This window comes from Acinetobacter sp. 3657 (assembly GCF_031456775.1).
Lineage (GTDB): Bacteria > Pseudomonadota > Gammaproteobacteria > Pseudomonadales > Moraxellaceae > Acinetobacter.
In genome coordinates this window covers 1-115,343 of sequence record NZ_JAVDVH010000008.1, presented here as the reverse complement: position 1 = coordinate 115,343, position 115,343 = coordinate 1, and the positions used below count along the sequence as shown (strand labels likewise).

The following is a 115,343-nucleotide window of genomic DNA, read 5'->3' as shown; positions in this document are numbered from 1 at the left end:
TGCACCAAACTGGATGAACATCGCAATCAGTACACTAACCTGTTCCAATCCAAGTCGATTTGCAGCTTCTGATACCGCAAATAACATGGTAAAGAAGACGATCAAATAGCCAACCACATCAGAAACACGTGTTTGTCCAAGGAAACGCTGCACATCCAGCTTCATTGGAACTTCATCAACACCAGCCCCTGAAATGAGTTCAGCAACTAAACGTCCGACAAAACGAGAAACCACGTATGCAACAATTAAAATCAATATCGCTGCAATGATTTGTGGTATTGCCAACATAATGTCATTGAGCATTGCTGTTGCAGGTTGAGAAATTGCATCTACCCCTAATGCCTCAAATGCAATGATCAATGTCGTAATCATGATCACAGCAAAAACAAAAGAGCCTAAAAATTTACCAACACTTGAATTTTTAAATAATCCCACTTTTTCAGCTTGTGCTTGTAGACCCACACTACTGACCAAGCCTTCCACAATTCCACGAACAATTTTTGCAAGGATATAGCCTACAAAAATGATTACACCAGTAATAAACAGACTTGGTAAATAAGCAATTGCTTCGTTCACCATGTTCTGCACAGGAATCAATAAACCGGTTAAACCCAAGATAGATAAAACAATGGGTAAGAAAAGTAATAAAATTAACCAGTATATAATTTCACCAATATTACTACTGAGCGAACCGACACCGACCTCGCCACTTAGCTTTTCATCAAGCTCAGTTCGTGCAAGTACACGCGTGATGCCTGTTCGTACTAAACTGGCAATAAGCCAACCCAGTCCACCAACAACAATCGCGGCGATAAGATGCGGTATAAACAGTAAGACACTGCCCACCATATTACTAAACGGATCGCTAATACTATTGATATTGAGCACGTTTAATGCCCCAACAACAGCAAGGATCATAATGAACCAAAATACAATTTTGGAAACAATACCCTCAATATTCGGTGTACTGCCTGTCGCAGATGACAATCTATTATTGGTATCAAGTTTTTGCAGTAATTTCTTTACACCTGCCGCAATGAGCAATGCAATAATCCACCCGATTAGCAGGATCGCAATTGCAGCTAAAATCGGCTGAAATTGATCCCAATAATACATTGCATCGAATCCTCCACGTTGGGAGGGATCTCTAAAAAATTCATTCATGTTGTTATCCTTATGTCATGTCGTGTTTTTACATTTTGTACGATCCAATCATGATCACTTTATAAGCAAGCACATAGTTTATGGATGCTTTAACCTTAGTTTTTGTCTATTTCCCAATCAATGAACCGCATCACTAATACAACAAAAAGCATGTAATAGTTTGCAAAAAGCCCCTTGATTTATACCAAAGGGCTTTGGTTACTCAACTATTCATCGAATATGGTCTTAAATGATGCTCTACGCATTCAGTAGCAACGACTGCACATAAGGCATAATCACCTGTGCAGTTGGTTTGGCTGAATGATCAGCGAGCATAAACACAAGCAGCGCGATCAGAAAGATACCAACAATAATGAGCATATAGACAGGTAGTTTCCGTTTACGCGCTGTATCTTCCTTACTTTCTACATGTGGTTTTGGCTTACTAAAATCATGCATCGCAGCTAGCCCTCTTGTTATTACTTATTTGACTTTCATCTTAGCAGTACGCAATGTTGCATTGTGTGAAGAAACATCGGACTATCGTTGTCTTGTTTGCAGAACTCTACTTTTTATTGTTTGACGTTTTGTTTAAAATATATGCGATTTTAGAATGCGATAAAAATAAGCTATAATATTTCTCCTCGTATCTTTAATATTCTGCTTTATGTCCTATAGCCAACAGCGCGTTTCTCTTGAATTAGATACTGATGTCACGCATCAATGCTTTTTGCACCATACACGCGACGAACATTTGATTGGAATTATTGAGTTCAATAAGCCAAGCTATATCCTAAAATGGGGGGATTTGGAATATTTTCGACGTCGAACAGAAGAACTTTCGGTAATGCCATTGCCTGATTGTATCAATGCGATGATTGTTGATATTCGCAATGTACTGCCTTTCTTAGATAATGAAGTTCCAATTTTGCCGTGGCGCTTATTGGAAGAGGATTGCCCTGTACGCTTGGTCGTCCCACAAGATCGTTTAGAGCATTATACGGGGATTTTTGAACCGACTTGGCTCTCTACAGATGTTGAGACCGCAATTCAAGAAATCCGCGAATTTATGGATATGTTTGTTCATTAACAATATATCCTCTCTCGCTCACTGCTTCCATCACTCTTGCGGAGCTACAATCGCCCTTGCGCCGCTACAATCGCCTTGCGGAGCTACAATCGCTCTTGCGCCGCTACAATCGCGGCTCATTACCAATAATTCTCTACCGCAATATTTCCCACACCACGCCGATTCATAATGAGACCACGCTGCTTTAATGCTTCTTTGGTGTCATCGACCATTTGTGGGTTACCACATAACATCACATGACTGCTGGCAGGATTGAATGACAGTCCTACAGCCTTTTCTAAGTCACCATTTGCAATCAATACTGGCAAACGATCATGTAAAGCTGCATTTGGATCGCGAGTGATAATCGGCACAAATTTAAACCCAGAATGTCCCTCACCGAACAGTTCCGCAATCTCTTGAATACGCTCGATATACGCCAACTCAGACTCAGTTCGGACACTGTAAACCAAGGTAATTTGCTGATATTTTTTCCACGTTTCAAAGTCTTGCAACATAGAAAGAAATGGCGCTAGACCTGTTCCCGTAGCCAGCAACCATAAATCTTGTGGCAATGGCTGTTGATAGCGAGCTAGTGTTAGATACCCATAAGATATTTTTTCGAGATAAAGTTCATCACCGACTTTTAGGTGCTGTAAGTTTGAGGTAAATGCCCCATCAGGTACCACAATCGAAAAGAACTCTAAGGTTTCATCATATGGCGAAGACACCACGGAATAGGCACGAATGACTAGCTCATCACCGACCATTAAACCAATCCGAGCAAACTGCCCTGCGGTAAATTTAAAGTGAGCTGGTCGAGTCATCGTGAAACTAAAAAGGTTGCTGGTCCAACGCTGTACCGATAAAACTTTTTCTACGCTAAATTTTTCAATTGACATGATTTGAACGTGGCACGAAACAGTGCGCTCATGGTAGCATGATCTGATTATTGATGAATACTCTAGGGTCTGTTAAATGTGACGAGACCCTCAACACGTTAAGGCTTTTAACATGCGCATGACATTACGCCAATTGGCAGTTTTCGTGGCGGTCGCTCAAGAGGGAACGGTAACCAAAGCCAGTGATGCTGTCCGACTCACACAAAGTGCGGCGAGCATGGCTTTAGCTGATTTAGAAGACGGTCTCGGCGCACCTTTATTTGACCGTTTAGGCAAACGATTACAACTCAATGATTTAGGAAGATTTTTACTTCCACAAGCTTTGGAAATATTAGGTCGCTGCGAATCCTTTGAACAGGCAGCAAAGGGAGAGTTACAAAGCATTGATTTACGCTTAGGCGCGACTCTGACCATCAGTGATTATTTAATGCCTGATCTCATGGCAGATTTTTTAAAGCGTCACCCACAAGCTCATCTACAACTACAAGTGGGTAATACACGCCAAATGATTGAAGCGGTTAATCAGTTTCAGCTCGATCTAGCGTTAATTGAAGGTTCTTGTCATTTACCATCACTGCAATGTATCCATTGGCGTAATGATGAATTAGCCGTGTGTTGTTCACCTGATCATCCTTTAGCTCAGTTAAATCGCCCAATCACGCAAGCAGATTTTCTTGATGTCGAATGGATTTTACGTGAAGAAGGCTCAGGCACACGCGAAGTGTTTGATAATGCCATCTTGCAAGACTTACCCGATGCCAATATTCGTTTAACCCTCGGTCACAATGAAGCGATTTTAAAAATCGTCGCAGGCGGTTTAGGGATGTCGTGTATCTCTAAGCTTGCAATTGAACCACTACTAGAAAAAGGTCAATTGGTTATTTTAGACACGCCATATTGGCAATTGACTCGCCCACTCTACATGCTGGTACATCGTCAAAAATATCAAGGACCTGGCTTAAAAGCTTTTTTACAGTTCTGCGAAAATCAGACTTGATCTAATCTTGTTATCGTCCAAATTGCCGTTCACATGGAATGCCATCACCATCTCCATCCATTTCGGTATTTGGACAATTCCTTAAAAAGAATACAGCCTCTTCATAAGATCGCATTTGAGAACAATGTCTACGTCCATCACAGCTAAATTCGCTGCTCACTGTGTTTTTTTGTGCCGATTGATGGTTTTGAGTTAGATCATTCTTATTACCCAAGGACATTAGTGCTTTCTGCGATTTTTCTGTGAACTTTACTTCTGGTAAATCCCCTATCGCTTTTCGCTGTTCCTCAATAATTCTCTTTTGCTCCTCAATAAGCTGAGCTGTTTTTATTTTTTGCGATTGTTGATAGGACTGATATTTTTTAAAGACTAACCCCGTTAATATCGAGATCACTATCAATCCCACTATCATCAGAGTTATTCCTTTCTTATTTGATTGAGAATGAGCTCGAGGCACTAACTTCTGAACTGGCTCATTTTGAACAGTTGAATTGCCTAACGCTGTAGTCTTTAAATCTAAACGAACGATATTTACAGCTTTATACTTCCCCTTATCCTCAACAATGAGAAACTTGAGCCTCTCTCCAAGTTTTGGCTCTCCAGCAGCTTGGGGGAAATCAGTAACGTGGAAGAAAATATCCGATTGATTTCCGTCTACTTCAATAAAACCAAAGCCACGTTCGGTATTATATTTTTTAATTTTTCCCTCAAGAAACATCATTAATACTCTATTTTTATAGTGACTATATTCTAATAAAAAATGAGGCTAAAAAGCCTCTTTTATCGGTATATTCAAAACGAAGTCTGAACCGATCAGCACAAAAAACTAAATCATTAGCGTCGAAAATTTGACAACAAATCTGTTGTGATCGATTCATTATGCGCCAGTATTTTAGTTTTTCTAGTTTTGGCAGGGTTTGGATCAACACGCTCAATTTTTGTGGCTTTATATTTTCCATCATTTTCAATTACCACAAATTTCACTTTTTCATTTCTTTTCGGCTCACCGTCTGTTGGATATTCTGAAATATGAAAAAACACATCTCCTTCAGCCGTTGCAATAAAACCAAACCCTTTGTCTGGATTGTATTGTTTAATTTTTCCTTGATAGAACTCTTGCTTCATTAACTTCACCCTATTCTTTAAACGCGATTAGTCACAGTATATATAAAGAAAGAGACTGTTGATCCGCCCACAAAATTTTTACGGGTGAATGCAGCCTCTTTTTATCTGTATTTCAAAAATTAATCTTTTTGAACACTACCAAAAATCTTGTCACCAGCATCGCCCAAACCAGGAACGATATAGCCTTCTGCATTTAACCCTTGGTCAATCGAAGCCGTATACATACGCACATCAGGATGCGCCGCTTCAACCTTTGCAACACCTTCAGGTGCAGCCACTAAGACCATGACACGAATATCTTTACAGCCACTTGCTTTTAAGACATCAATTGCAGCAATCAAAGAATTTCCTGTTGCAAGCATTGGATCAATGATCATGGCTAAACGATTGGCGACATCTGGCACTAACTTTTTATAATAGGTACGAACCTCTAAAGTTTCATCGTCACGCTCTAAACCCAATACACTCACTTTTGCGCTTGGGATCAGATTAAGTACGCCTTCCAGCATCCCAATACCTGCACGTAAAATCGGAACAATGGTAATTTTCTTTCCTGCGATACGTTGCGTTGAAACCGTCCCAGCCCAACCATCAATGTCATGATCAACCATTGGTAGGTCTTTAGTAGCTTCATAAGTTAATAACATCGTAACTTCTTGCGCCAATTCGCGAAAGTTCTTGGTACTAATGTCTGAACGACGCAATAAACCAAGTTTATGGCGAATAAGTGGGTGATGAATTTCTTGAATGGACACAAGCATGTACCTAAAACATATTAATCTTTGACTATTATAAAGTGTTTTTTTACTCTTCAATAAAAAAGCCCCCAATTTTGGAGGCTTTTTTGTACAAATCAGATCATTACTGCTGTTGAGATAACATAAAGTGCAATGGAGAAAGAATTTCTGCCTTCAATGCCAAGTTAATCATCGGATCTGGATAAATACCCAAGAACAACACCAACAATGCAGCACCGAGTACCATGATACCACCCACTTGTTGACCCCAATGGGCATCAGCATCAATACGTGGTACATCAGGTGGTGTCATATACATGACCACCATCACACGGAGGTAATAATACAAACCGATACCACTACCGACCACGATCATCGCTGCCAAGAACCAGTGCTGAGTTGTAACTGCGGCCATCACAACAAGGAACTTACCAATAAAGCCCGCTGTTAATGGAATACCAGCCAAAGACAACATCATCACCGTTAAAGCGGCAGTCAAAATCGGACGGCGCCAAAACAAACCACGGTAGTCTGCAAGACTTTGTGCTTCATCCACATTGTTATATGGACTAGACATCAATGCCACGACACCAAATGCACCAATTGTAGTGAGTACATAAGTAATCACATAAACCGTTACGCTACCTAGACTTGCATAAGTCATGCTGATTAAAGCAATCAACAAATAACCAAAATGCGCAATCGATGAATAACCCAAGATACGCTTCAAGTTCACTTGACGTACAGCGAGTAAGTTACCCACCACGATCGACAATACCGCAAGGATGGTTAAAACCGTAATGAGTCCTTGATGTAAAATTGCGCCAGACGTAAGGATGTAACGAACAAACAAACCGATGGTTGCAACTTTGGCGACGGTTGCCAAGAATGTTGCCATTGGTGCTGGTGCACCTGCATACACATCTGGTGTCCATTTATGGAATGGTGCAAGCGAGAGTTTGAATGCGACTGCAAAGACAATTAAAGCCAAGCCCAATAACACCATTGGCTGATCAATGACAGCAAATAATGTCTGAACAGAGTCATAGAAAGACAACGAACCTGTATAGGCATAGATATAAGCCATACCCATCAACAACATTGCAGATGCAGTTGCAGATAGGACGAGGTATTTAATCCCTGCTTCCAAAGACTGACTACGTTGGTAGGTATATGCCAACATGCCATAAATCGGAATCGACATCAGCTCAAGACTGATGAAGAATGCCGCATAGTGTGAACTTGCAACCATCAACATTGCACCCGCTACTGAAGTCAGTAACAAGATATACAGCTCTTCGCGGTTGTCTTTATAAGTCTCAATATAGGCATGAGACAAAGTACAACATGCCAATGCAGCGATCAAAATTAAGAATTGATAGAGCATGGTAAATGGATCAACCATAAACATGCCCATCACGTTTACTGGAACAAAACTTCCACTAAACACGGTGTATACAATAAAGATTGCCGCAAGGTTTAAACCCACAACCGAGGTCGTGGCAATGAGGTTATGGTGACGTTTGATCGCAATCAATAACATCACCACGATTGCGGTCAATGCCACAATCATCACAGGCACAAGCGGCATAAGCTCAGAAAAAGAAAGTGTGAAGTTCATGATTTATTGCATCTCCACATGTTCAAGTTGAGTTGCTGCCTGCTGAACAGTTTCGACAACTTCTTGTACTGGCATATAACTATTTACGATCCATTGCATACTCGAATGAGATACATCCAAGAACGTTTGTGGGTAAATACCTAACCAAACTAAACCGATCACGCAAATCATCAAAATGCTGACTTCACGTGTCGATAGATCTTTGAGTGGACTTGTATAATGTTGCTTTTGTTCAGGGTTCGGTTCACCAAACAAGGCTTTATGAATCAAAATCAAACCATAAAGACCTGCAAATACCAAACTCACTGCTGCCATGATCGTGAACGTTGGGTAGGCTTTAAATGAACCCATTAAGATCAGGAATTCACCAATAAAGTTACCTAAGCCCGGTACGCCAACAAGCGCTGCCACGAAGAACATCAAGAAGAAAGGCAAGTATTGCAATTGACCACGAAGACCGCCCATTAAGCGCAAATCACGAGTGTGTAAACGCTCATAGACTTGACCAGACATAATAAACAATGCCGCTGATGACAAACCATGTGCCAGCATCATAATCATTAAGCCTTGGAAGGTCAGAATATTACCTGCATAGATTGCAAGTAAAATAAAACCCATGTGTGAAATAGACGTATACGCAAGTAAGCGTTTCATATCTGTTTGCTGGTACGCTAAGAATGCACCGTAGAAAATACCAATCAGACCCAAAATGATTGCGATATCAGCAAATTGTGCTGATGCCGCTGGGAAGAATGGAATCACAAAACGAAGCAAACCGTAGGCTGCAGTTTTAATCAAAATACCCGCTAAGTCCACAGAACCCGCTGTTGGTGCTTGCGCATGCGCATCAGGCAACCAACCGTGTAATGGGAATACAGGAAGTTTCACCGCAAAACCAATGAAGAAACACAGCATGAATGCATAGGCAACTTCAGGTGGTAAATGGTTCGCTACAGCAAGTAAGTAGTTGTAATCGAAACCAATCATGCCCGTCATCATGTATCCATAAACCACGAGGCCTAGGATACCGATCAACATAATCAAACCAGCGATTTGAGTATATAAGAAGAACTTGGTTGCAGCATAAACACGTGAACGACCATTCGAGCCTTTATGACCCCATAACGCAATCAAGAAATAGATTGGTACAAGCATCATCTCCCAGAAGAAGAAGAACAAGAACATGTCAATCGCAAGGAAGACACCAATAACCCCACCCAAACTCCAAAGTAAGTTTAAGTGGAAGAAACCGACGTTTTTCTGAATCTCGCCCCATGAACAGCCAACTGCAAGTACACCCAGTAATGCAGTCAGTAGCACCATCAATAGAGATAAGCCATCCACCGCTAAGTGAATACTAATACCTAAAGTCTGAATCCAAGGAAGATGAAACTCCGCTGCCCAAACTGGAACTTTTGAGCCAATTTCATAAACGAATGTGCCACTTTGCCATAACGCGATACCTAAACCTAAGGTAATCAGCATACCAATCAAGGCAATCCAGCGCGGTAAATGTTGGTCGAATTTATCTACCAACCAACAAATAAAACCAGCAATGAAAGGAACTAAAATCAGTGCGGGTAAAATTAAATTGTTTTCCATTTTATTTCCCCACAACCTCAATAACGATCAAGACCATCAATAGCACCACGATACCAAGTGACATGCTTGATGCGTATTCACGTAATGAACCTGTTTGACGCGAACTTGTAAAGCTATTACCACCTTGCACAATCGCAGGAAGTACCAGCCACAAACCATCTACTGGATCGCGACCTAAAATTTTCGCAATCAATAAATAAGGTTTTACGAATACAATGTTATATAAAGCATCGAAACCAAATGCAGTACGGCAGATGTGTGCTAAACCTGAACCCAACGATGTTTGAGCAAAAGATTTGACCGCACCATAGGCAAAGACAAACAGCACAATACCAACCACTAAACCAGCAAGCGCAATACCAACCGCTTTTAATTCAACCGCATGCTGTAAATGTGCTAGCGCATCCGTCATTACAAATGCAGGGATACCCGCGGTATTTAACAGACCTTGTACCGGACCTTGCAACAAAGCACCAACGCCAGTTGAAAGTACAGCCAAAATTGCAAGCGGCGCCCAGTAAGTCGCACCTTTGATTTCGTGATATGGGGTCTTTTCTTCACCAAAGAATACAATCCAAATCAAACGGAACGTATAAATAGAGGTTAAGAATGCACCAGCAACACCGACCCAGAATAACATGCCATAGGTCTCAATACCTGTAGTGTGACCATGTGCCCAAACTTGCCATAAAATCGCATCTTTAGAGAAGAAGCCGACTGTGATGAATGGAATCGCCGCTAACGCACCGCCACCAATCGCAAAACATGCAAATAAGAATTTGTTATGCTTGAACAAGCCGCCCATCTTGAAAATGTTTTGCTCATGATGGTAGGCCAAAATAACCGCACCAGAAGACAAGAACAATAACGCTTTAAAGAATGCATGCGTCAACATGTGGAACAAACCTGCTTGGTATGCTTCAGCACCCACCGCCATAAACATATAACCGAGCTGACTCATGGTTGAGTAAGCCAAGATACGTTTGATATCGGTTTGAACCAATGCTGCAAAACCAGCCACCAGCAATGTCACCGCACCTGTAATCGAAATGAATTGCATCACTTCTGGTGCCATTTCCATCACAGAGAACATACGGCAGCACAAGTACACACCCGCTGTAACCATGGTCGCTGCGTGGATCAATGCAGATACTGGTGTAGGACCAGCCATCGCATCCGCTAACCACGTTTGGAGTGGGATTTGCGCTGACTTACCTGCTGCACCCAAGAACAACATCAATGCTGTCCAGATCGACAATGAAGAGCTTTGCGTCATAACCGCTGCTGCATTTTCAACAATGTACTGGATATTCAAAGTACCAAATTGTTGATAGAGCAAGAACAATGCAATGAGTAAAAATACATCACCCACACGCGTTACGGTAAATGCTTTGATCGCCGCCCAACCATTGGCAGGGTTTGAATAATAGAAACCAATCAGCAAGTACGAGCACAGACCTACGCCTTCCCAACCTAAGAACAATAACGCTAAGTTATCGCCCAGTACCAACAACAACATGCTGGCAACGAATAGGTTGAAGTAAGAAAAGAAGCGCGCATAGTCTTCTTCGCCACGCATATACCAAGATGCAAAAATATGGATTAGGAAACCAACCCCTGTCACCATTCCCATCATCAGTAATGAAAGACCATCAAGTTGTAGGCTAATTCCCGGCTCAAAACCAGCAACACTGAACCATGTCCACAAGTGTTGAATAAAGACAGTTTCGCCACTATTGCTAAACGCCAAACCTGCAATTAAAGCAAATAGAGCAGATAAACCAACTGACCCCACACCAATAATTGCGGCTACATTTTCAGATAGTTTGTTACGTCCTGCCGCTAAAAGGATAAAACCAATGAGCGGAAATAAAACGGTTAAATATAATGTACTCATCCGCGCATCTCACTAGCAGCATCCACATCCAAATGATGGAAGCGATGATAGAACTGAAGGACGATCGCAAGACCGATACACGCCTCTGCCGCTGCAAGGGTCAAGATCAAGATGAACATGACCTGTCCATCTGGTTGCGCCCAAACACTGCCCGCGAGAACGAATGCCAATGCAGCAGCATTCATCATCACTTCAAGGCTCATCAACATAAATAATAGGTTGCGTCGCACCATTACACCGTAAAAACCCAGTGCAAAAAGGATGGTTGCGACAATCAAACCATGTTCTAAAGGGATGTGTCCCATTATTCTTTATCCTCTTCTGCACCTGGTTCACGTTTGCCTAGATGGAATGCTGCAACTAAGGCTGCAAGCAATAACATCGCGGCAACTTCTACCAATAATAGATAATGCGTAAATAATGCTTGTCCTACTGCTTTCGGACCCACCACTTCACGCCCCATCACTGCACCCGAAGTCGTATAGTCACTACCCAGCATCCAGACTAAAAGCAAGCCCATGAGAAAACTCATCAATGCAGGAAATGCCCAAGCATCAGAGCTTAACCACTTACTCTCTTGTTCAACGGTGTCTTGACCAAGATTTAACATCATGACCACAAACACGAACAAGACCATGATCGCGCCCGCATAAACAATAATCTCAAGCGCAGCAGCAAATGGTGCGCCGACGATCAGGAAAATACCTGCAACCGCAAGAAGTGACACGATCAAACTTAAAAGTGCATGTACAGGATTCGTATTGGTCACAACACGGATAGTCGAAACAATGGCCACAAGTGCCATCAAATAAAATGGCCACATCATGGTAATAAGCTCCGTACATCGATTGGTGCACTTTCTTTTTGTGCTTGACCTTTGCCTTTACCATCAATCGCCATACCAGCAACACGGTAGAAGTTATAGTCAGGATATTTACCTGGCCCAGAAATCAATAAGTTTTCTTTCTCGTAAACCAAATCTTGACGTACATATTCACCCAATTCGAAATCTGGGGTCATCTGAATCGCAGTTGTTGGGCAAGCTTCTTCACACATACCGCAGAAGATGCAGCGAGAGAAGTTAATACGGAAAAACTCTGGATACCAACGTCCATCTTCTTTTTCCGCTTTCTGTAATGAAATACAGCCCACAGGACATGCAACCGCACAGAGGTTACATGCCACACAACGCTCTTCACCATCTGGATCACGCGTCAATACAATACGACCACGAAAGCGTGGAGGCACAATTTGTTCTGCTGGTACTTCTGGATATAAAATCGTGTCACGTTTACGCGTTACGTGGCTAAATACCATCCATAACGAACGTACAATCGATCCGAATCCAGCTAGAATTTTATACATTTTGTACTCCCTGCTGTCCTAGGCCTGATTCATCAGAATCACAGCACCAGTCACTAACAAGTTGACCAACGCCAATGGCAAACAAACTTTCCAACCAAAATTCATTACTTGGTCATAACGCGGACGCATTAACGAGCCACGAGCCAAGACAAACATCATTACAAAGAATGCTGTTTTGATAATGAACCAGAATACTGGTGGAACAAATGGAATTTCTAAGTTAAATGGTGCAAGCCATCCGCCGAAGAATAAAGTCACGATCAAAGCAGAGATCAGCACTACGTTGACATATTCAGCAACGAAGAACATCCCCCACTTCATCCCACCATATTCAACATGGTAGCCCTCTGCCAATTCTTGCTCAGCTTCAGGTTGGTCAAATGGATGACGATGCGTTACCGCAACGCCTGCAACCACAAAGATCAAGAAACCTAAGAATTGTGGAATGATGAACCACATATCACGTTGTGCTTCAACGATTTCACGGAGGTTAAATGAGCCTGCAATCGCAACCACACCCATTAACGAGATACCCAAGAACACTTCATAAGAAATGGTTTGAGCCGCAGAACGTAAACCGCCCAGTAATGAGTATTTGTTGTTCGATGCCCAACCGCCAAACAACACGGCATAAACTGCAATACCCGCCATTGCCATAAAGAACAATAGACCGATACTCATATCTGCTACGCCCAACATCGGACTTACAGGAATAACCATAAATGAAAGTACCGCAGTTGCCATCGCAACTGCTGGTGCTAAACGGAAGGTTAACTTATCTGCAAACTTTGGTGTCCAGTCTTCTTTAAACATGATCTTGAGCATGTCGGCAACGATCTGGAACATACCACCCGGACCAACACGGTTTGGACCATAACGGTCTTGCCAGAGCGCCAAAAGGCGACGTTCAATAAACGACATCAATGCCGCGACCAACACCACAACCAGCAAAATGACAATCGCTTGAATCACTGAATACGCGATTGGCCATTGATCAGCCCAAAGTGGCGTTTGACGTATAAATTCTTGATTCATGAATTACACTCCTACTGCCACAGACACAGGCTCAGCCAATGAAACGGTTGGTGCTAAACCAATTGGATAACCAATATAACCCGTTGGTAAATATTCAATCACTTGTACTGGTAAGCTAATGCTGGTTTCACCCGTCTTAACCGTAATACGTTGACCATCTTGAACATTTAAACGTGTCGCATCTTGTTCAGCCACTGCAAACATCGCTTCAGGAATACGAGATTCCATCGCAGGCGTTTTAATCGTGAACTCACCAGAACCAAAAATATGGTGCATTGGTACAAGACGGAAACTTTCAGGATTCACCACAACTGCTGTCGGTGCAACATAACTACGTGCTGGACGCTTGGCTAAACGATCGAATAATCGCACACCTGAATCACCACCTTTTAAGTGTCCACCCACTTCATCTTGGTATTTGTTCCAAGCTTGTGGTGAGTTCCACCCTGCAGCCCATGCAAATGGAACTAACGATGACGCATTCTGAGTGCCAACATAACCTTCCATCGAATAGGTCAATGCAGAATCTAGATCAGTCGGTTGTTTTGGCTCATGTACAGAGATTCCAGCTCGCATCGCAGTACGACCCGAATAACGACGTGGTTCACGCGCGATTTTCAAACCATGAACACGATAGCCAGCATCTGGTGCAACATCTTGAATCGCTTCGAGTGCTGGAACATTCTTCACGATGTCATCAATCACATCATCAAGTAGCGTCCAGTCAACCACTTTACCTCTCATGCCCGTTTCAATGGCATGTAACCAGCGCCATGATTCTTTAATCGCATAATCAGGTTTGTAGTAGCTTGGGTCATAGACTTGATAGAAACGTTGTGCACGACCTTCTTGGCTCACTACCGTACCATCACCCTCAGCAAAACTTGCTGCTGAAAGGACGATATCCGCCAATTTCAAGGTTTCAGTTTCGCTGTGGTCGAGTACGATCACTGTTTCAGCTTTATCTAACCCAGCTTTGACTTGTGCAACAGGTAAACGACGCGTTAAATCATTTTCAACAATCACAACTGCATCAAAATCTTGTGCAAAGGCTTGTTCTAAACTTAAACCACCAAACAATGCCAAGCCCATTGAGTTCACTTCAGGAACCGTCAAGGATAAACCTGCATTTCCACCCAAGTTTTGAGCAACTTGTGCTGCTGCTTCCATGATTGCAGGATCTTGCAGACTCGTACCAGAGATAATCAATGGTTTGGTCGCTGCTTTCAATGTGTCAGCAATGGTTTGCGCAAACGCTTTTGCATCATCTGCGAGACCTGTGAGTACTTCACCTTTAACCGCAGCCGCAACCGCAAAACCTAAACGCGCGATATCATTTGGTGATGCAACCACTTCACCTGTTGCCACATCCGCTAAACGCGTTTGTGTTGCAGCAAGGATGTAAATTGGAGATTTTGCATCTTGACCAATACGTTGTACAGGCTCAGCTAACCAGTCTGGTGTGCGTGTTTTAGCCGCCATTTCTTTGGCTTTATTTTTCGCAGCTTGGCGAACAGACAAAGCCATACGTGGCGCAGTTTGCGTTAAGTCTTCACCCAAGATCAACACTGCATCATAGCTTTCAATTTCACGCATGTTCGGGTTATGAATACCCTGTGTTTGCATGATTGACGCAGCCAATTCAACCAGATTTTGCTCTTTTTGCGACATTCCTGTTGAATAGTTGTCTTGTCCAACCAATTCACGAAGCGCGTAGTTTGATTCCAAGCTTGCGCGTGGAGAACCAATTCCTAACACTTTCTTGCCTTGAAGTTGGCCAATCACTTGATCAAGTGCTTGATCTACAGTCACAGTTGCAGCAGTGTCACCATTGCGGAACTGTGGTTGACGAGGACGATCTTCACGGTTGACATAGCCAGTACCGAAACGCCCTTTATCACACAGGAAGTATTGGTTCACTTCACCATTGAAGCGGTTTTCGACACGACGGATTTCGCCATAACGCTCACCCGGTGAAATGTTACAGCCAGAAGAACAGCCAAAACAGACGCTTGGTGCGTACTGCATGTCCCATTTACGGTTATAACGAGCCGAATGTGTTTTATCGGTAAATACACCCGTTGGGCAGACTTCCGTCAAGTTACCAGAGAATTCAGACTCTAAGGTTCCTGATTCTGGACGACCGAAATACACGCGTGATGCGTTGCCATATACACCGAAGTCTGTACCACCAGCATAGTCTTTGTAGTAACGCACACAACGATAGCATGCGATACAACGGTTCATCTCATGCGCAATAAACGAACCCAACTCTTGATTATGATGAGTGCGCTTGGTAAAGCGGTAGCGACGACGATCGTGCTGCGTCATCACCGTCATATCTTGTAAATGACAGTGCCCACCTTCTTCACAGACTGGACAGTCGTGTGGGTGGTTGGTCATTAAGAATTCAACGATCGATGCGCGAAACTCAGTTGCTTCTTTGTCTTCGATTGAAATATAGGTGTTGTCGGTCGCAGGTGTCATACATGACATCACTAAACGTCCACGTGTGTCCTCAGGATTTGCATACTGAGTCACCGCACATTGACGACAAGAACCAACTGAACCTAAGGATGGGTGCCAACAAAAATACGGAATATCAAGCCCGAGAGATAAACATGCTTGTAGCAAGTTCTCAGAACCATTGACTTCGTACGATTTTCCATCGACATGAATTGTAGCCATAGTCGAATTCCTTAAACTTGTTCTACGTCAAGAGCTGGAGCATGGGTTTTAACCTTCGCTTCAAACTCATGGCGGAAATATTTTAATGCGCCCATCAGTGGTTCCATCGCACCCGGTGCATGGGCACAGAAAGTCTTACCGATCCACAACTTTTTAGTCAGTTCAGATAGATGTTGAATGTCTTCCATCTTCCCTTTACCATCTTCAAGTGCTTTCAATGCCTTAACAGCCCAAGGTAGGCCATCCCGACACGGTGTACAAAAACCACAAGATTCACGCGCAAAGAATTCTTCTAAATTACGAGTCGCTGAAACCATACATTGGGTTTCATCTACCACCATCAGCAAACACGTTCCTAAACGAGAACCCGCCTTCATAATGCTTTCTGCATCCATTGGTAGATCAATGTGTTCAGCAGCTAAGAAATCTGTTGATGCACCACCCGGTAACCATGCTTTCAGGGTTAAACCATCACGCATACCACCCGCATGGTCTTCAATCACTTCACGTGCAGTGGTACCAAATGGAAGTTCCCAAAGTCCTGGGAATTTCACTTTACCTGACGCACCATAAATCTTGGTGCCTGGGTCTTTGGATTTATGCGCAGAAAGATTGATATACCATTCAGGACCGCGCAGCATAATCGCTGGCAAGTTATTGTAGGTCTCAACGTTATTTACAATCGTTGGACGACCCCATGCACCTGCTACTTGTGGAAATGGTGGTTTAGTACGTGGGTTAGCACGGCGACCTTCGAGCGAGTTAATCAATGCGGTTTCTTCACCACAGATATAACGCCCTGCGCCTGTATGCACGTGCATCTCGAAGTTCCAGCCCGTTCCTAAGATATTTTCACCCAAGTAACCTTTGGCACGGATTTGCTCTAATGCTTCATTTAAGTATTGAGCTGCTTCAACATACTCACCACGAATGAAGATATAGCCATGTGTCGCTTCTAGGGTATAACCCGCGATCAGCATCCCTTCAATCAATTGATGTGGAAGTTGTTCCATCAACAAACGGTCTTTAAAAGTACCCGGTTCCATTTCATCAGCATTACAGATCAAATAACGTGGACCACCATCATTTGGTGCCATTAATGACCATTTAATTCCTGCTGGGAAACCTGCACCACCACGACCTTTTACGGTTGCAGCTTTGACCACTTCCAATACATCTTTTGGTGGCATACTGAGTGCTTTTTTAAAGCCTGCATAACCTTCAAGCGCTTCATAATCATCAGCAGCACGAACATGCTCTTGCTTACTCAAACGCCAAGTCAATGGATGTGTTTCTGGGTTACCGTCGCCATAGATTGGTTTTGGTTCAGTATTCATACATACTTCTCCAATAACTGTTTGACTGATGACACATCCACTAAACCGTGGGTATCTTCATCAATCATTAAAGTTGGACCTTTGTCACAGTTGCCTAAACAACAAATTGGCAGCAAAGTAAAACGACCATCTGCTGTGGTTTGTCCATATTGGATTCCCAACTCGCGCTGGAACGCCTCTGCCAACGTTTCTGCACCCATCAAGAAGCAAGCAATAGAGTCACACAATAAAATCACGTGACGGCCTACAGGCTGGCGATAAATGCGGTTATAGAACGTTGCTACACCTTCCAAATCAGCCACACTCATACTCAACAATTGCGCAATCGCATTCATTTGAGCGTCATCTACCCAACCATTACGGCGTTGTACACACTTGAGCGCATCCAGTGATGCAGCACGTGGGTACGGATAGTGATCAATGTGATGTTCAATGTCATGGATTTCTTCAGCAGTCAAAATCCCTTCAACATTCACACGAGGTTTTTTATCAGTCAAAATCATCATTATCGTTTACCCCTAGCGATCCACGTCAGCCATAACCACGTCAATGGTCGCCAAATAGATGATCAAATCAGAGACCAAGCTACCATTAATCACTGAAGGCATTTGCTGTAAGTGAGTGAATGTCGGCGTACGGATACGAGTACGGTAACTCATCGTCGACTTATCAGACGTGAGGTAATAAGTACTTGCCCCTTTCACCACTTCAGTCATAAACGATGCTTCACCTGCTGGCATTACAGGACCCCATGACACGCTCAAGAAGTGCGTAATCAAAGTTTCAATATCTTGTAAGGTCTTGTCTTTTGGTGGTGGAACAGCCAATGGATGATCCGCTTTGTATGGACCAGAAGGCATATTATCCAAGCACTGTTGAATAATTTTCAGTGACTCAGTAATTTCACGGAAGTGAACCAGAACGCGCGCGTAAGCATCGCCTTCATATTCAAGAGGCACATCAAAATCGAAGTTTTCATAGCCGCTATATGGACGATATTTACGAACATCAAAATCAATACCCGTTGCACGTAAACCTGTACCTGTCACACCCCAAGCCAACGCAGATTTCGCATCGTATTGCGCAACATTGCGGGTACGACCAATAAATACTGAGTTTTTAAGTGCGGCTTTGAAGTACTCGTTCAAACGTTTCGGCATCCACTCCAACAACTCTTTGACCAGTTTTTGCCAGTTATTTGGAAGATCATGCGCAACCCCACCAATACGGAACCATGCCGGGTGCATACGGTAACCCGTAATCGCCTCAACGATGTCATAGACTTTTTGACGATCTGCGAACATATAGAATACTGGTGTCATACCACCGGCATCCTGAATCGCCGTACCACAGAATAATAAGTGGTTATTGATACGGAACAATTCGTTCAACATGACCCGAATCACTTGAGCACGTTCAGGAACTTTGATTCCTGCCATTTGCTCTACAGCCATCACATACGGCATGTTCTGAGCACAACCGCCCAAGTAGTCCACGCGGTCAGTATAAGGAATGAAAGAATGCCATGTTTGACGTTCAGCCATCTTTTCCACACCACGGTGGTGATAACCAATATCAGGAACACAGTCTTTCACTTCTTCACCGTCCAACTGTAGAACCACACGGAATGCACCGTGCGCAGATGGATGGTTAGGACCTAAGTTGAGGAACATGAAGTCTTCATCAGCGTTGCCGCGTGTTAGACCCCAGTCTTCTGGTACAAAACGTAGATGTTCTTGTTCGAAGTCTTGCTTGGCTTGGTCTTGCATATACGGCGTATATTCTGTCGCACGGGCAGAATATTCTTTACGTAACGGATGACCTTCCCAATAGGTTGGTAACAAAATACGACGTAGCATTGGATGCCCTTCGAAATTGATCCCAAACATATCGTAAGCTTCACGCTCGTACCAGTTTGCATTTGGCCAAATATTGGTTGCCGTTGGCAGGTTTAAATCATTTTCATTCAAAGCCACTTTGACACGAATATCACTATTACGCTCAAGTGAAAGTAAATGATAAAACACAGTGAAGTCAGATGCAGGTAAACCATCGCGATGAACACGTAAACGCTCATCCATCGCAGATAAGTCAAATAGCATGACATAAGGACGTTCTACTTTACGTAAGAACATAAGGACTTCTTGCACGCGTGCGCGCTCAACCCAGACTGTTGGAAACTCTTCAAAAGTCGCCTGCACGTAGAAGTTCTCACCAAATTTATTTTTGAGCTCTTCTACGATTGCAAATGCTGGGCGTGAATCAACTGGTGTTGACTCTGGCATAGCAATGTCAGTTTCAGCCATTGGTTTGGCTTCCTATTCAATACAAATTCTGGCAATTTTTTAGATGACCATACCCATCAGATATGTCAAAAACTCATCTTCAAAAATTATTTAATTTCATCCATAGAGCGCAAGTTTTTCACCGCAATACGTTCCGCATTTTTACGGTCGCGTTCTGGCATCATCTTTGGCTTATACACAGGCTGAAGATCATCACCAATTACGGCTGAAAGTGGACGGCGCTCAAGTTGAATTTGGTCTTGTAGTAACATTAAAGCTTGGATCAATGCCTCTGGGCGCGGTGGACAACCTGGGACGTACACATCAACAGGAATAATCTTGTCTACACCTTGAACCACAGAATAGATGTCGTACATGCCACCAGAGTTAGCACAAGCACCCATTGAAATGACCCATTTAGGCTCAAGCATTTGTTCATACAAGCGTTGAATTACAGGTGCCATTTTGACAAAGCATGTTCCTGCAACAATCATCAAATCAGCCTGACGTGGTGAAGCTCGAATAACTTCTGCACCGAACCGAGATAAATCATGTACGCCAGTTAATGTGGTTGCATATTCGACGTAGCAGCAAGAAGTACCAAAGTTAAATGGCCACAAAGAGTTTTTACGACCCCAGTTGACTGCTGTATGCACAGCATCTTCTAGACGAGTCATCATCACACTTTTATTGACTTCTTCCTCAAGTGGATCAGTTACGATTTGACGATCTTGTAATGGATATTGATCGGCATCCGGATTCGCACGGGTTAAAGTATATTTCATCCCGACTTACTCCTGTTCAGATGATGAGGTAGTCGGTGTTTTAGACTTAACACGACCAGAAGACTGCGCTGGAATTTGACCAGTAGGATCGATCACCAATTCTTCAATGTTATTGAATCGAGTAATGTCAGCGATATTCATATTTGGCGAACCAATCTTAGTTTTCACACCAGCCGCTTTACGACGATCTGAAGGTGCCCAGTTAAGTCCACCTGTAGAAAGCTCGTAAATCAAACCAATAAGTAATACTAAAATAAACACTGCGGCAGTGATAAAGCCAACCCAACCGACTTCACGGACAGAGGTTGCCCATGCATAGAGGTAAAGGGCTTCTAAATCAAAAACGACAAAGAAAATCGCAACGAGATAGAACTTGGCTGACAAGCGAATACGAGCACCGCCCGCACTTACTACACCTGACTCAAACTGTTCTTGCTTGGCACGTCCCCAAGCTTTACCCCCAAGGAGTAAAGGAACGGTCAGCATAAAAACGCAAAGAAATGTAACGCCGATCACGAAGGCAATAATCGCCCAATCGTATGGAGTAATGGCACTCATGCGGGGATAACTCCTGGCAGGCCTATTTTTAACAAAGAATGTATGTATTGGCCTTCAAATACACCAAACACAAAATTAATTCCGCCAATTGTACCTGATTTCTAATTTCGCATGCTAGTTGAAGCGCTTTAGTCTTTCGGATGATTTTGTCCTTAAAATTACAAATATATCCAAGATCATGGTTAATTCACCCTTAAAAATCGAATTAACAAATCAAACATAGCATGTTAATCATTTTTTTCTTTACTTATGTACCAAAAACTATCGCAATCTACGGTCTATGCTCACAATTAACGCTCTATGCACTAAATCATTGCATTAATACAAATTTATGATGAAAATTTAAACAAAATTTATATAATAGCGCGACCAAATATCTAAGGAAACGCGTCAGAATGGCTCAATCAAGAGTAGCATTAAAGCCCCTGTCGCTTTTCCAATTATTTTTAATATTTACGGGTGTGATTTTTTTGTGTTGCTTACTCGGTATTGCAACGCGACAACTCAACTTTCTTGCTTCATTCTGGCCTGCCAATTCAGTGCTTTTGGGTTTGCTGATTCGCTTCCCACAGACACGCCATCCAATTAGCTTTATCGGCGCAATCCTCGGCTACCTCCTCGCAGACGGTTGGCAAGACACACCGCTTCTATTAAATATCTGCTTAACCTCAGCCAACTTAATCTATGTGCTGGTCACACTTGCCCTCTACATAAAATTTAACAGCTTCATTCGCTCAATGCATCAAGGCTATTTCTATTTATTTTTATTTAGTTTTTGCTGTATTGGCGGTTTGTCGAGTGCTTTATTTGCAGCGATTACACTGCCTTTTTTTGAGACTAAATTTGCTTTAGGCTCGTTTTGGCTTGATTATGGACATTGGTTTACAGCAGAAATTCAGAATGCACTCTTACTTTTACCCGCCATCATTAGCACACCGCATTTAGCCAAATTTAAACAACAACTCAATGCATTTAAATCTCAAATTATTCTAGAAAGCTTACCTTTGATTGCAGTCATTATATCAATTGTGATTGCCTACTATGATGCGGGTCCTGGCTCATTACTCTATCCGATTGCGCCATTGATCTGGTGCGCGCTGAGATACCCCCATTTTTCAGTGGCAATTATCACCTCTATAAGCTGTGCTTTTATCATTCATCACGTCTCCCAACATTATTTATTACTTTATCCAGATCAATATCTAAATAATACGATCTCTATTCGTCTTGGGCTGATTATGATGACCATCGCGCCGCTAACGGTTTCCAGTATCAATGTGGTGCGATCTAAGTTGATTCGAGAGCTACAACACACGATTGCTCATGATGAGTTAACATCCAGCTTAACCAGACGTCAATTTCTACAATCCCTACAACTTTTACAACAACAAGCCAAAAATGCAGGTCAAACAACAGCCTTCTTGATGCTCGACATCGATCACTTCAAACAAGTCAATGACAACTACGGTCATCTCATCGGAGATCGCGCCCTGCAAAGCTGTGTAAAAACCATTCAATCGCTTTTAAAGCCCCAAGACTTAATCGGACGTTTAGGTGGTGAAGAATTCGCTATTTTCTTAACCAACACCAATGCCGACACAGCCTACCAAGATGCTGAAAGAATCCGTCTACACGTAAGTCAAACGCCAATTAAACTGGAGCATCACCAAACTTTTTCGATCCAAATCAGTATCGGAATTTTTGTTTGCTCTGCTGAAAATCGACATTCAATTGAATACTTATTTAAACAAGCGGACGATGCACTTTATCAAGCCAAAAGACAAGGACGAAATCAGGTGGTGATTTCGACATAATATGTTGCAATTCAGCTAAATACTTTAATTATCTTTTTACACAGCTTCGGCAATAGATCGGTATTCTAAAGATAGACAATAAGGAGAAAAATATGGATCTAAAATTCGCACACCACTCAGATTATTTCTTTTTTTCACAATTACTCATGCGTCATATTGAGAATTACGTCCGAAAACACCCAGACGCAGATAACGCAATTTTTGATTTAAGGGATATTTACGAATTATTTAGAGAAGATTTTGCATCAACCACAACAAATCTTGAAGGAATTCTTAATATTGCAGATGCTTATCGAGTAGAAACCATAAATGGAGATGAACGACTGATCCAAAGTTATAAAATAGACGTTAAAAACAATTCTTTATTGGTTGATTTTAATGCAGATGCTTTACAAAGTTTAAGATCAGGTCGCCCTTTAATCGAACCTGATTCTTCCCTACAGGAATAGAGCAACGCTGTATCTTTCAAAGATATACGACAAAGCCAAAGCAAACAGTGCTTTGGCTTTTAGTTATGGCATTTTATCTGGGTATTTAAGTGCTGATTATTTCTTTAAGGTTTGCTTATAACGTTTTGCAGGCCACGTCATCATAAATCGCGCACCGCCTAAGTTTGGACTCTGATCCACATGAACCTCGCCACCAAACCAATACGCAATACGACTCACAATCGATAGACCTAGACCATAACCACCTGAAGCACGGGTACGACTATCATCTAAACGTGCAAAGGCTTCAAAGATCCGCGCTCGCTCTTGCTCAGGGATACCCGGACCATCATCCTCCACACACACATAAGCATTGCCGTCAGCACGAACACCGCCACTAATACGCACCTTATGATCACAATAGCGAACTGCATTGCCCACTAAGTTTTGCACCACACGATGTAAATATCGACGTTCAGCATCTACCTTCAATACCAATGAAGGGGCAATCAACTCAATCTCTTTTTGTGTTTTCAATGCCTCAGTTTCCATCGCAACTTGATCAAGCACTTCAACCAATATGATTTCTTCAAAATCGAGAGATGGGGTTCCCTGCTCAAGTTTGGCATAAGTCATGATTTCATCGATCAAGGTATTCAGTGCTTCGATATCCTTATCAATCATATCAACTTGTTGAATCCGATAATTATAATCATCTTCTTCAGCCAACATTTCCATCCCAAAGCGAATGCGCGCCACAGGTGTTCTAAGCTCATGCGAGACTGCCCGCATGAGTTCTCGTTGTGCTTCGATCAGACGCTGAATATGGTCTGACATATTATTATAACTGGATGCCAAGTTTGCCATTTCATCCGTACCTTCAATCGGTACACGCAAGGACAAATCACCTGACTTCATTTTATTCAAGGCATGGCGTACCTGACGGATTTTGCGCTCTAAAGGCAAAATCAATCCATATACACCTAAACTCAATAAGAATAAGCTAAATAGGGTAATACCTGCTGAAAGCTGAAAAGGCATCCAATTAAACATTGGCACTGGACCCAGTAGCAAAACGCGTGCTGGGTGATTCGGCATCGGTGAAACAATCGAAATGGTTGTGCCGCGTATGCTGGCACTGTCTTTATACAACAATACACTTTGATCTTGGCGCAACCGACCAATCTGCTCTGAGTCTAAGTTAATGTCTCGAATATCTAAAATTTCTATTGGATAATAAAAGTGCTCTTTAATTTTCTCTAAATACTCTCGCTCCTGCCCTGGATAAAAAATCAAATAATCCAAGACAAAAATAGGCAGCGCCTTCATTTGACGTTCGCCGAGTTTATCGACTTTTATATAGAGGAAATGCTGAGGATCATCTTTCAGACCAATAATGATATAACCAACCCCATGATTGGCATCATAACGAACCACCGACTTTTGCGCAGCGATACGTTTCTTTTCAGTTCGAGAAAGTTCGACTCGCGCTGCATCTACATAATAGATGGGCAATTCCAACAAGTCGGATGCATCGGAAATCCAATCTAATTTTTGTTGTTTTTCTGGTTGACGAGATACCCCCTCACTAATTACGTAGGAAATACCATCCGTGAGAGACTCACGATATTCTTGCGCACGTTGATAGTTAATGATTTGTACCAGCAAATAACAAAATGCGGCAACCACAACCACCAATACGACCAATCCAGCATAAATTCGCAAGAATATGCTGTTCTTAAGTACTCGACTCACCATAAGGGAAATGATTCCAAATTATTCAACAACTTCTCCTTGTCAAAAAAGAGAAACCCTCCTTTATGAGAAAAGGAGGGGCTGAATTTTACATCCCATTAGTTTCTTTAACGAATAAATAACCTTTACTACGTACGGTCTTAATACGTTTCGGATTTTCTGGATCATCGCCGATTTTTGGACGAATACGAGAAATACGCACATCGATTGAACGGTCTTGACCATCGTACTCAATACCACGTAGACGCTCAAAGATATCTTCACGAGACAAGATACGACCTGCGTTTGATGCCAATAACCACAATAAGTCATATTCAGCACTGGTGAAATCAACCAGTTCACCATTTAAGGTCACTGAACGACCACCGTTATCAATCACAAGATCGTCAAACTCAATACGTTGCGCAACTTCATCTTCAACTGTTTTGTCGGTACGACGTAACAAAGCACGGATACGAGCCAACAACACACGCGGTTGAACAGGCTTCGCAACATAATCGTCTGCACCCATTTCTAAACCAAGTACTTGGTCCATATCTTCAGTACGCGCTGTCAACATCAAAATCGGTTGATGATAATGCGGACGCACTTCTCGACAAACGGTTAAACCATCTGCACCAGGTAACATCACATCAAGCACAACTAAATCTGGTTGCTCGCTGATAATTCGACGAATCGCACGGTTACCGTCAGTTTCAACCCCAACTTCTAAACCGTTACGGATCAAATACTCTTGTGTTAAGCGTGCTAAACGCTCATCATCTTCTACGATTAAAATTTTCGGTAACTTTTCTTCTTGGCTCATTTGTTTGCCCCTAAAATTTGGCATATACATTGGTTCATGTTTTGCAATATACACACGTTTACATTGTAAACAAGTAGCCGTTCACCAAACTGATACACGCCTACCTCATTTTGTTATAATTTTATTAAAATTATGAATTTTAATGGCTTTTTCAGTTTTTTATGCTTCTCTCCAACAAAATGAAAAATAAGTATAAAATTTGTTCCAATGTTAAACAATTTGTTTCTTAGTTGGTCAAAAAGAATTTAAGTGTTTGTTTTTTGAGTTATCCACAGAGTTATCTATACGGCTTTTTGAAGGGCTTTGCTATGCTATGTGTCTGTGAAATCAGCAGTTAAAACATGAAAAAAACTTTAGTAAAATGTCAATATTGATCTACTGCTAAAAATACCGTATCTTGTGTTTAAAATAAACTTTAACCACTAAGTCTTGTGTTTATCCCTCAAACATCGTGGCATATTTTTTGCTCGATTCAAACGGTCTATGAACATAAAAATATAGATGATAATGGAGCTATGCTGACATGAGCATCATCACTTCTACACCCGGCCAACTTCAGGTAATTAAGCGCACTGGTGAAATTGCGACTTTTAACGCTGAAAAAATCTCTGTTGCGATTGGGAAAGCTTTTTTAGCTGTTGAAGGTCAACAAGGTGCTGACTCTAGTCGCATCCATGACCGTATCACGCAACTGACTGAGATGGTTCTGAATACATTTAATCGCCGTTTACCATCAGGTGGTACGATTCATATCGAAGAAATTCAAGATCAAGTTGAATTGGCATTGATGCGCACAGGCGAGCAAAAAGTTGCACGCGCTTATGTGATCTATCGTGATCAACGTGCAACTGCGCGCCAACAAACTGGGGCAAACCACCACCCGACACTTCAAATCATTGATGCTAAAGGTCAACTGCAACCGTTAGACTTAGATGCATTGACGACCACGATCGAAACTGCAAGTGCAGATTTGGAAGGCATTGATGTACAAGCCATTGTCGATGAAACTGTTAAGAACTTATATAACGGTGTCAAAGAGAGTGATATTGCCACCACCATGATGATGGCAACACGTACCCGCATCGAACATGAACCAAACTACACCTATGTGACGGCACGTTTGTTATGTAATGAGTTGGTCAGCACAGGCTTAATCTTCTTAGGTTTACCAACCGATACTTCGGAAGGTGATGCTTTAGAAACGTTCTTAAAGAAAGGGATTGAGCTAGATCTACTCTCACCTGATCTACTTAATTTTGACCTTGCAAAATTGGCAGCCGCGATTCAACCTGAACGCTCAAACCAATTTACTTATTTAGGTCTACAAACTTTATTTGACCGTTACTTTATCCATTCAAATGGCGTGCGTTTTGAATTACCACAATTATTCTTTATGCGTGTGTCGATGGGTCTGGCGGTCAGTGAAGAAAATAAAGAAGACCGTGCAATCGAGTTCTATAACTTACTGTCTAGCTTCGACTACATGGCATCTACGCCTACCCTATTTAACTCAGGTACATTACGCCCACAACTTTCAAGCTGTTACTTGACCACTATCGGTGATGACTTGTATGACATTTATGGTGCAATGCGTGACAACGCAATGCTATCAAAATGGGCTGGCGGTTTAGGCAATGACTGGACTCCTGTTCGTGCGTTGAACTCATATATCAAAGGTACTAATGGTAAATCTCAGGGTGTTGTTCCATTCCTGAAAGTTGCTAACGATACCGCAGTCGCTGTCAACCAAGGTGGTAAACGTAAAGGTGCAGTATGTGCGTACCTAGAAACTTGGCACTTGGATATCGAAGAATTCCTAGAGCTACGTAAGAACACCGGTGATGATCGCCGTCGTACTCACGACATGAACACTGCAAACTGGGTGCCAGACCTATTTATGCAGCGTGTATTTGAAGATGGTGATTGGACATTATTCACCCCTTCTGAAACACCAGATTTGCATGACTTGACGGGCGCTGCCTTTGCTGAGCGTTATGCTTACTACGAAGGCATTGCGAAAGAAAGCAATATGCTTCATAAGAAAATCCGTGCGAAAGACTTATGGCGCAAAATGCTGTCTATGTTATTTGAAACTGGTCATCCTTGGATCACATTCAAAGACGTATGTAACTTACGCTCACCACAGCAACACGTTGGCGTAGTGCACTCATCTAACTTGTGTACAGAAATCACCTTAAATACTAGCCAAGATGAAATCGCGGTATGTAACTTAGGTTCGATTAACCTTGTAGAACACGTTAAAGGTGGTGTGCTCGATCGCGAGAAACTTGCTCGTACCATTAAAACAGCAGTTCGTATGCTCGATAACGTGATCGACATTAACTACTATGCAGTTCCACAAGCGAAGAACTCGAACTTGAAGCACCGCCCTGTCGGTATGGGTATCATGGGCTTCCAAGATGCACTATATGAAATGGGCATCGCTTATGGTTCTGATGCAGCCGTTGATTTTGCTGATGAATCAATGGAAGTGATTAGCTACTATGCAATCCAAACTTCGAGTGATTTGGCTGTTGAGCGTGGTGTGTATACAACATTTAAAGGTTCATTGTGGGATCAAGGTATCCTTCCAATCGACTCTTTAGACCTTGTTGCAAAAACTCGTCCAGAGCGTATGTTTGAAGTTGACCGTACTCAACGTTTGGACTGGGACACATTACGTGCCAAAGTTCAAAAAGATGGTATGCGTAACTCGAATGTGATGGCGATTGCACCAACGGCAACCATTTCAAATATTTGTGGCGTGTCTCAATCCATTGAGCCAACATTCCAAAACTTATATGTGAAATCAAACCTTTCTGGTGAATTCACTGTGATCAACCCATACCTCGTTCGCTCATTAAAAGAACGTGGTCTGTGGGATACCGTGATGGTCAATGATCTGAAACACTTTGAAGGCTCTGTACAAAAAATTGCGCGTATTCCTGAAGAATTGAAAGCAATCTTTGCGACTGCATTTGAAGTGGATACACGTTGGATCGTTGATGCTGCTTCTCGTCGTCAAAAATGGATCGATCAAGCACAATCATTGAACCTTTATATCGCTGGTGCAAATGGTAAGAAACTTGACATCACCTATAAAATGGCATGGTTACGTGGTCTGAAGACGACTTATTACCTCCGAGCTTTGGGCGCAACCTCTGCTGAGAAATCAACGATTAATACGGGCGCACTCAATGCAGTGAAACCAGCATCGGCTGAAGCTCCTGTTGTTGCAGCACAAGCTGTAGAAGAGAAGAAGCCAGAAGCTAAAGTTGAAGAAGATGGTTTCACCACTGCGGCTCCAGTGCCAATGGCGTGTTCAATCGACAACCCAGACTGTGAAGCTTGTCAGTAAAATTCTCCTAAATCCCCCTTTTCAAAAGGGGGGACTTAACTAGAAGGCAGAGATTATGTTCAATTTGAGCCATAACTATATGTTAGGACTTGCTGTTCTGATCTTTGCTTTTATTTTCTTTTATGTGCCCATGGTTTATGCATTTTTAGCCATTCGCAAACAACAGCGTAAGCAAAATAAGTCTTAGGGATTGTAGGTCTGAGTTCATCAAAATTTTGAATATCAATCGATAAAACTTAATTTTGCTTACACAATATAAGCGTATATTTAAGATGTCTTTGTTGAGATGTCGATAACAGCTATACACAACGAAGAGAGAACGCAAATGTCTATCCTAAGTTGGGACGATTTTGAAGATGATTCGCAAAAACCGACTACACATGAACACAAGTCTGCGCCCGTCGAACCGAAAAAAACGGTTGATACGCAGATGGTATCTGATGCAGAGCCTGCATCGCCGAGCGTGGCAGCTTCACAATCCGCTGGAACCAGTACCATCCGATCAACAAATCCCACCGATTCGTTGGCTCGAGCATCTAAAGCCTTAGAACATCTCGATGTTGCACCGGGTTTAGAAGAGCTTGAAATGGGTGCACAACGTGTGCAAGTTGATGACAAAGCGATGATCAACTGCCGTGCGGACTTGAACCAGCTTGTTCCATTTAAATATGAATGGGCTTGGCAGAAGTATTTAGACGGATGTGCAAACCACTGGATGCCACAAGAAGTTAACATGAACCATGATATCGCGCTTTGGAAGTCTGAAAATGGCTTAACTGAAGATGAGCGTACCATTATCATGCGTTCTTTAGGTTTCTTCTCGACTGCGGACTCATTGGTTGCAAACAACTTGGTCTTGGCGATTTACCGTCATATTACCAACCCTGAATGCCGTCAATACATCTTGCGTCAAGCATTTGAAGAAGCGATTCACACTCATGCTTATCAATACTGTATTGAGTCTTTGGGCATGGATGAAGGCGAAGTCTTCAATATGTACCGTGAAGTCCCAAGTGTTGCTCGTAAAGCAGCATGGGGTTTGAAATATACACAGTCATTGAGCGATCCAACATTCCAAACCGGTACACCTGAAAACGATCAAATCTTATTGCGTAACTTGATCGCATTCTATTGTGTACTTGAAGGTATCTTCTTCTACTGTGGTTTCAGCCAAATCTTGTCTATGGGTCGTCGTAATAAGATGAATGGTGTTGCTGAGCAATTCCAATACATCTTGCGTGATGAGTCGATGCACTTGAACTTTGGTATCGATATGATTAACCAAATCAAGATCGAAAACCCACAGTTATGGACGGCTGAGTTCCAACAAGAAGTCATTCAAATGATTCTTGAAGGTACGATGCTTGAGATCGAATATGCACGTGACACGATGCCACGCGGTGTATTGGGTATGAACGCAGCAATGATGGAAGAATACTTAAAATTCATCTGTAACCGTCGCCTATCTCAACTTGGTTTACCAGAGCAGTTTGCTGGTGTGACCAATCCATTCCAGTGGATGTCAGAAATGATGGACTTGCGTAAAGAGAAGAATTTCTTCGAGACGCGCGTAACTGACTATCAGACTGGCGGTGCTTTGAGCTGGTAAGATAAAACGTCGTCGCTGAATGACAGTTGATGTGAGATTTTTGACACATATTTCGAGATTGTTACAAATTACATCAACCACATTAAATCAAAAAAATAGAGCCTAACGGTTCTATTTTTTTATTAAAAATTAAGTTCACAATACAATTATCCATCTTAATTAAATAAAATTAATTTCTGGAATCTGTTTTATATAAATATGATAATTTAATAATATTCAAATCAGCAAATACTGTAATATTTTAACTTAAAAACATTGAAATATTTTTAATACACCTTATTAAATTTAGGTATTAAATTGGATATTTTTTCATGGCTAAAATTAACTTTGAAGATCGATTAAAGAGGTTGGAGAAACGAAGAAAAGCTACAGACCTTACTTACCATATGTTCGATAGTTTAGAAGCTGGAATTACTTCTTATTCTGAATTTTCTTCACTTCAAAACAAGCGTGAACTTTGGGAAAGTATTTCTACAAAACCATCCGTACGTTATTCAACTGGTGCTATGCAAGCAGTAGACCAAAGGTATACTGAAATTGGTATAGAAACAGCGAAAAGAATTGAAAATCAACTTAAGACTCGACTGCCAAATCATGGATTGGCTACAGAATATAAATTGCAAGGTTCTGTCCCTTTAGATATTCATATTAAGGGAGTTAGTGATGTTGACCTATTAGTTATACATAAAAACCACTATCGCTCAGAAGACTGTACAGTTTTATTAAGAAGTGAGGATATAAAGGCTCTACAGCAATTAAGAAATTCTAGTTTTTATGAATTAAAGCAAGCATATCCAGCTGTTAGAATTGATAATAGCGGTGGAAAATGTATAAGCCTTACAGGAGGATCATTACCAAGAGATGTGGATGTAGTCCCATCTCATTGGGTCGAAACGAATGAATATAAGAACAAAGGTTTTGAATATTTAAGAGGAATAAATATTTTAGATAAAAATATCCCTACAACATTCCTAAATCTACCATTTGCTCATATTTATTGGATTAAATTAATTTGCCAGTACCTAACAGAAGGCTCATTAAGGAAATCCATTCGTTTATGTAAAACTATCAAAGCAGATTTAATTGATGAAGGCTCAAACATTACACTGAGTAGTTATGATCTAGCATCAATTATGTACCATGCTAATAGGGATAATTTAAAGCATAGCAAAAATTACTCTCTTGGTATTGTTTTAGAAACTCAAAGATTTTTTGATTTTTTATACCATAATCAAAATTATGCAAAATCTTTAAACACTCCTGATGGCACTAGAAAAATTTTTGATTCTACAGAAAAATTAAGCTCTCTCATCACATTGAGTATTGCATTAGATAATTTAGTAAGTGATTTATGTCAGGATTTAGGCTTTTCATCTAAGGAATCATTAAAATTTTTCCCATTATCAATTTAATTTTCTCCACTCCATTGAACCAAATGTCCTCCTCCCACTAACATTGTAATATTTGGCAAAAGCAGTATTTGAGTTTTTGTTAAGTTGAAGTTCTACGAAACCTAAATGGGTTCGTAGTTCTTTATGGTCTAAGTCTTTAGGTTCATTTTTATAACTATATAAGACTTTATATGAATCAATTTCATCATAGATAATTGCTGCTGAAATACTTTCAGAAGAAGAAAATTCTGTTTCCATTCTAATTCTCAGTTTATCCCAAGACTGAATTATAGTTACTTTACCTTGCCATTCTAAGTTATTAGATTTCACCAACTCATTGTCAAGCTCTTGATAAGATGTTTTACCAACACACTCCCATTCTCCCGAAATATCAGGATATTTTAAAAAATGGAATAGTAAATTCCATTTCCAGATCCATTTATCAAATAAGAAGTAACAAGCTAAAAATAACACACCTGTACTTAAACTTGAAATTACAATATTTTCTAATGGAGAAAGACCTCCATTAAATTTTAAAAAAATATAGATTGCTATCCAAGAAATACCCATAGCTACAACATATATATATCTACCAGCATGTGACCGATTAAAAGCATTTTGAACGCAATATTCATGCCCATTCGTAGCCATTAACCACCTCTTTTAAGTAGACATTTTTTAATAATTATATAGCTAAATCACATAAAATGCGAAAAATTAAAGTTAGAATTTATTTAATAATAATTAAGGTTAACTTAAAAATAGTATCTTTATATATTTTAAACCATAACCCTTAATAATTAAAAAGTTCTCATTTAACTAAATTTAGTTTTAATTTTGGCATAATTTTTTGAGACTGTAAGAATTTTATAAAAAATAAAATTCCATAGAATATAAGAAAACTAAAATTCAGACTTAAATCTCATCGCATATCTAAATTTTAAAGAAATATATTACTGGATTAAATCCTCCAAAAAAGAAAAGACAATAAAAAATAGTTCCCATAAAATTACGAATTAATAAAATGAAACATCTTTTTCGACACAGCTTCCTATTTGTCTAAACCTAATTCTTCCCGTAGTTTTACGATCAGTGTAGTAGTACCCTGAGAGCTCTAAAGTACAATTATCATCATGACCAACTTTACGTATATCAAAAATAGTAGAGCCAGTGTATGAGCTCCAATTAGGATCTTTAGGCAATGAACGATATATGTAATAAAGTTTTGGCTCACCGCTTTCAATTGTTGGAGTAGTTTCTAAAGTTAGTGACTTTGAGGTTTGTGTATGAATATTGATTTGGGTTGTGAGCAATGTTTGTTTAATCAAAACACGGACTGGTATCACTTGATTTGTTTCAGTTGTAATTTCACCTTCCCATGTACCATTTAAGTCAGGATATAGTGAAGGATTAATCTTTTTCAACACACTCCACAAAGCTCGGGCTGTAATGCTAGTAGTTAAAGCAATAGTTAGCAGTAGTGCGATCCAAGGAGCGATACTTAAAATTTTCACTATCTTGAGATCATTTAACCAATAGCTTTGTACTAACTCATAAGCACCGATACTTAGGATAGTCGTAATTATGGCGATGTACCGCAATAGTGATTTAAAATCAATAATTCTAAACATTTGAGTTTAAAAAATAAAAATCATGTAAACGACATTTCCCATTACTTTTAGCAGAGAGTAGTGCTATGTATGCTTCTTGTAAAGTTGAACCTATCCCTACAGAAAAGCACAACTCTGGTTCAGCTAATGCCTTAATAGACTCAAAAATGAATACTTTGTCAATACTCGTTTGATCAATGTAGCCAGCAACTCCATCAGCTGCACAAAATATAATATTGAACCCTTGTTCTTTTAAAAAGTTCGATATCAATAGCGTTTTCTCATTAACTACAAAATTGATTCTAGAGAGTTCATGCACATCATTCTTTAAATATGATGATGTAATCATTTGACCAATATCATCACCATCAATTGTTATGTAGATCATATACATCCAATCATCATAGTACTATCACATTATACTTAAAGAATAAGGAAACACACTCAATTTTGTCTAATCTATCCAATCAGTAATACATTATTTTTAGTTGACTACTTAAATGCTCAATCAGACTTTATTTCTATAATATTGATGATATGCCTTATTTAAGGCATATCTAACCTATGAAAATTTATATCTGTTCTAAGACTTTAATTTCTTGATTTATTTTCTTTCCAACCCACCATTTGGTCCTTCCAACAATAATCAAAATTAAAGGGTCGGAGGAAGATAAATATTTCTTCCAACTATTATAATCTACCATAGAGGGCGAAGGTATATTCTCAGGATGAGTATGCCACTCACCTAGATATTGCCATGTACCATTAGATTCACGAAATGCTTTATCAACCTTTTCTTGGTGATGTTTACCAATTCGATTAACTGAAAAACGGCTTCGAATGTCTGAAAAATTAGGTACTGATACCATTCTAACTACTAAATGAATTCCTCTACGCTCACCGATGATCACACCAGCACTTTCAGGATTTGAATTCTCCAACTGCCGATATGAAAGTAAAATTTCAACTACTTCTGACAAAATAACAACTAAGGCATCATCATCAGCCTTAAAAACTAAATCTTTACCTAGCATTACAAATACCACAATTAGATTCCGAATGAACTAATTTAGGCTTTAATGTTCGACCACCTTCAAATATATGTTCCTTGTAATTCCAATTTCTTTCATGCTCTAGAGTTGCAAGCGTTGCCTCTTGAATTAAGGCTGCCGTCATAACACTTACGGCAGCATCATATGGTATATAGGTACTGCCACAAGATACTTTTTTCTCATTCAAGCCAGCAAATTGCTTAAAGCGAATATCATTTCCATTATGATAAAAAGTAGGATTACTCCAAAGGCAGTTAATACATCCACCTGAATAATCAATAAAAACTTTTGATGCGCGACCATTACCATCGTTAAAACCATGAATTAGTATTGGTCTCTTCGCACCATCTAATTTACGAAGTAGGTATGAAAGCCGTTTGGCAATAGGTGCTCTGCCAGTCGCATCAATGATAATGTCATAAGAAGATAGATATTTCTCAATTAATGGAAATTCACAATCAAATCCATGAATATCCGTTTTAAGATGGGTCGATGTAGTCAATCGCTCTTGTAATGCAACTGATTTACTCTTTCCAAAGTCTGATGAAAAAAGTGTATGCCTTCCGAAGTTTTGAGGACCATAATTGTCAAAATCGAAAAGATGCAATTTGCCACTATGAACTCCGGCCCCTGAGCGAATTAAAAGTTCAGATACATAACCTCCAATTGTGCCACATCCAATCAAAGCAATTCGCTTTGAGCTGAGATCACCAACATCAGGACGTGATCTATTTCTTGAAAGAACAGTATTCTTATCGGCTTTAATAAAAGAAATTCTTTTAAATTTTTTAAAAGCATATTTTCCCGATAAAACAGCAGTAATCGTAGAAAGCTGGATAGCTCGACCACCCTTTTTACCAGTCTTTTTAGTATTTGCATAAGTGGATAACTGAACGGTCTGAGTATCCAACTCCAACACAAGACCAAGGGTATCTTGTTTCTCAACCTCTAATAAAATTAAATGATTTTTGAATCTATTCTGAACAAAATAGTTCGCTAAGTGTGCTTTGGCATTGTGATCAACGGTCGAAAGCCAATCAAATAGCTCCTTTGAGTTTTTGGGAGGCCAATTAACTCCTGATAAACGATTGGGTCTAACTTTAATTACAAAAGTGTGAAGTCTCTGAGATTTAGTCTCATACAAACCTCGCTGCATTAACCAGTTTTTGTGCTCATGTTCTGTATTGCTGTCATATAGAATAGATTCCTTTGTTGTTTCCTTCTCTAATGACTTATTAAAACTTAAAGTAGAAAATCTATCGTGTAGGTCATGAAAACTCGATAATGAATATACTTTGCTTTCTGGCTTCCAATAAGCACTAAATTCCCCCTCCAACTCCACTTGCTCTGTAGATCTATTATGAATTGATTCAACTGAGTTATTTAAAGTAATTTGAATTTGACGATCTACTGTCATATACAGCGCGATAAGATCATTGGGATTCCAGTCAGCTTCCATTTCTTGCACATAGCATAAATACCAACCATTGTTTACATGTGGAAGCAGCACATCCTGCAGATGTGCTGGTTTGTCCACGATGTATGCATATGGCAAGCTAGTATAAGGATCATATGTAAAAATCAGCGCTATCCTGAATACACCTTCCGTAGTTACAAAATCTTTAACATAAAATTGCTTACTTTGAGATAAATCAGATAGATGTTTGTAGGCTTTGAGATGCCGAGATTCGATAAATTCATACCCACATCTCAGCATCAAGCTATGTAACTCACTCACGCACCTACCCGCTTATCATAGTTGAGCTAATTTGAAATGTTGTACTAGCTTGACTTGCTTCATCCTCAAATGCGGGAGCTGCTGTCTGGGAAACAATTAAACTATAGTCTTTGACACGATCACCAAAGTTCAGATTTAAAAGAGTAAGAGCTTCGTGTTTAGTGTCAGCAACAAACGCATTTTCTAAATTTGTTAATAGTGTTTGCATTTTCTCAACAATTTCCCTTTCACGTTCCCCGTGTTCGGAATAAGGAGGGAACAATGGTCTTTCATCAGTATCATCTGGACTTTCTACTCCATTTCTAAATGTATTAGGAAGTTCTCTCGCAATGGTTAACATCGTTGAACCGAAGTCTTGGTTATTGATGTATTTACGATTCAAAATATTCACTGTTGCTGCCATTAATGAAATAGATGATGGTCCCCCTCCCCACTCCCATTGAGCATCACGCCAAGCTTTCAAAAAGCGACAGATTTTACGTAAATGTGGTCCGATTCTTCTGCAATTTTCTTCAAACCAGTCTGAAACAACTTTAGGATCACTTTTCATCCATTTCTGATCATTAGCCCGAATTGCTAAATTTACACAGTCTGAATCGAGTTTATATTTTTTTTGATCTGCAATTGAAACACTGCTGTCATATTCATCATAAGTCAAACGAGTATTAGCAGCCGCTTTAAAAAACTGCTCTTTTTCTAAAAATTTATCTTCAGGAATTGCATACATTGGCACATCAACATGTGCATTCATATGGGGAATAGTAATACGTCCACATGTACGTTTCGCTTCAAATGTCCAGCTTGGATTTTCAGCGACCAAAGATTTAAGAGAAGTATCAACCAAAAGTAATAGCAAATGATGACCAATAACAGGCTTTTCATTAAAAAATACCATTGGCAGATATGTGCCATCGTCAATGTCCATTTCCTGAGGCGGAGTTACGTAAGGCTTATTTAGTGTGTTGTATGTAAAACTACCTTGTGTCCAGAATCGTGGTGTAAGCTTCAAAAATTCTGCTTTGGCATTACTATCAAGCTGAATGATTAGTTCAGCAAATTTATTCTGGTCTTCTTGAGAAAGGTATTTAAAATTAGTTACAGACATTTCTACACGTAGAAATTCCAATCCAATGTCCTTTTTAGCCTGATTCACTAATTTTTTTGCTTCTACGAAAATATCTCGCGTTCGCTCCCGCACTTTATCTCGCAGTGCTTTTAAAGCATCTTTTTCTCTATCACTAAGAAGTAGCTGCCCCATTAAACCATCTGTACGGTTTGAATAGTATTGATGAAAATTCCAGTTCATGCTGTAACCTCCGAGGAGTCTATATAAAGGGCAAATGGTTCTGCTTTTTTAAGAAAGAAATTACGTAACTCTTCATCTTTGGTATATCGTTCGGCTGCTAATTTTTTCCCCGAACCACGCAGTGCTTTTAAGCACCCCTCAGATGCGTTATCTAAAGTGATTTCAGCAGCAGCTTCATTAGGAATAGTTTCGTCAATTTCAACATAATTTTTCTCAATTTTGAGTGCTTCAAACTCACGTAAAAGCATAAACCGTTGTAAATGTTGGTTAGCTGTCATTGTGCTTAATACAATACGCTCGCCCATATTCCAAAGACTTAGATATCCCTTACCAGAGTTTTTAGATAGTGTTTCTGGACTGATACAGTAATCCTCACTTAATGTACCAATATTCAGAACTTTTATATTTTCCGGCTTCGCATCCGGAAAATCATTTTTCATGTCGATTAAAACTTCACGAATGCCAATATAACTTGGATTATTAGCTACCAAACCACCATCAGCAAAGTAGTTCTCCAATTTTTCAATGTAATGAGGCTTAAAGTAAGTTGGAGCAGCAGATGTCGCCATAGCTGCGTCAATTAACCTAATCTCACGATCCATCGTGAACATAGGATTATGTGGAGTTTTGAAGAACTTCGGTTTACCTGTAGACAGATTCACTGATGTAATCATGACTCGACGGTTGAGGTCTTCGAATTTAATAGTATCCCCAATCATACTTTTTACAGCATCGTATAATGGCTCACTTTCATATATAGAGCGTCGTAATAGATTCCACCATTGTTTATTCTTAAAACGTTTTAATGGAAAAATTTTAGTAGCATTTATCTCGAAAGCTTCTTTTAACTCACGCGCGCTTTTGCCACTAGCCAAACCAAGTGCCAAGATGCCACCTATAGATGTACCAGTAATAAGGTCAAAATAATCACCAATTTTGACATTCTCACATTTCTCACGTTTCTCAATAATTGATTCTAGTTCAGCAAGTAAAGTGATGGTAAATAAACCACGTACACCACCTCCATTTAAACTTAGAATCTTGATATCTCGTTTGTTTTTAAGCGCTTCCAAAGTCTACTCATTTTTTATGTTTACTATTAGATTGTGATTAAATAAAATATTTCAAGCAACATAAATGTTTAAAAAAACGACACATTGTGTCGCAGTAAAGTGAATTTTAGAATTCTCTACTCACTATTCAAATTACTTAAAAGTACAAATATTTTTTTATAAAAAAAATACATTTTACTCATCAAGCAATTCAATTAATTACATGCCATGAGCCCCCTCAATTTCTATTTTTTCATACTAGAACCTTAGTGCCAACTAACAAAAAGAGCAGAATCAATTAAAGATTGCATAAAAAATCCTTAAAGTACTTATTATTTATATTTAAAAAATAATTGTATAATTTTCAATAAGCACACTTATACCAACCCTGCTTATCATCCCATACAACCCGCCCTGACTCTAATGGTGTCTGTTTATATAGAACATTTAGCCCTGATGAGATTTGATTGAAATTATTCAACCAGCCTTTGATATTGATTTTCAGATTGACATGATCATTTGAAAAACCTTCTAAACTAGCGATGACCAAACCATCAACTTGACGATAAGTTGGCTGCCCTAGAACAATAGTTCCTGTAAATTCAGATAGTCTTGCATTCTTACAAATCGTTTGACCAATATCTTTCGGTTTAGGTGCATTGGTTATGAGATTTCTTTCATAGTTATTTTTCAATTGTTGTTGTTCAAGTTTGTATTGTTCAATAGCTTGATTTTTCTTATTATCTTCAATATTTTTCTTCGACTGATATGCAGTCACACCACGATAGACTTCATCATCCGAAATAACCATTGTTTTAAGGGTGACAAAGTTCAAAGGCTGCCCCATTCCTCCAATACGAGATGAAATAGGTTCAATCGAGATATTCCATGGTATTTCTGCTGCACATTTGAATGTACCTGTGGCTGAAACGAGCCGTTGATTATTCAAAGCAGAAATATGTGTACCTCTCATATACTGGAACATGCTCCTAGACATTTGAAAGAAACGACCATCTTGGCTAGCACATAAATTACTCATATAGGTATAAGGAATTAAGGCATCGGGTACAGCATCTTCAAATAAGAATTCCTTACCATTTCCGTCTTTCCCATTTAGAAACTTAGAAGTAATTAAATGATTTGGTGTGTTATAAGCTTTTACATCACTAGGCTTAATTGAGCTAACTGTTACACATCCTGCAAATGGTAAACATACGCTTAGAAAAGTAAATAAATTTATATTTTTCATTTAGATAATCCACAAGAATATATAAAACCAAATATTTTTACTATTATTTAGTAGAGTAAGATTAGCACAAAAGAGGATTATAATCCTCTAAAATATTAATTGAAATTACGATGTCTTAAATTTGGAGTTATATTTTTATGTCTAAATTCCCAGATGACTACCGAATGACACCTGAAGAAATTGAAGAATTACGTCAAGATACTAAGACTGCCCAGAAATCAGCTGCATATTTAGCATTGCTAAGCCAGATAAAACCATTCAACTTATCAAAAGTAAAACAGCTACAAGATGTTGAGTCGGAAGAGACCGTAAAGACAAATAAAAAGATGAAATGAAAGCTTAAGAGACCTCATTTCGTAATTCAAAAGGATAAGAGTACAAAAACACGAAAGCTCGGACATATCTTGCCGAGCCTCGGAATTGGGGTTGCCTACTCTCATAGGTACTCCCTAGTAACTAAGGCTATACCACTTTGATTGCTCAGTCAAATCTACAGGTGATGAATGAATTTAATTGTTATTGAAAATAGAACGATCTCTTACTCAGACTTTAGGTAATAAAATTTGAGGCTCAACTTCAAGCATGTGCGCAATTTCATAAAGCTTAAGAACCGTGATATTGACTTCGCCTCGTTCAATTCGACCAAGATAACTACGATCAATATTACAAAGTAATGCTAATTTCTCTTGGGTAATTTTTTGATCAACCCTACATGTGCGAATCGCATGTCCAATTTGTTGTGCTAAATCGTTCATAAGTTCTATTCCCATAAAGAATAGAACTATTCATTTTTGAGGACTAAGTATCCACGGCTTATAATCCTCATTACTTGCAGCGTTGCAAATGCACTCACAAAACCTTGAATTATTGATAATTTATTATCCGTCAAATACCAATCACTGCAATTTTCTTTAATACGATTAAACACAAACACATAAAAAGGATTATAATCCTCATTTTTACTGTACAATTTCAGATGGACGAAATTAAGCATGCGCTTAAATCAGAATTTCTTGTGTTAATTGAGAACGAAATTCTTCTTACATGGTACAAACCAAAAGATCTTTGGATAAGATTTGGGAGTCAATCTCAAGCAATTAAATGGCAGACCTACTCTCTTATACGAGAATTAGAGAGATTTGGATATGTAAGAAAAAAATATGATGAATTTGGTAATTTTTATTATTCAGAAACAGATAAATTGACTGAATTTAGGGTTATACATTGTAAGGAAAAAGCTATAAGAGTCTTAACTGAAAAGCTCAAATTAATTGAACTTGAGAAAACAGAAAAAGTTATGGAAATACAGCTAACTATAGAACTTAGCAAACAATTTCCTGACATCAACTTTTGCCTTAAAAATCATATAAAAAACAACCAAGATATTTTAAAAAATTTAGACTATAAAAAGAATATTATATTCAACATTCTTAACGATATAGAATCATATATTTATTAATAAAAATATAATATTTAATTAATGTTTATTATATTGATAATAAAAAATAAATCCAAAATAATAAACACTTGCAAAAGATCAAAAAACAACTATTTTTAGATTATGTTCAAATTTTTATTATTACTACTATGAAGACTAATCAGCAAATCAAAGATGATTTTGAGCAAGCAGGAATTAGTATTTCTGATTGGAGCTTAAAACATAATTTCTCAAGAGATTTAGTTTACAGAATCCTGAATACAAATCGATTACCTAAAAGAGGTGAAAGTAAAAGAATTGCGATCGCTTTGGGCTTAATTGGAGCGGAGAAAGAAACATGACTTAAAAAATAAAGCGGATTCATGGAATCCGCTCTACCCGTTTGCAATCAAGAGAAAGCTAACTATGTGGTGTTTTTAGTATCTCTTGATTGCAATGTCTCGTCAAGTCTTGAGCAATAGAATCAGAATTGCTCAAAGCCTTGTCTCATCCTAAAGAATGTGAGAACAGCAATGCAAATAAGTTATACAGAGTATAAAACAGCACAACTTAATCAAAATTTACTAAGAAAATTTGAGGAAGTTTTTCAAAAACAGATACATGTCTCATCCAAATTTATTGGTGAGCGTAGAATAAAATCACGTGTTGGTAGCCGTGTTTCACTTTTTCCAAGTGCTAAAAATAAAGGACTCATCTGCCTTGAAAGCAATTTAGAACTAGCGCATGCAATAAGCCTTGAGCGTAATGAAGATATACTTCAATATCGAACACAAGCAGTTCAAATCTTCATTAGTGATCAACATTTTATTATTCCCGACTTTATAGTCAAAACATCAAATGGATTTGAAGTCCATGAAATAAAACCAAATTTAGAATCTCTTTCAGAAAATAAAATTTCAAGATTCAAATTAGTAGAAAAAATCTTAAAAAATTACAATATCAATTTTAGAGCTTTTGATCGTACTACTCTTCTATCGAAAGAAGACTATATTTTTCTTAATATCAGTTATCAACGAGCAAATCATAAAGAAATAATTAAAAGCGAACTAAAAAAAGCTGAGTCAATTATAAAAAATGAAATCTTTAATACTAGAGATGAATTATATACTTTGATGAAATCAAATAATTTAGAAAAAAGTATTGCTGATTATTTTATCTTTTATAAAAAAGCATTGGGGTTTTGATCATGAAAAATGATTTCAAATTAAATATCGGTGATCGTTTCACTTATTTAAATGAATTATATGAGATATGTTATATAGAAAATGAAGTTATTCGATATTCCAACTTTATCAACGGAAGCATGCATTTCATAACAGAATATAATTTAATTAATAAGATTTTGAGCGGAGATATAAAATTTACGACTTTAAGCATCAAAAAACCACATAAAAACCAAGCATTAACTATAGAAGAAATTTCTAAATATATCACTTATATCTTTAGCAATAAAATTCCCTGCACAAACAAAAAACTTAAAAATGCAATTATAAACCTCAGACAGGAGAATCTAGATCTGAGAGAAATATCTGCAAGCACCTTAGCAAGATATATTAAAAAATATAGAAATGATGCTAATTCATTCAACTCCTTTTACAAAGAAAAGGGAGGAAATAAACATTTTAGATTCTCAATTGAAGTTGAAAATATTATTAATGAAGTTATTTTAGAATTCATAAAAGAGAGAGAGAATTTTAGTCCATATGATGCATATCTAATTATTAAAGATAAGATTTCATCTCTTAATATGGATACAAAAATCCCATCTCAAAGAACAATATATCGACGTTTTCAGAGACTTGATCCTTATGTTTTCGTTAAAAATAAAAGAGGTCCAAGAGATGCAAATAAGATTTTTAAAGCTTCAGGTCAAAGTTTAAACTCTTGCAGTCTACTCGCAATAGTTCAAATTGATACACATGAAATTGACTGTATTATAGTTGATAGAAGTGGAAATATTCTCGGTAGACCTCAACTTTGTATCGCAATAGATGTTTACACACGAGCAATCATAGGTTGGCACTTATGTATGCTCCCAGCAAGTGCAACTAAGACATTACTTACACTTAAAAATATGTTAATGCGACCTCATGAAGGAAAACTGGGAGGTCTTCCAACTATAATAATCCCGGATAATGGATGTGAATTCAATAATAATGCTTTAGCTAATTTTTGTAATAATTTTAATATTACAAAATCAGAATCTCAACCATATTGTCCGGATAATAAAGCACATATTGAAAGCTTTTTTAAATCATTAAATGAAAATGTTATCCATAAACTTAAAGGTACCACATATTCATCACCGCAACATCGAGGAGACTACAACTCCAATGGAAATGCTTGTTATACATTAGAAGTATTAAGAGATTTAATAAATGAATGGATTGAGAATATTTACCATAAAAGAATTCATTCAAGCACTCAACAAAGACCTGAATCGATGTGGAAAGAAGCATCAAAAATATTTCCAGTACTAACAGTTTCTGAGTTAGAAATTGAACAAAAATGTCGAACTGTTTTTCGATATAAAATTAATAAAGGGCAAATTAACTTAAAAGGTCTAAGATATAAGTCTCAAGCCCTCGCTACATTAAATTATCGCTTCAAAGAAAAAGTCACCATTTATGTCGATCAGTTAAATTTAAGTAGTATTTATATCCAAGATCCTTTTAATCAGAACAACTTTATTCAGGCTGACTCAATATACCCTAATGCGACCGCGGATTTAACTTTAGCTGAATGGCTAGAGGCAAAGGAAATATTGCGAGAAAAGTACAATACTGATCCGCAAGAAATTAAGAATGAAGAGATGTTATATCTTGCACGCTTAAATTTCTTACTAAAAATACAAAATCTTAATAAGAAAAATAAGCGCTTTAGGCAAGTTAAAAATGATCTAGAAACAATGATTTCCGAGCAAGAAAAACGTTTGGATATCACCAAAATTACTGTTGAAATGCCTCAGAATCTATCATCCTCAAATCATCAGGAAGAGATTCCACAGCTTACTTATGACAATTTAGAAACTGATCTAACCGATTTTTTCTATGAAGAGATTAACTTAGATGAATAATAACTCACATATTCAAACGCTTTCAAAATTAAGGAATTTTATTTGCCATCATTCTGATTTTTCAAATGCACTAAATGCCATTGAAGAATGTATGCAAATGAGCCAAATGAATAATCAACCTATTGGTTGTTTACTACTTGGAGATGGAGGTGTTGGAAAATCAACGATATGTAAACTAATTAAAAGTAAGCATAAATCTTATAAATCTATTGAAGATAACATGGAGAAACTGATTGTTACTGCTTTCTACTTTCCAGTCCCCGCTCCTATCACCATTAAAAGCTTAGCGATCCGCATGCTTGAAGAGCTAGGTTGTACAGATCATAAAGGTACAAGTGAACAATTGAATTATCGCTTACGCATTCTATTAAAAGAATGTAAAACACAGCTCATTATGCTTGACGAATTTCATCATATTTACAGTTCTAGTGCTCAAAAAAATAAAACGTCTGAAAATGTTGCAAACTGGATCAAGACATTAGCTGATGAAACTAAAATATGTATATGTTTGATCGGTCTACCTAATATTCAAGAAAATTTATTTATTGATAGTCAATTAGCTCGCAGATTTTCTCGTGTTCTAAAGCTTAACCCATTGAAGTTGGACAATCATCATCAAGAAGGAACTCTTAGACCATTTCTCAAGCAAACATCTATATATATGTCTAAAAATTTTAATATTTCATTTGATCCAGACATTACTTCAAATGATCTATTAAAGCGTATTTTTTTGGCAACTACGGGTTATCAGGCATATGTCATGCAGCTTATATATCAGAGTTGCTTATGTGCCTTGAAAAATAATCGTTCTATTGTTGCTTTAAGTGATTTTCATGAAGCTTACGCTTTGAAAAGCATCTTATATAAACCAATGACACAAAAAGACATTTTTAAAATCAACTCTACACAAATTACTGAAGTTCTAATTTAAATCATGAAAAAATTAATGCTTTCTCATACCCCAATTCCATTTCAAGATGAGTTCATTGCAAGTTTCTTACTAAGAGCTTCTTTTTCAAATGGCTACCAATCTCCAAAACAAATGTTAAATAGTGCAGGCATTTCAGTTTATATACATTCATATGATTCAATGTTTACTGACGAGGTTAAAGTTAAAAAAATCATAGAAAATATTAACTTTTCAGATGATTTATTGAAGCTTGTTATTAATAAAACCCCACCAACTTTTCAACATTTTTTCTGGAATAACAACAAAATAGTTCGACCTCAGCTCATATCATTTACCTTAAATAAATTCTGTTCAATTTGCTTAGAGCATGGTGGCTATTGGAAGAAAAACTGGCTCTTAAATCCTTTAACGGCTTGTACTGATCATAAAATTGATTTAACCATTAATTGTCCAGAGTGCCGTAACTTTTTACCAACAAATCGTAGATCATTATTTGAATGTCCGACCTGTAAGTTCGACTTAAGAAAGAGTTCCAAAAATTCAACTAAAGTAGATAATATTAAAACCAATCAATGGTTACTAGAAAATTTAGCATTAGATGATGCCAACTTCATAGAAATTTTTTTTGATATTTGGACAGCTTTGCATGAATACTTTTTAAATTTAGAAAAAGAGATTGATTATTCTTATATTTTAATATTATGTCATGATTATTTCTTTGCCCAAGATATATTTAAGGAAAAAATTATAAAAGAAATAGAAAACAATCTGGCTTATGCTCATCCGAGAATTCAATTACTTCCTTTTCTTAGAAAGAAATCTAGATTTGGTAATTTTCTTGAGAAAATACTCTCCCCATTTAGAGAGTATAACTCTTTATCACCCAGTCTTATTGTTAGAAAAATCAGCAAGATAGACACAACACACATATTGGATGTAAGTTTTATTGCCTTTCATAAGAGATTAAAATCAGGAATTCTATATCATGAGGAACTCATGAAAAATGACAAAGCCCATTTCACAACTAGAATTATTGAAGATTGGTTGGTCAAAGATAAAAATAGCATTAATAAGCCTTATATGTACAACAAACCATCTCTTTATTCAGATGACTCAAATGATTATTTTGGCTCTATAGAAATTAGCAAGATACTTTGTATTAATATATGTCTCACCCATAAATTCTTAAAAATACCGAGTATTCCTACTACTAAAAAATTTATCAATGACCATAAAAAATATTGTTTAGATAAAAAATTTGTTATAGATTTTAATGAAAAGTATATTTTTTTATCACCTTTAGCAAAAAAACTGAATGTTTCAGTAGTTACCTTAAAAGACAAACTAGCTAGCTTGAATATTAAACCTATTATTGAAAATAAGCTTTATCCGGCTTATTTTTCTAGAGATGATGTTAAACATATAAATAAGTCTATTATTGAGAACATAACGATATACGAACATAGTTTTGGTCGAAAGAAAGAAGGAGCTTGTTCAAAAAGTAAGAATAATGATTTATTAAGTCTAAATGAAGCATCACTACTCTTAAACATCTCATCTCAACAAGTAGCTCAACTAATCCAACATAATTGGTTGATTATTGATGACCCAGAAATACGTCCTTACATCATTCTAAGACGCAGTATTGATAAGTTTTTACAGCGGAAAAATGATCCCTCATTCATTGAAATCGATGAGGCACTCAAAATCCTCAACTGTACATTTAATGAACTCCAGAAGAATTGGGTTATGACAGGTTTCTTAACTATTCGACGTGTAGGGTATTGGCGTTCTATTCCGAAAAAGCAACTGAACTATGTAATTGAAATTCAGAAAGAATTCTTTACTGCATCAGAGGCTAATGTCTATTTAGGAATGCATCGAACTCATATTACAAATTTAGTAACTCAGGGCTTAATCAAACCACATCTATTTGGTAATCATAATTATTCTATTAGGTTATTTAAAAAAACGGATGTAGAAAAATTACGACAAGCAGGTTATGGTAAAAATTAAATGATCCTTGCAGTTTATTAGTAGAAAACCCGAGTGTGATCCGCCAAGATTACTCGGGTTTTCTTGCTTAAAATTTTACATATTCTGCTTCTGAAATATTACTCAATAAATTGAAAAATTCTGATCTAGAATCTTTGGTTAATTTATTTTGTGGGAATTCTCCTAAAAGCTTTACAGCTTCTAAAGAGTCTAATTGAGATGTAAAAGGGACAGCATGACGAATAAAACTTGTTTTATTTGTTAATACGGCAGTATCTAAAACTTCTTTAATTTCGTTATAGCGCGGCTTTCTTTGAGCCGTCAGGAAAAGCCCATCAAAAATAATATATATATCTCTTAAAGCAGGTAAATTAAGTTTAACAATTGCCCCCATTAATGGTAAATTTGCCTCAGGTCCGTCATCATGGCTATAACCGTGACTTGCCGTACGATGCGTTGCAAAGAGAATAACTTCATTACAGTAAGTATTATTTAAATACTCTAACAAGTTGCAACAATTTTCAGTCGTATTACCATCTTTATATCTTAAAGCGGAAAAGTTTTTTTCATTATTAAAAATGGCTGCCAGATTTTGCGCGAAAGGTAGATATTGTTTACAGGCTTTTGTAATGAAATCTGATCTTGATGAAAAAAGATTTGTATTATGAACTTTATCTTTTAAAAAATCGTCTACTTTTCTCGTTAATGAAATCGGCATAGTTACATTAATTTTTTCTGTTTTTTCACTATAAACTGACGTATCAATACTTATAACGTGAAAAAACACATTTTTGTCACGATTTTTAAACATGATTGAGGTCATCTCAGCCGGTTCAGGAATATCTTCACCGCGGTCACTGAGAAAATCGAAATACTCAAGTATTTTTTCTTGAATTTTATTTACAGCTTCATCATAACTTGAGCCAGTTGTTATAACTTTTGGTTGCTCGAATAAAGTAGCTTCATAAATATTTTTTCTAAAAAATGCTTTTGATTCAGTAACTTTAACAAGTACAGTATAATTTTTCACCTATAACCCCATTTACCCATATTTTAAAAGAAATTAGATGTCTTTTAAATATTAATTATAAAGTTATTAAAGTCAAATGTATTTTACTTCAATGATTTGAAATTAATTTCTAACTATTTGATATTTAAATGATAACCCCAATAATCTTTATTTTAGATATTGTAGAGTTATAAATATATTGCTAGTTTTCTTTCAAAAAAGTGACCACACTGCTCGACCCTTAACTATAGTTCCCAACAAGTCCCTTTCAAATCAGATCCTGCAGCTTTCTGATTTGCTTTGCACCCACACCAACGGCTTTGTTGCATAAATACCTAACCAACTGATTTCATTAGTTTAATTTTTTGATTGAATTTTATACAAACCTTTTAAAATCAGTATCTTAAAAAATGTTTATGCAACAAAGCCCTTAAATTTGAGCAGCTTAGGAAAGCTCTTACTTTAAAATCTTTATGCAACAAAACTGTTTACTTAACTCGATGTTTTTAAAACTATGGCTGTTGCATAAATATTATTTCAATTAAGAAAATCCACACTAAGTTTATTTATGCAACAAGACCAATAGAAAATAAAAATAATTTGGTATTCCAATCTAATAAATTGGAATAATTGTCTTTATCATTTATTTAAACTAATTGGGTTTGCGACCTCTTCTGGTGTAAAAGGTGTTGTCCCCTCAGGTACTCTTGTACCATAGTAAATGTAAAGAGATAAGAAAAGTCCAGAAAATATTAAAAATACAAAAACACCTATCAAAATTAATTTTGGCTTTTTGATATTTTTAGCAACTTTGGCTAGAGTATAGACAAATAATAAAGATATTATTAATGACATAAAGAAAAATGAGATCATATACCACACTCCGCTTTTACCATAGGATTATTTATTAATTTGTTATATTCTCTACGTACTCTATCTGCCCAGTCTTGACAATTATTTTTTTCGATTCCAATACCCCCAAGTAGACTATATTGTCCAGTATAAGTTTGCGCGACTGCTTTTCGCATCACACAATCATTATAATGTATTTTTTTTAAAGATTTTTTATAATTTCTCAACAAACTTGGTTTATCCATTTCTAATTTTGAGCTCCCCATATAACCAATATTTGAAGGATGTTTTCCATCTTCAAAGAATAGCTGTTCATGTGAAACTTCAGTATTTAAGCGATTATCTAAGTAGTTTTTAGAGAAAATGGGAATCCATGGTAGTCCATCCAACGGTCTAGAAGCAAAATATGCTAATCCCATTGGATCAATAAAGCTTATTGGATTATTTCCTGCATAGGCATAAGTATTTAATCCACCTATTAGTCCAATCGGATCACTCTGTGTATATCTACCTATACTAGGGTCATAGTAACGATTCCAGTTGTACCAAAGTGCACTTTCTGCATCATAGTATTGCCCAGGAAAACCGATATTCAATTGTCCAATACTACTTTGAATCATTGAACTATCATAACTGCTCGTCTGTGCTTTCCATACCACCGCTTTACTGGCATTGGTTAAGATTTCTGGTCGCCCTAAATGGTCACTATGAACAAAATTTACTTTGTTACCCTGTACCACACTAATTACTTGTCCATCCAACCAGATATATACAGTACCTAAAGCACCTGTTTGTGTCGCTGACAATCCAGACTCAGCTAATAGTCGTCCGTCAGGTGCGTAGACATAATTGATACTACCAGCACTACTCATCTTACGGCTACGTAAGTTAAAGACATCATAATCATAAGTAGTAGTTACACTACCTGATTTAACTGTTTTTAAGCGATTAAAAGCATCGTAAGTATAGTCTTGAGTACCCCCATAACCAGTTTTCTTAATCAAATTGCCTAATACATCATAGCTAAAAGCCTTAGCTTCTGTCGTAGAGGTGCTGGCTAAGCGATTGGCTACTGTGGTTTTATAATCGGTCACGGCATTGGTATTACCAGTGCGTGTGAGACGGTTCCCATTTCCATCAAAAGTCCAGCTTTCACTATAAATGGTAGAAGCAGACTTGGTTAATTGGCCTAAATCGTCATAACTATAAATTGTGGTTTTCTTGTCTTCCAGACTATTGGTGATCTTAGTTACCCAGTTATTGTTGTTATAACTATATATTAAATCCTGAATGGTTGGAGTCTTAATGGCTGCCAAACGATAATCCCGATCAAAAGTATTCGTTTTTGTTAGCCCATTGCCATAAGTCCAGTTTTTAATGCCACCATAAGGTTCATATTGAATATTACTCACTACAGTCTGGTCTACACCTTGTATTTTGACCTTCACTGAGTTAATACGACTCAAAGTATCATATTGATAACTCACTTTAAAACCATCACTGGCTCTGCTTTCACCGATTAATCGACCATAATTATCATAGGTCCAGTAAGTTGGATAACTGATGCCATCAATTTTGGTTATTTGTACATTTAACTGCCCATCCTTAGTATAACTATAGCCTTTAGAAGTAATACCGTCTGAAATACCACATAGCCGACCTTTCCCGTTAGTACAAGTATCATAAACCCAAGCTTGTATTTGATTGCCTGTTTCGGCTTTAATCCTGCGATTTAAGGCATCATACGTATATGTTGTCACAACGTTGTTTGCACGTGTCAGCTTGATTAAATTACTATTTTGATCATATTCATAGTATGACACTCCCGTGTCATGGCTACTTTGCCTTATTAGATTACCAAAGCCATCGTAACTATATGCTGTCGTTGTACCATGAGCATCTTTTACAAACCGTAGCTCATTTGCCCCGCCATAACGATATTCTATTGTGCTTCCATCTGGATTAACTTGTGTATTGAGTTGATTAAATACATCATATTGATAGCTTGTAGCTTTATTTAAAGAATCTATTTTTTTAACTATATTACCATTAGCATCATAGTGATAACGGATATTTTGCCCGTTGTTCCCCAAGTCTGCTGTAGTCCAACCTAACTGGTTATGCGTATTACTTTGAAAATAGCGTATATTGCTGCCTTCCTTATAAGCTATTGTCAGTAATTTCCCTAATTGGGAATAAGTATAATCCTTACTGCTAATGACTTGATTACCTATACCATGGGTAATACTTCCAATAGTACCGTTATCATTATAATTAATGGTTTCTGTTATGCCATTGCGTTCAATCTGGTTGACCCCAAAAGCATTATATTGATAAGTCGTTGTGTGAATCTGATTAGTGGCTAAGATCTCTTTTTCAGTCGTGATACGCCCCAGAGCATCATAAGTAAACTCAGTAACTAAACCATTAGCATCTGTGATTTTACCGACTTGCCCTAATCCATTATAGTTACTATAACTCGTGATGTGCCCCAGAGCATTCCTAGTTTGGGTCAAGTCTCCAACTGCATCATAACTATACGTTGTTGTTTGTCCATTGTTATTAATCGCTACGTCTTTGAGCATACCATTACTGTGGAAGGTATAACCATAACCTGTAACACTACAAGTGGTCGTATTTTGCTTACTACACTGCTTAACACTTTTCACTCTATGTTTAGCAATATGTGTTGCAGGATAATATTCATAAATGGTTTCATCAATCGGTTGGTCATTTATACGATTATAACTACCATAACGTTCTATTTTAGTTAAAATATTAGAGTTTGGTGCCCATTGATATTTAATAGTCGTGATTCGACTACGATCTGTACCTTTTATACCTGTAATTTGCTGTGTAACTTTACCAGTAGCGTCTCTTGTATATTCTGTTGTATTACCATTCCAATCTGTACTAGAACTAATATAACCATTATTATAAGTAGTTGATACACTGCTATTAGGGCAATTACTTACGCCACTACGTTCAATCTTAGCAAGTTTATTTTTATTATTATCAGTATAAATATATTTTGAAATAGCTCCTAGCGCATTAGTAACTATTGTATAGTTACCACCAAAAGTTAATTTATCCGTTTGTGTTCCATCGCTTCTACCACTTTGTATGGCTTGATTACCGTTATAATAGTATGTGTTGTACCTTTTACCATCAACTGATATTCCAGTTAAGACTTGGCTTTCAGCCCCATTCTCCCCATAATGATAAGTCCTTACACTATTATTAGCTGGATAATGAACCTTCTCCAACCTATCACCATTATAAGAATAATTATATAAATTATTATTAGCATCTATTACACTAATTATTTTACCCCCCGACCATTTTATAATTATTTTTTTGCCACTTGTGTGTATTATATCCAAGGTATCAAGTACATAAATAAAGTCACTATTTCTATATAAATTATATTTCAAAGTCCACCCCACGCCATGAGGGTTAATTTTTTTTAAAATTTCTCCTGTATACCCATGATATACCTCAACACTTCCGTCATTGTATGTTAGCGTATAATTAATATTAAAAATATTTTTAAGATCTTCATTTTCAACAAGTTTTGCATCAAAATTAGCTAAAATAGAAGTATTTTTACCATTATGATCTCTGACTAGTTCAATAATGCCTTCAGGATTTTGTCTATAAAAACTACCAACTTCATCTCGTAATAATTTATAATCATAATTATGTTTCCACTTACCATTTTTTGAAAAATCTGAAGCACCGGAATTTCTTGAGTTATAATAACGAATAAATTCTAAGGGCATTTCACCTTTCATGGTAAAATCAATTTCTTTTTGAGTTTTTTGCCCATTACTTATTGTAATTGGATTATTCGTTTTATCACAATTTTTTTCAGTAGAAGAGTTACTATTTATTGTTGGAAGCATAAAAACTGGAGGCACCCAAGGAATACTAGTACCTGGAGCATCATAAGTTCGAAATTGATTTAAACAAGTCGTACAACCAAAGTTATCTTGATTAGCTTTTATACTGATAACTGGCAATTGAGCGGTATTTGCTATAGCTAAATTATTAATAAAAACTAGATTTAGAATTAATAAAAAGTAGATTTTTATCTTATCTCCACAATACAATTTTACTAATTTCTTTTCTGAGTTATAAGACATAATTTTTTATACCTATAAAAATTACATAATAAACACAAAAAAAATATAGTCAATAATCATTCTCAATAAAAGTTATTTTTCTTTAACTTCCTTCATTTCCCTTACATAGCTTTGTTGCTGCTCTTTACTAAGGCATGAATCATACTACCCAAACAGCTACAAAACCATTAATTCATACTCATACAATCAAGTCTCCATCAACCGTTGAAATATTTTCATTTGGTTTGATTCCATTTGTAATGATCAAGCAGAATCAGACTTCTCCATAGGTAGACCTCACACCCAAGATATAACCTAAATTTGGATGGGAGGGAGATTTTCTAATTTAGCAAGTTTTGTGAAACAGAACCTGTTAATAGACAAATAATTTTATCACCATTAACGTTGTTTTAATTAAACCACTCTAGGTATTAAGTATTTGATATTTAAAAATTACAAGTATACCACTGGTTTGTTTTTAGTATTTAGTTAATTTGGTTTTTATACGATACTATTTCTTAAAAACAATCTGAAAAATATTTAAATTTATTACTTTCACCTATCAAGATTATGAATTCGTATCTTTAATTCCTTCACTTGCAACTTGAACAGTAGATAACCAATCAGACTATTGACCTTCATATAGTTGCTCAGTGTGAGCACCAAGTCTATTTGATGGAATTAGCAGCGCAATCACATTAGCTGAAATCAAAGATTTTAAGAAAAAGGTATGTTCTGCGAAATTACTTATTATTGACGATTTTTGGTTAGGTGGTTTTAATCAGTCTTCAGCTCCATTATTTTTGGAAATCATTGATAAGCAATCAAAGAATGGTGGCTTACTCATTACCAGTCAAGTGCCCAAGAGATTGTGGATTGAGCAATTTCAAGATCGAATGATTGCAGATGCAGTTATGGATGTATTTTACATCGCTCATACGAGTTAGAAATTTCTAGTCGAGCTTATCGGGAAAAAAACTACGCTCAATAAAGACAACCTTATTTAGTTCAGGGAGTTTTGATCTATACCATTCTCCCTTTTATTATAATTAAAGTGGTATAGCACGAACAGGATTGACTGATATGGTAGGAACAGGAATGGGTGGTCGTTTTATCCAGTATTTTGCAACTTAGTGAATGGTAAAGGAGGTTCTCATCATTTCGCATCAATGCACCATATCGTTGCTAAATTAAATATACAATTTTACCTAACAGGCTCTCTTAAGCTGATTTATTTTAATGCGTCAGCAGTGTCAAACTTTAATAATAAATACAAAGCTTACTTATTAAGTTGTAACGATCAATCAAAAATACAACAAATAATTGATTTATATAATCTTCCTTCCGTTTTTTCTATAATCCAAAGTTTTTACCACAAAATTCTTGCCTCTATTATTCAAAAAAGCACATTGGAAATTGTTTAGTTTTCAAGAAAAAGACCTAAATACTGTATTGACTAGTTTTAATGATGAACTAGAAATACACTTAACTAATCAACAAAAAAATATTGTATTTCAAAAATTTATTAAAAATCAGACTAATTCAGGAGATTAGTAATGTTCACAAAAATATTTGTACCAATCAGCAATCACTATGGATACTTAAAGAAACTTGAATGTTTTAAGCTGGAAACTCAATTTGCGCAGAACTATACCTCACCTCTCCCCCCAGAAATGGAGTCAATTAATCACAAAAGAGCTGTCTGGAGGATTAATCTAGGCAATAATAAAGTATGTCGTATGCGTAATGAATTCGGATGTATTGATGATAAATTTTATATAGTTCATGTAGATGCATTGAAATTTTACTACTACTGGTTAGTTTCATCTATTTATCTAGATGATCAACATCGCTCAAATCATTGTATTCTAAGAAAAGATATGCCAAATGATTATAAATTCAAACATGCTATTGATGGTTTTTCAATAAGTGAACACAATCCTGTTCCTCTTGCATTTGTTTCGGCACGATTCGAACGCGGTAATCCTTATATTGGTTTTACAAATGGGGTGACACGTACAATGTGGCTGTTAGTGAATGGTGCAAAATCCTTCCCTATTGAAATTCGTGATAAAGAATCTGCAAAACATCTATATGAATTTGCAGGGATTGGAGAACCTCCGATAACTTATGAAGAATTAAGAAATAAGTTTAATGTAAAAGTACCTTATTACGAAAGTCGTGAATTTTTAGTAAGCCTCTATGATGAAATTTGAATAGCTTTTTAAGTTAATTTTTAAAAAATCTTAACTTATATGGCGAGGATTTTAGAAAAGTCTTAACTTATGTGACAAAATTATGCTGAGATTATGTGTCAATATGATTTATAAACTGTTGGTTTTGTTGAATAATTAAATATCAAACCATCTGTCTTTTACCGGTCGTTGAACGATAATACATACCAACACCTACCATGAAAAAACATGGCAGGTACAAAAAATAGAGCTTATAAGCTCTATTTTTTTGCCTTGGGGAAATTATTCCTATTAACCCGAATCACGGTAAACAACTGATTAATAAGTTTCAGATCAGTATCATTAATGTGCTTAGGTAACAATAAAGTACCTTCTTGTGCGGTAATTTTAAAGCCACTATGATCGAATGAATGACAATTTTCTTAACTGGAAAATATAAGTTTCCCCCTTCAGATTGATCACACTAAGAAGTTTAGTTTATGCCTAGTAATTCATTATTATTTGAACCTATTCAAGTAGGTAATATTACATTAAAGAATCGAGTCATTATGGCACCTATGACTCGCTCCCGCTCCTTACAACCAGGAGATATCCCCTACGACCTTAATGCGCTTTATTACCAGCAAAGAGCTAATGCTGGTCTAATTATTGCTGAGGCAACACAGGTATCTAGACAGGGACAAGGATATGCCTACACGCCTGGGGTTTATACTCAGGTGCAAGTCGAAGGATGGCAAAAAGTTACCTCCGCAGTACATAACACAGGTGGAAAAATCGCATTGCAATTATGGCATGTTGGCCGTATGTCCCACCGTTCTTTACAGCAAGATAATGCACAGCCGATCGCACCATCAGCCATTAAAGCGAATGCCAAAACATTTGTTTCGGATGGTAATGGTGGCGGCTACATGACAGATACTGATGCGCCGCGTGCAATGCTAAAAGAGGATATCATTGATGTCATCAAACAGTTTGCTCAAGGGGCAGAAAATGCCATGAAAGCAGGCTTTGATTTAGTCGAGGTGCATGGGGGTAATGGCTATTTATTTGAGCAGTTTCAATCAACCAATACCAACCACCGTACAGATCAATATGGTGGAAGTGTTGAAAACAGAGCAAGATTTTTGCTGGAAACAGTAGATGAACTCGTGAATGTAGTTGGTGCTAATCGTATAGGGGTTCGTTTATCTCCGTGGAGTACGATTAGTGATATTCATGATGAAGAACCAGAAGCGATGGTACTTTATTTAGCTGATGAGCTCATGAAGCGTAATATTGCTTATTTGCATATTGCTGAATGGGCTTGGGCAGGTGTGGGTGGTGCTTATCCAGAAAGGTTTAGAGAAAAGTTAAGAAAAGCGTTTGCCAATACACTCATCTTGTGTGGCGGTTATACAGCCGAAAGTGCGACATCCATGCTTGATGCCAAGCTGGCAGATGCCATCGCATTTGGACGCCCTTTTATTGCCAATCCTGATTTTGTAAAACGCATACAAGAATCAGCCCCGTTGGCAGAACCGAAACCTGAATTTTTCTATGGTGGAGCTGCTGAAGGCTATACGGATTATCCAACACTGTAATAGTTGGGGGAGTAAAACTCCCCCCTATTTTTAATAAGAATAGTTAAGAGTAGAAATCATAAGAGCGCAATATTTTGACGATACAGATGAATTTGAGTATCTGACGTTGTTGTATGGAAGCCATGAAAGACTTGTCGATTATCAACAAGAATTAAATCACCTGTTTGCCAAGAATGTCGGATAAAAAACTCATCTTGCATTAGATACTCTCGCAATTCTCTTAAAAATGTTTCTGAGGTTGCTGAGAGCATTCCTTTGATGCGTACTTGCCAAAATTCTGACTGTTCTGGACTAAAAGGAAGTGCAAGGTAAAGATACAATTGCTCATTGATCTTTCTTAAGCTGGGGATAGAAAACCACCCTTCAGGTAAAAATGGAAAAGGTCTACGATCTAATACAAGATACTCTAGACCGTGTTGAACGAGTACATTTCTCATACTGATAGGCATTAATGCAAACGCCTTGGCGTGATTGCTGAGAATCAGATCTCCAGCTCCTGATGTATTATGCGCAACATGTTGCGCATAAAAAACTATGGCATCAGTACTTTGCTGGATAATGATGCCATCTGTATGAAGTGGGAAGTCTGGAATATGAAAAAGAGGTGCATCCTTGGCTTGGGGTATTCTACGTTCAAATATACTGGCATTAACTTTTGTATTTAGGCTAATGGCTTGTGAAAGAAAGTGAAAGGTATCTTTATTAAGAGACATATTCTTTAAGAGTAGAGCACCGCTATTGTCGAGCAATTTTCGCAATTGAATGATAGTGTTTTGATTAGGTTGAATGCTTGCTACATCAGCATCAAGAAATTGCTGTAAAAAAGTATTTTTATAATGTGAAGCCATCGACGTTTATCCTATGATTGAAAAGGTAATACTTAAAACGACATATTGTGTTCTAGTCAGCAGGGATTAGATTATTCTAGTTGATATAACGTTATGATTTAAAAGAATTATCTTCCAGTAAAAACTTCATCTTTAATTAATCATTTCATGAAGCTTGCTGAAGAATCAATCATGCTGTGATTAACAGCCAACTCCTGCTGAGCAACTACCCTAGAGGTTAGTTATTATTGATAAAGCGCACAAGAAGGCACATTCTTTATACCGTAGGGATAGATCGTACATATGATGGAGATAAAACATGAAACTTAATAATGATGAACACTATTCCATCCCATTGCCAGAACAAGGGTCTGAAGATTGCCAGACGGTTAGCTCTGTAATAGCCCGTATTGGCGACAAATGGAGTTTACAAATCATTGTGCTATTGGGAAGTGGAACAAAACGCTTTAATGAAATCAAGCGAACGGTCAACGGTGTTTCGCAACGTATGCTCACACTGACTCTACGCGGGCTAGAGCGTGATGGATTAGTTAACAGAACTATTTTTCCAACTGTTCCACCAAGAGTAGATTATGAGTTGACAGAGCTAGGAAAGTCTTTATGGCTGGTGATTGAGCCTTTAGGAGAGTGGGCTATATCACACGCTAATGAGATTAAGTTAGCACGAAAACAATTTGATAGTCATAACACAGATCTAAATCATTAAGTATGGTTGAGACATAAAATTCTGCTCAAGTGCTGATCTACTGCCAGTTAGAAAAAAAGGTCTTCTATTTTATTGCTATTTCTAGCAATGAGTTTTTATGTAAATTCTCACGTAAAAACTCAATGAATAGCTTCACTTTTGCGGGTAATAAGCGCGTTTCAGTGATGGCATAAATAGAAATGGGAGGGGCTTGCCAGTCAGGAAGTATTTGACGTAAAGAACCTGCTGCAAGGGCCTCCCTAACCACAACATCATCTAACATAGCGATGCCCATGTGTGAAATTGCTAACTTTTGAATCATATTGACGTTATTAAGAAGAAACCTCCCCTTTGATGCCACATCTACACTCTCTTCGTCTTTGAATAATTGCCAGCTCTCTGGTTTTGAAGTCCTAAGTAGCAAGCATTCATGCTGTGATAATTCTGAGGGCGACTTTGGTACCCCCGCTAAATCTAAGTAACGAGGCGAAGCATATAAACGGCGAGGTAGTCGAGCTAATTGAAAAGCAATTAAACTGGAATCAGGTAACTCTCCCATACGAATCGCCACATCGATCGGTTCAGCAATGAGATCAGCCAAATGCGATGAGAGATCCAATTCAAATTGGATTTTCGGATAAAGTTGTGCAAACTGTGCAAGCAGTGGTGCTAAGTAATTTGTACCAAACCCTTCTGTTAATGAAATACGTAGAATACCACTCGGCTGGGCTAACATTTCACCCAAGTGTTTATGTGCAAGTCGAGCTTCTTCAACAATACGTTTACTATGCTCATAATAAATCTGACCCGCTTCAGTTAACTCAATCTTGCGCGTCGTTCGATGGAGTAACCTTAATCCGATCTCTCGCTCCAAGATACTAATACGTCTGGAAAGGGTCGAATTGGGAATCCCATTTGCTTCGGCAGCACCACGAAAACTTTTCGCTTTTACAACCTCAACAAATAAAGCCATATCATTCAATAGCTCCATACTTATTGCTCCATATATGGAATTATTAATTCTAAATAAACGTATTTATCCCACATAAAGAATAGTTCATGATTAAAACCATGTCTAGCGTTGAAGACATTTCCAAAATTAAGCCGCTTGAATAAGAACGGCAGACAAACTGAGGATTAATCCAATGAACAATATTTGGCAACCCATTTTGGTCGGTGATATCCACTTGCCACATCGTCTAGCCATGGCACCCATGACTCGCAGTCGTGCTCAAGCTAATGGCGTACCGAGTGACTTAGCTGTCGAGTATTATGCTCAACGTGCTAGCGCAGGTTTATTAATTTCTGAAGGAACCCAACCATCGGATGATGGTCAAGGATACCTTGCTACTCCTGGTATTTATACTCCTGAGCATGTTGAAGGATGGCGCAAAGTCACCTCAGCAGTCCACGAAAAAGGTGGGCGCTTATTTATACAGCTCATGCATGTGGGTCGGATGTCTCATCCAGATAACACACCTCATCATCGCCAACCAGTAGCGCCATCAGCAATTGCTCCAGGTGAGCAAATGTTCACTGCGAATGGAATGCTTGATATTCCCCAACCAAGAGCATTACTTACGGAAGAAATCCCCCAAACTGTTGAAAATTTTAGGATTGCTGCGCGTCGAGCTATTGAGGCAGGCGCGGATGGTGTTGAGATTCACGGCGCAAATGGTTATTTAATCCAGCAGTTTTTTGCACCAAATGCCAATGCGCGAGATGATCGCTACGGTGGATCCATTGAAAACCGTGCACGATTTGCCATTGAAGTAGCAAAAGCGATTGCCGCCGAAATTGGACCTGAACGAACAGCGATTCGTCTTTCTCCTAGCGCTACATTGGGTGGATTAGATGAAGGTCTTGAAGGACCAGATCTTTACCGTTATTTGGTTGCCGAGCTCAACAAGTTAGGGTTGGCTTATCTGCATATTATGCATTTTGGAAATGAAGCATTACTTGCAGATATCCGTAAGCTTTGGGAGCAAGTGTTAATATTAAATCGCCCAAGCCGATCATTAGAAGCGATTGGTAGTGATATCAATGCAAAGCTCGCAGATATAGAGTCATATGGTCAATTTTTTCTGGCTAACCCTGATTTTGTCGAGCGCCTAAAAACCAATGCAACCTTAAATCAACCGAATCATGCCACCTATTATGGTGGTGGTGCTCATGGATACATAGATTACCCAGCGCTTTAAAACAATTGTACTTTCTTGTTTAAACCAATGAATAATGGGCTATTGAGGATATTATTATGTTATCTCCAGCATTACTCACAACAGATACATCTGTTGTATTGATCATTGATTATCAAAAACATGTTTTAGAGGGTATTGGGTCTAGAGACCATGAGCTAATTGAACTAAATGGTAAGGCTTTGGCAAAGGTCAGCAAAGCGTTTGGTGTACCCACGATACTCAGTACGATTGGGGTTAAGCTTAGAGGTGATGAGCCAACGCTTGAATCTATTCGATCGGAGTTACCTGACGTCCCTGAATATGACCGAGATACGATGAATACTTGGGATGATGAGGTTGTGCGTCAGGCGATTGCTGCAACTGGTCGTAGACGACTTATTTTTGCAGGCTTGTGGACGGAGGTTTGTCTTATGTATCCCGTCATACATGCACAAAAAGAAGGCTTTGAAACTTATTTTATAGAAGATGCTGTTGGTGGAAGTACCACCATCGCCCATGAAACTGCTCGTGCACGCATGATACAGGCAGGCAGCCAGCCACTGACCTTGGCCGCCTTAATTACGGAGTGGATTAGAGATTGGCGAACCTCTCCACACGCCGAGCAATTTTTTCAATTTCAATCATGGTATCAGCCAGAAATTGAAAGAGTACGTCAAAAACTTAGTGAAAAACCATACACCCCAAGAGCAATCTGAACCTTAAATTTTTTGGGGGAGATACTTCCCCAAAAAATATAATAGGACACAAACAATGCAAGAAAAGTATTTATATCGAAAGATCACCACTCTTATCAAAGGACAGAATTTAGGCGGAATTACCCGCTATATTTCTCCTGCTTATTACGGGCAACTTACAAAACCATTCGTATTTCTTGATTACGTTAGAATTCTACCTAATCAACCATTGCCAAAATTCGGATTTCATCCTCACTCTGGCATCGCCACATTAACATTTATGCTAGAAGGTGAGTCGTGGTATGAAGAAACATCAGGCAAAAAAGGCATATTAAATGAAGGTGATATCGAGTGGATGAGTTCGGGTGGAGGTGTCTGGCACCGTGGTGGCCCACAGTCACCTCCAGTAAGGGGTTTTCAGCTTTGGATCGCATTACCGCCAGAGCAAGAAAGTTCACCACCTCGTAGCCAATATATAAAAAAGGATGACATTCCTCAGGAAGGTTCCGCTACTGTTTTGTTAGGCCGTTATGGTTCATCTCATAGCCCTGTCCAAACTCCTGTCGATATAAATTATCTTTCTGTTACGCTCGAGAAGAATCAACGCTGGGTTTATGAACCACCTGCTGATCATGATGTTGCGTGGCTATTGCTATATGAGGGGAATTTATTGGTGGGTGAGCAATACATTAAACAAGGTGAACTTGCTGTATTTGAAGCGAATACCAAATCAATCGAGCTTATTGCTGAGCAGCATGCAGGCTTTATATTTGGATCTGCGCCATTACATCCTTACCCATTAGTTACAGGTGATTATTCAGTTCATACTTCCCCTCAATCATTAATTGAAGGAGAAAAAAAGATAGCTCAGATTGCTCAAGAGTTTAATTTATAAACGACTACTTTCTTTGATAGGCTACCAAGAGCTACTTTTAAAAAGTGATCTTTTACTTATTGTAAGCAATTATCAAAACATGCCTCTGCATACTTTAAATGCTTAATTTATATACCATATCAATATGAAAAAATATATCTATCGCCTAATAGAACTAAATACCAAAGGCTGTCAAAGAGCAGCCTTTTCACTTTATTATTTTAGACCCATAAAGAAGAATGAGAACGTGTTGTATACCCCCAAAGAAACTCAATTATTCCGATAAGTTACCCTAACCAAAATTTAAAAAAGTGATATGAGTCACGTATTTTGAAACATTAAATACACAAAAATACTATCCAAATTAAAGTAAAATTCACAAAATTGTCTCCAACATCAATTAAAGCACTCACCTATCCAGATGTGTCTTTAATGCGCCAATCCTCATTTAAATCTTTTCTCCCTATATCAAACATATCGGGAGTCATTTAATTTTTAAGGTAAATTGAATGAAAAAATTTTGGAAATACTTATTAGCACTCCTTCTAGTGCTAATCGTTATCGCAATTGCCTTTCTTTTTAGACCTGTTACGTCTAAGGCAATCAAAACTAAAAGTGACGAACCGACTGTCGATGTCGTATTGATCGGTGGCGGTATCATGAGTGCCACTCTAGGTGCTTACCTCAACGAATTACAACCCGATTGGAACGTTCGCATGTATGAACGTCTTGATGCAGTTGCTCAAGAAAGTTCTAATGGCTTTAACAATGCGGGTACAGGTCACTCTGGCTTTATGGAAATGAACTATACCGAAGAAAAAGACGGTAAGATGGACGTTTCTAAAGCAGTCAATGTGGCGAGTCAGTTTGAAATTGCAAAGCAGTTTTGGGCGCACCAAGTGAAACAAGGTGTATTGGGTACTCCAAACAGCTTTATTAACCCTGTGCCACATATTGCCTTTGTATGGGGTGACAATGTGAAGTTCATGGAGAAGCGTTATGCAGCCATGACTCAAGAACCACTATTCGCTGGCATGAAAATTAGTGAAGACCCAACTGAAATTCAACAATGGGCACCATTGGTGATGGATGGTCGTGATCCGCAACAAAAAATCGCAGCAACACGTATGGACGTTGGTTCTGACGTGAACTACGGCGCGATCACAACTCAACTGATCAATCATCTGGAAAAAAATCCAAACTTCAAACTCAGAACGTCAACTGAAGTAACTGGCATCAGCAAAAATGATGACAATACTTGGTCTGTTGCGTTTAAAGATTTGAAATCTGGTGAAGTAAACCATGTCAAAACACGTTTTGTGTTTATTGGTGCGGGCGGTGCTGCCATTAAATTATTGCAAATGACGGGCTTGCCAGAAGCAAAACAATACGCAGGCTTCCCTGTCGGTGGTGAATTCCTTGTTACTGATAACCCTGCAATTACCGAGAAACACACTGCCAAAGTCTATGGTCGTGCGGATCTTGGCGCGCCTCCGATGTCAGTACCACATATTGATACACGTTATATCGACGGTAAGAAATATGTCTTGTTCGGACCTTTTGCAACCTATTCAAATAAGTTCCTAAAATATGGTTCACAACTTGATTTACTTGCATCGACCAACAAGAACAATGTGTTGCCAATGGCAGCGATTGGGATGCAAAATGCTGACCTCGTTCAGTATTTGGTTAGCCAAGTATTGATGTCTGATGAAGATCGCTTCAATGAGTTGAAAAAATACTACCCTGAAGCTGATCCGAAAGACTGGCACTTACGCCAAGGCGGTCAACGTGTACAGATCATCAAAAAAGAGCCGGGCAAACCTGCTAAATTGCAGTTTGGTACAGAAATCTTCGCCTCTGAAGATAAGTCTGTAACGGCACTTCTTGGCGCTTCTCCGGGTGCTTCAACCTCACCGTACATCATGCTGAACTTGCTAGAAAAAGCATTCCCTGAGCAAACGGCTGGGGAATGGAATGGCAAACTTCATGAGATCGTTCGTTCTTATGGTCAAGACCTTGCAACAGATCCAGCGTTGTTAGATCAAATCCGTCATTACACCAGCTCAACATTAGGCTTAACCTACTCAACGCCTGCGAACTTAGTTCCTGCTAAAAAAGTAGCTCAAGCGGAAGCTGTGGCTCAATAAATAAATCGCTACATAAATCAAAAGGGATGAGTTACGACTCATCCCTTTTTTATTGAGTATGCCCTGCTTTGCTCTACTACATCACCCATGTTTACAGCATGTTCGCGTCGAGACTTGAGCGTATTGACCATCAATATACAGTCCGCACTTTTCTGTTACATTACTTGATTAAAAAAAGCTATTTGTGCTCATTAGCCCTCGCAGTTTGCTATTCTTCATTGTTACCAGACAACTGTATTTTTTTGTCTTGGTTCTCACTATGATGACTACGTGTGACATTATCAACATTGTTATTCAATAAACCCAACTGCAATTTACCCTTTTCCGAGAGCATACTTGGACGCGCCACCGCTATCGGGGCATCTTTATGACGTCTAATCATGCGCTTGGTATTTTGTAATCTAATTCATATGAAAGACTCGTTACCCGCAACTTCTGGCCGCTCTAAAGTTATTATTTTTTCCGTCTTGGTATGGTTGGTTCTTTTGTGCCTACAATCCAGTTATATCGTGATTATTGGTGGTAATGCTTATCTGTTTTGGACTTCATTGGGTCTGTTGGGACTTCATCTATTGAGTTTCCGACCAAGCACTTTTAAAAATCGAACCGCGTTGCTGTTCACGACGTTGTTGTTGATTTATTTAGCACTAAACTCTCTTTTTTGCACTTATTTGATTTTAGCATTCTATTGTATTTTCTATTTATATTCAGATAATTATCGATATAAAAAGCTCATCAAACTCGCTGGATTATTTTTAATTTTAATCGTATTTGCGCTGTATCAGGCTCAGTCCTTACATGAATTAAAAGAAAAATACGCAGCTCATGACACAGGTGAAACATGGCAACAGTACGGCGCTTTATAATACCCCAATAAAAAACCCCACAAGATTTGTGAGGTTTTTTTGATAGCGTTGTTTTAATCCTGCGAGTCAGGATACAAAAGGCGATTCCCCGGACCAATACGATTCATATGCAAGAAAGACATATGCCGTTCATATTTATCCAAAATATCATTAATCACCTGTTCTTTGGTGTAGCCAGCCAAATCATTATCCTGAGAGCCCTCGTATAAGAAGGTCTCTAAACGATAGTAGAATTGTTTACCACGTTTACCGCGCTCACTAAAGTTTGGTGCTGTATAACGCACAGGCCAGATTTGGTAGACGAAATTATGTTCCTCTTCCAAATAAATCGTGAGATCAAGATGATACAGCGCATCGTTTTCTTCTAGCGGTGTACTGGTCACATCAACCTGCATCCCCTGCTTAATCAGTTCATCTGCAACTGTTTTCACCGCAGGATGACACACCGTATCTAACATATGCTGCGTTTCGGTTGTTCCCGGATGCTTCATCACACGCCGTAAACGCTGCTTCCAGTTCAGAATATCAACATTACCCACCACAGGCGCAGCATTGAGACTACGACTGGCATTGCGATAGTCTTCTAAGCGTAAAGATTTATACAATCCCGCCATCACCAACAGCATCACAAAACTAAAAGGTAGCCCCATAATCACTGTGGCGCTTTGTAAGGCGGTGATACCATTTGCCATCAACATCGCAAGGGTCAATAAACCAATGGCAACCGCCCAAAAGACACGCAGCCAACGCGGTGCATCATTATCAATATTGGAAAATTTGGTGGTGAAGTTACCCAACACCAATGCGCCAGAATCGGCAGAGGTCACATAAAATAGCAAGCCTGTAATCGTGGCAATCCCAGCGACAAATGCAAACCATGGGTATTGTGCCAATAGATCATAGAAACCATGTGCAGGATCAGTGAGAACCGTTTGCGCCAATGCCGTATTGCCATCAAAAATGACATTGTATAAGGCACTATTTCCGAAGATGGATAACCATGTAATAGTGAACAATAAAGGAATAATTAAAGTGCCACAGACAAACTCACGAATGGTTCGCCCACGAGAAATACGCGCTAAAAATAGCCCAACAAATGGTGACCAAGCCACCCACCATGCCCAGAAGAAAATGGTCCAGCTATTCATCCATTCAGTCGGTTGCTCAAACGCAAAACTATCTAAAGCCAAGCTTGGAAAACGACTGATATAATCACCAAAGTTTTGTACCAAAGCATTCAGTAAGAATTCGGTATTACCCAAAAATAAAACAAATAACATTAAGCCAATGGCGACATAAATGTTAATTTCAGATAAAACTTTAATCCCTTTATTGACCCCCGCCGTTACCGAAATAATCGTGACAATGACCGCGAATAAAATTAAACCTGACTGAACCCATAAACCTTCTGGCCAATCAAATAAAACATGCAGACCATAATTGATCTGAACAACAGCGATACCACAGGTCGTCGCAATACCAAAAATCGTTCCGATCACGGCTGCCGTATCGACAGAATGCCCGATTGGACCATCAATTTTGTTACCAAAAATGGGATATAAAGCAGAACGAATGGTCAGTGGTAAGTTATAACGATAGCTAAAATAGCCCAAAGCCATGCCCATCAAGGCATACATACCCCAGCCCGTCAAGCCGTAGTGAAATAATGTCCACACCATGCCCTGACGCGCAGCTTCATAGGTTTGTCCCTCACCCACAGGTGGATTCATATAATGAGACAAAGGTTCTGCCACCGAGAAGAACATTAAGTCCGTCCCGATCCCTGCGGCAAATAGCATCGCCGACCAACTCAATAAACTAAATTCAGGTTTTGAGTGTTTTGGCCCAAGCTTGATATCACCATAGCGAGAACATGCGATAAAGACCACAAAGACTAAATAAAGCGTTGCTGCAAGTAAGTAGTACCAAGTAAATGTGGAACTGACCCAACCCAAAACCGTATTCAATACGTGATTGGCGAAATCATTAAACAAAATCGTGGTTAATGAAAATATTAAAATTATGAGCGCTGAAACATAAAAGACCACACGATTAAGATGGTCTTTTGTTTGAATAGATGAATCATCAACTGCTCTTGGATTATCTGTCACCATACAATCCTCAAGGAATTCGAGAAAAAAAGAAAATATTCATCGTTGTCTTTTCCCTATTTAAGCAATAAAGAAAAGACGCATCTGAATAAAAAAATGAAAAATAAAGGTCATTAACCGAAATTACATATCTTCTGATGGTTTGGTCTGTTGTTGGGATGACTGTGATGTCGTCGTTACAACTTGTAGCTGTTGATCTTGCTTCAATGCTTTGGCTAAACCAAACATATAAAGCAAAATAATTACGGAGAATGGCAATCCACAGAGCACAACAGCACTTTGCATCGCATCAAAGCTACCCGCTAAGAGCAAGCCAATACTGACAATAGTAATCACCACCGACCAAAAGATACGTAACCAAATAGGTGAATCACTCTCATTACTACCCCCTTTCGAAGATAGATTTGCGATCATGAGTGTACCCGAACCCACTGGGGTCAAAAACAAAACGAAACAAATCATAACAACAATCCCAGCAATATAAGGATTGAAAGGCAAATATTCGAGAAATTTAAATAACGATAATGCGGGGTCAGCCAAGACCATTTCCCCTAAAACCTTTTGTTTTTGATCTAAGATTAAATGAATGGCGGTATTTCCGAAAATCGAAATCCACGCCAAAGTAAAACCAAGTGGAACAAGACACACGCCTAAAACCACTTCACGAATGGTGCGTCCTTTGGAAATACGTGCGATGAACATACCAACAAATGGCGCCCAAGCAATCCACCATGCCCAGTAAAATACCGTCCATGAACCCAACCATGTATTTGCTTGCTGATCGTACAAATACATATCAAAACTTTTGGCAATAAACTGGCTCAGATAATCCCCTACGTTTTGCACCAAACCATTGAGTAGATGATTGGTCGGTCCTGTTAAAAACACAAATAACAACAACACATACAATAAGCGCAGATTAATACGCGATAGCCAAGCCAAGCCTTTTTCAATCCCAATCACCGTGGTAATCGTTGCCACAAACATCATCAACAACACCACTGCAATCAGCGTTGTATGATTATTAGGGATGTCGGGTACTAGATATACAAGGCCAGAGACGAGGACTAATGCGCCAATCCCTAAGTTGGTGACCAATGAAATAACTGTGGCTAAAATACCAAATCCATCGACAAAATCCCCGACCCAGCCATAAATTCGCTCACCAAAGATAGGATAAAGTGCGGAACGCAACGCCAGTGGCAAATCTAATCGAAAGGCAAAATAACCCAGCGTGACACCGATCAAGGCATACAGCACCCAACCATGAATACCCCAATGTAAAAAGCTATACATCATGGCATCTCGCGCCGCCTGAACCGTGCCGCCCTCACCTTCTGGTGGCCTTAAGAAATGATCAACAGGTTCAGCAACACCGTAATACAATAATGCGATACCAATACCTGCTGAAAATAGCATCGACACCCAAGCCATATAACCAAACTCAGGTTTATCGTGATCTTTTCCCAGAGGAATTTGTCCAACTCGCGAAAAAGCCAACCATGCAACAAAGCCTAAACAAGCAACGATGACCAACATGTAATACCAGCCAAACAATTGATTGACTTGCTCTTGCACATAGGTGAGCCAAAACTGACTTTGCTCTGGAAACAGCACAAACAATAGGCCGAAAATGCCAATACTGATTGCCGAGCTCCAAAAAACAAATAAATTTAATCGAACGCGTTCGGATGTAAATCCAGCATTACTTTTTGACACCATGTGGTTGCTCCTTGCAATCGGTGTATTCTTATTACTTTAAATCTTGACCAACCAATCAAAAACTCATTGATTTTTACAGATCATACTTTTTATTGATTGAACGTTCAATCAATAAAAAGTATGATAAAAAAATGTTATGATGTTCAACATTGAGAAATGTTAAATAAAAAGTACCTGAATCGGGCTTTCAATGGATCAACATGACAAAACGTAGAGTAAAACCTGAGCATGTGCGACGCGAAGAAATTATCAGCGCCGCATTCAACGTGATTTATGAAGTGGGGTTATCCAACACCACCATTGCACAAATCGCAAAAAAAGCTGAAGTATCAACGGGTATTGTGAGTCATTATTTTGGTGACAAACAAGGACTCATCAATACTTGTATGCAGGAAATGCTTAACGTTTTACGTCAGAAAACAGATCAATATAAAGTTGAAGCTGATTCACATCCAGAAAGCCAGATTAAGGCGATTATTGATTCCAACTTTGATATTAGTCAGGTCAATAAACAAGCCATGCGTGTTTGGTTGGACTTTTGGTCTGCAAGCATGCACCTACCCGAACTTGGTCGTTTGCAACGCATTAATGATCAACGCCTGTATTCAAACTTGAAGTTTTATTTTCTCAAGTTACTCGATAAAGAACAGGCCAGCATTGCCGCTCGCGGATTAGCGGCATTGATTGACGGATTATGGCTACGCGGTAGTTTGAGCAGTCATGATGAGTTTGACAGCCAACTTGCCCGTTCAATTGCCTATGACTATGTCAAAACGCAATTACAATTTGCGCAAAAACCTTTGCAGGAGAAACAGAATGAGTGATGCACACGTTCATCAATTATATATCCACGGACGCTATGTAGAAGCAACCAGTGGTAAGACATTTGATAGTATTAACCCTGCCAATGGTGAAGTGATTGCAACACTTCAACAAGCCTCGCAACAAGATATTGAAGCCGCCGTTCATAGCGCGCAACAAGGACAAAAAATCTGGGCTGCCATGACAGCCATAGAGCGTTCTCGTATTTTACGCCGTGCAGTTGACATTTTACGTGAACGTAATGATGAGCTGGCGCAACTTGAAACGCTCGATACAGGTAAAGCCTATAGCGAAACATCGACTGTTGATATCGTCACAGGTGCCGATGTACTTGAATACTACGCTGGTCTTGCCCCTGCGATTCAAGGTGAACAAGTCCCGCTTCGTGAATCAAGCTTTTTCTATACCCGCCGTGAACCACTCGGTGTCGTTGCTGGTATTGGCGCTTGGAACTACCCAATTCAAATTGCTTTATGGAAATCTGCCCCTGCACTTGCAGCAGGCAATGCCATGATTTTCAAACCAAGCGAAACCACTCCCCTAACCGCATTCAAACTTGCAGAAATTTATACCGAAGCAGGTCTTCCTAACGGTGTATTTAACGTTGTACAAGGTGCTGGTAGTGAAATTGGACAATGGTTAACTGAACACCCTGTCATTGAAAAAATTTCATTTACTGGTGGTGTCGAAACTGGCAAAAAAGTCATGGCCAGTGCTGCAGGCTCTACCCTCAAAGAAGTCACGATGGAACTGGGTGGTAAATCACCACTGATCATTTGTGCCGATGCCAATATCGACCGTGCCGCAGATATTGCGGTGATGGCAAACTTCTTTAGTTCGGGTCAAGTCTGTACCAATGGTACCCGTGTCTTTGTTCCGAAAGCACTTTTAGCTGATTTTGAAGCGGCCGTCATCGAGCGTGTAAAACGTATTCGTATCGGTGACCCGATGAATGCTGAAACCAATTTTGGTCCGCTGACCAGCTTTCCACATATGGACAAAGTGCTCTCTTATATCAATGCAGGCAAGCAGCAAGGCGCTAAGCTGTTAATTGGTGGCGAACGTGTCCTCGATGGCGATTTTGCACAAGGTGCTTACGTTCAACCTACCGTTTTTAGCGACTGTACCGATGATATGCGGATTGTACAGGACGAAATTTTTGGGCCAGTCATGAGTATTCTCAGTTATACCACTGAAGAAGAAGTGATTCGTCGTGCCAACAATACCACCTTTGGTTTAGCCGCTGGCATCGTGACTCAGGATATCAGCAGAGCGCATCGTATGATTCATCAGATCGAAGCGGGTATTTGCTGGATCAACACATGGGGCGAATCCCCTGCTGAAATGCCAGTCGGTGGTTATAAACAATCTGGCGTTGGACGTGAAAATGGTTTAACCACTTTGGGCCATTACACCCGTATTAAATCCATTCAAGTTGAGCTTGGTGATTACCAAAGCATTTTCTAAAAAGCATTGCGCTTTATCTTCACTTGATCAACTGAATCACTATGTATTCAGTTGATCATGCAACAATAAAGGCTAATTATGAATAAGCAAGAATTCGATTACATTATCATTGGCGCAGGATCTGCCGGAAATGTTCTCGCAGCACGTCTCACAGAAGACCAAGATGTGACTGTTTTATTATTAGAAGCAGGCGGTCCAGATTATCGTTTAGATTTTCGTACACAAATGCCAGCAGCTTTGGCTTTTCCTCTACAAGGTCGCCGCTATAACTGGGCGTATTTGACCGATCCAGAACCACATATGAACAATCGTCGTATGGAATGTGGACGTGGTAAAGGACTAGGCGGTTCATCCTTAATTAATGGGATGTGCTATATCCGTGGCAATGCCATGGATTTAGATCAATGGGCAACGCACAAAGGTCTTGAAGATTGGACCTACGCAGACTGTTTGCCATACTACCAAAAAGCAGAAACCCGTGATATCGGTGGCAATGACTATCACGGCGATCATGGTCCTGTTTCGGTGACCACTCCCAAACAAGGCAATAACGAACTGTTCCACGCGATGATCGAAGCAGGCGTACAAGCAGGCTATCCACGTACCGATGACTTAAATGGCTATCAACAAGAAGGTTTCGGTCCAATGGATCGTACCGTTACGCCTCAAGGTCGTCGCTCAAGTACCGCACGTGGTTATTTGGATATGGCCAAAGGTCGTCCTAACTTAACCATCGTTACGCATGCCATGACCAACAAAATCTTGTTCAATCAAAAACAAGCCGTTGGTGTGGAATATATCATTGGCACTGATCAAGCCAACATGAAACAAGCACAAGCGAAACGTGAAGTGTTGCTCTGTGCAGGTGCAATTGCTTCTCCACAAATTTTACAGCGCTCGGGTGTTGGCGAAAGTAGCTTCTTAAAATCAATGGACATCGAAGTTGTACAAGATCTTCCTGGTGTGGGTGAAAATCTACAAGATCATTTGGAAATGTACTTGCAATACAAATGTAAGCAACCTGTTTCGCTCTACCCTGCATTGAAATGGTATAACCAACCCGCGATTGGTGCTGAATGGCTGTTCCTTGGCAAAGGCATTGGCGCAAGTAATCAGTTTGAAGCAGGTGGTTTTATCCGCAGTTCAGATGAGTTTGATTGGCCAAATATCCAATACCATTTCTTGCCTGTGGCGATTAACTACAACGGCAGTAATGCAGTGAAAGAACATGGTTTTCAAGCCCATGTTGGTTCGATGCGCTCGCCATCCCGTGGTCGGATTAAACTAAAATCTAAAGACCCGTTTGAGCATCCAAGTATTTTGTTCAACTACATGTCAGCAGAACAAGATTGGCGTGAATTCCGCGATGGTATCCGTATTACCCGCGAGATTATGCATCAACCCGCACTTGATCCATATCGTGGCGCAGAAATCAGTCCTGGAAAGCACGTACAAACAGATGCTGAATTGGATGACTTTATCCGTAACCATGCTGAAACGGCATACCACCCATCATGTAGTTGCAAAATGGGTGAAGATGAGATGGCAGTGGTTGATGGACAAGGTCGTGTTCATGGCGTGCAAGGCTTACGCGTGATTGATGCCTCGATTATGCCGTTGATTATCACAGGTAACTTAAATGCCACCACTATTATGATAGCAGAGAAAATTGCTGATCAAATTCGTGGACAAAAGCTACCACGCTCTCAAGCAGACTACTACAAAGCTGGTACAGCTCCAGTACGCCAATCCCCTTTACGTCCATTTGCATAACCTAGTTAAGTTATGTTCAGCGCCTTAGCGATCTAAGGTGCTGCCAACCATTAGGAAAATTCAAATGAAAAGAATTTTATTCACTTTACCTTTGGGCTTTTTTTTACACACGGCTCATGCAACAGAGTCAACCACCGAAACCGTATCACCGTTTAGTGCCAATCTCACCGTTGCAAGCCAATATGTATCACGCGGCTTTCAACAAACATGGGGCAAACCAGCTTTACAAGGCGGTCTTGATTATGCACATCCGAATGGCTTGTTCGTGGGTACGTGGGCATCGACGGTAAGTGATCATTTTATTCGCGACGCTTCTGTAGAGTGGGATGTTTATACGGGTTATTCGCGTAGTTTTGGTGATCTTTCTCTCGGTGTCACTGTCGCTTACTATTTTTATCTGGGTGCAGAAACCACAGCTGAAACAGGTCATACCAGTTTCGACTATGGCGAAATTATTCCAGAGATTGCTTATGGTCCCGTCACCGTCAAGTATGCAGTGACTTATACGCAAGATTATTTTGGTAATAACTCAAAGACTTTAGGTGTCGGCAATGATCAGCACTCACGAGGATCAGGCTATTTAGATGTGAATTGGCATCAACCGTTAGGTCAAGGTTGGTCTGCCGATGCACATTATGGCAACCAACGTATTAAAAACTTTTCAGCAGCAAGCTTTCAAGATGCCAGTTTCTCGGTCAATAAAGAACTGCCTTATGATCTTGCTGCTAGCCTCATGTATAGCAAAGCATGGGACAAAGAGGATTATTACAAAGAATATAGTAATGGCAATCCAAATGCCCGAATCTCAAACCCGATTGATTCGACTGTGACATTCTCCCTCACCAAAAGTTTTTAAGTAGTCAATTTAACTAAATTCCAATATATGCTGAGACAGAGATTGCTTAGGCTATTTTAGTCACTTAAAACAAAACAGCTGCTATTTCCAAAAATAGCAGCTTTTTTTGAATTTCTTTTAAGCTTTAATCAACTGAATATCCGATCCTGCTCGTTTTGGATCAATCAAGATTTTTGCATGTTGTTCTGGATCACGTAATGCATCAAAGGCATTGCTTACCCCTTCCAAGCCCACCACACCTGTAATCAGTGGTGAAACATCAATTTTTCCTTCGGCAATCATATGCAAGGTGTCACGGAACTCCAGTGGCGTATAACCCAGCACATACTGGATTTCGAGTTCTTTATTGATTGCCAAAGCTGGTTCGATCTTATCGCTTTGCATACAAACACCAACCCCCACAATCCGCGAGAACAGTGGCGCACCTTCTAAGATTTGCTGCATGATACCTGCCACACCAACACACTCAAAAATCACTGGGCGCTTCGGTAACAAACCGAGTTTGTCACCCACTCGCATTGCATTGACCCATGGCAATGAGAAAGTCTGAACTTTGTCAAAAATCCCCATGCCCATATTAATTGCTTCAGAGACATTACCCAGCAAACCCAGCTCTTTCCAACTGCTAAATGGAGATTGCTGCTTAGGATCAATCAATATATCTGCACCGCATTGCTCAGCCAACTTACGGCGATTTGGTGAAAAATCACTGGCAACGACAGTTTTAACACCCATCGCTTTGAGCATAATAATCACACCTAAACCAACTGGACCACAACCGATCACGATTGCTGGCTCATTTTTCTTAATTCGGCTACGACGCACGGCGTGTAAGGCAACAGCCATAGGCTCAGTAAGCGCAGCACGATCCGCATCTAAACCATTGGGAACTTCAAACATCAAACTAGATTGAACTAAAACTTGTTCTGCATAACCGCCTGATGCACTTGGTGAAAGACCTGTTGGTACATAACCTTGTGGATCAACATTGAGCAATGGCATAGCACAGACCAAAGTATCTGCTTTTAATTTACGGCGTGTTTTTGGACCATAATCTAAAACCTTGCCACAGAACTCGTGTCCCAATATAAATTGATCTGAGGATTTGGCTACACCATTAAAGCCAACTCGCGCCGCTAAATCATGCATGTGATCACAGTGATGTTGCATATGTAAATCAGAACCACAAATGCCACAACGTACCACTTCAAGTAATACTTGCCCTTTCGCTGGGACTAATTGGAGACTGTCTTCCAGCTTCAACTCAGCGTTATGACAAATCAGAGACTTCATAGGTTGCTTTCCTTATTTTTTTATTGCATTTGTTCGCTTTTCAGATTTTTGATCTACTGAAACAGTATAGCCAACAAAATCTTGCTTAATCTTGACAAACTGTATTGTCAAAATCTATGGCTTAAATATCAATATCTCTATCAAATCAGGTCAGCAAGAAAAGTGTTGTCTCACAGTTATTATTGTTAAACCAATACAAGCTCTCTACTACTACTTAAAAATTATAATTTTAGCTTTCCACGTATGTTAGAAACTCCACGACACCCTATTGAAAATGAAACGACGTAGGGGCGAATTGCATTCGCCCTCTATAAATAAAAATTCGCCTGATTTTGATGAAAATTGATTTTATTTCCAAGCCTGACGAATCATATCAACTGCTTTTTCAGCAATCATAATCGTCGGTGCATTGGTATTACCATTGACCACGGTTGGCATCACTGAAGCATCAATGACACGAAGGCCATCAACCCCATAAACCTTCAGCTCAGGATCAACCACCGCCATCTCATCTACACCCATCTTACAGCTACCGACAGGATGATAAACCGTATCTACACGCTGACATAAAATCTCACGAATTTCATCATCCGATTTCACATTGGCAGTAAACATATCTTCTTTGATCTTTTCATTTAAAGCCGGTGCTTGCATTAACTTCTGCGTGACTTTAAAGCCATCTACCATATCTTGAAGATCTTGCTCATCCTCAAGGAATTTAAAATCAATTAATAAAGGATCATCCACGTGCTTACCACTAAGTTTGACTGAACCACGCGCACGTGGATTCAACAAACAAACATGACACGAGATACCATGTCCAGCATGCATTGTTCTCGCATGGTTATCCACGATGGCGATCACGAAGTGTAATTGCAAATTCGGCTTGTCTAATTCAGGACGAGTTTTCAAGAAACCACCACATTCAGCATAATTGGTGGTAATAAAACCACGGCGCTCTTTACGATAGCGCCCAATTTGTTTGATTAAATCTAAGCTCCCACCAACAGATAAACCGAATGTCCCGTCCATCAGCTTGGTTTTATAAGCAAAGATAAAGTCGGGATGATCATGTAAGTTCTCACCTACCCCTGCTAAGTCCTTAACCACAGGAATACCATGCTTTTCTAGCTCTTGGCGTGGACCTATGCCTGACAGCATCAACACTTGCGGCGATTGAAATGCGCCAGCTGACAACAAAACCTCTTTGTTTGCTTTAACAATCGTGGTTTGGCTTTTTTGTTTATACTCTACCCCAATCGCACGACCATTTTCGATAATGATACGGGAGACGGTCGCATGGGTAATCACATGTAAGTTAGGACGTTTACCTAAATAAGGCAATAAATAGCCTCGTGCAGCACTCCAACGTTCACCATTTTTTTGAGTGACTTGATACACGCCTAAACCTTCTTGTTCAGCGCCATTAAAATCATCATTGAGTGGATAGCCAACCTGTTTTGCCGCTTCAATAAATGTTTGCTGATATGGATTATCTGAATTCAACTCACTGACATTCAGTGGACCATGCTGCCCATGATATTCATTTTTAATGCTTTCGTTATGTTCTGATTTTTTAAAATATGGCAACACTTCATCATATGACCAGCCGGTATTTCCCAGTGCAGCCCAATGATCATAATCATCACGATGCCCACGGATATACACCATTGCATTGATCGCTGAACTCCCCCCCAAGCATTTACCGCGGGGTTGATAGCCTTTTCGTTGATTCAAACCCTTTTGTGGAATCGTTTCGATTGCCCAGTTATTCAGTTTAGTTGGAATACTAATCACAGCCGCCGCAGGTGTATTCACCAACCAGCTATTTCCATCGCCGCCAGCTTCTAATAAACATACAGAAATGTTTGGATTTTCAGATAACCGCCCAGCCAATACACATCCTGCTGAGCCACCACCAATAATTACAAAATCAAAAGCTGTTTGCATCATATCTATCTCTATTTTTTCTTTTTAAAAAGTGCATGCATTATGCAGAACATGGTATTTAAATAATGTTGTCGTTGTCTAACTGACTTAAATCATAAAGTGCAAAATAACGTGTTAACAATCAAATCACAATAGCCAAATCCTGCAAGACAGTTGCAATAAATAATCATTCTGATCGAAGAATTAAGCTATCGATACTTTTTCTGATTTTTCATATTTTAAATTTTCGATTTAATGACAAGATATCTGAATCATTTATTCATCGTTTCTCAGCCATACTTACAATATTTTTAAGCTGTCGAATGTCTATATTCGCTATAGATCATGATCAATCCTCCCATAAAAATAAGTCCCAGACCGAATAATCTAAGACCATCTATTTTTTTAATCTGCATTCCGAGAAAACCGCTACTATCAATTATTGTGGCAAAGATCATTTGACCTAAGAAAATCCAAAGTAATGTATTGGTTGCCCCAATATGTGGAGCAGCTAAGAACATGCACAGGATATAAAGTGATCCTAATAAGCCAGATAGCCACATCCACCATGAGGTTTGTTGGTACAACGGCGGCTTAATACTGCCATCGACAAATAGTGCAATAACCAATGATGCAATCGCCCCACCAACATATAAGAAAAATGTTGATTGTATTTGAGTGGCACCACTTGCTTGACGGAAGGCATTAATCATTGCCAATTGTAGCGGTACGATGAGCCCACCCAAAAGACTAATAAAGACATAGTTTATGTTATGCATGCACTCACTCTCTTTAGAATTTTTAAAACTGATTTATAGAGTAGGAATGAAATACAATGAGCTATCAACTTTCGATTCATATCTCATATTCTGACCGAGCAAATATTAAGATCACTTTTTAGGTCTGTTATATAACAACAGATATGAAAGATAAAATACTAGATTGAAATTGTGACAAACAAATTCATATTTAAACTTGAATCGTTTAAATGAATCAATCAAAACAGAAGAGACTTCATCAAGAAGCGAGTGAGAGTTGCCTAAAAATTCAGGCACAAAAAAACCGCTCATTTAGCGGATTTCTATTTCATCTTTAAGATGATGGTCGGAACAGTAGGATTCGAACCTACGACCCCCTGGTCCCAAACCAGGTGCGCTACCAGACTGCGCCATGCTCCGATACTCTCTATAAAAGAGTGGGGTGAATGACGGGATTCGAACCCGCGACAACCGGAATCACAATCCGGGGCTCTACCAACTGAGCTACATCCACCATAACATACTTTTGATTCTATGTACCAAGCTACCAAATGGCGCGCCTGACAGGATTCGAACCTGTGACCATCCGCTTAGAAGGCGGATGCTCTATCCAACTGAGCTACAGGCGCATAACCGATGATAAAACTATCATGCGATACTTGGCCGATCCTAAAACAATGTTTTTCAACATGTTTTAATTGGTCGGAGCAGTAGGATTCGAACCTACGACCCCCTGGTCCCAAACCAGGTGCACTACCAGGCTGTGCTATGCTCCGATCTATCTCAGCTTTTATTGTATCGCACATCGTGCGGTACGGTGTGCATTCTAGGCTTGACGTTGCATCACGTCAACACCTAGTTTTAAAAAAAATGATTTTTCCTTATCAAATGTATATTTAACAAACATTTTAACGCTTTAACGACGCGCTAAAGTTCAACATTCGATCTAAAGGTAATTTGGCACGTTCTGCCAATGCTGGATCGACGTGTATTTCTTGATCGCTATGTTGTAACACATGCAAAATACCATCTAACTCATTCATTGCCATCCAAGGACAGTGCGCACATGAACGACATGTTGCACCCTCACCTGCTGTCGGCGCTTCAAATAACTCTTTATCAGGCGCAGCTTGTTGCATTTTATAAAAAATGCCTCGATCTGTTGCCACGATCATTTGTTTCTGCGGCAATGTCTGTGCTGCTTTGATCAATTGCGAGGTACTTCCCACCGCATCTGCAATATCCACAACCGCTTCAGGTGACTCTGGATGGACTAAAACAGCGGCATCAGGATAAAGTGCTTTCATCTGAATAATGCCCCGTGCACGAAACTCCTCATGCACGATACACGCACCATCCCACAACAACATTTCTGCGCCTGTTTTCTTCTGAATATAACGGCCCAAATGTTGGTCAGGTGCCCAAATAATTTTTTCACCTAAACTGTCTAAATGCTCAATAATCTCGACCGCGCAACTTGAAGTTACCACCCAATCCGCACGTGCTTTTACTGCTGCTGAAGTATTGGCATACACCACCACAGTATGATCAGGATGTTGATCGCAAAATGCAGAGAACTCTTCGACTGGACAACCAATATCAAGTGAACAGGTTGCCTCTAAAGTTGGCATCAGCACCGTTTTTTCAGGCGATAAAATTTTTGAGGTTTCCCCCATAAACTTAACCCCAGCAACCACAAGTGTCGTCGCTGGATGGTCACGACCAAAACGTGCCATTTCTAATGAGTCAGAAACACAACCACCAGTAAGTTCAGCAAGCTCTTGTACATCAGGATCACAGTAATAGTGTGCGACCAATACCGCATTTCTTTTTTTAAGCTCGGCTGCGATTTGAGCAAACTTCTGTTGTTTCACTTCTGGGCTTAGGCTATTGTCCTTTGGCTCGCCCAAACGATCTAAATGCGTCTGCACAATATTTTTGGCGTCGTTCGCAATTAAATTCGCATCATTCATAAAGCGTCTTCTCTATCCTGCGCGCTTGCATCACTGCAAACTGATAACGTGGGTATCTGTTGAGATTTGGGATTAAACACATCCACAAACAAGCGATATAAAAAAAGCCTCACTGTGGAGGCTGCATTATAACGCAAATTTACGAACGATAATCGGCATTAATTTTCACATAGTCGTAAGAAAAGTCACAGGTATAAACCGTATCTCGTGCAGTACCTCGTCCAAGATCAATACGAATAGTGATTTCTTTCTCTACCATCACTGCCGCGCCCGCTTCTTCGGTATAGTCTGGATTTGCGCCACCATCTAAGCAGATTTGTACATCACCCAACCAAACTTGAACCTTACTGCTGTCTAAATTAGGCACACCGGCTTTACCAATTGCCATCACGATACGTCCCCAGTTTGGATCTGATGCAAATAAAGCCGTTTTGATCAATGGTGACTCAGCGACACTATAGGCAACATCACAACACTCTTGAGTATTTGCCCCACCTTCAACTTGAACGGTAATGAATTTGGTTGCACCTTCACCATCACGTACAATCAGCTGTGCGAGACGATTCATCATCCGAGCAAGTACATCGAGTACCTGTTGATAACGTGGATCATCTTGGCTCTCAATCTCAGCACCACCAGCTAAACCTGTTGCAACAAAAATACAGGAGTCATTGGTTGAGGTATCCCCATCAATGGTAATGCGGTTAAATGAATGCTCAACCGTTGTTTTTAGAAGCTGCTCAACCAATGCTTTTGCAATCGGCGCATCTGTGGCAACGAAGCTCAACATAGTCGCCATGTTCGGGCGAATCATACCCGCACCTTTACTAATACCGGTCATGGTATAAGTGATGCCATCGAGTTCAAATTGTTCAGATGCACCTTTTGGAGTGGTATCCGTGGTCATAATCCCTGATGCAGCATCTACCCAATGATCAGTATTTAGATCGTTCAACGCAGGTTGAATACCTTGAACCAAACGTTCAATTGGCAACTGCTCACCAATCACACCTGTTGAAAATGGCAAAATCTGATTGCTTTGCACACCTGTCAATTCAGCAAGTTTGGCACAAGTTGCTTCGGCATTTTGATAGCCCACAGTACCTGTTGCGGCATTGGCATTGCCTGTATTAATAATCAGGTAACGTGGCTGCTTTTGTGAAGTGCTTTCAGCCAAATGTTTTTTACTGAGTAAAACTGGCGCAGCCGCAAATGCGCTTTGGGTAAAGACCCCTGCTACATTTGAACCTTCAGCAAATTCAAAAATGACCAGATCTCGTCGGTTTGGATAACGTACATACGCCTCAGTTGAGCCAATTTTTACACCCTGCACCACATGCATAAGTGGCATCGTTACGTCACCAACAGCCATTTTTAAACTTCCATTCATTGAGCTTTAAAGATTTTAGCTTGATATTCAATTAAGAGATCTATCTCATCGGAGTCTTGCCGAACATTCATCCAATTTTAGGATAAGCCTTCGGCTCGACCTACTTTTCTTTCGGGAAAAGTAGGCAAAACCATTTGTCCCCCGCAAAACCTGTTCATTTTTTGCATCTATTTAATTTAAATTATAAATACAATAACTTACCTATTTTTTAAACCACGCAGGTTGCGGGTGACATTTCCGTGTATCAAAAATCTACTAAGGTTTATATATCAAACCTTACCTTAAAAGCTTATGCTAAATAATCAAAAAAATCGAGTTTTTATCAATAAACTAAGCAGATTTACTTTGCTCTAAGTTCAACAAAATCTGCTTCTTATCCAACCCACCTGCAAATCCCACCAATGCTCCACCAGAACCAATCACCCGGTGACACGGCGCAATAATTGAAATCGGATTCTTGCCATTGGCAGCACCGACAGCACGTACTGCTTTCACATTGCCAATCTGAAGCGCAATATCCTTATAACTACGCGTTTCACCATAAGGAATAGTCAGCAAAGCATTCCAAACGTGTTGTTGAAAGTCCGTACCCTGAAAATCCAAAGGCAAATCAAATTGCTGACGTTGTCCTGCAAAATATTGTTGTAATTGTTGTTTCGCTTTGAGCAGCATCGGATGTTGAGTGTTCTCTAACAACGCTGCTAAGCGTACGCGCTTATGATCTTCATTGTCCCACATCACTGCAACTAAGGCGTGATCATGCGCAACCAGTTTTAATGTACCCACTGGAGAATCCATATACATATAAACCAGTTGCATCACGATCTCCTTTTAAATCGCGCCTAGTCCATCTTTTACAAAAAGTGAACAACTAATGAGATGAAAGTTTCATCAAAACTAAACCAGATACAATGAGTACCGCTGCGATCATTCGCATAGCGGTCATAGGTTCATTTAATACCATAATACCGATAACAAATGATCCGATTGCACCGATCCCTGTCCAAACGGTATAAGCAGTGCCCAACGGCAAAGTTTTCATTGCTGTCGCAAGTAAACCGAAACTCAAAATCATAAAAACGAGGGTAATCACTGTCGGAGTTAAACGAGTAAAACCCTCTGACAGTTTCATTGAATACGCCCAAATAATTTCGAAAATACCTGCCAAAATTAAAATTGCCCACGCCATTTTTTCTCTCGTGTATAGCAAGGGTTGGGTCGTCCCAACGTGATTCTTTAATGAGAGGTCGTCCTACTCAACCCAATAGTATAATTTACAATCTTGCAATCATGTGAATTATTATGTATCTAAACGATGCTTATTCAATGGCTTACTTATACCAAACACTCAATACCAAACCACACTATCGACTCGCATCAACTCACATGCCCCACTCCCCGTATCTTCACGTGATAAGGAACTCCGCCAACGCCATCCATCAGGCGCCTGAATTTCTATTAATGCACCTTTCAAATTAACCAAATCATCTTTTTTAATTTTCTTAAGCTGTTCGGCGACCTGTGCGGTTGCAGGCACGATATGCATATTGGCACTTTGTACTGCGATTTCGCGTAACGCGATGGGAGGCTGTGCATCTACACGCCAATAATACCAACGATTTCGTTGTGAAATATCAACATGTTTATAGATATCGGGTTTCGCCATATCGCCCCAACCGACCGCTAAATCAATTGGAGAAAACTCAGCCTCTCGCCCCGAATGATAATCTTTGCGTGAAAGCACACGAAAGGTACCTTCATAAGACTGTAATTCTACGATTTGCACACCCTGTGCAGTAACCTGAGTGAGATTGGGTACAGGTTTGAGCCAATTGGTCCAAACCAGCCAAATCAATGCAAAGCCCATAAGGCCATACATCCATCTCGGCATATTATTTATCCTTTTTGCTTCGCAATGCTTTAACCCATTGTCTAAACTTTTCTAAAATCACATATAAAAATTTTTGAGCTGCTTTTAAATAAAATCCGACTCTTTCTTGTTTGTTGCTCAATTCATCAGATTGTTGTGGTTTGAAGTTTGCAAGTTCCAATGGCTCGTAATGAGACATTGTTTGCTGTAATTCTGCACCTAAGTTCAATGCTTGTAATACAGCCGTGACCTCATCAATTGAGTCATCGTGATAAAGGGTTAAATGACGTACATCTAAATCAATATTATGTTCTACCAATATCGCAGCAAAAGGAATCAGTGCTTTTCTGACACGTTGAGCCTCCACAACATTACTCATCTGAGGAATATAATAGTAACTCACGTACATACTGCCATCGGGTGCAATCAACTCTAATTGCGACGCTAACGTATCTTGGGTACGCCCGACCTTTTCAGATTGCTTTGTTCTTTCTGTTATTCGATTGTCTTGTTGTTCTAAAGCCATTGATGCACCATAAATGACTCAAAAAAGATACTGCTAGTATAAACCAACAGTATCTCAAAAATGTTAAAAATTAAGCAAAATATCAGAACTTTAGCGTAACACCAGCACCGTACAATCCACCTTTTTCACGCTGCGATGCGGTTTGCCAATCCGTCTGCTTTGCACCTTTATGATAGGCATAGGCAACATCTATAAACGGCATCACTTTTTTACTGATTTCATAACGCATTTGTACGCCCGTTTGCAGCTTAGATAGACCTGTTTTACGTGCATATTTGGATTCATCATTCAATACCACATCTGCATTCACATAAGGCTGTGCAATCAGCTTTTGAGTGAACAAGAAATCACGACTTGTTTCTAAACTCAGCTGCCAACGCTGATCCTGCCCTGCATAAAGATAAGCTTCTGTTTCAAAGAAATAGGGTGCTAAACCATGTACGCCAAATACAGCACTCCATTGATTCTTATCTTGCTGCTGTTCAGACTGATATTGATAACGGACACCTGCCTGTACATCCCAAAAATCTGCAATATTACGACTGTACAATACCTTTGCTTCAGTGTCAGCTTGCTCGGATTCAGCCTTTTCTAGATGGGCTTTGATAAAAACTTTATTTTCATCAGTGCCCACCCAAGTTTTTAATTCAGTGCTCGCACGTCCTCGTCCGTCATCACCCACAGTCCAAGCACTCTCCAAACTGGTCGCCTGATAAACTTGCCCGCCATGTTCTAGGCGATGATCATGCTGACCATGTTGAGTAATCTGAACTTGCTGTGTTGGGGTGATTGGATGGTGTGAATGATCCATTGATGCAGATGCATTTGATTGCATACTTGATTGTGACTGCATCATTTGATGATCATGGCCTTCATGTGCCGAGGTCAATAGACTGATCGAAGATATGAGACCACCAATAAAAACCAATTGAGTATATCGTTTGATCTCAGAAGATCGCTTAGTGATGTGCATGGCTCTCTCCTTGAGATGACTGAACTGGGCTGGTTTTTTGCTTTACGTTTTTTGAATCATCGACATTTGCAACAATCAACTTACTCATCATGCCTGCTGACATATGGAATAATAAATGACAATGAATCGCCCATTCGCCCAATTCATCTGCGGTAAGCATGGCAGTGACTGTTTGACCCGGTGGAACCACAATGGTGTGTTTATTGGGCATATTGGCTGCAGTTTGCCCATTTTCTAGTTGCATAAACATGCCATGTAAATGCATCGGATGCGCCATCATGCTTTCATTCACAAACTTCAAACGAATACGTTCACCATACTGTACTTTCAACGGTTCAAAATCTTTGTCACTAAACTTCTTCCCATCGATGGTCCAAATATAACGTTCCATGGTGCCACCAAGACGAATCACCAACTCTCTTTCGGCTGGTCGGATATCAGGCTGCGGTGTTAAGGATTTCAGATCAGCGTACTGCAACGCTTTATGTCCCTCAGGCGTTGCTGCATTGGCCCAACCAAATACTGTTTCAGGTTTTGATTTTTCATTACGAGCAGTTGTCTGCTGTTGATGGGCGCTATGATCCATTTGGTCATGAGCATCATGATTCATCTGCGCGTGGGTACTATGATCCATTTTGGCCATCTTCATTTGACCATGCGCACTGTGATCCATCTCTTGGGTACTGTGATCCATTTCAGCCATCTTCATTTGACCATGAGTGCTGTGATCCATCTGAGCATGCGAACCATGCCCCATATCATCCATCGTCAATAATGAACGTGGACGTGGTTTAGGCATTTCAATCATATGCTGATGTTGAGTTTGAATTTCATTATGTAACGAAGCGATGGCAAAACCCGAACGATCAATGGATTCAGCTTCGATTTGATAATGTGGCTGTTTTGGCTCAACCAACACATCATAGGTCTCCGCTGCACCAATACGAAACTCATCGACTGCTACAGGTTGTACTGGCTGACCATCCGCACTCACCACCGTCATTTTTAAGTTTGGAATACGCACATCAAAAAATGACATAGCCGAGGCATTGATAAAACGCAGACGAACTTTTTCACCTGTTTTAAATGCGCCCGTCCAGTTCTGTTGTGGTGTTTTTCCATTTACAAGAAAAGTATAGCCTGTGACATCAGACAAGTCCGTTTTAAGCATCCGCATCTGATTCCACATCGAACGGTCTTGCCATGTCGCTTTTAGACCCTGTTGTTTGACTTGTTTCCAAACATCGGCAACCGTTTCACGTTGATTCTGATAATACTCCGCAGATTTCTTAAGATTTGCCATGATCTGATCGCTGTCCGTTTCATGGAAGTCAGAGAGCATCACCACATAGTCACGCTGTGCTTTTTCATGTGCCGCAATAGGCTGTTTGCCTTTTGGATAAATCACCAGTGCGCCATACAAACCATCTTGTTCTTGTCCTTTGCTATGCGCGTGATACCAATAGGTTCCATTTTGACGTACCTTAAAACGATACTCAAAACTGCCATTTGGCTGAATGCCTTGGAAACCATTAAATCCTGGCACGCCATCCATCAGACCGGGTAAAAGTAAACCATGCCAATGCAAAGAAGTGTCTTGATCTTTTAATTGATTATGGACATGGATGACCGCTTCATCGCCTTCTTCAAACTCTAAAAGCGGTGCAATAAATTTACCATTTACCGTCATGCGTTTGACTGGTTTCCCAGTAATGTTGACCATTTCTTGATTGATATTGAGATGATATTCTTTAATCGCAGCCCAACTATAGGGTGCAAACAATAGGCTCAGACTGGCAACAACGCCAGCGTATATTTTTGAAGACATGATATTTTCCTAATCTAATAAAACTGACTTTAAGCGGTATAAATTTCCACTAGACCCAAGCCAGATATGGCACAAGGAAAAAGAGGGAAACTTAAAGCAGATCAGGCTTTAGGAGGGCGTAATATCTCTTGCCAATATCCAGCAAGATGTCGGGCTTGATAGTCGGTATTTTTATGCGTATGCAGCTCTAACAACACTAAGGAAGAAAGCTTCGGCGTCTGTTGATCTAACGCAAAGTTTGTCGTTTGACAATGCGTTGGACTATTGCAGTCCTGACAATGCTGACCATCTTGCAAATGTGCTTCATGACATTTTGCTGAAATCGAAACATCTATATCGGACATGTGCATCTGATGATGTTGATCTGCCATGTGCTGTTCGTGACACGACATCGTTTTTGTTGTTATATCCGTTTTTTGTTCAAATTGAATCGCTGGAACTACAGCAGCAACCACACCACTTCCCCCAATGAAAAATATCATCAGGAATACAAACCACAGTTGTTTGTATTGTTTGCGAAGTTGCACTGAATGTCCTTGGTTTCAATGATGAAAGCTGTTCGATATGTTTAGCATAATTTCTTTCATTGATTTGCACAATCATCTTCATGTTCGAATTGTAATAACTTAATCTTCGTTCAGATTAAAGCTGCTGTTTAATCACACAATTGTGCCCAAAGAACCGCATGAATAAAAATAAAGCAAAATAAACATCTTAGCGCACAAAAAAAGGACAAAAAATTGTCCTTTTTTCATCACTTTGCTGTGAATATAAACAGTTGAAATCATTTTGTTTATTTTAACAACATGTTATCCACCTGCTTATCAACACGGTTATCCACCTAGTTATAAACAAAGTTATCCACACCCTGTGTTAAAAAAAACACTAAACTTCTTTCGCACCAACTTTAGCCAACTCTGCACGCATTTGATCAATCACGGCTTTATAGTCTGGTTGACCAAAAATCGCTGAACCTGCCACAAACATATCCGCACCTGCTTCTGCGATTTCTCGGATGTTGGCTGGACCTACACCACCATCGACTTCTAAACGAATATCACGACCACTGGCATCAATAATTTTACGGGCTTGACGTAGCTTTTCCAGAGTCATTGGAATGAACTTTTGTCCACCAAAACCCGGATTTACACTCATCAATAAAATTTGATCAACTTTATCTAACACATAATCCAAATGATGCAACGGCGTTGCAGGATTAAAGACCAGTCCAGCTTTTGCACCACCTGCTTTAATCAGTTGTAAAGAACGATCAATATGATCAGTTGCTTCTGGATGGAAAGTAATAATGTCTGCGCCTGCATCTAAGAAATCACCAATCATACGATCGACAGGTGACACCATCAAATGCACATCAATCGGTGCTTTGATACCGTATTTTTTTAATGCCTTACATACACCTGCACCAAAAGTCAGATTCGGTACATAGTGGTTATCCATCACATCAAAATGTACAACGTCTGCACCCGCAGCTAAAACCTTTTCTACATCTTCACCTAAACGTGCAAAATCAGCAGATAAAATCGAAGGAGCAATTAAATACGGCTTGGACATGGATGACCTGGCAAAAACTAAGAAAATGATGGCTGAAGTATAACAAATTTACCGCAACTCCGTCTGTTACCAAGTCATCAATACAGCATTGCAAAGTTGCAACAGCACGTTGCAGGAATGCTATTTTCAAATAAAATCAAATTTGCTAAGTTGAAAATCAAGCCACAACAAGACTTAGAGAAATGAATAGCACCACACAAATTACAACCATCGAAGGAAAACGCATTAGCAAACGTTTAGTAAATCACTGGAAACATAAGTTTGAAGTGGCTGAAACGGAAACGCATTCAAAAATCTTTATGCCGACTGCAACCGTAACATTAACACCTCAACAACAACATTTAGACGTCCTTATTGAAAACCAACAAGAAGATGTCGAACGTTTAGAACAAGTGGTGATTGATCATTTAAATCGCATGGCACAGCAAGAATTTACTGCTGAATGGCAACGTAGTTAAAAAGAAGCTCCATTTGAGCTTCTTTTAGGTTAATCGCCTACTTTTTCGAGTTGAATGGCATGAAACTGTAAGTGATCATCCATAAAACTTTGGATAAAGTAATATCCGTGATCATAGCCATGGTGCAAACGCAAGGTAATCGGTTGACTTGCATCCAAACACGCTTGCTTGAATGCTTCGGGATTGAGTTGGCTATAAAACTGATCATCTATACCTTGATCAATTAATATTTCCTCAAACAACTTCCCTTTGTGCTGAACCAAAGCGGTTGCATCATGTGCCAACCAAGCTTGTCGATCATCACCTAAATATTGGCTAAATGCCTTTTCACCCCAAGGACAAATACTTGGCGCACAAATTGGGGCGAATGCAGAAACCGATTTAAATTGTTCAGGATATTTAAATGCCAAGGTCAATGCACCGTGACCACCCATTGAATGCCCGAAAATTCCGACTTGATTTTCAATAATTGGAAACGCATGCAACACTTGTGCATACAGCTCATCAACCAGATAAGACTCCATTTGATAGTGCGCTGCCCAAGGCTGTTGCGTCGCATTCAGATAAAATCCTGCGCCCTGCCCGATATCCCAATGATCACCTTGTGCAACATCTTCGCCTCGAGGCGAAGTATCCGGCGTAATTAAAATCAGACTGAGTCGAGCAGCCATACGTTGTGCATGGGCTTTGATCGCAAAAGTGTCTTCCGTACACGTCAAACCTGCAAGATAAAATAAAGCTGAACATGCTTTGCCCTCTAAAGCCGCAGGCGGTAGATAAACCCCGACTTTAGTTAAGCTTTTGAGATGTTGAGACTCAATTTGATAAACGCGTTGCTCACCCTCAAAACAACGATTTTTTTGTAGTAGCTGCATGTTCATTATCCTGTGTTTTTGTAATATCAGTTGTTGCCATATTCTGCGTTGGGAATAAATACGGCTCCAATTGCGGTAGCATGAGTTCCATATTTCGACCAATCGACCACTGTGGCTCAGAAGGCTCAACCCCTTGTGCAACTTCCCATTTGGTTACCGTTTGCTTTGCTTGATCAAAAGCCGCTTTCATCGAATGTTGTTCGCGCATGGCTAAATCAAAAAAAGCACGACCAAAATAAGTATAGTCCGCTTCACTATTACAACCAAACGAGGTCTTATCTGCCGCGGAAGCAGTAATAATTAAGGTATCTGGCGATTGTAATGCTGGAACAAAACTGCCTGAATAACATGCTGAAATAACGATCACACGCCAGCGAATCCCTGATTTATCAAGTGTCTCACGTAACCATTTCGGATCAATTTGCCCCAAATCTAAAGGCGCATTTTCAAGCTCAAAATGATTACGCTCACCATGTGAGGTCATGTAAAGAAATAAAACGTCACTATCACGATTCATTTGCTGACCAATACGGCGCAAAGTCAATTCAATGCTGGTTTTAGATGCAATCGGGATATCTAAACGTGTTGCAGGATTATTGACCAGCATAATAGAGCGACCAAAAGTGCCAAAACGGGTATCAAATTGTTCTTTTATTCGCTCAATTTCAGACTTAAATACATCCGCATAACTGTCTCCAGCCACACCAAAAAAATACCAATGGCTATTGGCAATATCGCTGTATTGAATTTGATCTAACGCATTATTTAATAAATGGCTTTGGGCATAGAAGGCGTCTTCTGCAAAAGTGGCTGGTCTTTCTTCAACTTTCCAAATCGGTTGATCTTTTACCGATAACTGCCAAACCACCAAAGTTGCAATGGTCGCCACGAAGACCAAAGCACGTTCCCACCATGGCCAATTCAACGCACGAGAAAAAACCCAAATCACAGCCAAACTTTGCCAAACAAAAAGTCCTGCAAATAATGGCGGCAACAAACCGTTATAAATACTATCGGGAATAAAATTGAGATAACCATTGGAACCAAGATATTGGACCAAACACTGTAAAAGCAGGATATTGGTATCAAGCACTAACCACAGTAATGCAGGAACGAGCATCAAGCGTGGTTGGTTCATCCGTTGTGATAAAAAAATACCAACAATTAGGGCAATAAAAGGCCAAAGTGCATAACCAATCAAACCTTGAGAGTTAAAGTCTCCAACCTGCCCCGCCACCAACCAACTATAAAGTGAGTTGGTACAAGCGCCCAAAATCCCCCACAGAATCAGCTGCGTGATCGAAGGGTGAACCACTTGTAAAGATCGACGCGACCCTAGAAACAACCACATTCCAGCAATTTGGTTACTTTTAAAATCATGCCAGATATTTATCGATGGTTTGAGGTCTATCATAAAATTCTTCGGGATTAAACTCAAAATATGCCAATCTTTTACAGAATGAATTTCATTTTTTAAAAAGATGCGGTGCGAAATGCTAGTGTATGCTGGAGCAGATTTTTTTAGCAATTATGCTTTGGCACTATATCACAAATCTTTACTGAGCATTGACCGAAGCCACACAATCATTTGAATCTATTTTAAAATTAATCTTTTGAAAAATAAGCATCAAAACGACAAGCATCACCTAACCACTGATGATCAGCAACTTGCTCAGCGAGAAAAACAGCATGCCGTGGACGCTTCACAATCACGCGTTTTGCCACCTGCTTAGCCAAAGCAAGCAGTTGATCGCCTAAATCCATTTCACCATGCTCAGGTAACAATAAGTGCAATAATTGCATTTGTTTCTTCACTTGGGCTTGCTTTTTGATTGCTTGATGATTTTGATCACGTTGAGGAAACATGGGATCTAAATACACCACATCAACGGACTGATCTTGTTGTTTAAGCTGTTCTAAATAAACCGCTGAATCAGCAAAAACTAATTGTATGCGCGACATCGTTAGCTGTAAAAATGGATCTTGCTGTGCTTGAACTTTCGCATCTTCTAATAAACAAAATAGAATCGGATTCCGTTCGACCAAATGAACCTGTGCGCCTAAATGCGCCATCAATAAACTGTCATGCCCCAAACCCGCGGTTGCATCAACCAAATTCGGTTTCTCAGCCAATTGACATGCGCGAGCGAGCATTTCCGACTTAAGACTAGCACGCTTTAAGCGTGGAATTTCTGCCTGCCAATCAGGTCGCATTTTCATACCGTTGGCACATAACCACAAACCTGATGCATCAACGCATAAAGCAAGTTCAGGGTTCAAACGCAAAAAACGAGCATTTAATTGCTCGATCAGACAAAGCTCGACCACCACCCCACGTAAAGAAAGCACAGTTTGATAGTGCTGTGCTTTCTCGACTTCTGAGCTTTCAAAAAATAAGCGAAACTCGCCTACCATAATTTCCAACCAGTAAAGAAAAGTAATAAAATGAGTAGACCCGATGCAATTCGATACCACGCAAAAACCATAAAATCACGCTTAGCTACATAAGCAACCAATGCGCGAATCAAGAGCAAAGCCGAGATAAACGAAACGATCAGACCAACCGCAAGTACGATCCAATCATCGAAACCATCAAGTACATGATAACTCTGATACAAGTCTAATAGGCCTGCACCAATAATCACAGGGATACCGAGGAAAAATGAAAATTCGGTTGCCGCTTTACGCGATACGCCTAAATACATTGCACCGATAATGGTTGCGCCTGAACGCGATGTCCCGGGAATCAAAGCCAACACCTGAATTAAACCAATCCAGATGGCTTGCTTAAAGGTAATATTTTCAACTTCTGCGGCATTGATTCGAGGTGGATTTTTCTCCACCCAAATAATGATTAAGCCACCAATAATCAAACCTAAAGCAACCACAAGATCATTAAAGAGCACTTCTTTAATCACTTGTCCAAAGGTTAAACCGACCAAGACAATTGGGATCGAAGCAAAAATGAGACTAAAGCCCAAACGGCGCCCTTTTTCTTCGCCAGTGACCATACCAGTTGCAGCATTCCACAAGCGTGACCAATACTCATAGATCACGGCAGCAATCGCGCCGATCTGAATCAAGACGACAAAAACAGCACTTTTTTCAGGTGTCCAAAAGTCCATTAATTCCGATGCCAAAATCAAGTGACCTGTACTTGAAATCGGTAAGAACTCGGTAATACCTTCAACAATACCCATGATCGCTGCTTTAAGCAGCAGTAACAAATCCATAGCTAACCCGCTTTACCTTGTTCTGGAATCTTTTTCCACGCATCATCACGCAAATAAACAGGCAATGCATATGCTGCATCCACCCATTTTTGTTCTGCTGCATAAACCATCGCAATACTGGCAATATCTTGTGCTGTTGCCACAATTGCTTGTGATTGTGTTTTTTCTGACTGAATCAACGCGGCCCCTGAACCCACCGCGATATATTTGCAATAGGTTGAGGCGTGCTCATAACGCAATAATTTTTCATCATCAACTGCCTGCATGACACCCTGCTCATCCAAGCTAAAATTCGCGATATACACTTCTTGCATTCGTGCATCTAACACAGCGGTTACTTGAGTTAAGCCATGCAAACGATATGCGGCTTGTGCCAACGCTTGTAAACTGGAAACAGGAATGACGGGCAGATCATGTGACCAAGCCAATGCTTGCGCAACCGCAGCATTAATCCGTACACCACTAAATGAACCCGGTCCCCGACTAAAGGCAATTGCAGTCAAATCTTTAAGTTGATTTTGTGTTTGTAATAAAGCTTGTTCAATTAAAGGTAAAATCGTTTGTGTTTGTGCTTTTGCACGCCCATCTAATTGAAAATAGAGCTCTTGAGTCGTATCAATTAATGATACGGAACACTGCTCATTGGCAGTTTCCAATGCAAGCAACTTCATGCAAAAACCTTAGGCGAAGTATGATGAAAAACGAGCGATATCATACCCCACTCCATTCTGATATTCGAGTTGTTCTCTATTTTGATACAAAAAAGCCAAACTTCTGTTTGGCACATTTTACTTTGATTAAGACACGCTTAAAAATGAAATTCTTCTAATGCTAAAAAATGCTTGTAGTGTTCCGCATAATGCAAAGCACTCCAACGCAAGCGCTCAACATCCTGTTCATCAATCATCTTTACCACTTTGCCGGGTGAACCCATCACTACTGAATTATCAGGAATCACTTTACCCTCAGGGATCAATGCATTCGCACCAATAATACAATTTTTACCAATCACCGCCCGATTCAGAATCACAGCATTCATTCCAATCAAAGAGTTATCGCCAATGCTACAACCATGTAACATGGCTTTATGACCCACAGTGACATATTCACCGATATTCAGCTCGATCCCAGCATCCGTATGCACCACTGCATTTTCCTGAATATTGGAAAAATTACCAATACGAATAACACAATTATCTGCGCGGACTACAGCACCAAACCAGATACTCACTTGGCGACCAAACTCCACTTGACCAATAACCGTCGCAGTTGGAGCAACCCAACCATCCCAAGGTTCATGCAATGCTTTCGGACTCAATCCTTGATACGTATACATCATGAGAAAATACTTCTTTAAAAAATTAAAACTTAGACAGACCAAAATTAGGTGGATTGACAAGAAAAGGCCAGTTTTTTTTATGCCCTAAACCATATTGGAACAAAGAAACCAACATTCTCGCTGTTAAGCCCCAAACCACCTCGCTCTCAACCTGCATACTTGGAAAATATAATGACTGACGCGCTAAACGAACTTCATACGGCAAAGGTGGGGCATCGATCAGCGCTTGAAGCTCAGCAAAAAAGATGCGATCAATTTCAGAAGGCTGTGCAATTAAGTCGACTTGCGCAGGGATCAATCCCACAATTGGCTTAACCAACAGACCACTACGCGCACGTTGGATCGGCAAATCACCTATCAGCTTCACATCAAATGGATTTAATGCAGTTTCTTCTTGGGCCTCACGTAAAGCAACCACAATATTACTGGTATCACTCGGATCACGCTTCCCACCCGGAAATGAAACCTCACCAGCATGTTGGGATAAATGGATCGAACGGCGTGTCAACAACACTTTAGGTTGAGCCTCTTGCGTAATCGCAATTAAAACAGCCGCATCCGCCTGTTGGATTCGTTTGGAAAAACGCAACCGTTGTTGTAAAAGTTGTATTAACGATGGTTCTTCCATATGACTCATCTCTTTTTCGCATTTTCTTTATTATGCATCATAGCTGAAATTTGAACAGTAAATATAGAGATGATGCGCAGTCATAAAAATTCAGTTATGCTGAGCTATCTCTATCGCTGATGATAATTATGAGCTTTTGCGTTGCGTGTGGGCATCAAACCGAACAAAAAATTCCAGTAGGTGATCATAAATCACGACTTGTTTGTACCCATTGTGGTCACATTCACTATGAGAATCCTAAAGTGATTTGTGGTGCATTGGCCATTTGGGAAAATAAGGTTTTACTTTGTCGTCGTGCAATTGAACCACGCTACGGGCTATGGACATTACCCGCAGGCTATATGGAATTATTCGAGACCATGGAGCAAGGTGCGGCGAGAGAAACCCGTGAAGAAGCTGAAGCAGAGGTAGAGATTGAACAACTCTATTGCACCTACAATATCCCACGTATTGGTCAAATCTATGTGCTATTTAAAGCGATATTAAAACAAGGTGTGTTTGGTGCGGGTGAAGAAAGTTTAGAATGCCGATTGTTTGAAGAACATGAGATCCCTTGGAACGAACTTGCCTTTCCAAGTGTGGAACAAACCTTAAGACACTATTTTGCTGACCGTAAAAGCGGTGTCTTTCCACCTCATTTAGAAACATTAGGCACACGCTTAGACCATACCGGTTAAAATAAAAAAGACCGCTAATCGCGGTCTTTTAGATCACTAAAGTCTAAGACTTGGTTTTAATGGCTTTACATGCGAAGGTTGCTTGATCTGCGATGTCGATACTTACACTGCCAGATCTACGTTTTGCTAACTCGCGCTCTTCGGCTGTAGGTGCTACGTATTTATCTTTATCTTTCTCTAAACTATCATACAATCCAACATAAGCTGCCTGACGACCTGCATATAGATTCGTCCAACCGGCAGAATTGTTTGCAAAGTTAGTTAAAGTTATTCCGTTTGCTTGACCTGCTAATAAATTGTGGATGTTGATCTTAGCACCAGATATTTCACCTAAGTTTGTACCAAACATTACACCATTAATCGTCTCAAATTTTGGATGTGACAAAAGCACACGTACTGTGACTGACTTATCATTGCTTGAGAATAGCGTAGCACCAGTTGTACCTATACGATATTGAGTTTCACCAAATTCATCTGTATAGGTACCGTCAGGATTTATAGACTCCACTGTGGCACATATTCCTGACATATCTGTTGCTGTTGCACCCTTTCGAATATCTGTACGAATATCCCCATGTTCGTCGATGACAATACCCAACTTTACTGGTGGTAATTGTGCAACATCATCAAACCTCTTAAATGTAAATGTTAATGTCGCGTAGAGCGGGAAGATATATCGCTGTCCTACTGAAACATTTTTTTCTGTCTTAAAAATATCTTTTGAAAGAAAACTTGCAGGATTAACTTTAGTAATATCAACGCCACCTTTAAAAGTCTGACTTGCAATTGTTTGCTGCCATTGTCCTAAATGTGAAGCTTCGACTTTATCACTATCTTTTAAGTTCTCTACTCTTCGATAATACCCTTCAGTTCCCGCAATAGTACTTCCACCCATCAACTTCCCTTGCCTAATAATTAAATCATCAGAAGGATTATTATTCGCACGGAAAATTAAAGGTTTATCGCTGGCGATAGACTGTGTAAAAGGATTCAACCAATCTTTTTGCGTATTAAACTGTATCTTTTGAGGTTTAACTAAGCTAGTTAAATAAAATGGTGGAAGTACAGTGCTATCCGTAACCGTTGCTGGTCCTCGCCATTGCAGACCATAACCAAATATATAACCCTGCCTATCCGTCAACAATAGAAACTCACCCATCGAATGTAATAAATTACTTACACTCGCATCTACGCATTTTGCATAATCAAAATTACAACCAAAAAATCCATCTGGGGATCTTTTTGTTGGCGTGCTACCAACGCTACCAGTATTGAAAACTGGTAATTCAGCTGACCATACGGCTGTATTAGAAAAGTTTAATAACTGTTCCACTATTTTAAATGCCTGCTCATCTGATATAGAACTAACATCGATCCAGGGCTTAATAATTGAAGCATATAGACCACTACTCAATTCAGTGACACCAATCGATTGACTAATCTCAGCCAGTTGATTCTTCTTTTCCTGCGTTATTTCAGTTGGTTGAATATCGCCAAAGACATTATCACCTTTCTCCGCACCTAAACTTTGAAAAATTTTAACCAACGCCATTGCTACACGCACAGTTTCATCATCACGATTTAAAGATGCTGGTGTTTTACCAGTCAATGCCATAGCAAAATCTATAACCCTGATACGTGGTAATGTAGGTAATTTCACCTTAGCCACATTATTTAGATTAATGGCTCCCAAACTAATCTTAGGTGACTCTTCACCTTGTATATAAAAAGTCGCTGTATCACCGATTTTACAAGCACCTGTCACGGCATTACTATCAAATTTAGTCGCAAAATGATGGACAATGTCCGTACTACAATCAAAATTCAAACCCGCTATAGGATAATCCATAGCAAACTGTAAGCAATTGGTTGCTGTCACAGCACAACTGGTATTTGAAGTTACGCCTGTTGTACCTTTAGTTGGGTCTTCATTAATTTTAGAGCTTTCGCCCCCACACCCATTCAAAAGAATGGCTAATGCAGAAAGTGCAAATGGCAATACTATTCTTTTATTCATACATCATTCATCCTAAATTTTAATTACTGTATAGCAGAAATTTTGATCTGTCCTTGATTCGAAAGTTCGTGTTCTGATACATCCACTGCTGAAGCCAACGGCGTCATCATGATATAGTGAGCATCTGAAGGGACTTTGATGACCCCATGAATAGACGCATGCTGTAAAAAATTCGCATTTGTCACGCCGCTCTTAAACCCGCTTGCACCTTCTTTGATACAGCCTTTTTCATCGAGAAAAACCACCAAAGGCCAATAATAAACAGGCTTTTCAGTACTCATAGCATAAGAATCAATCTGCATATACTCAATGGAGGCATCCATTTTAACTAAGTCATATTCAAACTTTTCTTTTAAAGGCTTACGTGGCCATACACCCACCTCCTTTTGAGGTGCTAATGTCTTAATAGATTTAGAATAATCTGTTAAAAAGCAACGGTCATCTTCAAATGCGAGCGATAAATCCTGTTCAGACAACCGTATATAACTGTCAGCCAAAACAATGGGGGCATCAGCTTGTATTGAACGATTTAGGAGCTTGTCAAGAACTGATCGACTCACCCCTTTTTTACGTTCCACCGTTTCTAAACGACCACTGCCGTCTGGCATCATATAAAAACGCTTTTTCCCATCCAAATTGAATTCTTGGTCTTCAAGGTATTCATTATTCACATATTCAATGCCATCAATTTTAGCGAAAGCGCTTGGCGTTGTTGTTTGCTGAATAGGAGCTAAAGATGAGGGGGTGGAGGTCTCTTTGACAATAGATGGTTGCTGCTCTTTAGCAACCTGCATTTGCGTTTTTTCTATTTTCTTCGGTTGGATAACCGCTTTCTCCTCTACCGGAGCATTTGTCTTGGTCACCACGCGGTTTGCTATTTCTTTATCTGCCGAGGACTTGAGAACACGATTTTCGATTGCTGTATCTTTCGTTGAGCTTACACGAGAAGAGTGAACCTCTACAGAGTTTAAGGGTTGTTGTTGCGGCATTAAGTCTTTGTTCGTATTTAACTTTGGCTCAGACGATTGTAATCGAACTGGCTTTGACTTATCTAATGGTTCAGCTTTCTTTTGAGGGGTGACATGCTCAACTTGTTTTTTTGGCGATACATCCCGTTGTACATTTTTTTTAGGCACAATCATTGGGCGACCATCTGGCCCAATAATTGTATAAAAACCATCTGCATAGCCAGTCGACCCATTTGCCAATACAGCACCTAGCATGAGCATCGCAAATTTAGATCCATGTTTCATTGTCTTTTGCATCACCATCTTGTTCTATAATTAATACCAAGTAATGTAACCTTCGTATTTGTTTTAATATCTAGACCTGCATATGGGTTGAGTAAAATATTATCAACCCCAGTTTTGTTGGCTAGGCTACTGGTATTTGCTGGAATATCATCACGACTGCGTAAAAAACCAATTGATAAATCTAAATCTGTATCTTGGTCAAATCGATAGCCTAAACCCAAGCCAAACAACTGTGCATTGTTAATCGGTACCATGGTATTGCGTTTATCATCAGGAATTGAACTGGTTCGCGGCTCATATCCCATCCGTAGCTTTAAACGATCTGTCGCTGAATATTCAAAACCAATCCCCCAACGCCATGAGGACTGAAACTTTAATGGCAAGGCCAGTGAGCGATCTGTAACATCTGAAGACAATAGTTTTGCAACTTTTAATAATGAAATTTGACGATCAAACTCAAATTCGAATTTATCCCAAGCAGAGAAATCTGTCCAACCGATGTCAAAATTCATCTGTAAATCTGGGAATATTTTGTATTTAATCCCAGCTTTGAAGTGTTGCGGATATTTAAAATTCATCGCAACTAAACCAGATTCAATATCAGGTACAAATCCAGGCAAACCCAATATCGCTGCCAAAACTTGTCCAGTTGCTGAAGAGTTTAGACCTGCAACAAGTTGTTGTGGTGCGGTCGCATTATTGATGAGATACTTACCGCGCAGTCGCATTTTTGCTTCACTTTGATAAACCATACCAAAGCTAAAATCATCTGTTGGTTCCCATAAAATCCCTAGGTTATAACTGGGACTCAACGATTGCTCCATTGAAACTTCAAGAGCACCCATTTTGTTAAATGGATTCATCCCTTCTTTTGAGTTACACATCCCAAAAAGTAATAAATCCGTAATAATGTCGCCATTACCCTTAAATGGCGCGCAAACGACTTCATCAACCATTCGCAACACCCCAATCATTTCATTGGGGAAACGTAAGTCGGTTTTCAATGCAATCGCTTGATAAGACATTCCGAATGAAGCACCAATCGCCAAATGATCATTGACTTGATAGCCAAATGATGGCGACAAGTAAGTTATACGCTCTAATGCGACTTGTTGTCCCATATAATTACTAGGATTACCATCTTCAGCACCAAAGCCCGCGACTAAGGGTGCATAAATTGCTGTTGCATAGGTTACTTTTGAGCCAGGTGGCTTATATGAAATACCAGCAGTGGGAGCTGCTATCGGCATATTAGGCCCTAGATCGACAATTTTCTTCAAACCTGGAACGTAAATACTTGCATACTCGACATCGCCAGAGACCGTCCCCTTAAAATCTGTACATATTCGAGCATCTATCTCTGGCCCATCATTACAAACGAGCGGATCATCAGAATAGCCAAAGACATTGTAGCCAGCAGGTGCAGTGTAATCCCGTTTAATTGAGAAATTGGCTAAAATCCCTTGTACATCAGTTTGTAAACCTTCCAATTTCGCGAGGCCAGCAGGGTTGAAATGCACTGCGCTAATGCCAGGTGGATCCGCGGTTACCGCATTTCCCAATGCCAGTGATCTTAAATCTACGGATAAATCTTGCCCTAGTTGAGCATGCGTAATATTGGAAAGTCCTGCAATCAGAATACTAATCGTCAAAGGACATAATTTAGGATATTTCACCTTTACGTCTCCTTAACGTAGTTTCTTGCCGAAACCTATAATATCAAGTGGGAAAGATAAGCCTAATGATACATCTGGTGCATCCTCAGTTAAGCCTATTCCGACCGTTCCATTAACAATTGTTTCTGGTGACACACGCACACCTAAAGCAAACGATAACATCGAGCTACTTTGATCTGCTGACTTAAAGCTCTCATCATTTTTGAAATAAAACTTTGCGCCAGTGTTGAAACTTTGTTGATATGACATCGTCAGCGAAACATCATAGTTAAATGAGTAAGCAAAACCGAATGAAAATCCACCACTTAAACCAGGATCGAAACTATCTAAAATTCGATTACCACGGACTTGGTTTAATCCAGACTCTTTGAAACCATAGCTTGCTGAAACTGATGTGAATAAAACTACAGGATCAATATATTTACGTGTACTCGCACCACCACCAACTGAGTAATACCCCTTACCCGTAGATAGTTCATCTGTCGCAATTTCATAAGGACTATCACCAGTCTTGGTCGATAAACTACCAAATACAATCAAAGGCAGACGCCCTTGTTTGAGTGGGAATGGCTCCCAACGTGCACTGAAAGAGACATCACCTAAGCCTGCCGCAGTTTTATCATCCAATAACTGTTTTTTAGCAATAAAAGGCAATGAAGCAGATAGGGTGACATTATCCAAAAAACCATATTGCAAGGTAAAGGTATTGGTTAAAGTGTGATTAGCATCTTCTTCTACACGCAACCTTTCCAAAGTACTATTACTGTCACTCAATGCTAAATCAAGACGACTATCACGATAATAGGTATAATCAATGTCATAATATGAAGAAATCACACCCTTCTTAATCAATGAGTATTGTCGCTCACTAGACGTAAAGACCTCTTGCAGGTTCGTTTCTTGCGAAGCGTCCCCTTCTTGTTTCTGTAAAGCGGTTGCAGCCTGATTTGCGCTATTTTCGGTTACTGAAGGACTCTCTGATTCATCAGCTGATATTTGCTCAGCTTCTTGAACCTGCTGCTCAGCCTGTTCTACTGGTATTTGCTCTTCCGCATAAAGACTTGTTGTGATCGCACTTAAGCTTAAGGCCAACACACTCAGATTCATCCATTGATTATTCATTAAAACATCCTGCTTATGCATTTAATTTATTAAAATTAAGGACTATTTGCGCTTATAGTACATCCGCATATACGTCGTAATCGGTCGGTTAAAATTTGTTGACTCTGGGTCTGTATCTATTACTCGACGCATTGTAGATGCTTTATCAGCTATACGTTCAAACCGAGACGTTTGAAATTGAATATCTGCAAGCGCATATTTATTTATAGTCGAGTCTTCTACATGTCGCATATCTGCATCTTGCAAAGCCAATAAATTTTTCCGATATGACTCAGGTACATCAACAAGGAAGAGTGTATTGTTATCCCATACCTCTTGGAAACGAACTTCATCAAAGCTAATATTGCCTAAAGCAGGATCAGCGACATAGACGCGTCCATCTTTATATGCCTTGTAAACAACAAAGTGCTTAAAGCCTGCATAAGTAATTGGTACAATAGCTGGTTGTTTTAACTCAACGAGATCTGAAAACTTTCCTCTATAACCGTTACTATTTAATCCGATCGCTGTCACAAAGCGTTTCATGTCCAATAGTGAAAAACTACGGCGCTCAATAATGCGTTGATATTCACCATATTGAAGTAAACCAGACATCGTTTGCTGTTCTGTTAAACTCAGACCACCATAACCATTTAACAACGTGGTTAATGCAGCCGAACCACAGCTATAGTCATAAGCTTGACGGACGATACCGCGAAACTGATCCTCTACAGCAGGTTTAATAGTGACAGCTTCACGGTGATTCCGTGTAAAAGAAGGGTTGCGAGAATCTAGGGTTTCTGTGTAGTGAACAGTCCCCTCAGGTTTTTTTTCTATTTCAAAGGCTTGCGTTGAGAAGTAATACATCAATGCCGAGCCTAAAGCGATCTCTAACATAAGTCTCTTTTTCTAACCGTGGCAGCACTTGCCTTATTCATTTTATTTTTAGTGTTTAGTCACAAACACTACGTCCTTGCCTGTTGAAGATACCTTTTTTTATGAAAAAATACAGCTTTTTTTTATTTTTTTTGACGAAATGTATGTTTTTATCTTGAGTTGGACTTATTTTATGTATCCAAAACATAGCCATAGACACAATATGACTATATTAATATTTAACCAAAACATATATAGCAAAAAAAGCGCATGAAGCGCTTTTTTTGCTTGAAGAAAATTAGTGACCAGCAATGGTAATTGTTGATGAACCAACATTTAAACCTTGAATTTCTACATCACCAATTGAAGCACCACCCAAACCAACGCTTCGAATATAAACATCATTTTTAGCAGTACTGTTATTTACAATTTCTAAGCCAGTAGTTTTAACGTTAATATCCAAGTCAACACCAATTGCAGCACCAGACTCGCCTCGAACATGAATACCACCGATATTGATAGTACCACCACCAGCAGCATCAACAATTCCTAGATTTTTAATATCAAGACCAGATAAAGTAGAGTCTACTTTAATCATAGCGCCTTGAGGTGCAGAACCTAATTGAATATTTGCAGTAATAGTACCTAGTGACAAATCAAGACCAGTGATAATTTCGTTAACACCAGTAGCACCGCGGCGAACATCACCTACTGTAGAAGCATCAGCTATCAAAGCAGCATTTTGGCTAGTACCAGAAACACCAACCCCTATTGAACCAATTGATACATCAACAGCACCAACTGTTGCTGCAATATTCAAGAACGCAGAGCTGTTTGGACCAGAACCTGTTGTATTACCTGTACCAGCATCTGAATCAATAACCAAATCTAAAAGGTTACCAGCTCCTTTTTGAGTAATCGTAACGCCAGCGATAGAAATCGCACCAGCATCACCAGTTGCACCAGTAATGCCAGTTGATGCTTGTAAACCATCATTATCGTGAATATATAAGTTATCGATAGAGATACCACCAGCACCAACAGCGATACCAATAGAAATACCATCTTGACCAGTTGCAGCGCTTAGTGCAGCATCGTCCATTGCTTGCATAGCCATTGCATTTGCGCTAATCGCCATTGAAGAAACTAAAACGAGTTTAGTAAACATTTTCATTGAGCACTCTCCCAAGAGCATTTATTTTTTGACTTTCACTACTCTAAACTGTCCACTGTTGTTTTTTATTAAATGACAACCTGAACTTCCAATCCTTGAGTAGTTCGCTTAGCAACTACTAAATTACTCGTTTGTTATTTTATGTTCAACTACTGTTAAATGTTTTTTAGTAACAACCCGATAAACGGCGCCCCTCAAGGCATTCAGCCCCACAACACACAAAGATAAATAAACATTTAAAAAATATAGTTATTTATAAAAATCAATCACTCGAATTTTGATCCCAATGGTCAAAAACAAGACCCTTTGTCTACTTTCATTAAAGTAACCATAAAATGTAAGCAAAATTTTTCTTTCCTCTCTCTGTATCAATAACACTAACCTCAATTTCCCAAGTTTTTTTTGATCATATCAACGAAATGTCTGTCTATTTTTTATTCTAAATCACTATAAAGTATCACGAGCATTTTTTGATTGTAGTACAATCCTTTTTCCCAAATGTAGATGTATATATTTTCATTTTATGTCTTATTTTAAACAAAAGCTTAATACAGAACTTACATCTGCATTTGACCTTCTCTCCCAACTTTATGATTTGACGGGTTTGGTCTATTTGCATGACCAAAATCTCCCTGTCATTGCTTTTTTACCTAAAAAGTTTCTAGTATTTCAACAGTCCATACTTCAACAGTTTCATCAAACTGCATTCAATCAATATCAATTACAACCAAAAGCAACAACCGTTACCGAGTTCTCAAACTTTGATCAAACCACTCAAAGCTCTCAGCAAAATGTTGTATTTGATGGTGGATATATTGGTTTTTTCAGTTATGACTATAGTGCCAATCAGCATGTCAATATTTCCAGCCACCCTCAACCCAGTTTTTTCTTAGGTCAATACTCAACTTTTTTGAGATTTCAGGACAATGCTTGGTATTTTCATAGCCGTGAAGAAAATGCTCAGGCTATTTATGCATTTATATCTGATCTCATAGCTCAACCAACATCCAAGAACCTGTCCGCACTTACTTTACTTGAAGCATCCCACCCTCGCTGGTCAAAACAACAATACTTAAATGCATTCCAACACGTTCAGGAATATATTAAAGCGGGAGATTGTTATCAAATTAACCTCACCCAAGAGTTCAAAGCGACTGCTCAAGGTTCGTTATTAAATTCTGCACAAGCATTATGGCAGCTCACACACGCACCTTATGCAGGCTATCTAAAAATTAATGATTTTGAATTACTCAGTTGTTCTCCTGAGTTATTTATTGAATTCCAAAATAATCGAAAAATAAAAACCCGTCCCATCAAAGGAACCATGCCACGTTTTAATGACCCTCAACAGGATCAGCGATCTAAAGAAAAACTCAGTCGCTCGGAAAAAGACCAAGCTGAGAATGTCATGATCGTTGATTTATTACGCAATGATTTAAGTGTTTACGCTGAGACAGGTTCGGTCACAACCACCAAACTATTTGAAATCGAAAGTTTCAATCAAGTGCATCACATGGTCAGTGAAATTACCGCGACCATGAAAGAAGAAATCAATCCTATGCAAATGTTATTGTCTGCCCTACCTGGTGGTTCAATTACAGGAGCACCTAAAATTCGTGCCATGCAAATTATTGAGGAACTAGAAGGTGCGCCCCGCGGTGCTTATTGCGGTAGTTTAGGATATTTTAATTTTGATGGAACAGGTCGATGGAATATTTTGATCCGCAGTATTCAAAAATATCAAAACGAATTATCCATGTGGGCAGGTGGTGGTATCACCATCGCTTCTGATGCTGAAGCTGAATATCAAGAATGTTTTGATAAAATTTCTGCCATGCTCAATTTACTCAACACATGGCAGAAAACAAACCTCTAAATCAAAAATAGATTTATAAAATATGCGTTTTTAGCGTATCCACTAAACGCTTATTTTGTTCATCTGTACCAATCGTGATACGCAAGAATTGGTTAATCCGAGGTTTATTGAAATAACGGACCAAAATCCCATGATCACGTAGTTGTTGCATCAATTGAGCCGCATCATGTTTTGGATGCGTGGCAAAAATGAAATTGGCTTTTGATGGCAATACTTGAAAACCTAAAGCCATTAACTCACTGATCAACTTTTCACGACTGTCTATGACTTTTTTACATTGCGCCTCAAAGTAAGCCTGATCCTCAAAGGAAGCAACAGCGGCTGCAATGGCAAAACGATCCATCGGATAGGAGTTAAAACTATTTTTTACTGCTTCAAGGGCAGCAATCAAATGACTTTGTGCAATGGCATATCCAACACGCAAACCAGCCAATGAACGTGATTTAGATGTCGTTTGGCAGACCACTAAATTTTCATATTTTTTGACCAACTGAACAGCAGTTTCAGCACCAAAATCGACATAAGCTTCATCAATCACAACCACTCGATTAGGATTTGCTTGTAAAACCTGTTCGATTTGATCCAAACCCAAAGCAATACTGGTTGGTGCATTTGGATTGGTAATAATCACCCCACCATTCGCTTGCTTATAATCTGCAACATCTATTTCAAAATTTTCATTCAATGGAATTTGCTGGGTGTGAATGCCAAAGAACTGACTATAAACAGGATAAAAACTATAAGTAATATCTGGATAAAGCACAGCTTCTTTTTGAATAAAAAATGCTTTAAAAATATGTGCTAAAACCTCATCAGAACCATTTCCCACAAAGACTTGTGCAATCTCAACATTTTGCTGTTTGGCAATCGCTTGCTTCAAGGCTGTTGCGTCAGGGTCAGGATATAGGCGCAAGGCATCGGCTTGATTTGCCAAAACAGCTTGGACCGCCGCCTCAACTCTCGGTGATGGCGGATATGGATTTTCATTGGTATTGAGCTTTAATAAGTTCTGAATTTTGGGTTGCTCACCGGGAATATACGGTTCCAATTCACGAACTTCAGGACTCCAAAAACGCATTTGTTCTGTTGTGATATTCGACATTTTATTTTCTCTTTTAACCCTCACCTAAGCTCTCGAAGAGGAATATTCAAACTTATTCCACCAAAATATTAAGTCTGCAGGTGGCTATTCCCTCTCCTATAAGGAGAGGCTTAGGGAGAAGTTTTAAATTAGATTTATTGATAACGGTAACGTGCTGAACGAGCATGAGCATCTAGATTTTCCTGTACCGCAAGCACATCCGCAGTTTTCGCCAAAGGTTTAACACCTTCCTGCGAGCACATGATTAGGCTAGAACGCTTTTGAAAATCATAGACGCCAAGTGGAGACGAGAAGCGCGCTGTACCCGATGTTGGCAAGACATGGTTTGGACCTGCACAATAATCACCAATTGCTTCAGGCGTATAACGCCCCATAAAGATTGCACCAGCATGACGAATCTCTTGGCTCATCTGTTCAGCATCATCTAAACAAAGCTCTAAATGCTCAGGTGCAACTTGATTAATCAATTCAACTGCTTCTGCTCGATCTTTAACGAGAACCAAAGCACCACGATTTTGAATTGAAGTTCTGGCAATTTCTGCTTTTGGCAATTCACTTAAATGCTTTTCAATGGCTGCATCAACAGCATTTAAAAGTGCCTCATCAGGTGTGATAAAAATAGCTTGGGCAACCGTATCATGTTCCGCTTGTGACAACACATCCATCGCAAGCCAATCCGCATTATTTTCGCCTTCGGCATAAACCAAAATTTCTGAAGGTCCTGCGATCATATCAATACCGACTTGACCAAATACGGCTCTTTTTGCCGCTGCAACAAAACGATTTCCTGGACCAGTAATTTTATCTACTGCTGGAACAGTTTGTGTGCCATAAGCCAAAGCAGCGACGGCTTGCGCACCGCCAATTGTAAAGACCCGACTCACACCAGCCAAATGTGCGGCTGCCAATACCAATGGATTCAACTCACCATTCGGTGCTGGAACAACCATAATGATTTCAGGAACACCTGCAACATGGGCAGGAAGTGCGTTCATCAATACAGAAGATGGGTAAGAAGCTAAACCACCCGGTACATAAATACCAACCCGGTCCAGTGGTGTGACTTTTTGACCTAAAGTATTTCCTAACTCATCAATATAAGTCCACCCTTCTTGCTTTTGAGCTTGATGGAAAGCACGAATACGCTTTGCAGCAAGTTCTAGTGCATCACGGATTTCAACCGTTAATCCCTCAAATGCAGTTTTAAGTTGTGCTTGAGTGAGTTCTAAATCAGAGAATTGATGCGCGGGATGTCGATCGAACTGTTGCGTTAATTTCAGCACATGATCATCACCATGCTGACGAACATCAGCAATAATTTGATCTACAGTTTGTATTAATTGAGGATCATTGACAGTTTCAAATGCTAATAGCTCAGCAAATGTCTGTTTAAAATTTTGATCCTGAGTCGATAAACGTCGCATCAATTTACCCACAAGGCGAATAAGAGAGCGCTAAGTTTACTCTTTTTCACTCTATTTGTGGATGCAATATCAGCCTAAAAAAATTATGAGATAAAATTAGTGTGCCGATGAGCAATCCAATAGCATTACTCACCTAAAAAACTATAATAAAATAGAAATATTTTTAAAATAAAACAATCTCTTAAAAATTATTTTTAAATCGTTGTCACAAATTTGAATGCTGATTCGTCAATCTAAGAACCCTATTTGTTCATATCAGGAGTTTTAAAATGACGAACAGTAATATTCATCCGCAAAAACATTTACCAAGTGCAGTACATCATCTTCATCAAGTACACAAAAATATTGATGACTTAGCCTTGATCGAACGCCCACTTTATCATTTAGTTCTGTTAAGAGCTTCACAAATCAATGGATGTGCTTATTGCGTAAAAATGCATATTGCCGAAGCATTGGCAGATGGTGAAACCCAATCACGTTTAGACCGCCTCATTATATGGCGTCATTGTGCAGACTACAGTGACCAAGAAAAAGTTGCTTTTGCTTGGGTAGAAGCATTAACAACACTACACCCTCAAACAGATTATGCGCCGCTGCGTTCCAACCTATTAAAATATTTTAACGAACAGCAAATATCTGCTTTAACTTTATTGATTGGCATGATTAATTTATGGAATCGTATCGGCATTTCACAACATTAAAGATGATGCAAAATCAACAAAATCTCACGAAACACGATTTAGATCTATTTCAAGCAAGCCGAGCATTCTTGTTCGGCCTAGCTTATCGCCTCTTAGGTTCAACACATGACGCAGATGATGTATTACAGGATATTTTTCTAAAATGGCAAATGCAGCCTAAAGAGGAAATCCTCAATCCCCAAGCTTGGCTTACATCGGTTTGCACACGCCATTGTATTGACTTGCTTCGTTCTCACCACAAGTCACGGACTGAATATGTGGGTACATGGTTACCCGAACCGTATCAACATACAGAACAGATATCGATTGAATCTGATTACACCTTATCGACTGCATTTCTTTTAGTTCTTGAAAAACTCTCACCCAAAGAACGAGCTGCTTACTTACTGCATGATATCTTTAATCTTGATTACCAAGAGGTTTCTGAAATTCTTCAAGAGCAGCACAGTTATTGTCGGCAATTAGTAGTACGTGGAAGAAAACGAATTTCAGAACAACCAAAGGTACTTTCGACATTACCAACTTCACATCAGATGACTTTACTAAATGCCTTTAGAGACGCCATTCACTCACATAATCTTGATCAACTTAAAAAGCTTCTGAGTGAAGATATTCAGCTTGCTGCTGATGGTGGCGGTAAGGTTTCAGCTATTCCTCAACCACTCATCGATCAGCCCAGTGTATTACGCTTTTTTGAGCGCTTGCTCTTTCAGGCTTGGAATGAGCTTTTTTGGGAAATATGCCATCTCAATGGCAATATTGGCTTTAAGTTATATGATCAACAGCATAATTGTGTGATCGCGATGACATTTGCATTTGATTGCAACCAGCAGATTCAAAATATCTATGTTATGCGCAATCCCGACAAACTAAAAAATAAAAGGCCAACCTAAGTTGACCTTTGTACAGAATAGGCGCTTTTATTTCGAACGTTCTTTAATCGCCTGCTCAAGTTGAGTCAGGATTGGGTTTAATAAAGCTTGTTTACGTTTGAAACTTGCTTTATTAACGATTAAACGCGAAGAAACCTTACAAATCTCCTCTAATGGCTCTAAACCATTGGCACGCAAGGTATTTCCTGTATCGACCACATCGACAATGTAATCGCCCAATCCAACGAGCGGTGCAAGCTCCATTGAACCGTAGAGCTTAATCACATCCACTTGCTCACCTAAACTTGCATAATATTGACGTGTTAAGTTGACATATTTGGTCGCGATCTTTAAACGCCCTTTTGGACGTTGCATTCCCACTTTACCCGCAGTCATTAACTTACAATTGGCAATTTTTAGATCAAGCAATTCATACACATGTTGTGCGCCATGCTCCATCAATACATCTTTACCCGCCACACCAAAATCTGCTGCACCATTTTCAACATAAGTCGGCACATCCGAAGCACGTAAAATAAGAATACGTACTTTTTTATGCGTAGTTGGAAAAATCAACTTACGCGACTTTTCTGGATCTTCCAGTAAATTAATGCCTGCATTTTCAAGTAAAGGTAAAGTCTCTTTTAAAATACGACCTTTACTGAGTGCCAAAGTTAAACCATGATCAAAATTGCCCATTACATCAAAATTTGGATCATCGTTTCTTAAGTCATTCATCCTTTTACTCGCTTAATCTGAGCCCCTAAACTTTGCAATTTTTCTTCGATATGTTCATAACCACGATCAATATGATAAATACGATCAATCAGTGTCTCACCCTCTGCAACCAAAGCTGCAAGGACTAGGGAAAATGAAGCACGCAAATCAGTCGCCATCACAGGTGCAGCTTGAAGTGTCTCTACTCCAGTTACAACCGCGTCATGCCCTTCGACTTGAATGTTTGCACCCATACGAGACAGTTCAGGTACATGCATAAAACGATTTTCAAAAATTGTTTCAGAAATCGTTGCAAAACCACGACCGATTGCATTCACCGCCATCAATTGTGCTTGCATATCTGTAGGGAAATCTGGATGCGGTAGTGTTCTAAAACTCACAGCTTTAGGACGTTTACCCTGCATATCCAACTCAATCCAGTCATCACCACAAGTAACTTCTGCACCCATTTCTTCAAATTTTTCCAATACCGCTTCTAGCAATAAAGGATCAGTATGCGTGGTTTTAACTCGACCACCCGTAATCGCAGCAGCAGCTAAATATGAACCCGTCTCGATACGGTCAGCAACCACAGCGTATTCACAACCATGCAAGCTTTCAACACCAGTTACAACCAACGTATCCGTGTCTAAACCTTCAATCTTAGCGCCCATTTTAATCAGCATTTGCGCAAGATCAGTAATTTCTGGTTCACGAGCAGCATTACGAATCGTGGTTACACCATCAGCCAATGCCGCAGCCATTAAGATATTTTCTGTACCACCGACAGTAACCATATCAAAAAAAACTTCGCCACCTTTTAAGCGGCCATCAACTGAAGCATGGACATAACCATTTTCAACTTCAATTTGTGCGCCTAAAGCTTCTAATGCTTTTAGATGCTGATCAACTGGACGTGAACCAATCGCACAGCCACCAGGCAATGAAACCTTAGCATTGCCATAACGCGCCAACAATGGACCAAGCACCAAAATAGAGGCGCGCATCGTTTTTACAAGTTCATAAGGTGCAAATTGATTATCTAATGTCGAAGCATCAGCACAAACCGTTTCACCCTCATAACGCATGGTGATACCCAAGCCAGCTATCAGCTCAACCAATGTATTCACATCTTTTAGATTAGGTACATTGGTTAGCGTAATCGGAGAGTCAGCAAGGATCATTGCTGCAAGTAAAGGCAAAGCTGCATTTTTAGCACCAGAAATGCGCACTTCGCCCTCGAGCTTAACACCGCCCGTAATTAAAAATTTATCCATTAATATTTATGCTCCGAAAAGGCTTGCTTTACGCCATTCGTCTTTTGTCATTGCGCGAATCGTAACAGCGTGAACTGCACCACTCGCAATATAAGAATTCAGGGGTGCATAAACAGCCTGTTGGCGAGTGACGGTACGTTTACCTTCAAACTGGTCATCAACAATACGAAGGTCAAACTTGCCAGCCTGTCCGCTCACTGCTACTTCTGCTTCAGGAAAAGCTTCTTTTAAAATTTGCGTGAGCTGCTCACTATTCATTGCCAAGACCTCTTATACAACCATTGGTGTAAAACGCGCTATTTTACTATAACTTTTTCATATAATTCAGTAAGCGTTTTCTTTTTTTATCACTAAAAAAAGAGGCTCTATAAAAAGCCTCTTTCACTCAACTTAAAAATTAAGTCAAAATTGCAAGTTCATGTTGATAAGAACATTGTATTTTTCTATGTTTTGCAAGCTGTCGCTTTAATTTTTCTGTTAGTTTTTTTATCGAAGTATACATATCATCGGCTGTCGCCTGTGCAAACAATTCAATCCCCGGCAGACGTATAATTGCTTCTGCAATATGGTTTGCACTCCCTTTATGTGAACGTTTATCAACTTGATGATCTTTAGCCAATTTGATCTGCATACTATTTACCTGATCTAGATGCTTGGTCATTTGACTAAACTTTTCTTTAATATTCTCTTCAATTGCAGGTGTAATGGTTAAATGGTGTCCACGAATCGTTATTTGCATAATTCTATCCCTCACCTTTTCTTAGGATACGAAAACATCGCCCAAGCAATCTAATGCATATAATGTGGTTCAACACTCATTAAATCATCTTAGCGAGTCCTCTAGTGATTATTAAAAAATTCATTATTTGGTCATAATGAATGCCTAGAATAGTCACACCTTGAAATTCAGATCAAGACTTTTCTTTCAGAAGATGATGGAATATGTAACGATTCACGATATTTTGCGACAGTCCGTCGAGCGACCTCAATTCCTTCTACTTTTAACATCTCAGCAATTATATTATCCGACAAAGGTTTACGCGGATTTTCATTCGAAACTAATTTTCTAATCATGGCTCGAATCGCTGTGGAAGAAGCCTCCCCACCTGCCGTTGTTCCGACATGACTTGAAAAGAAATATTTCAATTCAAAAAGCCCACGCGGCGTCAGCATATATTTATTGGTTGTCACGCGAGACACTGTCGATTCATGTAATTCAACTTCTTCAGCAACATCACGCAACACCAAAGGCTTCATCGCCTCAGGTCCCAACTCTAAAAATGCTCTTTGATGCTCAACAATGCACGTCGCGACTTTTAATAGTGTTTTATGACGCTCATCAACACTTTTAATGAAATTTTTAGCCTCCAACATCTGATTGCGTAGATAAACATTGTCATCACTTTGATCAGCACGACGAATCATGCTGGAATAAAAGGAGTTGATTCTCAATTTTGGAATGACATCAGGATTAAGTTGCACCTGCCAATGTAGATCTTTTTTAGCAACAACGACATCTGGAACTTGATATTCAGATTCTTGTTGATTGAACTCTAAACCAGGATAAGGCTTCAAAGTTTTTAATAAATCAACTGCACTTTTTAACTGCTCTTTAGATAAGCCCGTTTGTTTTAACAACTTATTTAAATCATTTGCAATGAGCAGCTCATAACTCTTCAGAAGCTTCTTTGCTTCAGCCACATAAGGAGATTTTTCGTTCAAACTTCCGAGTTGAATCATAAGACATTCTGCAAGGTTTCGCGAACCGACACCCACTGGGTCCAAATGCTGAATATGTTTAAGAACAACAATGATTTCATCTAATTCAACCTCTTCCTCACTATCCATTTCTTGCAATATGCGCGTTACGGCAAACAGAATTTCATCTAAATCAGCATCTAGGAATCCTTTCTCATCTAAAGAATCTACTAAACAATATGCAATCAACTTATCTATATTAGAAAAATGTAATAAATTAACTTGTTCTAAAATATGTTCTTTTAGATTATGTTGAACCTGCCGATTATCTTCTCGTTCTTCATACTCAGGTGATCCTAAAGCTGTAGACTGATGGGTGTAAATATCATCCCATTCTGTATCAACAGGTAAATCATTTGGTAGATGATCAGCATTAAGTTCTGTTGTTAAATCCGCATTTTCCTCTGGCTCTAATGTAGATAAGCTTTCTGTTGTGCCAATCTCTTCAATTTTTTCCAGTAACGGGTTACTATCTAATTGTATTTGTACTTCTTGCTCCAACTCTAAACTTGAAAGCTGTAAGAGCCGAATTGCCTGCTGCAATTGAGGAGTTAGCGATAGACTATTCGTAACTTTCAACCCAACAGATAATCTCATAAAATCTTCCTTCACAAAATCAAGCAAAAAACATGCCTATAAAATTATTTATAACATAAAGAAATGTTTACGCATATAAGGAAAAAAGAAATTCAACTTATTTTATCACTAGGATTTATCAAAATAAAAATTTTTATAGAAATATCAACAAGGTAAAATATTTGAAACATTCATTATTACGATTAAAGACTAGTAATTATAATCGGTATTAAACTCCCCTCAAAATCAAATGATCTCAATAAGCAAATACAGGAAGAGAAGTTCATCATATCTAAATAATATTTTATAGATGAATATCAAACAATTCCATTACTAAAAGAAATGTAGATTGAACATGATTATGTCTTTTTTTCCAAAATTCCTTATACACGGGAGGCAATCCTTCAAGAAATAAAAACCATTGCCTATCATGCAATACCTTACTTTCTGGCTGTAAATAATTTAATGCTGCGTAAGCCCATTCTGGTTGTAATGCTTCATTAATGTACCTATTCTCCAATACAATGTGATTACACTTTTCTATATATTTTAATAACCCTTCGTAAGATTGTTCCCCTCCAAGGCGAGCAAGGCATATACATAAATGTTCTGTATGATTCGGGTACTGTAACAGCCTTAAAAGGATTTTATCAGAAAATTGATCCATCTTTCTTAAAGCAATTGTCCACACTCCAACTTTTTCAGAACGCCACCCTTCATTAACCATCTGTATAATTTCAATATCTGATAGTTCTAAAGCACAACTTGTAAATGCTTTCCATAGAACCTTTCGTTTTGCTTCAGATATTAAAATAATATTGCCATTCATAAATTCCAAATAAAAAGGCTGAACATATTTAGGGTGAACCATCCAATTAGTCACTCCTTAATTACCTTTATTTTAAAATTCCAATCTTTAATTTATATTTCTCTCTTTCAGCGCCATAAAAAACACCCCAACCTCTTACGAGACTGGGGTGTTTAGATTTAAAAGCTGGCGATGACTTACTCTCACATGGCAAGTGCCACACTACCATCAGCGCGAAGAGGTTTCACTTCTGAGTTCGGGAAGGGATCAGG

103 protein-coding genes, 4 tRNA genes and 1 rRNA gene (1 of these 108 running past the window's edge) are annotated in these 115,343 nt (G+C 39.2%); 31 read left to right on the top strand and 77 right to left on the bottom strand.

Translation table 11 applies throughout. From position 1 onward, the window contains the following. A protein-coding gene (locus tag J2Y37_RS10650; protein ID WP_349032797.1) for a mechanosensitive ion channel crosses the window boundary here: on the bottom strand, positions 1–1,164 show its 5' portion. Its footprint begins 399 nt before the window's first position; only the first 1,164 of its 1,563 coding nucleotides appear in the window; its start codon is at positions 1,162–1,164; its stop codon lies beyond the left edge, outside the window. 237 nt (positions 1,165–1,401) lie between these two features. Then, positions 1,402–1,602 (bottom strand): hypothetical protein, encoded by a 201-nt coding sequence (locus tag J2Y37_RS10645; RefSeq protein ID WP_004669874.1) that lies wholly within the window; start codon positions 1,600–1,602, stop codon positions 1,402–1,404. 208 nt (positions 1,603–1,810) lie between these two features. Between J2Y37_RS10645 and J2Y37_RS10640 the strand changes: the two genes are divergently transcribed. Continuing rightward, positions 1,811–2,233 carry a hypothetical protein gene (locus tag J2Y37_RS10640; protein WP_004669873.1) on the top strand — a complete coding sequence of 141 codons (423 nt, stop codon included), beginning with the start codon at positions 1,811–1,813 and terminating at the stop codon, positions 2,231–2,233. A 119-nt stretch (positions 2,234–2,352) separates the two neighbouring features. On the opposite strand, the gene J2Y37_RS10635 is transcribed toward J2Y37_RS10640, so the two are convergent. Next, positions 2,353–3,114 (bottom strand): ferredoxin--NADP reductase, encoded by a 762-nt coding sequence (locus tag J2Y37_RS10635; RefSeq protein WP_349032796.1) that lies wholly within the window; start codon positions 3,112–3,114, stop codon positions 2,353–2,355. 112 nt (positions 3,115–3,226) lie between these two features. On the opposite strand from J2Y37_RS10635, the gene gigC reads away from it, so the two are divergent. Next, positions 3,227–4,111: a LysR family transcriptional regulator GigC gene (gene gigC / locus J2Y37_RS10630; RefSeq protein ID WP_005198287.1), complete on the top strand. Its 885-nt coding sequence runs from the start codon at positions 3,227–3,229 to the stop codon at positions 4,109–4,111. Positions 4,112–4,121: 10 nt separating this feature from the next. Here the strand turns inward: gigC and J2Y37_RS10625 are convergent, their stop codons facing one another. From J2Y37_RS10625 to J2Y37_RS10550, 16 genes are all read right to left on the bottom strand, one after another. Further along, positions 4,122–4,829 (bottom strand): cold shock domain-containing protein, encoded by a 708-nt coding sequence (locus J2Y37_RS10625; RefSeq protein WP_349032818.1) that lies wholly within the window; start codon positions 4,827–4,829, stop codon positions 4,122–4,124. 116 nt (positions 4,830–4,945) lie between these two features. Beyond that, positions 4,946–5,236, bottom strand: a complete 291-nt coding sequence (locus tag J2Y37_RS10620) for a cold shock domain-containing protein (protein ID WP_004669869.1) — start codon at positions 5,234–5,236, stop codon at positions 4,946–4,948. 119 nt (positions 5,237–5,355) lie between these two features. Next, a complete protein-coding gene (gene upp / locus J2Y37_RS10615; protein ID WP_349032795.1) occupies positions 5,356–5,991 on the bottom strand; it encodes a uracil phosphoribosyltransferase in 636 nt (211 codons plus the stop codon). A gap of 106 nt (positions 5,992–6,097) precedes the next feature. Then, a complete protein-coding gene (gene nuoN / locus J2Y37_RS10610) occupies positions 6,098–7,594 on the bottom strand; it encodes an NADH-quinone oxidoreductase subunit NuoN (protein ID WP_004669867.1) in 1,497 nt (498 codons plus the stop codon). 3 nt (positions 7,595–7,597) lie between these two features. Next, positions 7,598–9,196 carry an NADH-quinone oxidoreductase subunit M gene (nuoM, locus tag J2Y37_RS10605; RefSeq protein ID WP_349032794.1) on the bottom strand — a complete coding sequence of 533 codons (1,599 nt, stop codon included), beginning with the start codon at positions 9,194–9,196 and terminating at the stop codon, positions 7,598–7,600. Position 9,197: 1 nt separating this feature from the next. Beyond that, positions 9,198–11,093 carry an NADH-quinone oxidoreductase subunit L gene (nuoL, locus tag J2Y37_RS10600; RefSeq protein WP_349032793.1) on the bottom strand — a complete coding sequence of 632 codons (1,896 nt, stop codon included), beginning with the start codon at positions 11,091–11,093 and terminating at the stop codon, positions 9,198–9,200. Beyond that, complete coding sequence (nuoK, locus tag J2Y37_RS10595; RefSeq protein ID WP_004638057.1) at positions 11,090–11,398, bottom strand: NADH-quinone oxidoreductase subunit NuoK; 309 nt, start codon at positions 11,396–11,398, stop codon at positions 11,090–11,092. The genes nuoL and nuoK overlap by 4 nt, the downstream gene beginning before the upstream one ends. After that, positions 11,398–11,919, bottom strand: coding sequence for an NADH-quinone oxidoreductase subunit J (gene nuoJ, locus J2Y37_RS10590; protein WP_005198303.1), 522 nt, complete (start codon positions 11,917–11,919; stop codon positions 11,398–11,400). Before nuoJ ends, nuoK begins: the two co-directional genes overlap by 1 nt. Continuing rightward, positions 11,916–12,458, bottom strand: a complete 543-nt coding sequence (nuoI, locus tag J2Y37_RS10585; RefSeq protein ID WP_004669863.1) for an NADH-quinone oxidoreductase subunit NuoI — start codon at positions 12,456–12,458, stop codon at positions 11,916–11,918. Before nuoI ends, nuoJ begins: the two co-directional genes overlap by 4 nt. Positions 12,459–12,476: 18 nt before the next feature. Further along, a complete protein-coding gene (nuoH, locus tag J2Y37_RS10580; RefSeq protein WP_004669862.1) occupies positions 12,477–13,493 on the bottom strand; it encodes an NADH-quinone oxidoreductase subunit NuoH in 1,017 nt (338 codons plus the stop codon). 3 nt (positions 13,494–13,496) lie between these two features. Continuing rightward, positions 13,497–16,181 carry an NADH-quinone oxidoreductase subunit NuoG gene (gene nuoG, locus J2Y37_RS10575; protein ID WP_349032792.1) on the bottom strand — a complete coding sequence of 895 codons (2,685 nt, stop codon included), beginning with the start codon at positions 16,179–16,181 and terminating at the stop codon, positions 13,497–13,499. 11 nt (positions 16,182–16,192) lie between these two features. Further along, positions 16,193–17,518: an NADH-quinone oxidoreductase subunit NuoF gene (gene nuoF, locus J2Y37_RS10570; RefSeq protein WP_241322912.1), complete on the bottom strand. Its 1,326-nt coding sequence runs from the start codon at positions 17,516–17,518 to the stop codon at positions 16,193–16,195. Further along, positions 17,515–18,024, bottom strand: a complete 510-nt coding sequence (gene nuoE, locus J2Y37_RS10565; protein WP_004669859.1) for an NADH-quinone oxidoreductase subunit NuoE — start codon at positions 18,022–18,024, stop codon at positions 17,515–17,517. The genes nuoF and nuoE overlap by 4 nt, the downstream gene beginning before the upstream one ends. 12 nt (positions 18,025–18,036) lie before the next feature. Further along, positions 18,037–19,824, bottom strand: a complete 1,788-nt coding sequence (gene nuoC / locus J2Y37_RS10560; protein WP_349032791.1) for an NADH-quinone oxidoreductase subunit C/D — start codon at positions 19,822–19,824, stop codon at positions 18,037–18,039. An 86-nt stretch (positions 19,825–19,910) separates the two neighbouring features. Next, a complete protein-coding gene (locus tag J2Y37_RS10555) occupies positions 19,911–20,588 on the bottom strand; it encodes an NADH-quinone oxidoreductase subunit B (RefSeq protein ID WP_004669857.1) in 678 nt (225 codons plus the stop codon). 6 nt (positions 20,589–20,594) lie between these two features. Then, the gene (locus J2Y37_RS10550; RefSeq protein WP_004669856.1) at positions 20,595–21,146 is read right to left on the bottom strand and encodes an NADH-quinone oxidoreductase subunit A; all 552 of its coding nucleotides are present in this window, start codon (positions 21,144–21,146) and stop codon (positions 20,595–20,597) included. A gap of 395 nt (positions 21,147–21,541) precedes the next feature. Between J2Y37_RS10550 and J2Y37_RS10545 the strand changes: the two genes are divergently transcribed. Next, positions 21,542–22,960, top strand: coding sequence for a diguanylate cyclase (locus tag J2Y37_RS10545; protein WP_349032790.1), 1,419 nt, complete (start codon positions 21,542–21,544; stop codon positions 22,958–22,960). 92 nt (positions 22,961–23,052) lie between these two features. Beyond that, positions 23,053–23,409: a hypothetical protein gene (locus J2Y37_RS10540; RefSeq protein WP_004669854.1), complete on the top strand. Its 357-nt coding sequence runs from the start codon at positions 23,053–23,055 to the stop codon at positions 23,407–23,409. A gap of 96 nt (positions 23,410–23,505) precedes the next feature. Here J2Y37_RS10540 and bfmS read toward each other — a convergent pair whose 3' ends face one another. Further along, a complete protein-coding gene (bfmS, locus tag J2Y37_RS10535; protein WP_005198311.1) occupies positions 23,506–25,146 on the bottom strand; it encodes a sensor histidine kinase BfmS in 1,641 nt (546 codons plus the stop codon). 85 nt (positions 25,147–25,231) lie between these two features. Then, positions 25,232–25,948, bottom strand: a complete 717-nt coding sequence (gene bfmR, locus J2Y37_RS10530) for a response regulator transcription factor BfmR (protein WP_004669852.1) — start codon at positions 25,946–25,948, stop codon at positions 25,232–25,234. Positions 25,949–26,471: 523 nt separating this feature from the next. Between bfmR and J2Y37_RS10525 the strand changes: the two genes are divergently transcribed. From J2Y37_RS10525 to J2Y37_RS10515, 3 genes are all read left to right on the top strand, one after another. After that, on the top strand, positions 26,472–29,306 hold the full coding sequence (locus tag J2Y37_RS10525) for a ribonucleoside-diphosphate reductase subunit alpha (protein ID WP_349032789.1): 2,835 nt from the start codon (positions 26,472–26,474) through the stop codon (positions 29,304–29,306). A 325-nt stretch (positions 29,307–29,631) separates the two neighbouring features. Continuing rightward, entirely contained in the window at positions 29,632–30,915 is a 1,284-nt protein-coding gene (locus J2Y37_RS10520) for a ribonucleotide-diphosphate reductase subunit beta (RefSeq protein WP_349032788.1), read from the top strand. Between the two features lie 311 nt (positions 30,916–31,226). Then, a complete protein-coding gene (locus J2Y37_RS10515) occupies positions 31,227–32,327 on the top strand; it encodes a hypothetical protein (RefSeq protein WP_349032787.1) in 1,101 nt (366 codons plus the stop codon). On the opposite strand, the gene J2Y37_RS10510 is transcribed toward J2Y37_RS10515, so the two are convergent. The 8 genes from J2Y37_RS10510 to J2Y37_RS10475 form a co-directional block, all read right to left on the bottom strand. Beyond that, on the bottom strand, positions 32,319–32,957 hold the full coding sequence (locus J2Y37_RS10510; protein ID WP_349032786.1) for a hypothetical protein: 639 nt from the start codon (positions 32,955–32,957) through the stop codon (positions 32,319–32,321). The two genes, J2Y37_RS10515 and J2Y37_RS10510, sit on opposite strands and share 9 nt — an antisense overlap. 365 nt (positions 32,958–33,322) lie before the next feature. Continuing rightward, entirely contained in the window at positions 33,323–33,937 is a 615-nt protein-coding gene (locus tag J2Y37_RS10505) for a hypothetical protein (RefSeq protein WP_349032785.1), read from the bottom strand. Then, a complete protein-coding gene (locus J2Y37_RS10500; protein ID WP_349032784.1) occupies positions 33,930–34,310 on the bottom strand; it encodes a mCpol domain-containing protein in 381 nt (126 codons plus the stop codon). The genes J2Y37_RS10505 and J2Y37_RS10500 overlap by 8 nt, the downstream gene beginning before the upstream one ends. A gap of 178 nt (positions 34,311–34,488) precedes the next feature. Continuing rightward, positions 34,489–34,950, bottom strand: a complete 462-nt coding sequence (locus J2Y37_RS10495) for a Mov34/MPN/PAD-1 family protein (RefSeq protein WP_349032783.1) — start codon at positions 34,948–34,950, stop codon at positions 34,489–34,491. After that, positions 34,940–36,706 carry an E2/UBC family protein gene (locus J2Y37_RS10490; RefSeq protein ID WP_349032782.1) on the bottom strand — a complete coding sequence of 589 codons (1,767 nt, stop codon included), beginning with the start codon at positions 36,704–36,706 and terminating at the stop codon, positions 34,940–34,942. The genes J2Y37_RS10495 and J2Y37_RS10490 overlap by 11 nt, the downstream gene beginning before the upstream one ends. A gap of 4 nt (positions 36,707–36,710) precedes the next feature. Continuing rightward, positions 36,711–38,012 (bottom strand): CBASS cGAMP synthase, encoded by a 1,302-nt coding sequence (locus tag J2Y37_RS10485; RefSeq protein WP_349032781.1) that lies wholly within the window; start codon positions 38,010–38,012, stop codon positions 36,711–36,713. Then, positions 38,009–39,085, bottom strand: coding sequence for a CBASS cGAMP-activated phospholipase (locus tag J2Y37_RS10480; protein WP_349032780.1), 1,077 nt, complete (start codon positions 39,083–39,085; stop codon positions 38,009–38,011). The genes J2Y37_RS10485 and J2Y37_RS10480 overlap by 4 nt, the downstream gene beginning before the upstream one ends. Before the next feature lie 343 nt (positions 39,086–39,428). Continuing rightward, positions 39,429–40,313 carry a hypothetical protein gene (locus J2Y37_RS10475; protein WP_349032779.1) on the bottom strand — a complete coding sequence of 295 codons (885 nt, stop codon included), beginning with the start codon at positions 40,311–40,313 and terminating at the stop codon, positions 39,429–39,431. 137 nt (positions 40,314–40,450) lie between these two features. Here J2Y37_RS10475 and J2Y37_RS10470 point away from each other — a divergent pair, with 137 nt between their 5' ends. Next, a complete protein-coding gene (locus tag J2Y37_RS10470; protein WP_349032778.1) occupies positions 40,451–40,648 on the top strand; it encodes a hypothetical protein in 198 nt (65 codons plus the stop codon). Between the two features lie 207 nt (positions 40,649–40,855). Here J2Y37_RS10470 and J2Y37_RS10465 read toward each other — a convergent pair whose 3' ends face one another. After that, on the bottom strand, positions 40,856–41,068 hold the full coding sequence (locus J2Y37_RS10465) for a helix-turn-helix transcriptional regulator (RefSeq protein WP_349032777.1): 213 nt from the start codon (positions 41,066–41,068) through the stop codon (positions 40,856–40,858). Between the two features lie 221 nt (positions 41,069–41,289). Here J2Y37_RS10465 and J2Y37_RS10460 point away from each other — a divergent pair, with 221 nt between their 5' ends. The 6 genes from J2Y37_RS10460 to J2Y37_RS10435 all read left to right on the top strand — a co-directional run bounded on the left by J2Y37_RS10460 (position 41,290) and on the right by J2Y37_RS10435 (position 47,753). After that, a complete protein-coding gene (locus tag J2Y37_RS10460; protein WP_349032776.1) occupies positions 41,290–41,772 on the top strand; it encodes a hypothetical protein in 483 nt (160 codons plus the stop codon). Between the two features lie 68 nt (positions 41,773–41,840). Beyond that, a complete protein-coding gene (locus J2Y37_RS10455) occupies positions 41,841–42,092 on the top strand; it encodes a hypothetical protein (RefSeq protein WP_349032775.1) in 252 nt (83 codons plus the stop codon). Between the two features lie 171 nt (positions 42,093–42,263). Continuing rightward, positions 42,264–42,935 carry a hypothetical protein gene (locus tag J2Y37_RS10450; protein WP_349032774.1) on the top strand — a complete coding sequence of 224 codons (672 nt, stop codon included), beginning with the start codon at positions 42,264–42,266 and terminating at the stop codon, positions 42,933–42,935. A 2-nt stretch (positions 42,936–42,937) separates the two neighbouring features. After that, entirely contained in the window at positions 42,938–44,827 is a 1,890-nt protein-coding gene (locus tag J2Y37_RS10445; protein WP_349032773.1) for a DDE-type integrase/transposase/recombinase, read from the top strand. Beyond that, the gene (locus J2Y37_RS10440) at positions 44,820–45,758 is read left to right on the top strand and encodes a TniB family NTP-binding protein (protein WP_349032772.1); all 939 of its coding nucleotides are present in this window, start codon (positions 44,820–44,822) and stop codon (positions 45,756–45,758) included. Before J2Y37_RS10445 ends, J2Y37_RS10440 begins: the two co-directional genes overlap by 8 nt. Before the next feature lie 3 nt (positions 45,759–45,761). After that, complete coding sequence (locus tag J2Y37_RS10435; protein ID WP_349032771.1) at positions 45,762–47,753, top strand: TniQ family protein; 1,992 nt, start codon at positions 45,762–45,764, stop codon at positions 47,751–47,753. A gap of 67 nt (positions 47,754–47,820) precedes the next feature. Here J2Y37_RS10435 and J2Y37_RS10430 read toward each other — a convergent pair whose 3' ends face one another. From J2Y37_RS10430 to J2Y37_RS10420, 3 genes are all read right to left on the bottom strand, one after another. Continuing rightward, positions 47,821–48,762, bottom strand: coding sequence for a type II toxin-antitoxin system HicB family antitoxin (locus J2Y37_RS10430; protein WP_349032770.1), 942 nt, complete (start codon positions 48,760–48,762; stop codon positions 47,821–47,823). Positions 48,763–49,380: 618 nt separating this feature from the next. After that, entirely contained in the window at positions 49,381–49,614 is a 234-nt protein-coding gene (locus J2Y37_RS10425) for a hypothetical protein (protein ID WP_349032769.1), read from the bottom strand. Then, on the bottom strand, positions 49,611–53,738 hold the full coding sequence (locus J2Y37_RS10420; protein WP_349032768.1) for an RHS repeat-associated core domain-containing protein: 4,128 nt from the start codon (positions 53,736–53,738) through the stop codon (positions 49,611–49,613). The genes J2Y37_RS10425 and J2Y37_RS10420 overlap by 4 nt, the downstream gene beginning before the upstream one ends. Positions 53,739–55,273: 1,535 nt before the next feature. On the opposite strand from J2Y37_RS10420, the gene J2Y37_RS10415 reads away from it, so the two are divergent. Further along, entirely contained in the window at positions 55,274–55,933 is a 660-nt protein-coding gene (locus tag J2Y37_RS10415; RefSeq protein ID WP_349032767.1) for a hypothetical protein, read from the top strand. A 458-nt stretch (positions 55,934–56,391) separates the two neighbouring features. Continuing rightward, positions 56,392–57,492: an alkene reductase gene (locus tag J2Y37_RS10410; protein WP_349032766.1), complete on the top strand. Its 1,101-nt coding sequence runs from the start codon at positions 56,392–56,394 to the stop codon at positions 57,490–57,492. Between the two features lie 56 nt (positions 57,493–57,548). Here J2Y37_RS10410 and J2Y37_RS10405 read toward each other — a convergent pair whose 3' ends face one another. Beyond that, on the bottom strand, positions 57,549–58,340 hold the full coding sequence (locus J2Y37_RS10405; RefSeq protein ID WP_349032765.1) for a TauD/TfdA family dioxygenase: 792 nt from the start codon (positions 58,338–58,340) through the stop codon (positions 57,549–57,551). 298 nt (positions 58,341–58,638) lie between these two features. On the opposite strand from J2Y37_RS10405, the gene J2Y37_RS10400 reads away from it, so the two are divergent. Further along, a complete protein-coding gene (locus J2Y37_RS10400; protein WP_349032764.1) occupies positions 58,639–59,046 on the top strand; it encodes a helix-turn-helix domain-containing protein in 408 nt (135 codons plus the stop codon). Positions 59,047–59,110: 64 nt separating this feature from the next. On the opposite strand, the gene J2Y37_RS10395 is transcribed toward J2Y37_RS10400, so the two are convergent. Continuing rightward, positions 59,111–60,016, bottom strand: coding sequence for a LysR family transcriptional regulator (locus J2Y37_RS10395; protein ID WP_349032763.1), 906 nt, complete (start codon positions 60,014–60,016; stop codon positions 59,111–59,113). A 154-nt stretch (positions 60,017–60,170) separates the two neighbouring features. Here J2Y37_RS10395 and J2Y37_RS10390 point away from each other — a divergent pair, with 154 nt between their 5' ends. The 4 genes from J2Y37_RS10390 (at position 60,171) to mqo (ending at position 64,924) form a co-directional block, all read left to right on the top strand. Then, complete coding sequence (locus J2Y37_RS10390) at positions 60,171–61,226, top strand: alkene reductase (RefSeq protein WP_349032762.1); 1,056 nt, start codon at positions 60,171–60,173, stop codon at positions 61,224–61,226. Positions 61,227–61,282: 56 nt separating this feature from the next. Beyond that, positions 61,283–61,921, top strand: a complete 639-nt coding sequence (locus J2Y37_RS10385; RefSeq protein WP_349032761.1) for an isochorismatase family protein — start codon at positions 61,283–61,285, stop codon at positions 61,919–61,921. 55 nt (positions 61,922–61,976) lie between these two features. Then, on the top strand, positions 61,977–62,795 hold the full coding sequence (locus J2Y37_RS10380; RefSeq protein WP_349032760.1) for a pirin family protein: 819 nt from the start codon (positions 61,977–61,979) through the stop codon (positions 62,793–62,795). A gap of 488 nt (positions 62,796–63,283) precedes the next feature. Beyond that, positions 63,284–64,924 (top strand): malate dehydrogenase (quinone), encoded by a 1,641-nt coding sequence (gene mqo / locus J2Y37_RS10375; RefSeq protein WP_349032759.1) that lies wholly within the window; start codon positions 63,284–63,286, stop codon positions 64,922–64,924. Positions 64,925–65,132: 208 nt separating this feature from the next. On the opposite strand, the gene J2Y37_RS10370 is transcribed toward mqo, so the two are convergent. Continuing rightward, positions 65,133–65,306 carry a hypothetical protein gene (locus J2Y37_RS10370; RefSeq protein ID WP_241322923.1) on the bottom strand — a complete coding sequence of 58 codons (174 nt, stop codon included), beginning with the start codon at positions 65,304–65,306 and terminating at the stop codon, positions 65,133–65,135. Between J2Y37_RS10370 and J2Y37_RS10365 the strand changes: the two genes are divergently transcribed. Further along, positions 65,305–65,790: a hypothetical protein gene (locus J2Y37_RS10365; RefSeq protein WP_349032758.1), complete on the top strand. Its 486-nt coding sequence runs from the start codon at positions 65,305–65,307 to the stop codon at positions 65,788–65,790. The two genes, J2Y37_RS10370 and J2Y37_RS10365, sit on opposite strands and share 2 nt — an antisense overlap. A gap of 53 nt (positions 65,791–65,843) precedes the next feature. On the opposite strand, the gene J2Y37_RS10360 is transcribed toward J2Y37_RS10365, so the two are convergent. Both J2Y37_RS10360 and J2Y37_RS10355 read right to left on the bottom strand, forming a co-directional pair. Next, complete coding sequence (locus J2Y37_RS10360) at positions 65,844–67,904, bottom strand: choline transporter (protein WP_005198325.1); 2,061 nt, start codon at positions 67,902–67,904, stop codon at positions 65,844–65,846. Between the two features lie 120 nt (positions 67,905–68,024). Beyond that, a complete protein-coding gene (locus J2Y37_RS10355; RefSeq protein WP_241322924.1) occupies positions 68,025–69,623 on the bottom strand; it encodes a BCCT family transporter in 1,599 nt (532 codons plus the stop codon). A 200-nt stretch (positions 69,624–69,823) separates the two neighbouring features. On the opposite strand from J2Y37_RS10355, the gene betI reads away from it, so the two are divergent. From betI to J2Y37_RS10335, 4 genes are all read left to right on the top strand, one after another. Beyond that, entirely contained in the window at positions 69,824–70,447 is a 624-nt protein-coding gene (gene betI, locus J2Y37_RS10350) for a transcriptional regulator BetI (RefSeq protein ID WP_349032757.1), read from the top strand. Then, positions 70,440–71,912, top strand: coding sequence for a betaine-aldehyde dehydrogenase (betB, locus tag J2Y37_RS10345; protein WP_349032756.1), 1,473 nt, complete (start codon positions 70,440–70,442; stop codon positions 71,910–71,912). The genes betI and betB overlap by 8 nt, the downstream gene beginning before the upstream one ends. A 78-nt stretch (positions 71,913–71,990) precedes the next feature. Further along, positions 71,991–73,685: a choline dehydrogenase gene (gene betA / locus J2Y37_RS10340; RefSeq protein ID WP_349032755.1), complete on the top strand. Its 1,695-nt coding sequence runs from the start codon at positions 71,991–71,993 to the stop codon at positions 73,683–73,685. A gap of 64 nt (positions 73,686–73,749) precedes the next feature. Then, complete coding sequence (locus J2Y37_RS10335; RefSeq protein ID WP_349032754.1) at positions 73,750–74,541, top strand: TorF family putative porin; 792 nt, start codon at positions 73,750–73,752, stop codon at positions 74,539–74,541. Positions 74,542–74,658: 117 nt separating this feature from the next. On the opposite strand, the gene J2Y37_RS10330 is transcribed toward J2Y37_RS10335, so the two are convergent. From J2Y37_RS10330 to rpe, 17 genes are all read right to left on the bottom strand, one after another. Further along, a complete protein-coding gene (locus tag J2Y37_RS10330) occupies positions 74,659–75,834 on the bottom strand; it encodes a zinc-binding dehydrogenase (protein ID WP_005198336.1) in 1,176 nt (391 codons plus the stop codon). A gap of 348 nt (positions 75,835–76,182) precedes the next feature. Continuing rightward, complete coding sequence (locus J2Y37_RS10325) at positions 76,183–77,787, bottom strand: choline dehydrogenase (protein ID WP_349032753.1); 1,605 nt, start codon at positions 77,785–77,787, stop codon at positions 76,183–76,185. A gap of 287 nt (positions 77,788–78,074) precedes the next feature. Continuing rightward, positions 78,075–78,542, bottom strand: coding sequence for a DMT family transporter (locus J2Y37_RS10320; protein WP_005198340.1), 468 nt, complete (start codon positions 78,540–78,542; stop codon positions 78,075–78,077). Positions 78,543–78,864: 322 nt separating this feature from the next. Beyond that, positions 78,865–78,941: transfer RNA gene (locus J2Y37_RS10315), tRNA-Pro, on the bottom strand. A gap of 18 nt (positions 78,942–78,959) precedes the next feature. Beyond that, positions 78,960–79,035, bottom strand: a tRNA-His gene (locus J2Y37_RS10310). Between the two features lie 38 nt (positions 79,036–79,073). After that, positions 79,074–79,150, bottom strand: a tRNA-Arg gene (locus tag J2Y37_RS10305). 70 nt (positions 79,151–79,220) lie between these two features. Continuing rightward, positions 79,221–79,297 (bottom strand) — tRNA-Pro (locus tag J2Y37_RS10300). A 132-nt stretch (positions 79,298–79,429) separates the two neighbouring features. After that, a complete protein-coding gene (gene nadA / locus J2Y37_RS10295) occupies positions 79,430–80,494 on the bottom strand; it encodes a quinolinate synthase NadA (protein ID WP_004669832.1) in 1,065 nt (354 codons plus the stop codon). A 139-nt stretch (positions 80,495–80,633) separates the two neighbouring features. Continuing rightward, a complete protein-coding gene (argJ, locus tag J2Y37_RS10290) occupies positions 80,634–81,866 on the bottom strand; it encodes a bifunctional glutamate N-acetyltransferase/amino-acid acetyltransferase ArgJ (protein WP_349032752.1) in 1,233 nt (410 codons plus the stop codon). Between the two features lie 348 nt (positions 81,867–82,214). Beyond that, positions 82,215–82,703: a methylated-DNA--[protein]-cysteine S-methyltransferase gene (locus J2Y37_RS10285; RefSeq protein ID WP_349032751.1), complete on the bottom strand. Its 489-nt coding sequence runs from the start codon at positions 82,701–82,703 to the stop codon at positions 82,215–82,217. Between the two features lie 52 nt (positions 82,704–82,755). Then, the gene (locus J2Y37_RS10280; RefSeq protein ID WP_349032750.1) at positions 82,756–83,073 is read right to left on the bottom strand and encodes a multidrug efflux SMR transporter; all 318 of its coding nucleotides are present in this window, start codon (positions 83,071–83,073) and stop codon (positions 82,756–82,758) included. A 159-nt stretch (positions 83,074–83,232) separates the two neighbouring features. Then, complete coding sequence (locus J2Y37_RS10275; RefSeq protein WP_004669828.1) at positions 83,233–83,775, bottom strand: hypothetical protein; 543 nt, start codon at positions 83,773–83,775, stop codon at positions 83,233–83,235. Between the two features lies 1 nt (position 83,776). Beyond that, the gene (locus J2Y37_RS10270; RefSeq protein ID WP_349032749.1) at positions 83,777–84,280 is read right to left on the bottom strand and encodes a hypothetical protein; all 504 of its coding nucleotides are present in this window, start codon (positions 84,278–84,280) and stop codon (positions 83,777–83,779) included. A gap of 82 nt (positions 84,281–84,362) precedes the next feature. After that, positions 84,363–85,253 carry a copper resistance protein B gene (locus J2Y37_RS10265; RefSeq protein WP_349032748.1) on the bottom strand — a complete coding sequence of 297 codons (891 nt, stop codon included), beginning with the start codon at positions 85,251–85,253 and terminating at the stop codon, positions 84,363–84,365. Continuing rightward, the gene (locus J2Y37_RS10260; protein WP_349032747.1) at positions 85,240–87,081 is read right to left on the bottom strand and encodes a copper resistance system multicopper oxidase; all 1,842 of its coding nucleotides are present in this window, start codon (positions 87,079–87,081) and stop codon (positions 85,240–85,242) included. The genes J2Y37_RS10265 and J2Y37_RS10260 overlap by 14 nt, the downstream gene beginning before the upstream one ends. Positions 87,082–87,182: 101 nt before the next feature. Then, positions 87,183–87,608: a hypothetical protein gene (locus J2Y37_RS10255; protein WP_349032746.1), complete on the bottom strand. Its 426-nt coding sequence runs from the start codon at positions 87,606–87,608 to the stop codon at positions 87,183–87,185. 358 nt (positions 87,609–87,966) lie between these two features. Beyond that, entirely contained in the window at positions 87,967–88,653 is a 687-nt protein-coding gene (rpe, locus tag J2Y37_RS10250) for a ribulose-phosphate 3-epimerase (protein ID WP_349032745.1), read from the bottom strand. A gap of 182 nt (positions 88,654–88,835) precedes the next feature. On the opposite strand from rpe, the gene J2Y37_RS10245 reads away from it, so the two are divergent. Then, the gene (locus tag J2Y37_RS10245; RefSeq protein WP_004669822.1) at positions 88,836–89,111 is read left to right on the top strand and encodes a DUF2218 domain-containing protein; all 276 of its coding nucleotides are present in this window, start codon (positions 88,836–88,838) and stop codon (positions 89,109–89,111) included. 29 nt (positions 89,112–89,140) lie between these two features. Here the strand turns inward: J2Y37_RS10245 and fghA are convergent, their stop codons facing one another. The 7 genes from fghA to J2Y37_RS10210 all read right to left on the bottom strand — a co-directional run bounded on the left by fghA (position 89,141) and on the right by J2Y37_RS10210 (position 95,195). After that, positions 89,141–89,986 carry an S-formylglutathione hydrolase gene (gene fghA, locus J2Y37_RS10240; RefSeq protein ID WP_349032744.1) on the bottom strand — a complete coding sequence of 282 codons (846 nt, stop codon included), beginning with the start codon at positions 89,984–89,986 and terminating at the stop codon, positions 89,141–89,143. Further along, entirely contained in the window at positions 89,955–91,400 is a 1,446-nt protein-coding gene (locus J2Y37_RS10235) for a C13 family peptidase (protein ID WP_121930062.1), read from the bottom strand. The genes fghA and J2Y37_RS10235 overlap by 32 nt, the downstream gene beginning before the upstream one ends. 191 nt (positions 91,401–91,591) lie before the next feature. After that, complete coding sequence (locus J2Y37_RS10230) at positions 91,592–92,401, bottom strand: class I SAM-dependent methyltransferase (protein WP_349032743.1); 810 nt, start codon at positions 92,399–92,401, stop codon at positions 91,592–91,594. Then, positions 92,395–93,219: an undecaprenyl-diphosphate phosphatase gene (locus tag J2Y37_RS10225; protein WP_005198361.1), complete on the bottom strand. Its 825-nt coding sequence runs from the start codon at positions 93,217–93,219 to the stop codon at positions 92,395–92,397. Before J2Y37_RS10225 ends, J2Y37_RS10230 begins: the two co-directional genes overlap by 7 nt. 2 nt (positions 93,220–93,221) lie before the next feature. Continuing rightward, positions 93,222–93,890, bottom strand: a complete 669-nt coding sequence (gene tsaB, locus J2Y37_RS10220) for a tRNA (adenosine(37)-N6)-threonylcarbamoyltransferase complex dimerization subunit type 1 TsaB (RefSeq protein ID WP_349032742.1) — start codon at positions 93,888–93,890, stop codon at positions 93,222–93,224. Between the two features lie 137 nt (positions 93,891–94,027). After that, positions 94,028–94,558 carry a gamma carbonic anhydrase family protein gene (locus J2Y37_RS10215; RefSeq protein WP_005198363.1) on the bottom strand — a complete coding sequence of 177 codons (531 nt, stop codon included), beginning with the start codon at positions 94,556–94,558 and terminating at the stop codon, positions 94,028–94,030. Positions 94,559–94,580: 22 nt separating this feature from the next. Further along, positions 94,581–95,195, bottom strand: a complete 615-nt coding sequence (locus J2Y37_RS10210; RefSeq protein WP_171063418.1) for a CoA pyrophosphatase — start codon at positions 95,193–95,195, stop codon at positions 94,581–94,583. Positions 95,196–95,314: 119 nt separating this feature from the next. Here J2Y37_RS10210 and J2Y37_RS10205 point away from each other — a divergent pair, with 119 nt between their 5' ends. Then, complete coding sequence (locus tag J2Y37_RS10205) at positions 95,315–95,863, top strand: NUDIX hydrolase (protein WP_349032741.1); 549 nt, start codon at positions 95,315–95,317, stop codon at positions 95,861–95,863. Positions 95,864–95,906: 43 nt separating this feature from the next. Here the strand turns inward: J2Y37_RS10205 and J2Y37_RS10200 are convergent, their stop codons facing one another. From J2Y37_RS10200 to J2Y37_RS10175, 6 genes are all read right to left on the bottom strand, one after another. Beyond that, a complete protein-coding gene (locus tag J2Y37_RS10200; protein ID WP_349032740.1) occupies positions 95,907–97,880 on the bottom strand; it encodes a hypothetical protein in 1,974 nt (657 codons plus the stop codon). A 23-nt stretch (positions 97,881–97,903) separates the two neighbouring features. After that, complete coding sequence (gene filE, locus J2Y37_RS10195) at positions 97,904–99,145, bottom strand: putative pilus assembly protein FilE (protein WP_349032739.1); 1,242 nt, start codon at positions 99,143–99,145, stop codon at positions 97,904–97,906. Next, positions 99,145–100,809 (bottom strand): outer membrane protein transport protein, encoded by a 1,665-nt coding sequence (locus tag J2Y37_RS10190; protein WP_349032738.1) that lies wholly within the window; start codon positions 100,807–100,809, stop codon positions 99,145–99,147. Before J2Y37_RS10190 ends, filE begins: the two co-directional genes overlap by 1 nt. Positions 100,810–100,821: 12 nt before the next feature. Next, positions 100,822–101,931 (bottom strand): transporter, encoded by a 1,110-nt coding sequence (locus tag J2Y37_RS10185; RefSeq protein ID WP_349032737.1) that lies wholly within the window; start codon positions 101,929–101,931, stop codon positions 100,822–100,824. A gap of 42 nt (positions 101,932–101,973) precedes the next feature. Beyond that, the gene (locus J2Y37_RS10180; protein ID WP_349032736.1) at positions 101,974–102,807 is read right to left on the bottom strand and encodes a C39 family peptidase; all 834 of its coding nucleotides are present in this window, start codon (positions 102,805–102,807) and stop codon (positions 101,974–101,976) included. A gap of 277 nt (positions 102,808–103,084) precedes the next feature. Continuing rightward, positions 103,085–103,960, bottom strand: a complete 876-nt coding sequence (locus tag J2Y37_RS10175; RefSeq protein WP_349032735.1) for a DUF6160 family protein — start codon at positions 103,958–103,960, stop codon at positions 103,085–103,087. A 523-nt stretch (positions 103,961–104,483) separates the two neighbouring features. Here J2Y37_RS10175 and pabB point away from each other — a divergent pair. Further along, positions 104,484–105,836, top strand: coding sequence for an aminodeoxychorismate synthase component I (pabB, locus tag J2Y37_RS10170; protein WP_349032734.1), 1,353 nt, complete (start codon positions 104,484–104,486; stop codon positions 105,834–105,836). A gap of 13 nt (positions 105,837–105,849) precedes the next feature. Here pabB and hisC read toward each other — a convergent pair whose 3' ends face one another. Beyond that, positions 105,850–106,938, bottom strand: a complete 1,089-nt coding sequence (gene hisC, locus J2Y37_RS10165) for a histidinol-phosphate transaminase (protein ID WP_349032733.1) — start codon at positions 106,936–106,938, stop codon at positions 105,850–105,852. A 134-nt stretch (positions 106,939–107,072) separates the two neighbouring features. Next, a complete protein-coding gene (gene hisD / locus J2Y37_RS10160) occupies positions 107,073–108,362 on the bottom strand; it encodes a histidinol dehydrogenase (RefSeq protein ID WP_349032732.1) in 1,290 nt (429 codons plus the stop codon). A gap of 269 nt (positions 108,363–108,631) precedes the next feature. Here hisD and J2Y37_RS10155 point away from each other — a divergent pair, with 269 nt between their 5' ends. Together J2Y37_RS10155 and J2Y37_RS10150 are read left to right on the top strand one after the other, a co-directional pair. Beyond that, complete coding sequence (locus J2Y37_RS10155) at positions 108,632–109,063, top strand: carboxymuconolactone decarboxylase family protein (protein WP_349032731.1); 432 nt, start codon at positions 108,632–108,634, stop codon at positions 109,061–109,063. Next, complete coding sequence (locus J2Y37_RS10150; RefSeq protein WP_349032730.1) at positions 109,033–109,956, top strand: sigma-70 family RNA polymerase sigma factor; 924 nt, start codon at positions 109,033–109,035, stop codon at positions 109,954–109,956. Before J2Y37_RS10155 ends, J2Y37_RS10150 begins: the two co-directional genes overlap by 31 nt. Positions 109,957–109,983: 27 nt before the next feature. Here J2Y37_RS10150 and hisG read toward each other — a convergent pair whose 3' ends face one another. The 7 genes from hisG to rrf all read right to left on the bottom strand — a co-directional run. Continuing rightward, entirely contained in the window at positions 109,984–110,673 is a 690-nt protein-coding gene (gene hisG, locus J2Y37_RS10145; protein ID WP_004669798.1) for an ATP phosphoribosyltransferase, read from the bottom strand. Further along, positions 110,670–111,929: a UDP-N-acetylglucosamine 1-carboxyvinyltransferase gene (murA, locus tag J2Y37_RS10140; RefSeq protein ID WP_349032729.1), complete on the bottom strand. Its 1,260-nt coding sequence runs from the start codon at positions 111,927–111,929 to the stop codon at positions 110,670–110,672. Before murA ends, hisG begins: the two co-directional genes overlap by 4 nt. A gap of 6 nt (positions 111,930–111,935) precedes the next feature. Further along, the gene (ibaG, locus tag J2Y37_RS10135) at positions 111,936–112,187 is read right to left on the bottom strand and encodes a BolA family iron metabolism protein IbaG (RefSeq protein WP_005198374.1); all 252 of its coding nucleotides are present in this window, start codon (positions 112,185–112,187) and stop codon (positions 111,936–111,938) included. A 139-nt stretch (positions 112,188–112,326) separates the two neighbouring features. Beyond that, positions 112,327–112,668, bottom strand: a complete 342-nt coding sequence (gene raiA / locus J2Y37_RS10130; protein WP_004669794.1) for a ribosome-associated translation inhibitor RaiA — start codon at positions 112,666–112,668, stop codon at positions 112,327–112,329. A 167-nt stretch (positions 112,669–112,835) separates the two neighbouring features. Beyond that, a complete protein-coding gene (locus J2Y37_RS10125) occupies positions 112,836–114,284 on the bottom strand; it encodes an RNA polymerase factor sigma-54 (RefSeq protein ID WP_349032728.1) in 1,449 nt (482 codons plus the stop codon). 283 nt (positions 114,285–114,567) lie between these two features. Beyond that, positions 114,568–115,134, bottom strand: a complete 567-nt coding sequence (locus J2Y37_RS10120; RefSeq protein ID WP_349032727.1) for a DUF6000 family protein — start codon at positions 115,132–115,134, stop codon at positions 114,568–114,570. Between the two features lie 121 nt (positions 115,135–115,255). Next, positions 115,256–115,343, bottom strand: a 5S ribosomal RNA gene (gene rrf, locus J2Y37_RS10115); the annotation flags it as partial.

Bases quoted from the DNA above. Each gene is read 5' to 3' on its own strand.
- gigC (WP_005198287.1), top strand. From the start codon at position 3,227: ATGCGCATGACATTACGCCAATTGGCAGTTTTCGTGGCGGTCGCTCAA.
- J2Y37_RS10335 (WP_349032754.1), top strand. From the start codon at position 73,750: ATGAAAAGAATTTTATTCACTTTACCTTTGGGCTTTTTTTTACACACG.
- J2Y37_RS10210 (WP_171063418.1), bottom strand. From the start codon at position 95,195: ATGAGTCATATGGAAGAACCATCGTTAATACAACTTTTACAACAACGG.
- J2Y37_RS10550 (WP_004669856.1), bottom strand. From the start codon at position 21,146: ATGAGTGCCATTACTCCATACGATTGGGCGATTATTGCCTTCGTGATC.
- J2Y37_RS10545 (WP_349032790.1), top strand. From the start codon at position 21,542: ATGGCTCAATCAAGAGTAGCATTAAAGCCCCTGTCGCTTTTCCAATTA.
- murA (WP_349032729.1), bottom strand. From the start codon at position 111,929: ATGGATAAATTTTTAATTACGGGCGGTGTTAAGCTCGAGGGCGAAGTG.
- J2Y37_RS10460 (WP_349032776.1), top strand. From the start codon at position 41,290: ATGGACGAAATTAAGCATGCGCTTAAATCAGAATTTCTTGTGTTAATT.
- J2Y37_RS10445 (WP_349032773.1), top strand. From the start codon at position 42,938: ATGAAAAATGATTTCAAATTAAATATCGGTGATCGTTTCACTTATTTA.
- J2Y37_RS10510 (WP_349032786.1), bottom strand. From the start codon at position 32,957: ATGGCTACGAATGGGCATGAATATTGCGTTCAAAATGCTTTTAATCGG.
- J2Y37_RS10245 (WP_004669822.1), top strand. From the start codon at position 88,836: ATGAATAGCACCACACAAATTACAACCATCGAAGGAAAACGCATTAGC.
- J2Y37_RS10325 (WP_349032753.1), bottom strand. From the start codon at position 77,787: ATGATGCAAACAGCTTTTGATTTTGTAATTATTGGTGGTGGCTCAGCA.
- J2Y37_RS10385 (WP_349032761.1), top strand. From the start codon at position 61,283: ATGTTATCTCCAGCATTACTCACAACAGATACATCTGTTGTATTGATC.
- J2Y37_RS10205 (WP_349032741.1), top strand. From the start codon at position 95,315: ATGAGCTTTTGCGTTGCGTGTGGGCATCAAACCGAACAAAAAATTCCA.
- J2Y37_RS10120 (WP_349032727.1), bottom strand. From the start codon at position 115,134: ATGGTTCACCCTAAATATGTTCAGCCTTTTTATTTGGAATTTATGAAT.
- bfmR (WP_004669852.1), bottom strand. From the start codon at position 25,948: ATGAGCCAAGAAGAAAAGTTACCGAAAATTTTAATCGTAGAAGATGAT.
- J2Y37_RS10185 (WP_349032737.1), bottom strand. From the start codon at position 101,931: ATGAATAATCAATGGATGAATCTGAGTGTGTTGGCCTTAAGCTTAAGT.
- nuoI (WP_004669863.1), bottom strand. From the start codon at position 12,458: ATGTATAAAATTCTAGCTGGATTCGGATCGATTGTACGTTCGTTATGG.
- J2Y37_RS10525 (WP_349032789.1), top strand. From the start codon at position 26,472: ATGAGCATCATCACTTCTACACCCGGCCAACTTCAGGTAATTAAGCGC.
- nuoK (WP_004638057.1), bottom strand. From the start codon at position 11,398: ATGGGACACATCCCTTTAGAACATGGTTTGATTGTCGCAACCATCCTT.
- J2Y37_RS10450 (WP_349032774.1), top strand. From the start codon at position 42,264: ATGCAAATAAGTTATACAGAGTATAAAACAGCACAACTTAATCAAAAT.
- nuoM (WP_349032794.1), bottom strand. From the start codon at position 9,196: ATGGAAAACAATTTAATTTTACCCGCACTGATTTTAGTTCCTTTCATT.
- J2Y37_RS10155 (WP_349032731.1), top strand. From the start codon at position 108,632: ATGACGAACAGTAATATTCATCCGCAAAAACATTTACCAAGTGCAGTA.
- J2Y37_RS10330 (WP_005198336.1), bottom strand. From the start codon at position 75,834: ATGAAGTCTCTGATTTGTCATAACGCTGAGTTGAAGCTGGAAGACAGT.
- J2Y37_RS10485 (WP_349032781.1), bottom strand. From the start codon at position 38,012: ATGAACTGGAATTTTCATCAATACTATTCAAACCGTACAGATGGTTTA.
- J2Y37_RS10415 (WP_349032767.1), top strand. From the start codon at position 55,274: ATGTTCACAAAAATATTTGTACCAATCAGCAATCACTATGGATACTTA.
- J2Y37_RS10420 (WP_349032768.1), bottom strand. From the start codon at position 53,738: ATGTCTTATAACTCAGAAAAGAAATTAGTAAAATTGTATTGTGGAGAT.
- argJ (WP_349032752.1), bottom strand. From the start codon at position 81,866: ATGGCTGTTGGTGACGTAACGATGCCACTTATGCATGTGGTGCAGGGT.
- J2Y37_RS10435 (WP_349032771.1), top strand. From the start codon at position 45,762: ATGAAAAAATTAATGCTTTCTCATACCCCAATTCCATTTCAAGATGAG.
- J2Y37_RS10505 (WP_349032785.1), bottom strand. From the start codon at position 33,937: ATGTTTAGAATTATTGATTTTAAATCACTATTGCGGTACATCGCCATA.
- J2Y37_RS10495 (WP_349032783.1), bottom strand. From the start codon at position 34,950: ATGCTAGGTAAAGATTTAGTTTTTAAGGCTGATGATGATGCCTTAGTT.
- J2Y37_RS10175 (WP_349032735.1), bottom strand. From the start codon at position 103,960: ATGAAAATGTTTACTAAACTCGTTTTAGTTTCTTCAATGGCGATTAGC.
- pabB (WP_349032734.1), top strand. From the start codon at position 104,484: ATGTCTTATTTTAAACAAAAGCTTAATACAGAACTTACATCTGCATTT.
- tsaB (WP_349032742.1), bottom strand. From the start codon at position 93,890: ATGAAGTTGCTTGCATTGGAAACTGCCAATGAGCAGTGTTCCGTATCA.
- J2Y37_RS10285 (WP_349032751.1), bottom strand. From the start codon at position 82,703: ATGCAACTGGTTTATATGTATATGGATTCTCCAGTGGGTACATTAAAA.
- fghA (WP_349032744.1), bottom strand. From the start codon at position 89,986: ATGCAGCTACTACAAAAAAATCGTTGTTTTGAGGGTGAGCAACGCGTT.
- J2Y37_RS10520 (WP_349032788.1), top strand. From the start codon at position 29,632: ATGTCTATCCTAAGTTGGGACGATTTTGAAGATGATTCGCAAAAACCG.
- nuoN (WP_004669867.1), bottom strand. From the start codon at position 7,594: ATGAACTTCACACTTTCTTTTTCTGAGCTTATGCCGCTTGTGCCTGTG.
- bfmS (WP_005198311.1), bottom strand. From the start codon at position 25,146: ATGGTGAGTCGAGTACTTAAGAACAGCATATTCTTGCGAATTTATGCT.
- J2Y37_RS10470 (WP_349032778.1), top strand. From the start codon at position 40,451: ATGTCTAAATTCCCAGATGACTACCGAATGACACCTGAAGAAATTGAA.
- J2Y37_RS10515 (WP_349032787.1), top strand. From the start codon at position 31,227: ATGGCTAAAATTAACTTTGAAGATCGATTAAAGAGGTTGGAGAAACGA.
- J2Y37_RS10370 (WP_241322923.1), bottom strand. From the start codon at position 65,306: ATGATTAGACGTCATAAAGATGCCCCGATAGCGGTGGCGCGTCCAAGT.
- J2Y37_RS10275 (WP_004669828.1), bottom strand. From the start codon at position 83,775: ATGCCGAGATGGATGTATGGCCTTATGGGCTTTGCATTGATTTGGCTG.
- nuoH (WP_004669862.1), bottom strand. From the start codon at position 13,493: ATGAATCAAGAATTTATACGTCAAACGCCACTTTGGGCTGATCAATGG.
- J2Y37_RS10280 (WP_349032750.1), bottom strand. From the start codon at position 83,073: ATGGCGTGGGCAATTTTAATTTTGGCAGGTATTTTCGAAATTATTTGG.
- J2Y37_RS10200 (WP_349032740.1), bottom strand. From the start codon at position 97,880: ATGAATAAAAGAATAGTATTGCCATTTGCACTTTCTGCATTAGCCATT.
- J2Y37_RS10225 (WP_005198361.1), bottom strand. From the start codon at position 93,219: ATGGATTTGTTACTGCTGCTTAAAGCAGCGATCATGGGTATTGTTGAA.
- nuoE (WP_004669859.1), bottom strand. From the start codon at position 18,024: ATGATGATTTTGACTGATAAAAAACCTCGTGTGAATGTTGAAGGGATT.
- J2Y37_RS10410 (WP_349032766.1), top strand. From the start codon at position 56,392: ATGCCTAGTAATTCATTATTATTTGAACCTATTCAAGTAGGTAATATT.
- J2Y37_RS10400 (WP_349032764.1), top strand. From the start codon at position 58,639: ATGAAACTTAATAATGATGAACACTATTCCATCCCATTGCCAGAACAA.
- nuoG (WP_349032792.1), bottom strand. From the start codon at position 16,181: ATGGCTACAATTCATGTCGATGGAAAATCGTACGAAGTCAATGGTTCT.
- J2Y37_RS10270 (WP_349032749.1), bottom strand. From the start codon at position 84,280: ATGGCTTTAGAACAACAAGACAATCGAATAACAGAAAGAACAAAGCAA.
- J2Y37_RS10260 (WP_349032747.1), bottom strand. From the start codon at position 87,081: ATGTCTTCAAAAATATACGCTGGCGTTGTTGCCAGTCTGAGCCTATTG.
- J2Y37_RS10230 (WP_349032743.1), bottom strand. From the start codon at position 92,401: ATGGTAGGCGAGTTTCGCTTATTTTTTGAAAGCTCAGAAGTCGAGAAA.
- nadA (WP_004669832.1), bottom strand. From the start codon at position 80,494: ATGAATGATGCGAATTTAATTGCGAACGACGCCAAAAATATTGTGCAG.
- J2Y37_RS10475 (WP_349032779.1), bottom strand. From the start codon at position 40,313: ATGAAAAATATAAATTTATTTACTTTTCTAAGCGTATGTTTACCATTT.
- J2Y37_RS10235 (WP_121930062.1), bottom strand. From the start codon at position 91,400: ATGATAGACCTCAAACCATCGATAAATATCTGGCATGATTTTAAAAGT.
- hisG (WP_004669798.1), bottom strand. From the start codon at position 110,673: ATGAATGACTTAAGAAACGATGATCCAAATTTTGATGTAATGGGCAAT.
- J2Y37_RS10125 (WP_349032728.1), bottom strand. From the start codon at position 114,284: ATGAGATTATCTGTTGGGTTGAAAGTTACGAATAGTCTATCGCTAACT.
- J2Y37_RS10320 (WP_005198340.1), bottom strand. From the start codon at position 78,542: ATGCATAACATAAACTATGTCTTTATTAGTCTTTTGGGTGGGCTCATC.
- nuoL (WP_349032793.1), bottom strand. From the start codon at position 11,093: ATGAGTACATTATATTTAACCGTTTTATTTCCGCTCATTGGTTTTATC.
- J2Y37_RS10150 (WP_349032730.1), top strand. From the start codon at position 109,033: ATGGAATCGTATCGGCATTTCACAACATTAAAGATGATGCAAAATCAA.
- J2Y37_RS10635 (WP_349032796.1), bottom strand. From the start codon at position 3,114: ATGTCAATTGAAAAATTTAGCGTAGAAAAAGTTTTATCGGTACAGCGT.
- J2Y37_RS10640 (WP_004669873.1), top strand. From the start codon at position 1,811: ATGTCCTATAGCCAACAGCGCGTTTCTCTTGAATTAGATACTGATGTC.
- J2Y37_RS10355 (WP_241322924.1), bottom strand. From the start codon at position 69,623: ATGGTGTCAAAAAGTAATGCTGGATTTACATCCGAACGCGTTCGATTA.
- betB (WP_349032756.1), top strand. From the start codon at position 70,440: ATGAGTGATGCACACGTTCATCAATTATATATCCACGGACGCTATGTA.
- J2Y37_RS10645 (WP_004669874.1), bottom strand. From the start codon at position 1,602: ATGCATGATTTTAGTAAGCCAAAACCACATGTAGAAAGTAAGGAAGAT.
- J2Y37_RS10405 (WP_349032765.1), bottom strand. From the start codon at position 58,340: ATGGCTTCACATTATAAAAATACTTTTTTACAGCAATTTCTTGATGCT.
- J2Y37_RS10465 (WP_349032777.1), bottom strand. From the start codon at position 41,068: ATGAACGATTTAGCACAACAAATTGGACATGCGATTCGCACATGTAGG.
- nuoF (WP_241322912.1), bottom strand. From the start codon at position 17,518: ATGAATACTGAACCAAAACCAATCTATGGCGACGGTAACCCAGAAACA.
- J2Y37_RS10180 (WP_349032736.1), bottom strand. From the start codon at position 102,807: ATGTTAGAGATCGCTTTAGGCTCGGCATTGATGTATTACTTCTCAACG.
- J2Y37_RS10395 (WP_349032763.1), bottom strand. From the start codon at position 60,016: ATGGAGCTATTGAATGATATGGCTTTATTTGTTGAGGTTGTAAAAGCG.
- ibaG (WP_005198374.1), bottom strand. From the start codon at position 112,187: ATGAATAGTGAGCAGCTCACGCAAATTTTAAAAGAAGCTTTTCCTGAA.
- raiA (WP_004669794.1), bottom strand. From the start codon at position 112,668: ATGCAAATAACGATTCGTGGACACCATTTAACCATTACACCTGCAATT.
- J2Y37_RS10555 (WP_004669857.1), bottom strand. From the start codon at position 20,588: ATGAAATATACTTTAACCCGTGCGAATCCGGATGCCGATCAATATCCA.
- hisC (WP_349032733.1), bottom strand. From the start codon at position 106,938: ATGTCGAATATCACAACAGAACAAATGCGTTTTTGGAGTCCTGAAGTT.
- J2Y37_RS10380 (WP_349032760.1), top strand. From the start codon at position 61,977: ATGCAAGAAAAGTATTTATATCGAAAGATCACCACTCTTATCAAAGGA.
- J2Y37_RS10540 (WP_004669854.1), top strand. From the start codon at position 23,053: ATGGATCTAAAATTCGCACACCACTCAGATTATTTCTTTTTTTCACAA.
- nuoC (WP_349032791.1), bottom strand. From the start codon at position 19,824: ATGGCTGAAACTGACATTGCTATGCCAGAGTCAACACCAGTTGATTCA.
- nuoJ (WP_005198303.1), bottom strand. From the start codon at position 11,919: ATGATGTGGCCATTTTATTTGATGGCACTTGTGGCCATTGTTTCGACT.
- J2Y37_RS10215 (WP_005198363.1), bottom strand. From the start codon at position 94,558: ATGATGTATACGTATCAAGGATTGAGTCCGAAAGCATTGCATGAACCT.
- betA (WP_349032755.1), top strand. From the start codon at position 71,991: ATGAATAAGCAAGAATTCGATTACATTATCATTGGCGCAGGATCTGCC.
- betI (WP_349032757.1), top strand. From the start codon at position 69,824: ATGACAAAACGTAGAGTAAAACCTGAGCATGTGCGACGCGAAGAAATT.
- mqo (WP_349032759.1), top strand. From the start codon at position 63,284: ATGAAAAAATTTTGGAAATACTTATTAGCACTCCTTCTAGTGCTAATC.
- rpe (WP_349032745.1), bottom strand. From the start codon at position 88,653: ATGTCCAAGCCGTATTTAATTGCTCCTTCGATTTTATCTGCTGATTTT.
- J2Y37_RS10440 (WP_349032772.1), top strand. From the start codon at position 44,820: ATGAATAATAACTCACATATTCAAACGCTTTCAAAATTAAGGAATTTT.
- J2Y37_RS10390 (WP_349032762.1), top strand. From the start codon at position 60,171: ATGAACAATATTTGGCAACCCATTTTGGTCGGTGATATCCACTTGCCA.
- J2Y37_RS10425 (WP_349032769.1), bottom strand. From the start codon at position 49,614: ATGATCTCATTTTTCTTTATGTCATTAATAATATCTTTATTATTTGTC.
- J2Y37_RS10620 (WP_004669869.1), bottom strand. From the start codon at position 5,236: ATGAAGCAAGAGTTCTATCAAGGAAAAATTAAACAATACAATCCAGAC.
- hisD (WP_349032732.1), bottom strand. From the start codon at position 108,362: ATGCGACGTTTATCGACTCAGGATCAAAATTTTAAACAGACATTTGCT.
- J2Y37_RS10265 (WP_349032748.1), bottom strand. From the start codon at position 85,253: ATGCACATCACTAAGCGATCTTCTGAGATCAAACGATATACTCAATTG.
- J2Y37_RS10360 (WP_005198325.1), bottom strand. From the start codon at position 67,904: ATGGTGACAGATAATCCAAGAGCAGTTGATGATTCATCTATTCAAACA.
- J2Y37_RS10625 (WP_349032818.1), bottom strand. From the start codon at position 4,829: ATGTTTCTTGAGGGAAAAATTAAAAAATATAATACCGAACGTGGCTTT.
- filE (WP_349032739.1), bottom strand. From the start codon at position 99,145: ATGCAAAAGACAATGAAACATGGATCTAAATTTGCGATGCTCATGCTA.
- J2Y37_RS10365 (WP_349032758.1), top strand. From the start codon at position 65,305: ATGCGCTTGGTATTTTGTAATCTAATTCATATGAAAGACTCGTTACCC.
- J2Y37_RS10500 (WP_349032784.1), bottom strand. From the start codon at position 34,310: ATGTATATGATCTACATAACAATTGATGGTGATGATATTGGTCAAATG.